Source organism: Streptomyces roseolus (assembly GCF_014649855.1).
Classification (GTDB): domain Bacteria; phylum Actinomycetota; class Actinomycetes; order Streptomycetales; family Streptomycetaceae; genus Streptomyces; species Streptomyces roseolus.
In genome coordinates this window covers 1-80,980 of sequence record NZ_BMTV01000033.1, presented here as the reverse complement: position 1 = coordinate 80,980, position 80,980 = coordinate 1, and the positions used below count along the sequence as shown (strand labels likewise).

Here is an 80,980-nt window from a genome sequence, read left to right as displayed (position 1 = left end):
CCGCTACGAAGCGACCGTGCTGGTCGCAGCCATCAACGAGTGGCTGTGACCAGCACTTTCACAACAGACCCTAGCCGGGCCGCCCGTGCCTTCCGGCGCGGCCTCGTCGGCACTCGCTCCGCCCTTGGGGCCGTCGTCCACGACGACGTGGTGTGCCGGGCGGAGGCGTGCGACGGGCGGGCGGCCGTCCGCGGAGGACGGTCACCCGGCCGTGGAGGTCGCGGGTCCCCGCGCGGCGAAGGGGCCGTACAGGGCCGCCCATTGCAGGAGCAGGATGGTCTTGCCGTCGGCGATGCGCCCGTCGTGGGCCATGGCGAGGGCCTCGGTGAAGGGCAGTTCGAGGACCTCGATGTCCTCGCCGTCTTCCTCCAGCCCTCCGCCGGCGCCGGTTCGGTCGGCGGGGGTGTAGGGGGCGGCGAAGAAATGGAGGCGCTCGGTGACGGACCCCGGGCTCATGTAGGCGTCGAGCACGGGGACGAGCGTGCCGAGGTCGACACCGAGTTCCTCCGCGCTCTCACGGCGGATCGCGGTGAGCGGGTCGTCCGCGTCGAGGAGTCCCGCCGCCGCCTCGACGAGCATGCCGTCGGGGTGGTCGTTGACGTAGGCCGGATAGCGGAACTGGCGGGTCAGCAGGACGCGGCCGCGCTCGGCGTCGTAGGGCAGGACGACGGCGCCGTTGCCGCGGTCGTACGTCTCGCGCTGCTGGGTCTCCCACCGGCCGTCGCGGCGCCGGTAGTCGAAGGTCGTGCGGCGCAGGACGTGCCAGCCCTGGGAGGTGAGCTCGACGTCGCGTATCCGTACGTCGGGGTTGCGGTCGAGCTCGCGCCCGGCCAGGTGGAGACCGGTGCGCCCGCGGTGATCGGGGGTGTCGACCCCCGGTCGGCCGGTCATGCCCGCCCCGGCGCGGCGAGGCGCGGCATCCCGGCGCCCTCGCGGGGGACCGGCAGAGAGCGGCGGTGCGGGGAGGCACCGGCCGGGTCGGTGCCGGGCAGCGGCGGCCCGGCGATCGGGAGGAGCTTCGGCTCGTCGTTCATGGCCGTTAAGATACATGCATCATCGTGCAAGAACAGGAAGGAACGTGCATGCTGGCTGCCGAACGGCGCGCGCACCTGCTCGAACTGCTCGCCCGCACCGGGAAGGTCGTGGCCAAGGACGTCGCCGCCGACCTGCGCATCTCGGAGGACACCGTGCGGCGCGACCTGCGGGACCTCGCCGCCGAGGGGCTGTGCCAGCGGGTCTACGGGGGCGCGCTTCCGGTGTCCCCCGCCGTGGTGGACTACGACGCCCGCCAGGCGCTGGCCTCCGACGGCAAGCGGAAGGTCGCCTCGGTGGCCGCGCGGCTCGTACGGCCGGGAGGGTCGGTGATCCTCGACGGCGGGACGACCGCCCTCGCCGTGGCGCGGGCCCTCCCGCGGGACCTCGCCTGCACCGTGATCACGCACAGCCCGACGATCGCGACCGCGCTGATCGGCCATCCGCGCGCGGAGCTCTTCCTGATCGGCGGCCGCGTCTTCAAACACTCGGCGGTCGCCTGCGGCGCCGCCGCCGTCGAGGCGGCGCGGAACGTCTCCGCCGAACTCTGCCTGCTCGGCGTCACCGGGGTGCACCCCGAGGCGGGACTGACCACCGGGGACGCCGACGAGGCGGCGATGAAACGCGCACTGTCCGCACGGGCCGCGGACACGTACGTCCTCGCCTCCTCCGAGAAGATCGGTACGGCCTCGCCGTACCGCGTCCTGCCCTGGGAGTCGATCACCGGGCTGATCACCGACGCGGACCCCCGGGACGCGACGGTCGGCCGACTCCGGACGCTCGGTGTGGACGTCCTCGCGGCGGACTGACCGCCCGGCTCGTCCGAGGAGCCCGTCCTGTTGCCGTTTCGGCAACGGGACTGGCCCCGCGAGGACGGGCCGGGCGACGCTGGCGCCATGGCCGACGACACCGCAGCAGAAGTCCTCCCCTCCGACAGCCCGTCCTTCGCCGACGGTTACATCGGCGACCGCGCCGTGCGCGACGAGTGGGACGAACGCTATTCCGAGCGCCCGCAGCTCTGGAGCGGACAGCCCAACGGGGCGCTCGTCGCGGGGGTCGCCGACCTCGCGCCCGGGCGCGTGCTCGACGTCGGCTGCGGAGAGGGCGCCGACGCCATCTGGCTCGCCCGCTCCGGCTGGGACGTCACCGCGGTGGAGGTGTCGGGCGTGGCGCTGACCCGGGCCGCCGCCCACGCGCGGGAGGCCGGCGTCGGCGTGCGCTGGGTGCACGCCGGTCTGACCGAGGCGGCGCTTCAGCCCGCCTCCTTCGACCTGGTCTCCGCGCAGTACCCGGCCCTGCTCCGTACCCCGGGTTCGACGGCCGAGCGTGCCCTCCTCGACGCCGTCGCGCCCGGCGGCGTCCTGCTGTTCGTCCACCACGCGGGCGTGGACGAGCACCACTCCGGCCAGGACGGTGCCTTCGACCCCGCCGACTACGTCTGGCCCTCCATGGTCGCCGCCCTCCTCGGCGACGACTGGCGGGTCGACGTGGACGAGGAGCGGCCCCGCGTGCTGCCCGAAGGCGGCGCCGGCGCCCACCACACCCACGACGTCGTGCTGCGGGCCCGCCGCCTGCGCTGACGCACCGGAACGACGGGCCCCGGCAGCCGCGGTGCGGACCGCCGTCGCCCTGCTCGCGCACCCGCCCGCGGCATCGGCACCGGCTCGGGTCCCAAGGTGTTCCGCCGCCCCGTCACCCCCCGGCTCCGCCCTTCGGCCCCGTGGCCGGGACGGAGCCGAGGGCGAGGAGGGGGAGCGCGCCCAGGAGCAGCCACGGGAGGGGACCGCCGAGGTCGAGGAGCGCGCCGGCGGGGGCGCCGGCGGCGAGTACGGCCAGGCCGGACAGGGAGGAGAGGGCTCCCGTGAAGAGTCCGAGGTGCCGGTGGTCCACGAGGTCGGGGAGCATGGCCCGGGTGGCGGGCAGGATCAGCAGTTGCCCGAGGGTGAGCAGCACCGTGAAGGCGAGGGCGGCCCACACGCCTCCCAGCGGGCGCAGGAGTGCTGCCGCGAGGAAGGCTCCGGCGATGACGAGGAGGCCGGTCCGTGCCGCGCCGCGATGGTCCAGGCGCGCGGCGGCCAGCCTCTCGACCGGGCCGGAGCCGCACACGACCAGCGCGGCGGAGAGCGCGAACAGCCAGCCCAGCACGGCCTGCGAGCCGGTGGTCCGTTCGAGTTCGGCCGGCAGCGCCAGGTAGAGCTGGTTGTACGCCAGCAGATAGACCGCGTACGCGGCGACGAGCCGCAGGAAGCGCCGGTTGCCGAGGACGAGCCGCGCCGCCGCCGGCCCGCCCTCGTCGCCGGACGGAGTCCCCGTCCCGCCTCCCTTCCCCGGGGGCGGCAGCACGGTGTGGGCCACGAGGACGAGGAGGAAGACGGCCGCTCCGGTGAAGCACGCCGAGCGGAAGGCGCTGTCACCGCCCCAGGCGAGGAGGAGGGAGCCGACGGCCGGGCCGATGAGGGCGCCGGCCTGGCCGCCGACCGAGAACCGGGCGAGGGTCCGGGTGCGGCGGGGGCCTCCCGCGTGCTCGATACGCAGCGCCTCGCGGGTGATCTCGGACTCGACCGCCGGGGAGAACAGCGCGGCGGCGAAGCCGACGAGGGAGACGGCCCCGATGACGGTGCCGACGCCCGTCGCCTCCGCCAGCCAGCAGAATCCGGCGACCCGCAGGGCGCAGCCGACGAGGACCACGGGGCGCGGCCCGTACCGGTCGGTGAGCATGCCTCCGACGACGAAGAGGCCTTGCTGGCTGAAGGTCCGCAGCCCGAGGACGAGGCCGACCACGGCTCCGCTCAGGCCGAGCGTTCCGGCCAGGTGCTCGGCGAGGTACGGCAGGACGGCGAAGAACCCCACGTTGAAGGCGAACTGACTGCCGATCAGAAGGCGGCCGAGTGGAGTCATGGGATGAGCCTGCCGTCGCGCATGGTCAGGACGCGGTCGCTGACGTGCCGGACCGCCGCGTGGTCGTGGGAGATGAGCAGGAAGCCGACGCGCAGGGAGGCCCGCAGGTCCATCAGGAGGTTCAGGATCTCCGCGCGCAGCGAGGGGTCGAGCGCGGAGGTCGGCTCGTCGAGGACGAGGAGTTCGGGACGCGTGGCCAGGGCGCGGGCGATGACGACGCGCTGGCACTGCCCTCCGGACAGTTCGTGCGGGAGCCGGAGCCCGTGGGCGGGGGAGAGCCCGACGCGTTCCATCAGTTCGTCCACGCGGGCCGGTCCGTCCGCCCGGGACCAGCGGCCGTGCACGCGCAGGGGTTCCGCGATCTGGTCGCGGATCCTGCGGCGCGGGCTCAGCGCCCCGTGGGGATCCTGGAAGACCGGCTGGAACCGGGGCCGCAGACGGCGCAGCTCGCGCTCCGGCAGGTGGGTGAGGTCGACCCCGGCGAAGCGCACCGTGCCGGCCGCCGGCTGGAGCAGCCGCAGCACCGCCAGCGCGGTCGTCGACTTGCCGCAGCCCGAGGGGCCGACCAGACCGACCGCTTCCCCGGCACCGACCGTGAAGGACACCCGGTCGACGACCTGCCGCGTTCCGTACCGCACGACGAGGTCACGCACGTCCAGGAGGGGAGTCACGCCGCCTCCCCGGACGGGTGGTGGCAGGCGACGGCGCGGCCGTCCACCGCGCGGAGCACCGGCTCCTCGCGTCGGCAGAGGTCGTCCGCACCCGGGCAGCGGGGTGCGAAGCCGCACCCCCCGCCGACCGCTCCCGGCGCGGGCGGGGCGCCGGCGAGGACGGGGAGGCGCGTCCGGCGGGGGAGCCCGGTCCGCGGGAGGGAGGCGAGCAGCCCTCGGGTGTACGGGGCGACCGGCCGTTCCAGTACGGGCTCCGCCTCGCCGAGTTCGGTGATCCGCCCGGCGTACATCACGGCCACGCGGTCGGCGTCCCGCCGTACCGCCGTCAGGTCGTGGCTGACGAGCAGCAGGGTGGCCCCCGTGGCCGCACAGCGTTCGCGGAGCAGCGTCAGCACCTGTTCCCGGCGTTCGGGATCGAGCGCGGTGGTCGGCTCGTCGGCCACGACCAGCGCCGGTCCGTTCACCAGGGCCAGCGCGATCACGGCACGCTGCCGCATCCCGCCCGACAGGGCGTGCGGATACGCGCCGGCCGCATCCGGTCCGAGGCCCACCGCGGCGAGCGCGCCGCGCGCCGCCGACAGCGCCTCGCGCCGCCCCGCACGCGACACCGACCGCACGGCGAAGGCGAGTTGGTCCTCGACGCGGTGCACCGGCGAGAGGGCGGACATCGCGTCCTGGGGGATCAGGGCGACGCGGCGGCCGAGATGGGCGGGGGTGACCGGACCGCCGTCCAGCAGCACCTTCCCCCGTACGGTGGCCACGCGCGGGACCATCCCCAGCAGCGCCCGCGCGGTGAGGGACTTGCCCGCCCCCGACTCGCCGACGAGGGCGAACACCTCACCGGCGGTCAGGTCGAAGGAGACTCCGCGGACGGCCTCACCGTCGGGGAAGCCGATCCGCAGACCGTCCACCTGGAGCAACGGAGCGTGAGCACCGGACGGAGGGAGAGACGGGGGAAGGTGCGGGGGGAAGGACACGGGGGCGGACTTTCATCGAAGCGAGCACGGAACCGGGGGAGCGCGGGCCGGTGCGGCGGGTCGTGCCGAGGGACGACAGGCAGACCGCGAGCGCGGCGAGCAGCGCGAGGGCCACGGCAGGGGCGAGGGCGGGGACCGGTGCGCGCTCGACGTAGTCGGCCGACTCGTCGAGCAGCAGCCCCCACTCGGGCGACGGGGGCCGGGCGCCGAGCCCCAGGAAGCCCAGCGACGCCAGGGCGAGCGCGATGCCGGGCAGGCGCAGTACGGCGTGCCGGGCGACCGGGCCGGCCACCGACGGCAGCACGTGCCGCGTCCACACCCACAGGGGGCCGGCGCCGATCGCCCGCTGGGCCGACAGGAACCGGGAGGCCCGTATCTCCTGCACCAGGGCGGCGGCGTGCGCGGCGAGCGGCGGCCAGGACACCAGCGTCACGGCCAGCGCGGCCGTCCCGCTTCCCGGACCGGTGACCGCCGCGACCAGCATCCCGGTGAGGACCGGCGGCAGCGCGTTGGCGACGTCGGAGAACCCGGCCGCCACCCCCGGGACGAAACCGAGCACGAGCGCGATCAGCCAGCCGGCCGCCGTCACGGCGGCGGCCGTGCCCACCGTCGCCGCCGCACCGTGCCCCAGGCGCGCGAGCACGTCCCGGCCGAGCGCGTCCGCGCCGAGCGGATGCGCGCGGGACGGCCCCGCGAGCCGGGCCGCCACGTCCACCGCGTACGGATCGCGCAGCAGCCCCCACCAGACCGCCCCCGCCAGGACCACCGCCAGTGCCACCGGCACGGCGAGCGGGATCCGGCGCGGACGCGGCGCGGGAAGCGCGAGCCCGGCCTCCCGCAGAGCGGGTCCCAGCAACCGGCGCCGGACGAGCGCCGCCGAGGCCCCGGCGAGCAGCCCCAGACCCAGCAGCGCGAGGACGCACCCCTGGAGCAGCGGCAGGTCCTGCGAGGTCGCCGCGCCCAGCGCCGTACGTCCGATCCCGGGCACGGCGAACACCGTCTCCACCGCCACCGCTCCGCCGGTCAGACCGACGGCCACCATCCCGAACTGGGCGGCGAGCGCGGGCATCGCGCGGCGCACCGCCGCCCCGGTGATCCGCCACCGGCCGATGCCCGCCCCGCGCCACGCCTCCACCCACCGCTCCTCGAACACGACGGGCAGCGCGTCCGCGACCAGCCGGCCCAGGAGCGCACCGGCCGGCACGCCGAGGGCCACGGCCGGCAGCGCCAGGTGCGACGGCCCCGTCCAGCCGGACGTGGGCAGCCATCCCAGCCACACGCCGACCGTGAGCAGGAGGACCAGTGCGAGCAGGAACTCGGGCACCGCCGCGAGCACCGCGGCCGGCGTCCCGCCCGTGGCCCGCCCCCGCAGGAGCGCCGGGGCGGCGAGCAGCGCCCCCACGAGGAGGGCGACCGCCAGGGCGGACGCCATGAGGGTCAGCGAGACCCCGAGCCCGGAGACGACCGTCGCCGACACGTCGGTGCCCGACACCCAGGAGACCCCCAGGTCGCCGTGGAGCAGCCCGGCGAGCCAGCCGCCGAGAAGCCCCGCGGGACCCGCGTCCAGGCCGAGGTCGGCCCGGATCGCGGCGAGCGCCTCGGGCGTCGGCGCCTGCTCGGCGGACCGGGCGCGCAGCAGCGTGAGCGCCGGATCCCTGCCGGAGAGCCACGGCAGCAACCCGACCGCGGTCATGACGGCGGCCAGGGCGACGAGCCGGGCGGTGCCCGCCCGAACGGCCGCGGCGGAAGGCGTACGCAGAGCGAGGACGCGTTTCCCCGAAGGCCCGTGCAGGCCGAGGAAGCGGTGCCTCGAAGGAGCGCGCGAGCCGAAGGAACGTTGCCTCGAAGACGTGCGAGGGCCGAGGACGCGGCGCCTCGGAGGCGCGCTCCCGCCGGTGCGGCGGTCCCGTCCCGCGCGTCGGCCGGGCGCCCTCACCGTACGTACGTGTCGAGGGTGATCAGCTCACGCTCGCGGGGATCGTGCGCGGCGCCCACCACGTTCTCGGCGTCGCCCTGGATCACCCGCTCGTGCAGGAGCGGCACGGCCGCGTCGGTGGCGAGCACCGCGGCCTCGGCCGTGACGACGGCCTTGCGGCGGGCCTCGCCCGTCTCCGTCGCCGCGGCGGCGGAGAGCGCGGAGTCGACGGCGGGATCGGAGAGCTGGGAGATGTTGAAGGAGCCGTCGCCCGCGAAGTCGCTGTACAGGTACGCCGCCGGGTCGCCGGAGTCGAGCACGGTGGCCCGTGACAGGACGAAGGCGTCGAACTTCCCGGCCAGGGCGTCGGCTTCGATGTGCGCGTACTCCCGCACGTCCAGCTCGACCTCGAACCCCGCCCCGCGCAGCTGCTGCTGCAGCAGCTGCGCGACCTCGGGCAGCTCGGCCCGGTCCGAGAACGTGCCGATGGTGATCGCGGCGCCCTTCGGGTCGCCCGCCGCGGTGCGCCGCGCCGGGGTGCGCAGCTTCGCCGCCCAGGGCAGCGCCGGTCCCAGCAGTCCGTCGGCCCGGTCCGCGCGCCCCTCGTACACCCCCGCGACGAGGCTCCGCGCGTCGACGGCCTCACGGGCGGCGGCCCGCAGCGCCGGGTCGCGGAAGGCGCCGCGCTCGGTGTTCAGGTACAGGGTGTTGGTCCGGGGCATCGGCACCTCGGTGACGAGGGCCGGGTCCAGCAGGCCGGCCTGGGAGACGGGCACCGCCTCCACGACGTCCGCCTCGCCGCTGCGCAGCGCGGCGGCCCGGGCGGTCCCGTCGGGCACGTAGCGGACGTCGATGCCCGAGGCCTTCGCCCGGCCGCCCCAGTAGCGGTCGTACCGGTCGAGGGTCGCCGACGAGGTGCCGTCGGCCCGTACGAGGACGAACGGTCCGGTGCCGGCGCCGACCGGGTCCACGCTCCTGCCCCGGTACGCCTTGGCGGACAGGATCGACAGCTGGGGAGAGCTGAGCCGCTGCGGCACGAGGGGGTCGGGCCGGGAGGTGGTCACGGTCACCGAACGGGGGCCGGCCGCCCGGACGGTGAGGTCGACGCCGTCGAGGATCCGCGGCTTGGGGGAGGCACCCGCGGCGGCGGAGAGGGAACGGACGACGTCCGCGGATGTGAGCGGGCTGCCGTCGTGGAAGGTGACGCCCTCGCGGAGGGTGAACGTCCAGGTCCTGTCCCGCTGACGCCAGGCCGTGGCGAGGGAGGGAAGGGCGTCCCCGGCGGCGTCCAGCCGGACCAGGGTCTCCGCGGTGGACCAGCGCGACAGCTTGAAGGCGTCGTCGGAGAGGGGGGAGAGCCCCGATCGCGGCGGCTGCATCATCGCCACCCGTATGCGTTCGTCGCCGTCCCCGGCCCCTCCGCCGGCCTGGCCCCCGCCGTCTGCGAAGCAGCCGCTCAGGAGGGCCGAGGCCGTGGTGGCGGCGACGAGGGCGGTCGCGCCGCGGCGGGTGCGGCGCGCGTTTTCGGAGGGGCGAGACATGCGGATCCTCAAGGGTGCGGTGGTGAGGGTCCAGACCTTAACAGAATGAAAATCATATTCGTTAACGGGGCCGAGAGGTCCGGCCGGCCGCCCGGATGCCGTCCCGCACGCGGCCGGTGGAGGATCCGGCCGGCGCGCGGTCAGGCGGCTCGCAGCTCCCGTGCCGCGTCCCTCGAGAGGCCGACGCGGACGAGCGCCGCGGCGAGCCTCGCGTGGTCCTCCGGAGGCACGTGGCGCCCGAGCCCGCCAGGTGTGTGCGGAAGGCCGAGGTCCCGCGCCACCCGGCACGCGCGGTCGTCGAAGTACGGGCGCAGCCACGGCCAGACCGCCTGGACCTCCCGGCAGAAGATGTCCGCGCCGACCGGACCGATCCGCGGAACCTCCTGGAGCAGCCCACGCAGGGCGTCCGGGTCGCCGTCGGCCTCGTCCCGCAGCCGGCGGAGGTCGCCGTGCCACCGTTCGAGCACGAGGCGCGCCCCGTCGCCGAGGGCCGTGGCGGTGCTCTCGTCGTACCGCACGTAGTGGGCCCGGCCCAGGGCGTCCACGCGGTCCTGCCGGCGGGAGCGCGCCATCGCCCGGGGCGTCCGGAACCCGGCCCCGGACAGCTCCCGCGCCGCCGCGACGGCCGTGTCGGCGCCGATCCGGATCGAGCAGAGCACCGTGAGCACCAGGAGCCGGTACAGCGGGGAGGGCTCGTCGCGCAGCGTGATGCCCGCCTGCCGCGCGTACGTCCGCCCGTACCCGGACAGCAGCCTGGAGGTCATCGTGTCGGCGGTCATCGCCCGCGCACCTCGCCTTCGTACGCCGGAGTACGTCGTCCCGTACGCCTCCCTCCGGGCGCCTGCCCCACGGCGGCGCCGTCACACCGCGCGTGTCTTCACCGGGCTCGCGGGTAGTCGCGGGAACGGGAGAGGAGGAATGGCGCCGACCGGCGCCGCCTCCGCCGCAGGGCCCGCGCGACGACAAGCCCCCACCGACGTCATCCGCGCAGGAAGGACGCCATGACCAGCACCGACATCCGCGTGAGCGGCCGGACCGTCGAGATCAAACGAGCGGGGAAGGAGCTCTTCCCCGACGACGGCATCACCAAGGCCGACCTCGCCGACCACTACCGCCGGGTCGGCCCGCGCATCCTGCCGCACCTGCGCGGACGCCCGCTGATGCTGGAGCGGTACCCCGACGGCATCGGCGGCGGCCGCTTCATGCAGAAGGACACCCCCGACCACTTCCCGGACTGGATCCACCGCGCGGAACTGCCCAAGGAAGGCGGCACCGTCACCTACGCGGTCTGCGACGACCTGGCCTCCCTCCTCTACCTCGTCGGCCAGGCCTGCATCACCCCGCACCGCTGGCTGTCCAAGGCGGACCGGCCCGACCACCCCGACCGCCTGGTCTTCGACCTCGACCCTCCCGGCGAGGACTTCGCACCGGTCAGGCGGACCGCCGCCCGGCTGCGCGAGCTGCTCGACGAACTCGGGCTGCCGGCGGCCCTGATGACCACCGGCTCGCGCGGTCTGCACGTCGTGGTGCCGCTGGACCGCCGTACCGCCTTCGACGAGGTACGGGCGTTCGCCGGCGACGTGGCCGAACTGCTGGCCGCCCGGCATCCCGACGAGCTCACCACCGCGGCACGCAAACAGGCCCGCGAGGGCCGGCTCTACCTCGACATCCAGCGCAACGGCTACGGCCAGACCGCCGTCACCCCCTACGCCGTCCGCGCCCGCCCCGGCGCCCCGGTCGCCACCCCGCTGAGCTGGGCCGAACTCGACGCCCCCGACCTCACCCCGAGGCGCTGGACACTCGCCGACATCCATGAACGCCTGGAGGACGACGACCCCTGGAAGCGGGAGCTGCCCCGCGGCCGCTCCCTGAAGGCGGCCCGCGGACGGCTGGAGAAGCTCACCCCATGAGGTGGTGCGACCATGCGGACCGACATCCGGAGGACCGGGCCCCCGACCCGTCCGACCCCGCCGAAGCCTGACGACCCGACAGGACCCGGGGGCCCGCCGGATCCGTCGAAGCCACACCCCGCGCCCCCGACGAACCCCTTCCCGCCCGGCCGACCGGTGCCCCGGCCCAGCCCCGGCCCGGTACCGGCCCCGGGTGCGCGTCCCCGCCGGGCGGCCGCGGGCACTCCGCCCGCCCGCTGACGCCGGCATCGGGGAGCCGTCCGCATCGGGGAGCCGTCCGCTCGCCGTCGTCTGCGAGCATCGCGGCATGACCACGCCTGCTCCTCCTCCGTCCGGCGCGCCCCGCCCGACCACGCACCCCGCCTCGGCCGTGACCGTCCTCGTGGCGCTGCTGGACCGGTCGGTGGAACGGATGGCGGAGGCCGCCGCGGACGTCCGCCTCTTCGACCGGGAAGCGATCCGCGAGGCCGCGGACGTATGGGACAACAACCTGTTCCCGCTGTTCTGGGCCGTGAGCGCGGCGAGGGCCGGGGAACGCGAGCGCCGGGCGGCGGCCGTACTGGAGTGGATGGCCGGACTCGGCGAGCGGCGGCGCGCGTGGATGACCGAGCAGGCCGCCGTCGCCGGGTACGACGCGGCGGCGTTCCTGCCGGCACCGGACGAGCCGTACGCACCGGGCCGGGACTACCGAGGGCACGTCATGGCCCCGCAGGGCCGGCTCACGCGCGAGAAGGCGGAGGAGCTCGCCGCCGACTACGACCTGGCGACGGCGACCGTGCGCCACCTGAGCGTGGAACGTGCCGGCAGCCGGCTGACCGCCTTCCTCGAAGTGGTCGCCGACCGCAGGTTCGCCGTCGAAGAGCCCGTGCCACCCGCCCTGTTGGACGTGTGGCTGGACGGCGTCACGGACGCCGACTTCGCTTCCCCCGGCGACGGCGGGGTGATCCTGGACGTGGGACCACCGGGGATCGGGATCGTCCTGGGCGGCGGCCGCCTCCGCGCCGCCCGAGGCCTGTACCACCCGGACGACCGCTCGTGGCACCTGTCGGCCGCCGCGCGGACGCGGTCACCCCTCCCCGCGCCGACGGGCCGCGGCGGCCGCGTCGCGCGCCGGGCGGAGCCCTGGGACCCGATGCGCACGCCGCCGCCACGCTCCTGCACCGCGCCATGCTGGAACTCCGGTCGGTGCGGTACGCCGCACGCGCGGATCACGTCCCCGTCCTGGCGCTGTGCCGGGCGTTCTCGGGGGCGGGCACGGCGGTCCTCGCCGCCGGGTCGCAGGTCTTCGCACGCCGCCGGGAGGCGGCCTTCCGCGAGGTGATCCGAGGGTGGGCCGACCGGGGCGGCCCGCGGCTCGCCCGCGGTTTTGCCCGCGTCCTCGAGGCGGAGACGGGCCGAACGGACCTCATCGAGACGCCGGGGGCCGCCGACCGGACGCCGCCGTCCCCCGCGGACGGCTCACCCGTGCGCGGAGCGCCCTCCCGGGCGGCGCTCGTCATGGCCTCCTGGACGGCCGCGCACACCGACCACGGGACGGAACGACCGGCCGCCGCCCGACTCCAACTCGCCCTGCCGCCCCGCCCCGACGACACCGCGCCGGGACGCTGGAGACTCCGTACGGTCAGCTGCGCGGACCCGGAAGCCTTCCGCCTCCGCGCCGCCGCGTTCGAGGGGGCGGGACCGCTCGTCCAGGTGGGGGCGCCGACCGCGGCCCGCGGTCTCGATCTGCACCGAGGGGCCCTGTACGTCGCCGCCGGGGATGGCTGGAGCGCGTCCGTGAGCTGACGGCGGGGAGCGCGCTCACCGCAGCGAGGACCTGTCGGTCGGGACGAGCCGCAGCCGTCGCGGCGCCCTGGCCCAACGGTCCGAGAGGCTCGGCAGCACCTCCTCGCGCCAGCGTTCCGCCTGTTCGAGCCGCCTCAGGTGCCGGTCGAGCCCGCCCGCGTCGGCGAAGCGCGCGAACCAGACGAACACCTCCTCGTCCAGCCGTACCGGCAGGGCGGGGAAGGTGTTCGGAGCGTGTTCCGACCGGAGGTACGCCAGCGGCTCGCCGCCGGTCTCGCTCAGGACGGGCCGCACGCGCTGCTGGAAGAAGTCGACGAAAGCGGCGTCGAACGGGCCGTGCCCGTACCAGATCGTGGCGAGGAGGAGCGATCGCGGCGGGGGAGCCGGCTCCCCGGGGGCGGGCCGGGCACCGACCGGGGCCGGGAAGCCGCCGCCCGCAGAGGCCGGCCGCAACAGCAGCACGTCGTCGGAGTCGATCATCGTCGCGTTCGCCTCGTCACGGTGGGCCGCCCAGACCGGCCCGCCGTAGAAGCCCTCCAGGGCCTCGGCACGACGGTCCATGTCCTCGAAACCGCGGAGCCAGACGAACCGGTCGGGGTCGTCCAGGTCGCGGAACTGCCCCAGGACGGTCGCGCCCACCGCCTCCTGGGACTCGACGAACTCCCGGTCGAACAGGTCGATCAGCACGTCCCGGCCTCCCGGACGCAGCGTGTACTGCCGCAGTTCGACGACGGGACAGCGCAAGGCCTCCACCACTGGTGCTCCTGGTTCGATCGCTGGAACGGAATGTGTGACGACGAGCGGCACGACGCGCCGGCCGGGTGACGGCCTGACCGGCCGCCCGCACCGGCCGCCCGCACCGGCCGACCGTCCGCGCCGGTCGACCGGCCTACCGGCCGGCGGGCTCCTGTCGGTTCGCCAGCGACTCGCGCAGGACGTCGGCGATCGACGTGGCCGCCAGCTCCTGCCGCAGGGCGTGCTCGACCCGGCCGTAGACCCCGCTCAAGGCGGGGCGGATGCCCCGGCCGATGGGGCACTCCAGGTTGGGCTCGGTGCGGTGGAGGCCGAACGGCGGCCGCGCGTCGACGGCGTCGTACACCTCGAGCAGGGTGATCCGCTCGGGCTCGCGGCTCAGGCTCCAGCCGGCACCGGCGCCGCGGCGCACCTCCACGAGGCCGGCGCGTCGCAGGTCGCCGAGGCTGCGCCGGATGACCACGGGGTTGGTGTTGACGCTGGCCGCCACCTGCTCGGACGTGAGCACCTCCTGGCCGCGGCGCCGCGCCAGCGCCAGCCAGGCCAACGCGTGCGCCGCGATGGTCAATCGACTGTTCGCCGCCATCACCCCTCCCTGTCGCAACAGCTTCTGTTACATCCGGTTCTCCTGTCAACGGCCTCCGTCTAAGGGAAAGTTGGCGCCACACGACGCGTTCTGGAATTCTGTTCCACACGCAACCGATCACCACCGCCCCGTCCACCGCGCCCCGCGGCCCGGACGACCGGCACCCAAAGGGCTGACCCCCGCCGCACCGCCCGACGCTCCGACCCGGGCACCCGTCGGCTACTTCCTGGCGGCGGCCCTGACCGACGTCGGCGCGGCCCTCCTGCTCATGGCCACCGGATACCTCCCCCACTGAACCCTCCCGCGACCCGGGACGCGGGAGGGTCACCGGGCGGTCGGTTAAGGCGGCTCTCATGTGGGGGGCCTAGCGTGCGCCGCATGGATACGAAGACGACCGAGAAGACCGAAGAGGCGGCGGTACGCCCGGACAGCGAGAGCACCGGGGGCGCCGCCGTCACCGATGGCGCGGACCTGACCGCCGAGCGCGGTGCCGACCGCGACGCCGAGGGCGACGACGAATCCGCCCGGGACGAGGCGGCGGTCGTGGCCGCCGGCCCGGAGGGCACCGGTGTCGGTGCCGCCGCCGCTGCCGTCGTCTCCGCCGCCCTCTCCGTCGTCGCCCTCACCGGCACCTGGACCGGCAGGGTCGTCGCCGAGCGCGAGACGCTCGTCGGCCAGATCAAGACCTCCGGCACCGGCACCCCCGCCCAGCAGATCAGCGAGATCTACGGCGACGCCTGGCACAGCACCGCCCTGGTCAACGGCGTCTTCGCCCTCCTCGCCGTGCTCGTCGCCGTCCTCGTGCTGGCGCTGCCCCGGCGTCCCCTCCGGGTGCGCGCGATCGCCGTCGCGGGCGCGGTCCTCGGCGGCCTCGGCCTGCTCCTCTCGGCCGGCACCTACTTCGACCTGTTCCTGAGCCTCCCGACCGCCGGCTCCTGACACCCGCCCGGCGTGACCCGACCGCGCGGCCACCGGATCACGCCGCACGCGCCGGCGCCGGGAAGGGCCCCTTCGGGCCCCTTCCGGCAGCGCGCCCGAGAGGCGTGAGCGCGTGCGGCACCGCCGTCCCCGCGCGGACCGTGTCGACCAGGCCCGCGCCCCGCAGGACCGCCGCGCGCCGGCCGGCCACCGCGAGGGACACCGAGGCGCGTTCGGCGAGGGCGGCCGCGGCCTCGGGCCGCCGGAGGAGCGGCCCTCAGGCTCCGGCGGTCGCCGTCCGCGCGATGCGGGCGAGGGTGGTGCGCATGCCCGCCCGGTTGAGCGCCACCCGGCGGGCGGGAGTGGTCCCCGCGAAGACCGTTCCGAGGAGTTCGGCGGCCCGGGCGCGGAGCCCTTCCGTCCGCAGGTCCTGCCAGAACTCGGTGACCCGCGTGCCCGAGCCCTCCGGCTCGAACCGGTAGCCCCAGCGCGCGATCGGCAGCCCGAAGGCGCTGACGTCGAAGACGAACTCGCTGTCCGGGCGGGCCCGGGTCACGCGCCCCACGGTCGGCCAGAGGAACGGCCCGCGCCGGTTGAAGCCGACGAACCGGGAACCGGTACGGGCCGGGGGCCGCGGCACCCACACGGCCCGGCACTCCGGACTCCACCGCCCCATGTTCCGGAGGTCCGACACCAACCCGTAGACGACCGCGGGCGGCACGTCGATCACGACGCTCTCCTCCAGGCTCCACCGCCGGTCCATGGCCCGCTCCCTCCGCACCGCGCGGCACCGCCGCCGCCCACTTCCTACTCGCGGGTACGTTAGTGGGTGCGGCCGCCGGCTTTCCCCGGTTCCCGGCCGCGCGGGCGGTTCGACCTTCCGCCGGCGAAAGGAGATTCACATGACCGAGGCCTGCGTCATCCTCGACATCGGCGGCGTGCTGGAGTTCACGCCCGACACGGGCTGGGTGCAACGCTGGGAGGAACGGCTGGAGTTGCCGCGCGGCACCGTCAACGCACGGATGCACGACGTATGGCGGGCCGGGAGCGTCGGAAGCATCGGCGAGCGGGACGTGCACGAACAGGCGGCGGCCCGGCTGGGGCTCGACGCGCCGCAGACCGACGCCTTCATGGCCGACCTCTGGACGGAGTACCTGGGGACGCCGAACGACGAGCTCATCGCCTTCCTCCGAGGGCTGCGCGGACGCTGCCGGCTGGGCATCCTGAGCAACAGCTTCGTCGGCGCCCGGGAGCGGGAGACGGGCCTGTACCGCTTCGACGAGCTGGTGGAACGGATCGTCTACTCGCACGAGATCGGCATCGAGAAGCCCGACCCGCGCGCCTTCGACGCCGTGTGCGCCGCCCTGGGCGTGCGGCCGGAGGACTGCCTGTTCGTCGACGACGTCGCCGTCCACGTCGAGGCGGCGCGGGCGACGGGCATGCAGGCGCACCTGTTCGAGGACAACCCCCGGACCATCGCGCGGATCGCGGCCCACCTCGACGCGAGCCCGTTCCCCCGGGCCGAGCCGCCTGCCCCCGGCCGAACGTGAGCGGGACGGCGGCCCCGTCGACGCGGCGGTACGACCGGCCCGCGCGAGGGTGCCGGCCGGCCCGGTCCAGGACGGACGGAACGCCCCGTGCGTCGTCAGTCGATGCGGATGGCCAGCATGCAGGCGTCGTCGTCGTGGCCGGACTGCTGCTCGGGGTCGGCCAGGATCGTGTCGATCAGGACCTGGGGCGACGGGTCGGGGATGCCGGCGACGAGGTCGGCGAGGCGTTCGATGCCCTTGGTGACGTCCTCGCCCCGTCGCTCCACCATGCCGTCCGTGTAGAGCAGCAGCAGGTCACCGGGGTGCAGACGCGTCGTGGTGGTCTGGTACGCGTACCCGGGCAGCGCACCGAGCAGGGGGCCGCGTTCGCTGGTGTGCAGGGGCCGCGCCCGCCCGTCGCGGAGGAGGATCGGGGCCGGGTGACCGGCGTCGGCCCAGCGCAGATCGCGGGCGTCGTCGATGTGGCCGGTCACGACCGTGGCGGTCTGCTCGGTGGGGTCGCTGCAGACCAGCTCGTTGAGCCAGGTCGTGATCTCGCCGGCCGAGGCGCCGGTCTGGGCGAGGCCGGCCAGGGCGTGACGCTGCTGCGACATGCGGGCCACGGCGTCCAGGCCGTGGCCCGAGGCGTCGCCGATGGCGATCAGGACCCGCCCGTCGGGCAGCAGCCGGCACTTGTACCAGTCGCCTCCGACGGCCGCGTCCGGTTCGGCCGGCCCGTACGAGGCCGCCACGGTCAGCCCGACCGCCGCCAGGGCCTCGGAGTGGGTCGGCAGCAGGGCCTCGCGCAACGCGTCCGCCACCCGCCGCTCGGCCCGTGCCTGGCGCCGCAGCCGGTCGGACTCCCGCTCCGTCTCGGCGAGCCTGCGACGGCTGCGGATCTGCGGCGTGAGGTCGCGGGCCACGAGGTTCACCGCCCAGGGCCGGCCGTCGGTCCCGGCGACCGGCCTCCCGAGGAGGTCGAGCGTGCGGACCTCCCCGAGGATGAGGAAGCGGATGCGCGTCCAGGCGGGTTCCTCGCCGGCGAGGACCGAGGTGAGGAACTCCGAGAACGCGGTGAGGTCGTCCGGGAGCAGGGCGTCGCAGAGCTGTTCCAGCGACCAGGGCATCCGGATGTCGGCGTGGAAGATCCGGGTCAGTCCCTCCGACCAGGTCACCTTCCCGGACAACAGGTCCCAGTTGCCCCACCCGAGGGAGGCGAGGTACTGGGCGTCGATCGTCAGGAGCTCGGTCTGGCTCTGCACCGGCCGCCAGGTCGCCAGGACCTGCTCGCCGCAGCGCGCGGCCGAGTAGAGGAGCGGGGCGCGGTGCAGCCGCCCCAGCCGCAGCTCGGTGTAGTCGACGACGCGGCCCTCCAGCGGACCGCCGCCCGCGACGACCTCCGCGAGGCTCGCGAGCAGCCCGCTCGTCGCCGCCCCCGGCCGGGCCTCCAGGAACCGTTGCCCGACCTGCTGATGCGGCGCCTCCAGCCACTCGGCGGACCGGATCCTGTTGCCGGCGACGATACGGAAGTCGCGGACCGCCCCGGTCTCGTCGTGGATCGCTTCGAGGAGGACGGCGGACGCCGGGATCGCGTCCAGGACGGAGCACGTCCCGGTGGCGCCGGGGTCGTGGGTGCCGCAGAGGCAGCCGCCCGCCGAACCGTCCCGCGTGGGCAGGCTGGGGGTCTGCGAGAGCGTCTGCACGGACGCGGTGACCTCCTCGCCGGGCGCCGGAGCGGCAGGCCGGTCGGTGGTCCGGCGGACGGCCGACCGCAGACCGGCCACCTCCTCGCCGATGAGGATCTTGAGCTCCTCGACGGTGTCGGGCAGCGGAAACCCCATGATCGCCTCCCGGCCGGTGGGCACCGTCGAGCCGACGGCCCCGGCCCTGCCGCCACCGACTCGCTCTCGTCGGGCCCCTGCCCACCCCGTGGGACACCATGCGCGGGGCCGGCAGCGCGGCACAGCCTGCCGTCGCGAGCCGGGCGTGCGGGGGCCTCCGTACCGCGTCCGGGGCGGTCGCTTCCTCGCTCGGCGATGACGGAACCGCACGCCGGGTGACCGCCGGCCGCTGCCGGAGCGTGCGCTCCCGGCCCGGGGCGGGCCGGTGCGTCGAGGCGGCGCACCGGATCCCCGCGACGGGAGTACGGAGCGATCCCCGGGGGCCCGGCTCGTGGACGCCGTCGACGACAGGCGACACCTGTGACACTCCGCGCCCTGCCCGGCATCCTCGGCGGCACGCCGGAAGGCGGTCTTCCCCGGCCCCACCGGCCCAGGCGTCACCAAGGCCGTCCTCCGCGACACCGAGGGCCCCGTGGGCCACGCCCAGCAGATCCTCACCCTCCGCCTCCGCCGCACCGACCACCCCCGAACGAAGGGATTCCCCACGCCTCCCGTCCCCGCCGCGCCACCGCGCACGTACAGTGACAGGACGACGTCCCCCCTGGAGGTGCCGATGAGCGCGGAGCCCGACCACACCCCCTTCACCCTTCACGCGCCCGCGCCCGGCGCGCCCGCCGAGCTCCTCGCCCGGCTGCGTTCCAGCGACCGTGCCGAGCGGTGGGCGCCGGCCTTCGAGCGGGAGTGGACGGCGGCGCTGGAGGAGTCCCGCCGGACGTTCTCCCTCGCCGGGCTGTACGAGGTCGTCCAGGAGTGGCAGGGCCGTCTGGCCCACGCCTCGGCGGTCGACGCCTTCATCACCTCGGGCTACGACGACAGCGACTCCATCGACATGGCGGAAGTGCGGCGACGGCGCCCGTGACCGGCGCCCCGTACGCGGTCCGCCTCTCCTCCACGGCCGCCAAGGTGCTCGACACCCTGCCCGATCAGGTCGAGGACACGGTGTGGGACGTCCTGGACGCCGCCGCGGCCGACCCGTGGGGCTTCCGCCAGTGGAACGCCGACGACCCCGAGGGCCACGACGTCCGCTACGCCTCCGTGGGCCGCCTGTCCCTCACCTACTGGGTGAACCGGCCCCTGTGCCACCTCACCGTCCTGAACATCGTCTGGCTCGGCTAGGGACCCTCCGGCGGGCCACGTGGCCGCGGCTCGTGGCCCTCTCGGTCCCCGCGGATGCGGTGCGCCTCGGCCACGAGTCCCCGGGACAGCTTCGGCGCCGCACACGCGTGGTCGATCAGCAGGTTCCGGCGGGCGGTGTCCGGGACCGCCGGCGCCAGGGCGATCAGGGCCTTGAGGTCGTCGGCCGATCCCGCCCTTTCCGACGGGCTGACCGGCCGGCGGACGGACCACGGGCCGCTCGCCCCCCGCCACCGGCCGCACCGGATCGACCTGTTCCCCGCGCAGGAGGCGCACGAGGGGAACAGGTTTCCGGAAGCGCGCTCTTCCCGGCCGGGCGGACGGGGCGGGGCGTCGGCCCGAGCCGTCGAAGGCCGTGCGGCTACCCGGCGGCGGCGTCCGTGCCGCTCGCGTACCGGTCGTGCGCCTCGGCCGGCACCCGTTGCCCGGACGACGGCAGGAGCTGGGGGACGCCGTCCACGATCGGGTAGCGGAGCCGCAGCCGGGGGTTATAGAGGGCGTCCCGGTCGGCCGTCGGCGTGAGCGGGCCCTTGTCGAGGGGGCAGGCCAGGATGCGGAGCAGGGTGTCGTCGAGCGCCGGGGGAGGGGTGGACGGAGTGGGAGACACGGGGGTCCTCGCTGTTCGACGGGTGACGGCGCCGCCTTCTGCGGCGCGGCCGGGGGGACGGGGGTCCCGGCGCCCGGGCGGGCGGCGGGTCGTGGCGGGGCAGGAGGAGCAGCACGAACAGGGCCAGGGCCGTGCCCGCGGTACGGAGGACGAGCAGGAGCGGATCGTCCGGTAGCCGCTCCCCGTAGGCCAGCGTCCCCACCACGGCGGTGAACAGGCACGTCACCGTGGTGCAGACGGGCACGATCAAGGTGGCACGGCAGCGCTGGAGCGCCGTCTGGGACATGACGAGCCCGGCGCCGGCGGTGAACAGGAGCAGGTACGGGTACGGCGAACCGAGCAGCGCCCCCGCCGCACCGGCCGCGTCCGCGGCGGCGAGCCGCACCGACACGCCCTTGACGGCGAGCGAGCTGACGCCGTAGAGGAGGCCCACGGCGACGCCGTACCCGATGCCGTTCGTCGGGACGCGGTGGCGGCGGCGCGCCCGCCGCTCCACCTGCCCGTACAGGGCGACGCCGGCCGCGAGCGTCGGCACGGACACCGACAGCGCCACGCCCCAGGGCACGTCCCCGCTCGCCACCTCGTCGTCCTCGCGTACCGACGCCACGACCATCAGCAGCGCCACCAGCACGGCGCCGACCGCCCGCCGCTCGCGGCCCGACGGACGCTCGCCCAGGACCGAGGACGACAGCAGGAGCAGCAGGACGAGGCCGGAGACGAAGACGCCCTGGGCGGCGGCGATCGGCAGCGCCCGGTACACGAACAGCTGGGCGGCGAACCCGGCGGCCAGCGCCAGCGCGCCCGCCGTCCACAGCGGGCTGGTGAGCAGCGCGGCGACGGCGCGCACCGGCCGTCCCGCCGAGAGGGCGGGCAGTCCTCCGAGCGCCCGCTTCTCCAGGACGAAGCCGACGCTGTACAGCACGTTGGCCGTCAGCGCCGCCGCCACTCCCCACCACACGCCGCTACCTCCGCCGGGCGTGCGCCAGCAGGATGGACGCCGCGGACGGCACCGCGCAGGCCGCGCGGTCGACCAGGCGCAGCCCGCGCGGGACGCCGTGGAACGGCGCGCCGGAGATCCGGACGTCCTCGAATCCGGCCGACGTCAGGAACGAGCGGAGCGCCCGAGCCGTGAAGAGCCTGAGGTGACCGACGACTTCGGTGCCGGGCCGCCCGTGGATGCCGCGCAGGCTCACCTCCGAGAACACCGGCTGCCGGCCGGCCAGCAGCAGCGCCCGGTTGTACCAGGCGGCGAGGTTGGGGGTGGAGAGCATCAGATGACCGCCCGGGCGCAGCACGCGCCGCAGCTCGTCCAGGGCGCTGTCCGGGTCGACCAGGTGCTCGACGACCTCGCTGAACAGCACCGCGTCCGCGCAGCCGTCCGCGAACGGCAGGCCCCCGCCGTCCAGTTCGCCCCGCACGGCGGCGCTCATCCGCGGCCGGGCACGGCGCAGCGCGTCCTGCGACCAGTCGACGCCGACGATCCGGTGCCCGGCGAGGAACGGGCCCGCCGTCGCCGCCGCGGTGCCGTCGCCGCAGCCGACGTCGAGCACCAGCGCCCCGGGCCGGTCGAGCGCCTCGGCCAGCAGCCGTGCCTGACGCCGGCTCCGGGCGTCGCCGGACGCGACGGGGACGGCGGGGTTCTCGTAGAAGTCGCGCAGCCCGCCCGAGGCACCGGCGCCGGAAGCGCTCGTGTCCCGCCCCGCGCCGCCGGCCGATGCGGTGCCCGGGATCGTCTTCCGCTCCTCGTCGGTCGGTGCGATGACCGGGATCGTCTGTCGCGCCTCCCCGGCCGGTGCGGTGTCCGGTACCGGCCGCCTCGCCCCGGCGGCCGTCGATGCTTCTCCCCGGTTCACAGCGCCTCCCCGTCGGTCGCCGCCAGCCGGTCGGCGAAGGTCTCGGTGATCAGGCGGCCGTCCTCGTCCCCCAGGAGGGCCCGGGACCACCGCACCACCAGGTGCAGCCGGCCGCCGGTCGAGGCGGTCGTGAAGGTCAGGCCGCGCGGCATCGCGGCCGGCGCCGACACCCACACCGCCGTGGCCCGTCCCGCGTCGCCGAAGTCCATCGGGTAGGGGATCCGGCCGATGTTGCTGAGCAGCGTCGTGGAGATCCACCGGGCCCCGAGCCGCCGCGCGCCCCGGGCCAGTACCGCGCGGGCGGCGACCGGGACGACCGGGGCGGTGAGCAGCTCGGCCGCACGTCCCAGCTGCGGCCGGTCGAGGGACTTGAGGGCGCGGGTGCGTCCGGCCGTGGCCCGGAGCAGCGCGCCGACGTCGGTGTCCGGCCGGACCTCGGCGGCCGCGTAGTCGACCTCGACGAGCCGTGTGCCGTTGCCGATCGGCATCGCCGGACCCCGGTCGCGGTCGTCGACGGGCATGGTGATGCGCAGGGGGCGTTCGGGCGCTCCCCGGCGGCGGTTCCAGTCGGCGACGGTCAGCGCCGTGGCGACCATCAGCTGGTCGTTCACGGTGTGCGCGGCGCCGGACGGGCGGCGCGGCACCGGCAGTTCGGTGACCAGCATCGCGTTGCCGGGAGCCGGCCCGGGGCGTCCGGCCGCGACACGGGCGACCGCGGCGCCCCGGCCGGGGCGCCGCGGGGCCGCGCCGGCCGGGGGACGGGCCGGCGGGGCGGCCGGCGGGGCGCTCCGGCCGCCGTAGAGTTCGGCGGCCGTCGCGACGACGCGCAGGCCGGCGGGCCCGTCGAGTGCCGTGTGGTGCAGCGTGAGCAGCAGGACGCAGCCCTCCCGGTCCGGCTCCTCGACGACCTCCAGACGCAGCGGCGGCGGGGCCGTCAGCGACGGCGGTTCGGCGAGCGCCCGGTGCCGGGCCCGGGCGAGCGCGCCCGGCTCGCACGGCGGGAAGACCACCACGTCCGCGCGGGCGCGGTCGGCCAGCTCCCATTCGTGGCGCCGGGCGAACGGACCGCGCCGCCGCTCCCGCATCAGCACCCGGGGGTGCCGGGCCAGCGCCTGCTCGAACGCCTCGCGCAGCCGGTCCCGTGCCACGCGACCCGGCAGATGGAGCTCGAGGTGCACCGTGTTCGGCTCGCGGGCGTCGGCGCAGTGCCGGGCGATCTCGTCCGCGACGGTGAACGGCACCCTCGGCAGTGGCTCCCGCGCGGACGGGCCCGCGGCCCGCGTGCGGTGGTCGGTGGCCATCAGTCCCTCTCCTCTCCGGGCCGGGGGCCCGGTCCGTACGCGCCGGTACGCGGGCCGGGCGACCCGGCCCGGTGGGCGCCGGTGCCGGAGCCGTAGCCCCGGCGCGCGGTCACGAGCGCGGCGAACAGTGCGGTCACGGCGAGGAGTTGGGCCGTGGCCCCGTACGCGCCCCGGTCCAGGACGGCCGCGCCGCCGGTCAGGGCGGCGACCCCCGCGCCGGTCATCGCCGCGAAGGCGAGCGGCGCGAGCAGCGCCGGACGGAGCCTGGCGAGCACCGCGAGCACGGGCACGAGCGCCGCCACCGGCCCCGCGATCACCACGCCCACGAGGGTCAGGACCACGGTGCCGAGCAGCAGCCCGGGCGCGGGCGGCTCGGCCGCGACGCCGGACCCGCTTCCCGTACCGACCCCGGTACCGCTCCCGGCGTCGTCCGTCCGGCGCCGGACGGGCAGCGCGAGCCCGGCGAGCACCAGCAGCGACACCGCGGCGACGGTCAGCCCGGCGGTGTAGAGGCGGGACGGCTCGTAGACCAGCGTCACGGTCCCGCCCGCCCCGGCGGGGACCAGCCAGGCCTGCTGCCAGCCGTCGACGCGCAGGGGCGTGAGCTCCCGCCCGTCGAGCACGGCCGTCCAGCCCGCGTTGTGGTTCTCGTGCAGTTGGAGGTACGAGGCCTCGCCCGCGCCGACCCGCACCGTGCGCCGGTCGCCGCCGCCGGAGACGGCCTCCACCTCGCGCGGCGCGGTCGCGGCGGCCCGGGGCGCACCGCTCGTCAGGTCGACGCGGGTGACCGCGAGGGGGCCGGTGTCCCCGGCCTCGACGGTGTGGGTGCTGCGGGCGAGCGGGACCTTGCCGCCGTCCGTGCAGAGGGAGACGGCGATCGGACGGCGCTCGGTGAGGTCCCGGATCCGGCCCTCGGCCCGCGTCTCCAGGAACCGGCCGTCGACCGAGACGACCGGGCCCTTCCCGCACGGCAGCGTGAACCGCTTCGCCGGGTCCGGCTGCGGCGCCCGGTACTTCTCCAGCGCCGGGACGTGCAGCTCGCTCAGCCCCACCGGCAGCTGCAACTGCCGGTCCGCCACCGGATGGTGCAGGGTCAGCGGCGCGACCCGGGAGAAGGCGATGTCCATCCGGTCCGTGGTGATGGCGGCGAACCGCGCCACCCCGTTGTCGTCCACGGACGCGATGGCCGCGCCGTCCGGCGAGCTGATCCGCAGCTGCTCGGGCCGGGTCGCGAGACCGCCGGACGAGGCGAGCACGATCTCGCCGACCGCGGTCTTCTCCGGCCAGGAGAGCCGGAGCACGGGCCGGTCGCCGGCCACCCACGCCGTGGTCAGGTCGCCGTCGGTGAGGTTGCGCGGGCTCAGGTTCGTACCGAGCCGCGCGGTCGAGTCCGCGCTCACCACGATCTGCTCCCGCCGCCCCGTGAGGGCGAACAGCAGGTCGTCGAGTTCCTTGCCCGGTACGGGCAGGGCCGTGGCCCGCACGGTGTAGTCACCGGACGCGGCGGCGGTGAACTGCCGGTGCAGCCCCACCTCGGCGGGCACGGCGGACAGACCGCCGGGGTCGCTGCCGCGGTTCAGCGAGTACGCCACCGGTCCGTTCACCTCCGGCGGCGCGTCGGCGGGCAGCCGCAGCATCCGCGTGACCCGCACGCCCGGCACCGCCACCTCGGCGAACCCGGCGCCGGTGAGCCCCGGACGGCCCTGCTGGGAGCCGAGGATCGTCAGCTTCAGCCAGTTCGCCCCGCCCCGCGGCGCCGCGACCCGCTGGGTGCTGCCGTCGGGCCGCAGCGGGCTGACCACGCTGCCGCGGTCGGTCTCGACCTCCACCAGGGTGGGCGCCGCACGCACCTCGCCGCTGGGCAGCGGGGTCAGGTCCAGCGTCGCCGGGATCGCGGCCGGAGCGTCGAAGTCGATCCGCAGCCACTCGCCGCGGGGCGCCCCGGGGGAACCCTCGGCCCAGGCGGTGTCCGGGTTTCCGTCGAAGGCGTTGACCGGGTCGTACTGGGGCAGGTGGAACAGCCAGTTCCCGACCGAGGACGCGGTCACGGACCGCGCGCCGCGCAGGACCGCGGTGGTCTGCCGGGCGCCGTCGGACGTGGGCAGGATCTGGCGCGGCTCCGCGCCCGGGTCCTGCACCGCCTCCGCCGCGTTGCGCTCCTCGGCCGTGTACGTGTGGGACGTCCCGGAGTTCACGAGACCGAACCGGGTGTCGGCCCGGCGCAGCCCGTCGCCGGCCGCGTACAGCGACGGCGCGTCCACCCCCGGGTGCGCGTCGCCGGCCAGCACCGTCGGCCGGCCCGTCACGGCGCCCGAGGCCGACAGGGGCAGCAGGGACTCGGGCCCGCCGCTGACCACCGCCGTGTCCGCCGCCGGCGACATCCGCACCGGCCCCGGACGCGCGGTGCCGGCCGGCGGGGCGTAGATCTCGACCGCCCGCTGACGCGGGTACAACCCCTCCACCTGCAACGGCGTGCCGTCCGGGATCCGGCCGTCGGTCAGCAGCGGACCGAAGCCGGTGACCCGGCGGTAGCCGGACGCCTCCAGGCTCCGCTTCACCGTCGTCGTGGGCACGTGCCCGACCTGGTCCGGGTCGAGGTCGTTGCGGACGACCACGTGGTACAGGCCCGCCCGGGCGAGGTACGCGGCCAGGCCGGGGACCTCGCCGCCGGACGCCAGCGCCTGCTCCACGGCGTCCAGGACGCGCCGGTTGCCCGGCGTGCCGAACGGCACGTAGTCGCGCTGCGCCCAGGGCGACCGGGCGAGGACGTCCAGGGGCTGGTCGATCGGCGATCCCCAGGTGTAGATGCCGTGCGCGGTCGCCGGCACGACCAGGGCGCGGTCCTCCGGGGCGTGCTCGGCCAGCCAGTCCGCGGTCGCCTCCCAGTGCGAGGGCAGCTTCCGGAAGGAGCCCGGCTGGAGGATCGTGCCGTTGAGGTACGGCCAGGCCAGCCCCGGCAGGACGACCACGGCGGCCACGACGGGCGCCAGCCGCCGCAGCCGCACCGGCACCGCCCGGGGGAGGGCCACCGCCGTCAGGTGGGCCAGGCCCAGGGCCAGCGCGAGCGCCGCCCCCGTCTGGAACTTGTAGACGTTCCGGAACGGCACCAGCGGCCCGTCCAGCCACGTCCGCACCGTCTCGTGGAAGGGGCCGCCGAGCGCGCCCCCGTAACCGGCCAGCGTGATCAGCGCGGTGACGGAGACCGTCAGCACCAGCCACCGCCGCTCCGGCACGTCCCGGCGGGCGAGCCCCGCCAGGCCGAGCGCCGCGGCCAGCGTGGAACCGGCCACCACGACGGCCGAGGTGGCGACCGTCCAGCCGGCGGGCAGCCACGCCTCGCCGAAGTGGAGGTAGCCCACCCAGTTCCCCGCGCCGCGCAGCACCTCGGTCGCCGACATCGTCGACGTGGTCGTACGGGCGGTCTCCACGTACGGCATGAAGTTCTCGCCGTACGCCCCGAGGAGCAGCAGCGGCACGATCCACCACGCGGTCGCGAGGATCACGCCCGGCGTCCACCAGGCGATCAGCGCCCGCTTGCGCGGGCCGGCCGGCCGGGACAGCAGGTACAGGCCCACGGGCAGCAGCGAGGCCAGCGTGGAGGCGGCGTTCACCCCTCCCATCAGCGGGACCAGCAGCGCCGAACGCGCCGCGGCGAGCCGCGGGCTCGTGCCCGGGCGCGTCAGCGGCAGCAGCACCCACGGCAGCAGCGCGCCGGGCAGCGCGGCGGCCGAGGTGGAGCCGACGACGATCGTGTACGTCGGCCACAGCGCGTACACGGCCGCGCCGGCCGTCCGCGACGCAGACGAGCCCACGCCGAACCGCTCCGCCAGCCGCAGGGCGCCCCAGAACGCGGTCGTGACCACGACCGACAGCCAGAGCCGTTCGGCCAGCCAGACCGGCAGCCCCACCAGATCGGCCGCCGCGTGGAACGGCAGCATCGGGATCGCGTAGCCGACGTACTGGTCGGCGATCCCCCCGAACCCGGCCCGGTCCTGCCACAGCCGGCCCAGGTCCGCGAGGAACCCCCACGGATCGGTGACGACCCCCAGCTTGGTGTCGAAGGTCATCCGGCCGGGCGAGACCGCCAGGAAGGCCGCGAACACCGCGGCCCAGAAGCCGAACAGCCACCGCCGGGAGGCACGGCGGGGGCCGGGCGCGGCGGCCCCGGCCCCGGAACCGGGACCGGGCGGCGCCGGCGGACGGACAGGAACGAGGCTGGTCATGAACACCGCCGAAGAAGAAGGAGAAGGTTCCAGGTCGCGAACTCGCGGACCACCGGGATCCGGGTGACGGCCCCGGGCAGCACCGGCCAGTAGCGCGAGCGCGCGGAGAGGATCTCGACGTCGTCCCGTCCCCTGACGTGACGCAGGGTGGGACCGACGCCGACCGCGAACAGGTTCTCGCCGAGCCGGTGCTTGGCCGCCCGGCCCGTGCGCCGCTCGTAGCGGGCCCGCGCCCGCTCGGCGCCCAGGTAGTGCCAGGGCGCCCACTCGTGGCCGCCCCACGGCGAGAGCCAGTTGGTGAACGAGACGTAGATCAGGCCGTCGGGCCGCGTCACCCGCACCAGCTCGCTGAGGAAGGTGCCGGGGTCCCGTACGTGCTCCAGGACGTTGGACGAGAAGCACACGTCCGCCGCGCCGTCGGCGAGGGGCAGGAGGTAGCCGTCCGCGACGACGGCGGTCCCGCCGGAACCGGCGGTCTCTCCGGAACCGGTCCCCGTCCTCCCGGAACCGGCCGCCGTCCCGCCGGAACCGGCCGAAGCGGGCACGGACCCGGCAGGCCCGAGCTCGGCCGGGTCGGGCTCGAACAGGTAGCCGTGCGCACCCCGTCGGCGGAACTCCCGGGTGAAGTACCCGCGCCCGCCGCCGACGTCCACGACGACCCGGCCCTTCAGCGGCACGAGCCGCTCGATCTGGTCGGCCGCGTCCCGGGCGAGCAGTTCGTACGCCGCGTCGGGATCGTCCTGCTCGCGGAGGAAGGCCCGGAACAGGGCCAGGGAACGGCCGAAGGACGGATCTCTCATCGGCGCGCGCCTTCCGCCCGCCCGACCCGGCCCGAGGACGGCCCGGCCCGCTCGACGGCCTCCGACGCGATGGCGCGGAACCGGCGCACGGTCCTGCTCCACCGGTACTCGGCGGCGAGCCGGGCCGCGGCCTCGCCCATCGCCTCGCGCCGGCCGGTGTCCAGGGCCAGGGCGCACCAGGCGGCGGCGAACGAGGACTCCCCGCGGGCCAGGACGCCCGTGACGCCGTCCCGTACGGAATCCCGGAGTCCGGACACGTCGAAGCCGAGCGTCGGCGTGCCGCGGGCACCCGCCTCGGTGACGACGAGGCCCCAGCCCTCGACGGCCGCGGGGTGCAGCAGGAGCCACGCCTCGCACAGCAGCCGGTGCTTCTCCTCCTCCGACACGTGGCCGGTGAACTCGACGCCGTCGCCCGCCAGTCGCCGCAGCCGCTCGCGTTCGGGCCCGTCGCCCACGACGACCAGCCGGCCGCCGGTGACCGGACGGACCCGTTCCCACAGGCGCAGCAGCAGGTCGACCCGCTTGTAGTCGACCAGCCGGCCGAGGGCGAGGAACACCGGCTCCGGCGACCGCGCCGTGCGCGGCGCCGGTTCGTGAACGCCGTTGTGGACCACGCGGATCCGCTCCGGGGGCACCCCGATCGCGTGCAGCGCCGCCTCCGTCGAGGGGGAGACCGCGACCAGGAGGTTGCCCCGGTGGGCCCGGGCGAGCGCCCAGTGTTCGAGCAGCCGGCCGGTACGGGCCACCGGCCGGGGGAACCGCATCCCCCACAGCTCCGTGTGGACGTGGTTGACCAGGCACACCGTCGGGCCGCGGTGCCACAGCGGCGACAGGTACGGCATGCCGTTGCACACCTCCACGAGCAGGTCGCACGAGCCGACGTGCCGCCGGAAGGCGGACCGGGCCGTGACGAAGTGCCCGAACGGGCCTCCGGCCGACACGACCCGGTACGGGCGCTCCGCCGCGGTCCCGCCGCACAGCAGCGTGACGTCGTGGCCGAACCCGGTCAGCCCGGTGGCGATCTGGTCGATGAGGAGTTCCGAGCCGCCCGCGGCGGGGTTCCCGACGCCGCGGTGGGCGAGGAAGACGACACGCCGCGGCGGTTCGCTCCGGCGGGCGCGGCTCTGGACGCGCCCGGACGGGGCCGGGGGGAGCGGGGGCGGCGGGGCGGGGGTGAGCTGCGGGGGCGGGACGTGCTGGGGCATGCGTGCTCCAACTCGCGTGCGGGTGCGGGGAAGCGGCGGGGGACCGACGGGAAGGGAGTCGGTGCGGCCGGGGAGGCCGGAGAGGGACGGGAGGGGATCCGGCCCTGGGAGGCCGGAGCCGAGCGGAACGGGGACCGGCGGGAAGGGCCTGAGGAAGGCCGGCCGGGGACGGGCCTGGGAGAGGCCGCCCTGGGACGGAACGGGGACGGTGGAACGGGCAGGGACGGATACGGGCAGGGGCGACCGGGACGGGGCCGTGCTTGATGGGGAACGCCAGTCTTCGTCAGGCGATCGACCCGGGGCTACTCACCGGTATGACAACTTGGCGACCGCTCAGGCGCGGAGATGCGTCGACAAGTGAGCATCAGTCGCGCGCCACCGGGCGGACGCGCCCGCGCGCCACCAGGATCCCGCCGACCAGCGCGAGCAGCGCACCGAGCAGCCCGGACACCGCCGGGACGACGCTGCCGAGCAGCTTGAGCCTCTTGCCGTCCGACGCCGCCAGCTCCACCTGCCGGCGCTGGGTCGCCTCGGTGAAGGCGATCTTGTCACTGGCGAGCAGGACGACGGCGTCCTCGTCCGCCTCCGGGGCGCGCAGCGTCTTCCGGGGCCCGATGGCCGCGTACAGGATCCGGCCGGTGGGCTGGTCCACCACCAGCTCGATGCCGGTGTTCTCGTACCACTCCTCGGCGAGGACCTGCGGCCGCTCCGGCAGGCCGACGAGCTTCCCCGGGACCTGGCGCACGCCCGTGCGGGTGGCGGGGACGGTGCCGGTGAAACGCAGCCCGCGATGCCCCTGCACGGTGCCGGGGCCCGTGTGACGGAGGAGGACGACGCCGCCGAGCGTGCCGTCCCACCAGCGGTAGTCACGCCGTTCGACGTCGAAGGGGAACTTCAGGTACGCCTCGCCGTCGAAGACGGGCGACTCGCCGCAGCAGTGCGCCGGCTCGTTGGTCCGCCGGTCCGTGACCCAGCGTTCCAGGGTCCACTGGAGCGAGTCGCGGGTGTCGGTGGCGGGCAGGGTGGCGTCGGTGTCCACCGACGTGGACACGTCCCACACGGCCTTCCCGCCGCGCACGCCGTCGGCGACGTCGCCGCGGACCTGTCGGGTGATGGTGATCCGCCGGTCGTCCACGGTCTCCAGCAGCGCGGTGTCGAAGTAGCTGCCGGTGCCCGTGAAGACGGTCGTCGTGTCGACGTCGAGCGGAGTGCGTTTCGCCTCCGGCAGGACGTGCGCCACCAGCAGCGGCGCGAGGACCAGCAGGAAGACCCCTGTTCCCAGCAGGATCAGGGACAAGGGCGAAGCGGTACGGCGCATCCGGGACTCCAGTTTCGAGAACGCTCACGGAGACGCACGGACCCCAGGACCCGGTCGAGGTCCTTGTGGCCGAAGACGCTAGGCAGCACTTGACGAGATGTCAATGTACTGTCAACACTGTCGGTCGGCGTGGGGGCCGGCCGGGAAGGGGACGTCTCCAGCGAGGAGCTGACCCGACACCATGCGCAGACTGATCGCAGCAACAGGAACCGTCGTGATCGCCGCGATGTGCGCCGTGGGCGCCTCCTTCGGGATCGTGTCCCTGCTCGACGGCGTCCCGGAGCAGCCCAACGTCCCCCTGGTCACCTACGAGACCACCCCGGCGAGCCGATGACCCGACTCGCCTGGAGTGAGGTGCCCCAGCCGCAGATGGACCGGTTCGCCGACGTCGCCCTGGCCGAATCGTCCGCCCTGGCCCACGAGATCCTCCGCGCCATTCGCCAGGAGTTCCCCGAACTGCGCCTCGTCGAGGGGGAGTCCGGCGAACCGAAGGCCCTCGTCGGGATCCGGCGGGCCATCGAGGGCTTCGTCCACCACCTCGCGTCCGGCGCCGCCGACCCGCGCGTGCCGTCCGAGGTCTTCCAGGAGTTCGGCCGCGGCGAGGGCCTGAACGGACGCAGCCTGGACTCCCTCCAGGCCGTCTACCGCCTCGGCGTACGCCTGGCCTGGCGCCGGTTCGCCGAGATCGGCCAGCAGGTCGACATCGCCGCACCCGCCATGTACGAACTCGCCGAGTCCGGATTCAAGTACCTGGACGGTCTGGTGGAACAGTCGGTACGCGGCTACGCCGAAGCGGCGGCCCGCCAGGAGGGCGAACGCCTGCGCCTCCAGCGCAGGCTGATCGACCGGCTCCTGTCCGGCCCGCACGCCGACCCCGCCCAGGCCCTCGGGGAGCGCGCCGCGCGGGTCGGCTGGGAGCTTCCGGCCACCGTCGCCGTCGGGCTCCTCATCCGGCCCGCGCGGGAGGCCGTGGCCCCCGCCCTCGGCCGGGGGGTCCTCCTCGACATGGAGAGCGAACAGCCCCGCATGGTCATCCCCGACCCGGACACCGCCGGCCGCGTCGACCACGTCCGCCACGCCACCGCCGGCTGGTCGGGGGCCATCGGTCCGACCGTGCCCCTCGCCTCCGCCGTGGCCTCCCTGCGCTGGGCGGAGACCGCCGTCGCCCTGACGGAGGAGGGCCTGCTGCCGCACGGCGAGGTGCAGCACTGCACCGACCGCACGGAGGAACTGCTCCTGCTCCCCTCCCGCGACCTGATCGACGCCGCGGCCGCGCGGTGCCTCACCCCCCTGAACGACGTCGCCCCCGCCCAGGCCCGGCGCCTCGCCGAGACCCTCCTGGCCTGGATCGAGACCTCCGGCGGCGCCCCCGAAGTGGCCGGCCGCCTCGGCGTCCACCCCCAGACCGCCCGCTACCGCCTCCGCCAGATCCGGGAACTGTGGGGCGACGCCCTGGACGACCCCGACCGCCGCTTCGAGCTCCTCCTGGTCCTGCGCTCCCGGCGACTCCGCGACGCGCTGCCAGCGGGAGGCACCCGATCGGGTCCTCGTTAGACGGCGGACGAGGCACCGCGGCCGGGGCGGGCCCGGAACGGGAGACCGCCTCGCGCCGCCGAGCCACGGCGGTCCGCCGCAGGACCGGCCGGGGGTCAGGCGGGCGCGCCGAGCGGCGGGTGGTCCAGCACGCGCGGCTTGTACTCGACCAGCTGGATGCGGCCGTCGAAGGTGCGGTGGTCGGTCATCTCCAGGGCGACGTCCGGATAGCCGTCGTAGATGCGTTCCTCGCCGGTGGCCCCGGTGATCACCGGGAACATCACGACCCGGAAGCGGTCGACGAGACCGGCCCGCAGCAGGGACCGGGAGAGGCCGAGGCTGCCGATCGTGCTGAGGAGCCCCGAGCCGGTCGCCTTCATGGCGCGGACCGCCTCGACGGCGTCGTCGCGGACGAGCGTGCAGTTGGACCAGGTCAGGGGCTCGTCGAGGGAAGAGGAGAAGACCACCTTGGAGGCTCGTGTGAGCTCGTCGACGGACGCCTCCTCCTCGGGCCGGAACTCGTCCTGGCCCGCCGGGACCTCGCCCGCCGCGAAGCCCGACATCAGACGGTAGGTGTTCGCTCCCATGAGGTACGTGGCCTCGGGCTGCTCGCCGAGCCACGCGAGGTACTCCGGACCCTCCAGTCCCCAGAAGCCGGGCCACCCCTCTCCCGACGCGTAGCCGTCGAGGGAGGTGATGAAGTCGACGAGAAGCTCCGACATGGCGGTGTCCTTCCTGCTGGGGGTGTCACGAGTGTGGACCGCCCGCACGCCGCGAACTCATCGGCCACGCTGGGAAACGACGGGAAAACCCAGGACGCGGCGGCCACCGGGCCGACGGCGCGGCCGCGGGCTCGGACGGGGTCAGGCGAGCTGGTCCTTGTCGGACGGGAGCCAGACCGTCATGGTGGCCGGGTCGACGGGGATCGAGACGTGCTCGTGCGTGATCGACCAGGTGCCGCCGGACTTGCGGAGGCAGACGCTCTCCCGGACCCATATCGAGGCCTGGAGCCCGCCCTTCCGCTCTCCCGAGTCGCGGTGGAGCATGTGCGCGAACGCGGTGTCCCCGCCGGTCACGAGGGTGAGGTCGTGCGTCTCCAGGCCGATCCCGCCGACGTACCCGTCGAACCAGCGCAGGAAGTTCCGCCGGATCTCCCCGGTTCCCGTGAACCGCAGGGGCGGGACGACGTCGTAGTAGACGGCGCCGGAGGCGTAGAACGACATGAGCCGGTCGATGTCCTTGGACTGCTGGGCGTCGGCACGGCTCGCCAGAAGAGCTCGGACCTCGGACTCGCTGGTGGTGGTCATCGTGTACTCCTTCGGTGAGGGTGTGCTGCGGGAAGGGAGGCGGGCGGCGCGGCCGGCCTTGAGCACGGCGGCTTCCATGGCGTACGACCTCCGCCCGCTTCCGTCGCGTTCCTTCACCGGGTACGACGGGACGGCCCGGCGGAATGTGAGGCGGGCCGCCTCACATTCCGGGGCGCTGCCACGTCATCACGGTGAAGGAAGATCCGACCGAGGAGCCTCAGGACGATGACGTACCGCGCGACCGCGCCCCAGGACGGCCGACAGGACTCGACGACGAGGGCGCTCGCGGCCGAGCGCCGCCGGCTGGTCAACCTCGCGTACCGGATGCTGGGCTCCCTGGCCGAGGCCGAGGACGTCGTACAGGAGACGTACGCCCGCTGGTACGCGATGCCGGCGCGGCAACGGGAGGCGGTGACGTCCCCGGGGGGATGGCTGACCAAGGTCGCCGGCCGCATCTGCCTCGACGTGCTGCGCTCGGCCAGGGCACGACGGGAGCGTTACGTGGGGGAGTGGGTGCCCGAACCGCTGCCCGCGCACGCCGAGTGGCCGGCCGGCAGCGCGCACGACGGTACGGCCGATCCGGTCGACCGCGTCACGCTCGACGAGTCGGTCGGCATGGCCTTCCTCGTCGTGCTCGAATCGATGACGCCGGCGGAACGCGTGGCGTTCGTCCTCCACGACGTCTTCCGCTACCCCTTCGGTGAGGTCGCCGACATCGTCGGCCGCACACCGGCGGCCTGCCGCCAGCTGGCCGCCTCGGCCCGGCGCCGTATCGACGCCTCACGGGCACCCCTGTCGCCTTCGGCCCAACGGGCCGGTGTCGTCCGAGATTTCAAGCTGGCGTGGCAGGCCGCGGACATCAGCGCCCTCATCGGCCTGCTCGACCCCGACGCCACCGCGGTCGGGGACGGCGGCGGACTCGTCACGGCGCTGCTCCATCCGATCGAGGGCGCCGAACGGATCGCCCGCTTCTTCGCCGAGCGGACCCTTCCGGGCCGCCTCGCGCTCCGGGAGCGCACGGTCAACGGGCAGCCCGGCCTGGCGGCCCACCTGGACGGCACGGTCGTGTCGGTGTACGCGTTCGACATCGCGGACGGCCGGATCCGCCGGATCTGGGCCGTGCTCAACCCCGAGAAGCTCAGGCCGTGGAGGACGGAATGACGCGGTGACCCCGGTGGCCTGACCGCGCCGCCCGGACGGCCGGCTCGGCGCACCGGGAGCGGATCAGTCGGACGGGGCGGTCGAACGCGGGTCGGACGTGTCGATACGTCCGACGAACCGACGGACCTGGTCCTCGACGGGTTCGTTCCCGGTGACGGCCAGGGTGAAGCGGCGGTACGCCGTCGCGAGGAACGAATCCTCCACGCGGAACCGCATCGTGACGCGGGCCTTCTCGCCCCGGGCGCCGACCGAGATGCCGAGGCCCCAGGGCGGCGGCAGGTGGTGTCTGCCGACGCGCCCGCCGGCCGTGGGGACCGCACCACCGGCCCGCGGCCGCCGGGCTCGCAGGCGCCGGCGTCATCGCGCGTCCGTGCCTCGGCGTCGGGTGCCGCCGGAGTCACCTGCCGTGCGGGTCAGGCGGCGCGGCTGATCCACCGCCGGAGCGCGGCGTGGGTGGTGTCGTCCAGCCTGCACAGCGCCTCGATGGCGTCGAGATCACCGGGCCGGGGCGCGATGCCCGCGGTGGTGAGGGCGGCGTGCAGTTCGAGGCGACGATGGTCGGCCGGCTCGAGGGGCGAGAACAGGCGGCCCGCGGGGTCGGGTGCGGGCGGAGAGGTCGTGCCGGGCTCCATGGCGCGGCAGGCGGTCGACGCCGGCTCCGGCAGGTCGTCGACGAGTGCGGCGGGGAAGCGGTACGGGTCGAGGTCCATCAGACCCGCGGTGCTCGAAGTGAAAGCCTGAAAACCAGTCACAGGTGCCTCCTTGGTCGTCATGCCACTGCGGCAGACGACTACGGGTGCGCCACGGTCGGTTGCGGCTCAAGACGGACGCCACCCGAACGTCCCCTATGACATCTCGTCACACAACCGATGAGCCGACCGACCACCTGCCCGCCCCGGAGAGCAGTCACCACAGTGCCCCTGCTGTTCGGTCACGTTCCCCTGCGAGTGAATCAAGCCAGGTCAGGGACGCTGCTCCCCGCGTACGTCGGGCCCGGACGGGGGCGGCCCGGCCCGGGGCAGCCGCGGTCACGGCGGCCTGCGGCGTCGCCTCGGCCGGGGACACGGGACACCGGGCTGCCCGAGACCGGATCGCGCCGCACGGCGCAGCTCGGGAGACTTCCTCGACCATCTTTCACCGGCCCGGCAACCTTTCCGTCCCCGGTGGCGACAGGAGGTCGACCACTCCCTCCACGGAAACGGACAGTGCACATGACCTCCCACCACCGCGCCGCGCGTCACCGCAGGCCCCGCAAGGCTCTGGCGCTGGGGCTGCCGATGGCGCTGGCCGCTGCCGGCGTTCTGGCCTACGGGTCCGTGTTCGGCCTGGGACCGGGCGAGGGCGACAGGGCCGTCGCGGCCGAGGTGCCCGCAGGGGCGGCCGACGCCGCCGACGGCTTCGCCTCGGTCGACGCCCTCGGGCAGAACGGTACGTACGGCGGACGGAACGGAAGGACCGTCACCGTCACGTCGCTCGCCGACCTGGAGAAGTACGCGACCGCCGCCGAGCCGTACGTCATCGTCGTCGCCGGCGCCATCACCGTGGCCCCCGTCGGCAAGGAGATCAAGGTCGCCTCGGACAAGACGATCATCGGTTCCGGAACCTCCGGGCACATCGTCGGCGGCGGGTTCTTCCTGGGCCAGGGCGTGCACAACGTGATCATCCGGAACCTGACCATCCGGGACTCGTACCAGGGCGTGTGGAACGACAAGGAACACGACTTCGACGCCGTCCAGATGGACGGCGCCCACCACGTGTGGATCGACCACAACGATCTCCGGCACACCGCCGACGGCCTGATCGACGTCCGCAAGGACAGCACGTACGTGACGGTCTCCTGGAACAGGCTGAACAACGCCAACAAGGCCTTCGGCATCGGCTGGACCGAGAACCTGGTCACCGACATCACCGTCCACCACAACTGGATCCGCGAGACGGAGCAGCGCAACCCGTCGACGGACAACGCCGCCCACGCCCACCTCTACAACAACTACCTGGAGGACGTGGCCGGCACCGCCATCACCTCCGCCTACGGCAACTACGCCCGCGGCCGGACGCGGATGGTCCTGGAGAACTCGTACTTCCAGGGCGTCCGCAACCCCGTCATCAAGGACGCCACCGCCGCCCTGGTCCAGCGCGGCAACCTCTTCTCCGGCACCAGCGGCCGCAACGAGAGCGGCGGGACGGCCTTCGACCCGAAGGCGCACTACGCCTACACGGCGGACGCGGCCGCCGACGTACCGGCACGGGTGAAGGCGGGGTCCGGCCCGAGGGCGGCCGTGGGCAAGGTCGCCACCGCCGCCGAAGCGGCCGCCGCCACCCTGACCGTCGCCAAGGACGGCACCGGCCAGTACCGGACGGTCCAGGCCGCGGTGGACGCCGTACCCGCCGGCAACACCGGCCGCGTCGTCATCTCCGTGAAGCCGGGCACGTACCGCGAGACGGTGAGCGTTCCGGCGAACAAGCCGCACGTCACCATCCAGGGTTCGGGCGCGAGCCGCAAGGACACGGTCATCGTGTACGGGAACGCGGCCGGCATGCCCAAGCCCGACGGTTCGGGGACGTACGGCACTCCCGGGAGCGCCACCGTCGCCGTCCGCTCGGACGACTCCCACCTCCGCAACCTCACCGTCTCCAACGACTTCGACGAGGCCGCCCACCAGTCCCTGACGGGCCACCAGGCGGTGGCGCTGCTCACGACGGCCGACAGGATCGTGCTGGACAGCCTCATCGTCACCGGTGACCAGGACACCCTGGAGCTGGAGACCGCGGCGAAGGACAAGCCCGGCCGCGTCTACATGACGAACTCCTACGTCGTCGGCAACGTCGACTTCGTCTTCGGCCGTGCCACCGCCGTGATCGACCGGTCGGTCATCACCCTGAAGAAGCGCTGGGACGGCACCTCGGCCGGGTACGTCACCGCCCCCAGCACCCCGGCCGGCCGCAAGGGCATCCTCATCAACCGCTCCACGATCAACGGTGACGTGACCGCGGGCTCCTTCCACCTCGGCCGCAACTGGCACCCCGGCGGCGACACCACGGCGGACCCCCAGACCACCGTCCGCAACTCCGAGCTGAGCGCGGCGATCAAGCGCACGCCCTGGACCGACATGGGCGGGTTCTCCTGGAAGGAGGACCGCTTCGCCGAGTACATGAACACCGGCCCGGGGGCCGGCCCGCAGAGCTCCGACCGCCCCCACCTGACCGCGGCCCAGGCCGCCTCCCAGGAGGTCGCGGACTGGCTGGGCGACTGGACCCCGTAAGTCCTTGCGCCGCCCCTCCGGCGGCGCTCGTCCGGCGCGCTGCGACGAGGCCGCGCGGTACCGGCCGCGGCCGGGGAGCGCGGGAGGGTTGACTTCTCCGATGATCTCGCGGTGACCGTCGAGCAGGGCGGCCGCCCCGGAGAGCGGAGTCGACTCCTGTACCGCCGAGGTGGCTGAAGTGAGAGACGTGGACGGGCGTCGTCCGGTGGCCGGCGGCAGGCACGACGGGGAGCGGACGGCGCCCCGGCCGCCGGCGGTGACCGCGTGAACCGGCCGGTGCGCGGGACACTGCACCACGTCGAGATCCGGGTGCCCGACCTCGACCGCGCTCTCGCCTCGCTCGGATGGTTGCTCCGGACGCTCGGCTACACGGTCTCCCAGAGCTGGGACACGGGCCGCAGCCGGCTCCTCGGGCCCACGTACCTCGTCATCGAGCAGTCCGCCGCTCTCACCGCCGACCGGCACGACCGCCGTCGCCCCGTGCTCAACCACCTGGCCTTCCACACCGAGGACGCCGCTGCCGTCGAGAACCTGGTCGCCGAGGCGGCCCGGCACGGCTGGAACCTGATGTTCCCCGAGCCGCACCCGTACGCCGGCGGCGAGCAGCACTACGCGGCCTACCTGGAGAACGCGGACGGCTTCGAAGTGGAACTCGTCGCGTTCACCCCGCCCCGGCCACGGTGAGCCCGGCGGCCCCGCGGGGGCGACCGACCATGCGCCGCCGGTGCGTCGCGTGCCACGGCGGCCCACCTCCGCGGCGGCGGCCCGCTCACCCGTCCGCCACGTGGCGTGCCGCCGCCGGCCGCGCGGCGGGGGCCGCTGGTACAGACTGGAGTCATGGGCGAGACCTCCGCCCCGGCGGCGAACTCCCGCCGGTTCCCTCCGGTCCCGGAGAGCGTCGCCCGGGCCCGGCGGTTCGTGCGGGCCGCCCTCGCCGGCACCGCGCCGGAGACGGTGCCCGGTCTGCCGGACACCGCCGAGCTCCTCGTGAGCGAGCTGGTGACCAACGCCCTGCTGCACGCGCGAACCGAGATCGAGGTCTCCGCGCGGGTGTCCGGGCACCGCGTGCGCGTCACGGTCGGGGACCACCGGCCGTCGCGCGCCCTGGTGCCGCAGGACTGCCCTCCGTACGCCGGTACGGGACAGGGGCTGGTACTCGTCGCCCGGCTGGCGTCACGGCACGGCGTCGACACCGGCGACGGCACCAAGGCGGCGTGGTTCGAGCTGTGGCCCGACGGGAGGCCGCCTCCCTCGGTCTGGGAGCTTCCCCCGCCGCCCGCCGAGTCGGCGCGGACGGTGACCCTCGTCGACGTACCGGGCGCGCTGTACTCCGCCGCGCAGCAGCACCGGCACCTGCTGCTGCGGGAGCTGGAGCTCGCCTCGGCCGCGGGCGAGGACCTCGTACCGCCGCGCGACCTCGCCACCGCCCACGACATCAGCAATGTGATCAGCGGATGCGTCACCGCGGCCCTGCGCCACGAGTCCGCCGAAGGGGAGATCCGCTCCCTGCCCCTGGCCGTGCCCGCCGACGCCGCACCGGCGGTCGAGACCCTGCGCCACGTCCTGGACGTGGCGGAACAGGCGGCCCAGGACGAGCGGCTGCTCGCCCTGCCGGCGCTGCCCCGCAGCCGGGTCTTCCAGCAGTGGCTGCTCGACGAGATCACCGGCCAGCTCGCCGGCGCACCCCCCACCGCGTGGACCGTGGTGCCGCGCGAGCCCGGCGCCGGACCGGCGGAGCTCGTGCCGTGGGACCCCGCGCACATCCACTCCCACAGGGCGCCGACGCTCGCCGCCGACGAACAGAACCGCATCATCGCGGCGAACGGCCCCGCCGCCGACCTCCTCGGCTGGCACGCGGACGAGCTCGTCGGACAGCGGCTCACCGCCATCATCCCGGAGCACCTGCGCGCCCGGCACATCACGGCGTTCACGTCCCTGCTGCTGAGCGGAGAGCCCCGCATCCTGGGCCGCTCCGTCCCGCTTCCCGCGCTGCACCACGACGGGACGCTCGTCCCGGTCCGGCTCTTCATCCAGACGCAGGAGACGGCGGACGGCCGCACGGTGTTCGTCGCCCGGCTCTCCCCCCGCGCCGCCGTGTCCAGCGGTTCCGGGCCGCGCCGCCCCGGCGACAGGCGGGCCGCCGCTTCCTGGGAACGAGCCGGAAGGCAGCGCCTCGAAGCGGTCCCGCCGTCACCGCACCCGGTGTCGCTCATCGCGGAGACCGGAGCGGCGATCAGCAACGCCCACGGCCTGGACGACGTCCTCCAGCGGGTCTGCCAGGTCCTCACCGGCCGGCTCGGGGACTGGTGCGCCGTCGACCTCCTCACCGAGGACGGGCGCGTCGAGCGGGCGTGCGTGGTCCACCGCGAACCCCGTGGGACGCGCGCGGAGGACTTCGAGGGCACCTTGCCGCCGCTCACCGACGAGGCGCGGGGGCCGCTCGCCCGGGCGCTCAGCGGCGCCGGCCCGCTGCTGCTCACCGAGCCCCCGCCGGCCGACGCGGGAGGCCCGCTGGACGCGGACTTCGGGGCCCTGTTCGAGCGGCTGGACGCGCGCAGCGCCGTCGTCGCCCCGCTGCGCGCCCGGCGGGAGACCATCGGCGCGCTGACCGTGGCCCGTACGGGACGGGGCCAGGCGTTCACCGAGGAGTACCTGCCGCTCGTCGACGAACTGGGCCGCGCCCTGGCGCTGGGCGTCGACAACGCGCGCCTCTACCAGGACACCCGGAACATCGCCGAACGGCTTCAGCGGTCGCTGCTGCCCGTCCTGCCCGAGGTCCGTCACCTCGACCTGGCGGCCCGGTACGCCGCGTCGTCCGCGACCGCGCAGGTCGGCGGTGACTGGTACGACGGCTTCCTCCTGCCGAGCGGCGACACGGCGCTGGTCATCGGCGACGTGACCGGGCACAACCTGGACGCGGCGATCGCCATGAGCCGGCTCCAGAGCATGCTGCGCGGCATCGCCGTCGACCGCCAGGAGCCGCCGGAGACGGTGCTGCGCCGTCTCGACATGGCGAACCACACCCTGCACCAGGAGGCGACCGCGACCTGTGTCTACGGTCTGATCAAGGGCCCGGCGGAGGGCCCGTGGGAACTGGTGCACTCCTCGGCCGGGCACCTGCCGCCGCTGCTGGTCACGGATGACGGCCGCACCCGTTTCCTGGAGGACGGTTCGGGGCTGCTCCTCGGCATGGACCCGGACGTGCCCCGCCGCAGCGCGTACGACGCCGTGCCCGCGGGCGCGACGGTGCTGCTGTACACGGACGGCCTCATCGAGCGCCGGGACGAGTCGCTGAGCGACGCCATGGAGCGGCTCCGTCACCATGCCGCCGGGCTGGCCCGCGAGCCGCTCGACGTCCTCTGCGACGAGCTGCTGATCGGGCTCGGCGCCGACAGCACCGACGACATCGCGATCCTGGCGGTGCGCCCCACACCCTCCTGAAGCGTCCTCGCCGAGGCTGTTCCGGCACCGCGAGGTCACCGGCCGGCGCTGACGCGCGAGCCGGTGACCGAGCCGATGCGGGGAAACGAGGGCCGTCCGGTCCGGGGCCGCCCACCGGACCCGGACGGGTGTCACGCCTCGCGGGCGCCTTCGTACATGGCCTCCACCAGGTCGGCGTACTCGCGTTCGACGACGGGGCGCTTGACCTTCAGGCTCGGGGTCAACTCGCCGTGCTCGACGTCGAGGTCGCGGGGCAGGACGGCGAACTTCTTGATCGTCTGCCAGCGCTGGAGGCCGCTGTTGAGGCGTTGGACGAAGCCGTCGACGAGGGCGTGGACCTCCGGGGAGGCGACGACCTCGGCGTAGGAACGGCCGCCGAGGCCGTTCGCGTCGGCCCAGGGCATGATCACGCTCTCGTCGAGGGCGATCAGAGCGGTGCAGTAGTTGCGGCCGTTGCCGATGACCAGGATGTTGCCGGCGAAGGGACACATGGCCTTGAAACGGCCTTCGATCTCGGTCGGGGCCACGTACTTGCCGCCGGACGTCTTGAACAGGTCCTTCTTGCGGTCGGTGATCCGGACGTAGCCGTCCGCGTCGATCTCCCCGATGTCCCCCGTACGGAACCAGCCGTCGCTCTCCAGGACTTCGGCGGTCTTGTCGGGGAGGTTGTGGTAGCCGCGCATGATGCCCGGGCCGCGCAGAAGGATCTCGCCGTCCTCGGCGATACGGACCTCCGTCCCGGGCAGGGGCCTGCCGACCGTGCCCACCCGGCTGTCGTCGGCGGGGTTGACGGTGCAGGCCGCGCTCGTCTCCGTGAGGCCGTAGCCCTCCAGCACGGGGACGCCGGCACCGGCGAAGAAGTAGCCGATGTCGGGGGCGAGCGCGGCGCTGCCCGACGCGCTGCCGCGCAGTCGGCCGCCGAAGGCCGCGCGGATCTTGCCGTAGACCAGCTTGTCGGCAAGGGCGTGCTGGAGGGTCAGGGACAGCGGGACGGCACGCCGGCCGGTGGCGGCCCTCTGCTCCTGGCCGGTCCTGGCGTAGTCGCGGGCCACCTTCGCCGCCCACTGGAAGATCTTGTACTTGGCTCCGCCCTCGGCGCGGGCCCGGGCGGCGATGCCGTTGTAGACCTTCTCGAAGACCCGCGGCGCGGACGCCATGATGGTGGGCCGGACGACCGGCAGGTTCGTGATGATGCGGTCGACCCGGCCGTCCACGGCCATGACGTGCCCGGACCGCACCTGGCCGGCGATCAGGGCCTTGCCGAAGACGTGGGACAGCGGCAGCCACAGGAACTGCACGTCGTCGGGGAGGACGAGGCCCGTCGACTCCTGGGCGACGCCCTGGTACGACCAGCAGTCGTGCACGAGCCGCACGCCCTTCGGGCGGCCGGTCGTGCCGGAGGTGTAGATCAGCGTGGCGAGCTGTTCCGGGCCTATGCCCCGGACCGTCGTCTCGACGGCGTCGGGGTGCTTCGCGAGGTACTCGGTGCCGCGCCGCTCCAGCTCGGCGAGGGTGAGCACCTCCAGTCCCTCGACCGCGGCCGCATCCGGTGCGGGGTCGATGAGGACCGCGTACCGGAGGTCCGCCAGCCCGCTCTTGTGCGCGGCGACCTTGGCCAGCTGCTCGGCGTTCTCCACGAAGACCGCGCGGCTGCCGGAGTCGGCCAGGATGTACGCCGTCTCCTCGCCGTCGGTGCTGGGGTAGACGGCCGTCGCCGCCGCACCCGCGCACATGACGCCCATGTCGGCGAGGATCCACTCGATGCGCGTCGACGAGGAGATCGCCACCCGCTCCTGGCTCCGCAGTCCCAGGGCGAGCAGCCCGGCCGCGATCGCCTTCACCCGCCGCGCCGCCTGCGCCCACGTCAGCGAACGCCATGCCTCGCCGCCGCCGTCGACGGCCGCGGGATACCGGTATGCCTCCCGGTCGGGCGTGGCCTCGACCCGTGACAGGAACAGGTGCGCCACGGAGTGCGGGCGGCTGCTGAGAAGGGACTGCGTGGAACTCATGTCGGCCTCCGGGCCCGAGGGCACCCATCACAGATTGCTTAACTGGCAAGTAACTTGGGGCAGTGCCGAGGCTAAGGCGTAAAGCCCGCTCTGTGTAGAGGAGTTCAACCACGAATTCGTTTCCCGGATTTCCTTGCGGCGGCCGCACCGGACTTCGAGAACCAGGTGCTCAGGGGCCGTTCGGGCTCGTTCTGGCGGTGCGGGAATTCCCCGGTGGCAGCACGAGCGGGGGAGGCGGCCCGGAAGTGGCGCGGATCATGCGCGGCGGGCTTGAACCCGGACCCCACACCAGGTTCTAGCCTCTGCCCATGCCCATCACGCAACGGACCGAACCGATCTTGCTGAGCAGCGGTTCTCTGGCCCGATCCGCCGGACTCACGGTCGACGCCCTGCGCCACTACGAGCGCATGGGTCTGCTGGCCCCGCCCGTCAGGACCAGCGGAGACCACCGCCGCTACCCCCCGGAGGCCTTGGAGCGCCTCACGTTCGTCCGGGTGGGGCAGCGGCTCGGTCTGCGCCTGGACGAGATCAAGGAGCTCCTCGACGCGTGCGAGGACACCACCGACTGCCCCGTGGGCACCACCGAACGCGTGCTTCGCCGGCGCATCGCCGAAGTCGACGAACAGATCGACCGGATGAGGGCCCTGCGTGACCGGCTGACGCTCGCCGTCAGTCGGATCGAGACGCACAGCGGTGACATCACGACGATCCTCGACGACCCCGCGCCATCGCTGCCGCGGCACTCGCGCCGCCCTGCGACGAAGGATCCGCACTCATGAGCACGGCAGAACCGGGCACTCGTATCCGCGTCGACGGCCGGCCCGGCACCCGGCCCGACGTCCGCGTCGACACCGAGGCCGACACCCGGGCCCACGACCGCGCCGGACTCGTCGGCGCAGCGCTGACGCTCGGCTGCGCCCTCGCCTTCCAGGTGCTCTCCCTCACCCACCCGGGCGTCCACCTCCAGCCCACGGACCTGCCCCTGCCCACGGCCGAATTCCTGCTGCCCCTCACGCGCGAGCCGCATGCGGTGATGCTCTGGACGGCCTTCGACTTCCTCTTCGTCCTCGGCTACATCGCCCTGTTCGTCGGGGCCGTCCGCCTCACCCGCGCGCCGGTTCTCGGGGGCGTCGCTCTTGGCGCGATCCTCACCGCGGGAGGTCTCGACGCCGTTGAGAACGCGCTCCTCGTGACCTACGCGGCCCAGTCCGCCCTCGGTGCTCCGATCGACGGCGCACCCGTGACGGCGCTGTACGTCGTCGCGGCCCTCAAGACCGCGGCCGCGACGACCGCGGCGGGCTCTCTCGCCCTGGCGCTGCCGACCACGACCCGGGCACAGCGCGCCATGGTCGCCGCGGCGGCCGCGTTCGTCCTGGTCAACGCGGCGGGGACGGCGTTCCCCGCCCTGGGGCCCGTGGAAACCCTGCCGATCGCGGTCCTCACCCTTCTCCTGCTGGCCGCCTTCCGCTCCCGTCTGCGCGCCCCGCGTACGGCCGTCGCCCCTTCGTCCCCGACCGCGCCGACGCCCGACCTCGGCAAGGATCTTTTGACATAGGTATTCATGCATATCTAAAATCGCGCCATGCCCCCGCACAGCGCGTCCGAACAGGACATCGACCGCCTGGCCCTCGGCCTGGCGGCGTGCCTGCCCGCGCTCGCCCGGGCCCTCGAACGGCATGTCGACCAGCACTACCCGCACCCCAGGCCCTCCGACGCCCAGCTCACCCTGCTGCGGTACGTCGAGACGCACGGCGGCACCACGGTCCGTGAGGCCGCCGAAGCGGTGCGGATGAAGCCGAACAACGTCAGCGCGCTGGTCACGCAGCTCACCGAGCGGGGACTCCTCGAACGCCGCCAGGACGGTGCCGACAAGCGGATCGCCCACCTGCACCTCACCCCCGCCGCACGGCAGCGGGTCGGCGAGGTCACGCGGCTCATGGGAGACCGGGCCGCGCGGATCCTGCGGACGATGACCGACGGCGAGCTCGACGCGCTCGGCTCCGCCCTGGGGTCCCTCCAGTCACTCGCCGAGCACCTCCACACCGCGCGCTGAACGCTTCCCGTCCGGCACGCGCATCGGGCACACCGTCGTGTGCCCGACGCGCGTGCCGCGGCCCTTCGCGCCGCTTCCTCCCCGCCAGTCGCAGCCGGCCGCCCCCAGGGCGCCGTGCGCCGGCTCGGCGTTTTCTCACGACGAAAGAACCCACGCATGCCCTCCGCCGGCACCCTGGCCGAACCCTCCCACTCCCCGCCCGCCGCGACGGCGAGCGACCGCCGCTCCCGCCCGTGGCTGACCCTGGTCGCCGTCGCCTTCGGCCTGTTCATGGTCGGCCTCGACGGCTCCGTCGTCTCGATCGCCAACCCCGAGATCGGCCGGGACCTCCACGCGTCCACCTCCGACCTGCAGTGGGTCACGAACTCCTACCTGCTCGCCCTCGCCGCGGCGCTCATACTCGGCGGCAAACTCGGTGACCGCTTCGGCCGCCGCACCTTCTACCTGGTGGGCGTCGCGGGCTTCACCCTCGCCTCGGTCGCCATCGGCCTGGCCGGTTCCATCGAGGGCGTCATCGCCTTCCGGGCGGTGCAGGGCTTCTTCGGCGCCCTGCTGATGCCCAACACCCTGGGTCTGCTGCGCGCGGTCTTCCCGCCGAAGAAGTTCGGCATGGCCGTCGGCATCTGGGCCATGGTCTCCTCGGTCTCCACGGCCCTCGGCCCCATCGTCGGCGGCTTCCTCGTCCAGCACGTCAGCTGGGAGTCCGTCTTCTACATCAACGCACCCATCGGCGTCGTCGCCCTCCTCTTCAGCGCGGCCGTCCTGCCGCAGAGCCGGAACGAGCACGCCGCGCGGGAGAAGTTCGACGTCCTGGGCGTCGTCCTGCTCGCCGCGGGCCTCCTCGCGCTCGTCTTCGGCGTGGTCAAGGGCGAGACCTGGGGGTGGACCTCCTCCGGCACGCTCGGTGCCATCGGCGCCGGCCTGCTGCTCCTGGTGCTCTTCGGCTGGTGGCAGACCCGGATCGCCGCACCGCTGCTGCCCATGCGCCTGTTCCGCAACCCGGCCCTGGCCATCGGCACGGTCATCACCGCGCTGAACTTCTTCGTCCTGCTCGGCGTGATCTTCTTCGTCATGATCTACCTGCAGAACGTGCGCGGCTTCACCCCGGTCGAGGCCGGCGTCCGGACCCTGCCCCTCAGCCTCGCCTCCGTCGTCGCCTCCCCGCTCGGTGCCGCGCTCACGGACAAGTACGGCCCGCGCCTCACCATGCCCCTCGGCATGGCCCTCCAGGCCGTCGCGTGCTTCGCCATGCTCACCTGGGACGCCCACAGCGCCTACGGCCTCATGTGGCCGCCGTTCATCGCCCTCGGCCTCGGCGTCGGCATGGTCATGGCCTCCTCCTCCGACGCCATCGTCGGCAACGCCCCCGTCAAGGACGCCGGCGTCGCCGGCGGGCTGCAGGCCACGGCCCTCCAGATCGGCGGCGCCCTCGGCACCTCCGTCCTCGTCTCCCTCATCGCCGGCCGGGTCGGCACCACCCTCACCGGCGAGCTCACCTCGGCGGGCGTCCCCGCCCCCGCGGCGACCGCACTGCTGGAGGCCGAGGACGCGGTGGCCATGGGCGTCGCGCCCGTCGCCGCCGACGCACCCGCGCAGCTCGGGTCGGCGATCGTCGAGGGCAGCCACCACGCCTTCATGAACGGCGTCCACACCGCCGTCCTGACCGCAGGCGTCCTCTGCGTGGCGGGCGCGGTCCTCGCGGTCATCGGCGTCCGGCGGACCCCCGGCCACGCCCACCCCTAGAAGAGCCCCCGGAAAGGGCCGGTCGTCCACGCGGCGCCTCGGCACCGGTCGAACAAGGACGGCCGGCCCTCCCTCGTGAACGAACGCGCCCTCGGACAAAACCCCCTGGACCAGGAGACCCCCCACACCGCGCTCGTCGGCCTTCGCGGTGGAGGTGTCACGCGCCCACGGCGCACGGCGACGCCGGTGCGCCCGCGGGCGTCCTCGACGGTGACACCGATGGCGGGTGACGCGCCGTCAGGAGTGTCGGACCGCGCGGCCCGGGAGACGTCCTGCGCCAAGAAGGTCGCCGCCTGCCACCGACGAAGCTCCGGCTCGGCTCACTGGGAGACGGCCGGCTGCCGGCCGGCCCGCTCCGCCTCGTTCTCCACGAGCAGGGAGAGGAGGGAGGCCAGGGGGAGGCCGGCCTCCGCCGGGTGGCGCAGCGCCTTGCCCGGCTCTATGCGGTAGGTGTTCGTCCGTCCTTCTCGCGTGTGGGAGAGGTAGCCGTCCTGTTCGAGGTCGGCGATGATCCGCGACACGGCCCGCTCGGTGAGGCGGCAGCGGGCGGCGATGTCACGGATGCGGGCGTTCGGGTTGTCCGCGATGGCGGCCAGTACGCGGGCGTGGTTCGTGATGAACGTCCATCCGGTGTGGGATTCAGGGACTCCAAGCATGTCCTGGATTTTACGCGACGCGACTTGCCAGAACGAGAATGCATGACATAAATTTCCTGCATTCGGCGTCTCATTTCCCTCTCGTGGAGGGATCACCGGAGGGAGTCCCCGTATGCCTTGGGATGATGCCGCCGCCATCGAACTCCTGCGGGGGGCCGGCAACGAGCCCTCCAGGGGAGAGGCGGAGGAGGCGTGCCCGCAGGGCGTGGTCCTCCGGTACGAGTACCGCGGGGCGCAGGTCGTCGAGGCCCGCGGCGACTACGACCTGCACTCCCTCGGACCGCTGGCCGATGCGCTGAAGACCGCGACCGACACGCATCCGAAGGTGATCCTGGACGCGTCGGGGGTCACCTTCGCGGACTCGTCCTTCCTGAATCTGATGATCCTTGTCCACCGGACGGGAAAGCTGCGCGTCGCGGCACCGTCGGCGCCGGTCCGGCGCCTGTGCGCGATCACCGGCGTCGACGACGTCCTGCAGATCCGGGAGACGCTCTCCGGCGCCGTCGGCGTGGAGCGCTGACGGCCGCCCTCCGTCGGACCGGCGGGCAAGGGCGGCCGCGCCTCCGCGTGGTGGAGCTCACCCGCCTCCCGCCCCCGGACACCTGCCGACGGCCGTCGTCCGGCCCCGCACGCGGCTCTGACCTGCGAGACGTGCGTACGGGCCGGTGGAAGAGGATGGTGGGGGATACCGGACCGATCCGGGTTGCCGCCGGCGTTCCACCTTCCCGCCGGCGGCGATGTCGTCTCGAAACCGGGCTTCGACGCCTGGGATCCCGCGGAGGTCAGCGGGAGCACTCTGCCGGAGGGCTCTGCTCACGGATCGAGGCGCATCCCCGTGATACCCGACCGACCCCAGAACGACGCAACCCGCACCCGTCTGCACCTTGTCGACGGCGCACCCGCCTGGCGCCCGACCCGCGGCGACGCCCTCGTCCGCTACACCTCGTGCGGCCGTCCCACCACGGCCCTCCTGCTGCTGAGCGGCGACTTCGACGCCGAGACCGTCCCCTGCCTGCGCGAAGCCCTCGACGCGGTGCGCACCCCGCAGATCGAGCTGGTGCTGCTGGACCTGGCGGGTGTGAGGTTCGGCGACTCCGCGCTCGTGCACGAGCTGACCGACGCCCGGCGCCGCCCGCAGCGGCACGTCCTCATGGGCCCCCTCACCGGCCAGGTCGCCCTCCTCCTCGACGTCACCGGCACCCGGCACGCGCTCGACATCGCCCTCGATGACGCGCCCTGAAGGACGGCGTACACGTGAACGTGCCCCTTTCCTGATCTCCTGAGGTTCCACGGGGGCAGCCTGCTGCCGGCCTGGTCGGACGTGGTCCCGCGGTGATTTCGGCTCGCGCGGGAACCCTGGGGCGGGTGCCGGACACGAAGAGGACATGGAACTGAACGACGTCGGTCCCGCCGCATCGGCCGAGGAGATGTCCGACCGGGAGTTGTGGGCGGCGGCCGTCGGCGGCGACCGGGAGGCGTTCGGCCGGATCTTCGACCGTCACGCGAAGGCCGTCTACAACCACCTCTTCCGCCGAACCGCCGACTGGGCGGAGGCCGAGGACCTCACGTCGACGGTCTTCCTGCACGCCTGGCGGCGGCGGTCGGAGGTCGTGCTGGACCGCGATTCGGCCCTGCCGTGGCTGCTGGGCGTCGCCGACGGCCTGTTGGCGAACGCCCGCCGGAGGCTGAGACGGGCCGAGGCCCTCTTCCGCCGACTCGTCTCCCACGACGAGCCGGTACGCGATCACGCGGACCGGGTCGCCGCCCGGGTCGACGACGAGAGCCGCATGTCGCGGATCCACCGTGCTCTGGCCCGGCTGCCACGTCATGAGCGCGACGTCGTCGAGCTGTGCGTGTGGTCCGGTCTGGATCACCAGGCGGCCGCCGTCGCCCTGGGCATCGCGGTCGGAACGGTGAAGTCCCGCCTGCACCGGGCGCGCCGCAGACTGGGCGCCGACCTGGTCGACACGGGCGCGGCGACGGCGTCGTTCGGTTCCACCCGTCCCGTCCCCTCGGAGGAAGTCGCACGATGAACGACGACCAGGGCATTCCCGCGGCTCCTTCTGACCGTGATCTGCCGGACCACCGGCGGATGCGAGAGGAGCTCCTGATGAAGATCGGCACACAGGACGGCCAGGAGGCCCCGGAGCGCCGCGCACCCCTGCGGCGCGGCTGGCTGGTGCCGGCGGGCGCCGCCGCGGGCGTGGCGGCGGTGGGCGCCGCGGCCGTCGCCGTCCTCGGCACGGGAGCGGACGCCCGGCCGCCCCTCGGAAGCGCTGCCGGGAACCCGCCCCGCGCCGCCGACGCGCCGGACCCGCAGCCCACGAAGGGCGCCGACCGGTCCCGGCCCACGGCCGGCGAGCAGTCCGCCCCCGGCACCTTCACCCTCACCAGCACGCGGACGACGCCCATGGACACGCCCACGGTGACCAAGATCCTGGCGACATGCCTGGGCGCGGACGCCCCCCGGTACCGGGCGGTCGTCGCGGCACGGGCCCCCCTCGCTTCGCCCGCACGCGACGGCCTGGTCGTCGCCGTCGACTCCTCCGGCAGGTACGTGCAGTGCCACTCGAAGGGCGACAAGGGCAGCAGCCAGAACTTCCCGCCGACGTTCATCAACGACCGCCTGTGGGGGACCGGCCGGTTCGTCGAGTACTTCGACTCGCTGGGTGAGGTCGCCGGCAAGGGCCAGTACCTCATGACCGGAGCCGGGCACTACACCGCCGACGTCGCCAGGATCACCATCAGCTACGGGGACCAGGAGAAGGAGTACCCGGCGGTGATGGCCGACGGGGCGTTCGCCTACGCCGCGGCTCTGACCCCTGACGCACCTCCCGGCCCCTCCTACGTCGGTCCGTCCCCCTACGTCCACGCCTACGACGCGGCGGGGAAGAAGATCTACAGCCAGCGGACGGACCCGCAGTTCACCGACCAGCCGTAGCCGGCGCGCCCGTCGGCGCGGGGGACCCTCGGCGTCCGTCCCCCGGGCATGTGGGTGACGGCCCGCCCTGCGGGGCGGAGGCCGCCGCCGCGCCGACGGCGCCCGGAAAGCGGCGGACCGCCGCCGAGACCGGTCAGCGGCTCCCGGGCACAGCGGTCCCCGCGCCGAGGACGAGGCCCACCGCCTCGGTGCGAGCGGGTGCGCGAGGTCTGCGGCGACCCGACGGCGGCCGGACGTCCCGGCCCGTACTCCCGGCGCTCGCGGGGAAGCCGCCGACGCCGTACGGGTTCCCGGCCTCCGCCTGGCTCCCGGCGCGGGCCGGCCTCCCGTGCTGCCCAAGCCTCAAACGGATAGATCATCCGGATGTGTGCTACCGTCCGGACTGAAGCGGATGGTCCATCCGGTTCGATGGGGTCACGGGCGGGTGGAGGGGCGTATGAAGAGGACGGCAGTGGTCACGGCCGGGACCGCGGGCATCGGCCTGGAGACGGCGCTGGGGCTGGCCGCCGCCGGGTTCGCGGTCACGGTGGTCGGGCGCGACCCCGGGCGGGGGGCCGGGGCCGTCGAACGGATCGACGCGACGGGCCCGGCGCACCCCGCCCGGTTCCTGCCCGCGGACCTCGCCTCGCTCGACCAGGTGCGTGCGCTCGCCCGGACGATCGCGGCCGACCACGCCGCCTCCGGAGAGCCGCTGACGGTGCTGGTCAACAACGTCGGGGCGATGTTCGCCGAGCACCGGACCCGGGGCGGCGTCGAGGCGTCGTTCGTCCTCAACCACCTCTCGCCCTACCTCCTGACCGAACTGCTGCTGCCCACGCTCACGGCCGGCGCGCCGAGCAGGATCGTGAACGTGACGTCGGGCGCGGTCACCGTGGCCAAGCGCGTGTTCGACACCGTCGAGCCGCCGGGCGGCTACTACGGCTTCCACTGGTACGGTCGCGCCAAGCTCGCCAACCTCGCCTACACCCTGGACCTGGCGGACCGGATGGACGGCACCGGCGTCTCGGTCTTCGCCGCCGATCCCGGAGGGGCCGCGACCGACATGACCAACGGCACCATGACCGACCCGAAGATCGTCTCGCCCGCCCTGCGCCTGCTGTGGCCCCTGGTGCGCCGCACCTTCGAGCGCTCGACCTCGGGTCCGGCGTCCGCGGCGGCCAGGCCCTCCGTCGTGGCCGCCACCGACGAGACGCTGTCGGGCCGAACCGGCATCGTCATCGGCGCCCGGGCGCGCCCGGTCGCCCCGCACCGGGCGGCGGCCGACCCCCGTGTCGCCGCGGCCGTACGCCGGCTCAGCGAACGGCACGCGCCGATCGCCCCCGCCTGAGCGCCGCCCGCGCGGCCCGGCACCACGGGTGCCGGGCGAACGGCGGAACCATCCGGATGAACCATCCGATTAGCATGGCCCCATGACGACGCCCCTACGCAAGGACGCGGCCCGCAACTGGCAGCGGATCGTCTCCGTCGCCCGCGAACTGGTCGACGAGGGCACACCGTTGCAGCTCAACGACGTCGCACGCCGGGCCGGGCTCGGGGTCGGCACCGTCTACCGTCACTTCGCCACGCCCGAGGCGCTGCTGGAGACCGTCGCCGCCCCGTGCCTGGAGGCCCTGGCCGCCCACGGCCGGCGGGCGCTGACCGACGCCGACCCCTGGCACGGTCTGACCGGCTTCCTCTTCCGCACCGTCGAGGCACAGGTCACCGACGCCGCCCTGCCCCCCGTCGCCGCCGCGGCCACGGACGCCGTACCGCGCACCACGGAACTCAAGCAGGCAGTGGCGACGGCCGGAGCCACCCTCCTCGCCCGGGCCCGCGACGCCGGAGCGGTCCGCCCCGACCTCGCCGCCACCGACCTGGTCCCGCTCATGTGCGGCATCGCCCACGCCGTGAGCGTCCACGGCGGCACCCCCGCCGAGCGGGTCGACGCCGCACACCGCTACCTCGCCGCCCTCCTCGAAGGCCTGCGCACGACACCGCCGAGCGCGTGAGCGAAACGCCGATGAGGGGCGCGCCGTCCCGGGGCGGAACGCGTCACCGCCCCACCCCCCTTCGCGTATCGGCGGGCACGGCGGCGGTGACGCGCCCCAGGCGGGACGGGGAACCGGAAGCGGCTCCGTCCGATCTCCTTCCCGCTCTCCGGCGTTAGGCTGCGCCCGCGACCCACCGGCCGGAACGAGGAGGCGGCACCGTTGCGAGAGAGCGTGGAGGAGCGGCACGGCAGGATCCTGCGGCTCGTCCGCGAGCGGGGGAGCGTGCGCGTCGGTGAACTCGCCGCCGCTCTCGGGGTCTCGGTGGAGACCGCCCGACGCGACGTGGCCGCGCTGGCCGCGGTGGGACGCGTGCGGCGGCTGCACGGCACCGTCACCTGGCCGACCGCGCCGCTCAACGCCCGCGACGCCCGTCTTGCCCGCCGTACCCCGCCGAACGCGCCGGGCGGCCTCCTCCTGGGCATGGTCGTGCCCGTCTCCGACTACTACTTCCGGTCGGTCATCCAGGGAGCCCGCCGGGCCGCCGCCGACTCGGGGGTCCGCCTGCTCGTCGGCGTCACCGGCTACACCTCGGCACGGGACCATCAGCACGTCGCCACGCTGCTCGACGCCGGCGTCGACGGCCTGCTGCTCGCGCCGAGCTGGGCGGTCGACGGCCCCGACGAGGCGGAGGCGGCGCCGTTCGCCGAACCTCCGGTCCCCGCCGTGCTCGTCGAGCGGCGGATCCCCCTCGGCGTGCCCGGCTCCCACCTGGACCGCGTGGTGTCGGACCACGCCGGCGGAGCGGCGCTCGCCGTGCGGCACCTGGTGCAGCTCGGGCACCGGCGCGTCGCGCTGCTGGCCCGGCACACCCACACCAGGCCGGCGGTACGGGAGGGCTACCTCTCGGCGGTCCGGGCGCTCGGTCTTCCCGACGACGACCTCTCACCCGATCCGGCCGGCCCCGGCGGCCACCCCGACGACATCGGCGGGGGCCGCCTGCTGGAACTCATCGGCACCGGGGAGGTCCGCGCCGCGCTCGTCCACACCGACATCGACGCGGTCGACCTCCTGCACCGGCTCCGCGCCCACGGCGTGCGCGTCCCGGAGGACTTCGCGCTCGTGTGCCACAACGACGAGACGGCCGCGCTCGCGGACGTGCCGCTGACCTCCGTGAGCCCGGCGACCTTCGCCGTCGGCGAGGCGGCGGTCCGGTTGCTGGTGCGCCGCCTGGAGGACCCCGACGCCGCGCACTCCGCGGTCGAGTGGCTGCCGCGGCTGGTGGTCCGGGACTCCTGCGGAGCCGGTCGGGCACCCGCGCGCCACGACGTGCCCGAAGGACGCCGGCGGTAGCGCCCGTCCGCCCACCCGTCCCCACGACTCGGGCGCCGGCTGCCGCGTGCCCTCCGACTGACCGAATACTGCCCGAGTCGCCCTCGTCCCTTGACGAGGAGAAAGCGCTTGCACAGGCTGCCGTACAGGCACCGTCCCCACGCCCGAACCCCCCGCCACGACTCCCCGCGAAGGCTGGTCCGCCATGTCCCCATCCTTGCGCCGCCGCGCCCTCCTCCAGATGACCGCCGGCACCGCCCTGGGCCTCGGCGCCGGCCTCGGCGCCGCCGCGGCGGCGACCCCGGCCGCCGCCGCGGTCGCCGGCCCCCAGGAGTTCGCCGCCCTGCGCTCCAAGTGGCGCGAGCTCCTCCTCGGTACCGGCTTCAGCCCCACCGCCGAGCCCTTCAAGAGCCTCCTCGCCGACCTCGGCAGGACCGCCCGGGCGCACCTGTCCACCATGGCCCCCGCCGACGGATCGCTGTGGCCCGACGCGGTGTGGCGGGACCCGGAGCCGGACACCGACGCGGAGTCGTACGCCTTCTCCGCGAAGATGAACGACAGCTACAACCGGCTCGCCACCCTCGCCCAGGCCTGGGCCCAGCCCGGCACCGGGCTCACCGGCGACCCCGCCGCCCTGCGGGCGGTCCTCGACGGCCTCGACCACCTCCACGCGCAGGTCTACAACGAGACGACCGTCCGCTACGGCAACTGGTGGAACTGGCAGATCGGGGCCCCGCAGGCGCTGATGGACACCTGCGTCCTCGTCCACGGCCACCTGACGGCGGAGCAGATCGCCGCGTACTGCCGGGCCGTCGACCACTTCGTACCCGACTCGGTCTTCGACGCGTACACCGGCACCTCCACCGGCGCCAACCGCGTCGACCTGTGCCGCAGCGTGATCCTGCGTGCGATCGTGGGCGAGGACGGCGGCCGGATCGCCCGCGCGGTCGCCGCCCTCGACCCCGTGTTCCCGTACGTGACCGGCGGCGACGGCTTCTACGCCGACGGCTCGTTCATCCAGCACCGCAACGTCCCCTACATCGGCGGATACGGCTCCGTCCTCCACGACGGCGTCGGACGCCTCATGGCGCTGCTGCGCACGTCGCCGTGGCCGGTGGCCTCCCCGGACGCACAGCTCTTCCTGGACACCGTCGACCACGCCATCGCGCCGTTCGTCCACAACGGACTGATCATGGACAACGTCTCCTCCCGCGGCATCAGCCGCGCCGGCACCTCCGACCACACCAGGGCACACGCGCTGCTCGCCACCATCGTGCTCATCGGCCAGGGCGCGAGCGAGGCCGAGAACGCCCGCTGGCGCGCCATGGTCAAGGGCTGGATGCGGCGCGACTACCACGCCCCGCCGCTGAGCAACCCCAAGCTGAGCCTGGCGCGCGCCGCCCTGCTGCAGTCCCTGCTGGACGACACCTCGGCCGTACCGGCGCCCGAACCGGTCCAGCACCGGCTGTTCCACCACATGGACCGGGCCACCCATCGCCGCCGCGGGTGGTGCGCCTCGGTCTCCATGGCCTCGAAGCGCGTCGCCCACTACGAGTACGGCAACGGCGAGCACGCGCGCGGCTACCACACCGGCGCCGGCTGGCTCTCCTGGTGGGGCGACGACTTCGGCCTGGAGCAGTACTCGGACGCGTACTGGCCGACGGTCGACCCGTACCGCCTCCCCGGCATCACGGCCTCCCGCAAGCCGCTCGCCGACGGCGAGGGCGGCAACTGGGGCCAGCCCGTGCCGGACGCGGCCTGGGTGGGCGGCACGACCGACGGCGAGTTCGGTGCCACCGGGCAGCATCTCGTGGGCCTGTCCTCCACGATGAACGCGAAGAAGTCGTGGTTCTGGCTGGACGACTCCGTCGTCTGCCTGGGCGCCGGCATCTCCTCCACCGACGGCCACACCGTGGAGACCACGGTGGACAACCGCGCCCTGAAGGCGTCGGAGGCTCCGGCGCTCACCGTCGACGGCCGGGTGCAGCCCGACGGGCAGGGCGAGCGGCGCACCCTCGAGAACGCCGGCTGGGCGCACATCGCCGGTCACGCCGGCTACGTCTTCCCCCAGGGCCTGAGGCTCGGCACCGTACGCGAGGAACGCACCGCTGCCTGGCGGGACATCAACGCCGGGGGGCCAGCCGACCCGCTCACCCGCCGCTACCTCACCCTCTTCACGGACCACGGCACCGATCCGACGGACGCCGACTACGCGTACGTGCTGATGCCCGGCGCGAGCCTCCGCACGACGGCCTCGCGAGCCGCCGACAGGGGGTGGCTGCACCTCCTCGCCAACACCGGCGCGCAGCAGGGCGTCCGCGTGCCCCGCCTCGGCCTCGCCGCCGTCAACTTCTGGGCCGCGGGCACCGTCGGGGGGCTCTCCGCCGACGCGCCCGCGTCCGTCCTCGTCCGCGAACACCGTGACGGCACGGCGACCGTCGTGGTGTCCGACCCGGCCCGCCGGGCGGCCTCCCTGCGGATCACCTGGAACAAGCGGGTCTCGTCCGTGATCTCCAAGCCGCCCACCGTGACCGCCGCGACCACCACCGGCTCGGCCCTGAAGCTCACCTTCACCGGCCTGGACCGAGCCGCCGGCGCGCCGCAGCGGGTCCGGGTCCGGCTCGCCTGAGGGGACACGGCCCGCCGGGAGCCGTCCGCCGCCGTGCTCACCAGGGCCCCTTCGCCGGGGCGGGGGAGGGCGCGGGGCGGCCGGGGGGAAGCCCGTCGGCCCCGTGTCTGCGAGGGACGCGAGCGGGCACACGGAGTGCGTGACCGTTCACAAGAAGAGCGTCCTGGTCCTCGACAGCACCGATCCCGAGCCCCTCGCCCGCTTCTACGCCGCCTTGCTCGACGGCACCGTCGAACCGAGCGGCGCCGACCACGACCCGCTGCTGATCTCCGGCGCGGACGGAGTCGTCCTCGGCATCCACCGGGACCCCGGCCACGCGCCACCGAGCTGGCCCCGGCCGGAGGACTCCCAGCAGTCCCACCTGTGGATCCTCGTCGCTCCGGAAGCGCTCGACGAGGCCGAACGCGAAGCGGTCTCCCTGGGCGCCCACCCGGTGACCGCCGAACACAACGGCAGCCGGACGGACCGGCGTACCGACGTGCGCCGCTTCATGGATCCGGCCGGACACGCCTTCGTGCTCGCCGCACGCGACGCTTCACCGTGACCGGCGCGGACACGCGCCCCGGGACGACGGCGGCGGCCCCGCCTCCGGCACCGGAGCCGGAAGGTCCGGAGGCCCGCTGGACGAGGCCGCTCGTCGACGGGCCGTCGCGGAAAGCCTTCGGTCGCGTCGCGGTGGAGCCCGTGGGCCCCGTGCGAGAGGGCGTGGGCCTTCCCCGAGGGCCCGAGGACCGGTTCAGAGCAGACCCCGCACACCCTCGACCACGAGGAAGGCCCCCAACGCGGCGACCGGGGGCGTCATCCAGAGCTTGAAGGCGATCACTCCCGTGCGCTCGGCCTTCCAGGGCTGTTCGGGGGCGTAGCGCACCGGTATCCGGGAGCCGACCCTGGGGCCGGGGAAGGTGACCGCGGAGCTGACGACGTCGAACGTCCGGCCGTCCTCGGTGGTGACACGGAAGACCGTCGAACGCCGCACCGTCCCGGGGCGCGACGAGGCGTCCGCCCGCTCCACGACCAGGGCCGTCGTGCCGATCAGACGGGAACGCCCGCGCAGGTGCTCCACCGCCTCGCTGAGAACGGCCCACGCCACGTAGGACCCGAACAGGATCGCGATCACCGACCGGATCACGTCCACGGCACCCCCTTTCCTGTGAACGGCCTTGCCGAGGCGTTCTGTTCACAGGAGAGGAGGGAGCGGCAGGCCGTTCGGTTCCCGTCAGCGCGGGGTCGCCCCCTGGTTCACGGGCCGACCATGGCGTCGATGCGGGCCAGTTCCTCCGCGTCGAAGTCGAGGTTCCCGATGGCCGCCACGCTGTCGTCGAGCTGGCGGGTGCTGCTGGCACCGATCAGGGCCGAGGTCACGCGGCCCGCGCGCAGCACCCAGGCCAGGGCGAGTTGCGCCAGGCTCTGGCCACGCTCCTCGGCGAGCGCGTTCAGGGCGCGCAGCCGGGCCACCCGGTCCTCGGTGACGGCCTCCCGCTCCAGGAACGGGCTGTCGCTCGCGGCCCGAGAGTCGTCGGGGACGCCGTTCAGGTAGCGCCCGGTGAGCAGGCCCTGCTCCAGCGGGGAGTAGGCGATGGATCCGACCCGGAGCTCGTCGAGCGCGTCCAGCAGGCCCTCGGTCTCCGGGCGCCGGTCGAGCATCGAGTAGCGCGGTTGGTGGATGAGCAGCGGCGTGCCCAGTTCGCCGAGGATGCGGGCGGCCTCGCGGGTCTGGTCGGCCGAGTAGTTGGAGACGCCGACGTAGAGCGCCTTGCCCTGCTGGACCGCGGAGTGCAGGGCGCCCATCGTCTCTTCCAGCGGGGTTTCCGGGTCGAAGCGGTGGGAGTAGAAGACGTCGACGTGGTCCAGGCCCAGGCGGGTCAGGCTCTGGTCCAGTGACGACAGCAGGTACTTGCGCGACCCCCATTCGCCGTACGGGCCCGGCCACATCAGGTAGCCGGCCTTGGTGGAGACGACCAGCTCGTCGCGGTGGGCCGCGAAGTCCGTGCCGAGGAGGGCGCCCAGGGCGGACTCGGCGGCGCCGGGCGGCGGGCCGTAGTTGTTCGCCAGGTCGAAGTGGGTGATCCCGAGGTCGAAGGCACGGCGCAGGATGGCGCGCCTGCTCTCGTCCGTGCGGTCGGGGCCGAAGTTGTGCCACAGGCCCAATGACAGCGCGGGCAGCTTGAGGCCGCTGTTCCCGGCACGGCGGTAGGGCATGTGGGCGTATCGGTCGGGGTGCGGGGTGTACAACACGGCTCCAGGAGGTCGAGGGGTGCCGGCCGCCGCCGGCGGGGCCGGACGGGTCCAATCTGCACCCGACCGGGAGCATCGGTCCAACAGGCGAATCCGATGGGATTCAGCGGATACGCTTCTCAATCATGGAACTGCGCCACCTCCAGCACTTCGTCGCCGTGGCCGAGGAACGGCACTTCACCCGGGCGGCCGAACGGCTGATGGTGTCCCAGTCGGGCCTGTCCGCGTCCGTCCGGGCGCTGGAGCGGGAGCTGCGGGCCCCCTTGTTCGTGCGCACCACCCGCCAGGTGACCCTGACGGAGGCGGGCCGGGCGCTGCTGCGCGAGGCCGAGCGGATCCTCGCGCAGGTGCGGACCGCGCGCGAAGCGGTGGCGGCCGTGCAGGGGGTGCTGCGCGGAACGCTGGCGCTGGGCACCGAGCAGTGCGTCGCCGGCGTGTACGCGGCGGGGCTGCTGGCCGCGTTCCGCCGGCTCCACCCGGACGTGGAGATCCGGCTGCGCCAGTCCGGCTCCCTCGACCTGGCCGAGGAGGTCTCCGGCGGGCGTCTCGACCTGGCCTTCGCCTACCGCACGCGCGCCGACTCCGACCGGCTGCGCTCGGTGCCGCTGGCCACCGAGCCGATGACCCTGCTGTGCCACCCCGCGCACCCGCTCGCGACGGCCGGAGCGGCCCTCCTGCCCGACGACCTCGCCGCGGAGGTCTTCGTCGACTTCCACCCCGACTGGGGCCCGCGCCGGGCCACCGACGCCGCCTTCGCCGCCGCGGGCGTACGGCGCACGGTGGCCCTGGAGGTCAACGACGTCCACAGCCTGCTCGACCTCGTCGACGAGAACCTGGGCGTGGCGGCCGTCCCGCGGCACTTCCGGCAGAAGCGCGAGACCCTGCGGGCCCTGCCCGTGAAGGGCGTGGGCGAGACCGTCTACGAGACGGTGGCGCTGCTGCCGCCCCCGCAGGCCACCAGCCCCGCGGCCCGCGCCCTGATGGCGCTCCTCGAACGTCCTGAGGCCGGGGGGCCGTCCCGCTAGAGGCCTTCTCGCGACGGGGCGCCGGCCCCGGGGCCCGCAACGGCCGGACCGGCCCCTGCCTTCGCCTCCGCTTCCTCCTCCGTCGTCGGCGGAAGCGGCGTCGGCCGCCGTGCACCACACTCGTAGGAGAGAGGACGACGCGCCCGGCGCGATGGCCGAGGGGAGTGTGCCGGCATGCTCGAGGTCCCGATATGGCTGTGGGTGGCGTTCGCCGCGACGGTGGTGGTGTCCCTCGCGGTCGACCTGCTCGCCCACCGCACCGCGCACGTGATCGGTTTCAGGGAGGCCGCCGCGTGGAGCGGTCTGTGGGTGGGCCTCGCGCTCGTCTTCGGCGCGGTCGTCTTCCTCGTCCTGGGGACGACCGCGGGCACCGAGTACACGACGGCCTGGCTGCTGGAGAAGAGCCTGTCGGTCGACAACCTGTTCGTCTTCGCGGTGATCTTCGCCTATTTCAAGGTGCCTCGGGCCTACCAGCACCGGGTGCTGTTCTTCGGCGTCATCGGCGCGCTCGTCTTCCGGGGGATCTTCCTCTCCCTCGGAGTGGCCGTCGTCAGCCGCTTCACCGCCGTGCTGTTCGCCTTCGCGGCGGTGCTCTTCTACAGCGCCTACAAGCTCCTCAAGGACGAGGAGGAGAGCTTCGACCCGGGCAAGAGCCTCGCCGTGCGGATGCTCCGCAAGGTGATCCCGGTCCGGGACGACTACGCCGGCGCGAAGTTCTTCGTCAAGGAAGCCGGCAAACGCGTGGCCACCCCGCTCCTGGCGGTGGTGGCCGCGATCGAGGCGGCCGACCTGATCTTCGCGGTCGACAGCGTTCCGGCCGTCCTCGCGGTCAGCGACGACGCCTTCATCGTGTACACCAGCAACGCGTTCGCCATCCTCGGCCTGAGGGCCCTGTACTTCATGCTCGCCGGGTTGCTGGACCGCTTCCACTACCTCGGCAAGGGCCTGGCGATCATCCTCGCCTTCATCGCCGTCAAGCTCATCCTCCAGGCCTCCCACAAGATGATCAGCCCCGCCGTGCCGGAGATCCCCTCGCCGGTCAGCCTGGCGGTGATCGTCGTCGTTCTCGCCGGTTCCGTCGCGCTCAGTCTCAGGAGGCCTCCTCCCCCGGAGCCGGGGGAGCCCTCGGAGCCGGGGGAGCCCTCGGGGCCGGGGGAGCCCTCGGAGCCGGGGGAGCGGGAGGCCGCCTCCGAGTCCCCCGAGCCGACCCCGGAGTCGGAGTCGGAAACCCTGGACAGGGACCCGTGACTGTCACGGCCCCCTGTCACGGCCACGTCCGCGGGGCTCCACGACTTCCCTAGGGGCGAATAGGGGCATATCGTAAAGAAATGGTCAAGAAGAAGCGCAAGGGCGACCCCTACGTCTGCCCGACCTGTCAGCGATCCGTGCCGATGAAGCTCCACCGGCACAAGACCCTCGGCGTGTTCGTACCCGTCGCGGGCCCCGGCGCCTGCCAGAACCGCGACTGCCCCGACTACCGACTGGAGCCCAACCCCTCGGCCGCCCGGTGACCCGAACGGCACGCGGGCCGGAAAGGGCCCCGAGCGCGCCGCCTCCGCGCGTCGGCGGAGCACCGCCCGCCAGGGCGTCACCTCGCCCCGGCGGGGCGCGTTCCCCGAGCGTCAGCCCGCGTCCGTCAGACTCCGGTCGAGGACGCCGGTCAGCCGCGCCCCCGCGCGGTCGGTCCCACGGCGCCCCCGCCTCGCTCCGGCCGAGGCCCTCTCCAGCCGCAGCCGCGCCGTGCGCCCCCGCAGGGTCAGCGTCATCAACTGGTTGCCGAACCACGGCCCGCCGGTGCGCTCCCACCGCACCGCCGGCCGCGCGACCCGTCCGTGGCGGGCGAGGAGATGCCCGATCCCCTTGGCGAACCGGCTCCAGCCGAACCGGAACGCGACCCGTATCGCCGCAGGCACCGAGTTGTGCAGCGGAGAGCAGGTGAACTGGAAGACGCGCGAGCGCGGCTGCCGCCCGGAGGTCCAGAAGGGCTCCGCCACGTACGCGTGGTGCACGTCCCCGGAGAGCACGCACACCGTCGCCGGGGCGGCGTCGGCCCGCCCCACCTCGGCGACCGTCTCCGTCAGCCTCTCGAACGACGAGGCGAACGCCGCCCAGTGCTCCAGGTCCGCCCGCCGACGCAGCCACTCGCCGAACCGCGCCCAGCGCGGCCCGTGGTCGCCCCGGCACAGCGCCGCGTGCCAGCCCTCCGCGAAGTGGACCATCGGCGGCAGCAGCCACGGCAGCGAGGTCCCGACCAGCAGGTGGTCGACGCCGCCGAGGCCGTCGAGCGCCTGCGCCCGCAGCCAGGCCGCCTCCTCGGCGTCCAGCATCGCCCGGCGCCGTTCCTCCAGCACCCGCGCGGCCCGGGTGTCGACCATCAGGAGCCGGGTGCGGCCGAAGTCCTTGCGGTAGCTCCAGCGCACCGTCACCGGGTCGGCGTCGGCGCGCTCGGCGAACGCGCGCAGCACCTCCGTGCCGTCGCCGGCCGCCAGCACCGCCGCGTACAGCTCGTCCTCGGCGAGTTCGTCGGGGGAGAGGTTCCCGAGGTGCTGGTAGACCCAGTACGACATCAGCCCGCCGATGATCCGCTCGTGCCACCACGCCGTCGCCCGCATGTCCGCCACCCAGGCGGCACTGGTGTTCCAGTCGTCGATGACGTCGTGGTCGTCGAAGATCATGCAGCTGGGCACGGTCGAGAGCAGCCAGCGCAGCTCGGGATCGCCCCAGGACTCGTCATAGAGGCGGGTGTACTCCTCGTAGTCGGCGACCTGGTCCGGCGGGGCGGCGGAGCCGGTGCCCGTGGTCCGCCGGTGCCGGGCGATCCAGGCGCGGGTGTCGGCGGACGTCTCGTCCGCGTACACCTGGTCGCCCAGGAGGACGAGGACGTCCGGACGCTCGGCGTCCGGGTCGGCGGCGAGCCGGGCGGACAGGGTGTCGAGGACGTCGGGACCCACCGGATCCGACTTGCCCGCGGCAGGCGCCGCCCATCGGCACGACCCGAAGGCGACGACCACGTCCGTCGCCGGGACGGCGGGCGTGCGGATGGTGCCGGCCGGCTGGGACGAGTCCGCGAGGGGCCACACCCGCTCGCCGTCGAGCAGCACCTCGTACGCGGTGACGGTTCCCGGGGCGAGGCCGGTCACGACCACCAGCGCGTAGTGGTGGCCGGCGACGCGGAACGTGGGTGCCGAGCCGCCGGCGCCGCCCGGGCACCGGACCTCCGCGGTGCACGCCCGGTCGGTCTCGACCCACACCGTCGCCCTCGTGCCCGACTCCCAGTCCACGTGCCGCAGGAGCGGACCCAGTCTCAGACCGGCCACGGTGAGCCCCCTTCCGGCGCCCGCACGGTACGGAACCGTCCCTCCGTACGCTACTCGCCCACGACCGAAACAGCGCCGCCGCGCCGTACGCCCCCGCCCGCACCGGCCCGGCGCCGGCCGACGCGGCGCCCCCTCCCTGCGGAAGGCCCCGTTTGCGTCCGGTGTGCGGGGTGAAGAGATCCGTGTCCCGAGGGGGACGACGGACGCCCCCGCCCCGTACGACAGAACAGACGAGATCCCATGCCTTCCCGCTCCGGAGACGCCGACGCGCACCAGCCGCTCCGCCAGGTCCTCACCACGCGCCTGCTGTACTTCTTCATCCTCGGTGACGTCCTCGGCGCGGGGGTGTACGTACTGATCGGGGAGGTGGCCGCCGAGTCGGGCGGCGCCGTGTGGGTGCCGCTCACGTGCGCGCTGCTCCTGGCGCTCCTGACCGCCGCCTCGTACGCCGAACTGGCGACGAAGTACCCGAGAGCCGGCGGCGCCTCCCACTACGCCACGCGCGCCTACGGACCCGCCGTGGGGTTCTTCGCCGGTTACTGCATGCTGGCCGCGGGCATCGTGTCGGTCGCGGCGCTCGCCCGGGGTTTCGCCGGAGACTACCTCGCCGCCCTCGTGTCCGTGCCGGTGCTGCTCGTCGCCGTGGTCTTCCTCGTCCTGCTGGCGCTGCTGAACGCGCGCGGCATCCGCGAGTCCACCCGGCTGAACACCCTCGCCACCCTGGTCGAGACGGGCGGGCTGCTGCTCGTCGTGGGACTCGGCGCGTGGATCGTCCTCCGGGGCGACGGCGACGTGGGCAGACTGACGCGGCTCGGGACGGAATCCGCGTCGCCCACGGCGGCCGTGCTCGCGGGAGCGGTACTCGCCTACTACTCGTTCGTGGGCTTCGAGACGTCCGTGAACGTCGCCGAGGAGACCCTGGACCCGGCCCGCTCCTACCCGCGGGCCCTGTTCGGCGCGCTCGCCACCGCGGGGCTCATGTACGCCGCCGTCGGCGCGGCGGCCTCCGCCGCCGTGCCCACCGCCACCCTCGCCACCTCCGACGGCCCCCTGCTGGAAGTGGTCCGGGCCGCCGGAGCGGTACCGCCGCGGCTGTTCGCGTTCATCGCGCTGGTCGCGGTGGCCAACGGGGCCCTCCTGACCGGGATCATGAGTTCCCGGCTGGCGTACGGGATGGCCAGGGAGGGCCTCCTCCCCGCGTTCCTCACCCGCGTCCTCCCGAACCGGCGCACCCCCTGGGCCGCGATCGCCGCGACGACCGTCGTGTCCGCGCTGCTCGCCGCGACCGGCGAGGTCGACGTGCTGGCGGGCACCCTGGTGCTGCTCCTTCTGGTCGTCTTCTTCACCGTGAACACCGCGGCCCTGGTCCTGCGGCGCGATCGGTCCGCCCCCGCCGACCACTTCCGCGCCCCCACGGTCGTGCCCGTGCTCGGCGCCCTGTCGTGCGTCGTCCTGGCGACGCAGATCGAGGCCGGCGTCTGGGCGCGCGGGCTGGTGCTGATGGCCGTGGGGGCCGGCCTCGGCGTCCTCATGCTGCGGCGGCGGGGACGGCGGCCGGCGGCCGGCCGTGCCCACCACCCGAGCGCCCGCTGACCGGCCGCTCGGACCACTGGTGACCCTTCGCCGTCGTCGCCGGGAATGGGGAGAAGCGAGCTGGGTACCCGTGGGGTCGGCGGGCCACCGGGGCCCGCCGGCACCGCGGGACCGACACGGAGGACCGACCATGAGCGAGCAGACACCGTCCCAGGCCGAGGGCGAACGGGAGCCGGGGACGACCGGCGTACCGCCGAAGCCGGAATCCTCCGACGCACCGCGTACGACGCCGTCCCAGGCGGAGGGCGAGCGGACGGAGGACGACGACGCCGGGTCCGAGGGCTCGGCCGGGGACTGACGCGGGGCCTCGGCGCCGGGGGCCCTCGTGGAAGCCCACCGGTCGGCCGGGCGGCCGGGCGGCGATCGAGCCGGAAGAGGGGTTCGGGCCTTGAGCGACGACGACCCGTCCCGGGCGGTGGGCCGTCCCGTACGGCTGCTGCTGGTCTCGGACACCCACGTGCCCCTTCGCGCCAGGCGGCTCCCCGACGAGCTGCTGCGCGAGACGGACCGGGCCGACGTCGTCCTCCACGCCGGGGACTGGGTCGACGTGGCGACCCTGGACCTCCTGGAAGGACGCGCACGGCGCCTGATCGGCGTGTTCGGCAACAACGACGGCGCGGAACTGCGCACGCGGCTGCCGGAGGTGGCCCGCGTCGAGCTGGGCGGCCTGAGGTTCGGCGTCGTCCACGAGACGGGGCCGGCTCGTGGCCGGGAGGCGCGCTGCGCCGCGCTCTACCCGGACCTCGACGTCCTGGTCTTCGGCCACAGTCACATCCCCTGGGACTCGGAGGCGCCCGGCGGACCGCGCCTCCTCAACCCGGGGTCGCCGACGGACCGCAGACGACAGCCCCACCGCACGTTCATGACGTGCGTGGTGGCGGACGGGGCACTCGGCGAAGTCGTCCTGCACCGCCTGCCCGTACGCTGACCGTCCGGCCCACGGGCCGCCCGGCCGAGCGGGCGAGGGACACGGAGCGGCCGACCGCGGCGGAACTCCGCAGAAGACGCGGCCACGATCCGCCGACGACGTCGGACAGCCCCCGGACACGGGCGACGGCGAGGGGGCGAGCGCCTACGCGTCGCGGGCCGGCCGGCGTGCCCGCCGCGGCTCCGCCGCCCCGCGGCCCTGGCGGGATCCGGCGTAGGCGGCTTCGCGCAGGGCACGGAGACGATCGGTGGGCGGCAGGTCCGCCAGGCTCGCCGCGTACGGGTCGAAGGCGACCGGCCGTGCGGCGGGACCGGGGTGCGCGGTTCGCACGGAGAGGGTGGCGAACTGCCTCCACCGCTCCCCGCGGGCCGCGGCGCAGAGCCGGAAGCGCGCAGGTCGTCGGGTCAGCGCCGCGGCGAGCTCCGACGGGCGCGCGGGAAGCCCACGGCCGGGTTCGTCGGGGAAGGCGGCGACGACCCGGACCCGGTCGGGGAAGCGGTAGCCGCTCAGGGTGGAATAGGGGCCGCCGAGGGCGTCGGTACGGGGCAGGGGCAGGTGCCGGGCGAGGGGGCCGCTGCCGCTGGAGGTGAGAAGCAGGTCCAGCGGGCGGTCCGGGCCCGCGGCGTCCCGCACCTTCAGCGCCAGGCCCAGCCCGTCGGGGAGCCGTTCGGGCAGCCCGGCGGCCCGCGACCAGCGCACGGTGACGTCGTACCGTCCTCCCGCGTCCAGCCACGCCACGCCCCAGGGCCGGTCACCGGCCGGGAGTACGTCGAGCACCCCCGACAGGAGGAGACCGTCCGGATGCAGGGCCGGCCGCCGGCCGCGGTGCCGGGCCAGACCACGGGCCAGTGCCCGGAGCGAGGGGCGGGAAGCGCTCATCATCGCCTCCGCGCGGGCGGCGCCGGGCGGAAGGCGCCGCCGGAGCGCCGTGCCGCCCTTCCGCGGGCCTCGGAGTGAACGGACATGGTTCCGCCTCCTCACGCACGTGTGCTCCCGCGCCTACCCCCCCACGCCGCCACCGACACGAGGAGGGGGGCCGCCTTCCCTCCGGGAAGGGGGGAGGGGCCGCCGTGCCGGAGGGCGTAAGCGGATCATCAGCGGGACGTGAGGAGCGCTGTCGAGGACGGGGGCCGCCGATCTTTCGTGTCCCGCTCCGGGGAGTCCGCACGTGCAGAAGCACGAGGGCACCGTTGTGGCCGCCGCGGCTCGGCGCGGGCCGGACGTCACGGGGTAGGAGAGGGGAATGGACACATCCCTCTGGCTCACCGTGGCGGTGGTGCTCGCGCTCGCCGCGGCGGGCACCGCGGCCGTTCTGCTCGTACGCGTGTTCCGCGCCCGCAAGATGCTCCTGGACGCGGGTGTCCCGCTGAGATCCAAGGCCCTGTTCTGGGCGGCCGTGGTCTACACGATCTCTCCGCTCGACCTCGTTCCCGACCCGGTCTACCTGGACGACATCGGCGTCCTCCTGGTCGCCCTGCGGGCACTGCACACGGCGGCCGCGCGGAGCGGGGCACTGCCGGAGGCCCCGACGGAGACGCCGGACCTTCTCGGCGAGCGGCGCGGCTGACGGCTTGCCGGAGGGGCGCGAGGACCGTCGCCGCCCCGCCTCCTGATTCGCGGCGCGCGGTCGGGGCATGCGAGGGGTCCGGACGAAGGCGAGGAAAAGGGGGGAGCCGACATGACCACCGTCGGATCGTCGTGGGCCGCCGCGAGGCGAGCGGCTCGGGGAGACGTCGTGCGCACGGGTGCCCGGGCCGGTTTCGCGGCGCGCGGTGTGCTGTACCTGCTCGTCGGAGTCCTGGCGGTGCGCATCGGCCTGACGGGCACGAACGAGCAGGCCGACCGGGGCGGGGCCCTCACCGAGGTCGCCGCGACGCCCTTCGGGGCCGTCCTGCTGTGGGCGCTGGGCGTCGGACTCGCCGGAATGGCGGTGTGGCGCCTCTCCGAGGCGCTGTTCGGCTCGGCGGGGCCCCAGGGCGACGGCGCGGGCAAACGCGCGCTGTCCGGCGCGCGGTTCGTCTTCTACGGGGTCTCGTCGTTCCTCGTCCTGGCCTTCGCGGCCGGCGACCGGGGCAGCGGGGCCGGCTCCACCGACCGGCAGAGCCAGGACATCACCGGACGCCTCCTCGCCCTGCCCGGCGGCCAGTGGTGGGTGGGCGCCGCGGCCGCGGGGCTCCTCGGCGCGGGACTGTGGATCGCCGGCCGGGCGGCACTGCGCACGTACCGCAAGCACCTCACGTGGGACCGGATGTCGAAGGGCCGGCGGCGGTTCATGGACGTGACGGGCATCGCGGGAGGCGCGGGACGCGGACTCGTCTTCGGCGCGGTCGGCTACTTCGGTCTGAAGGCGGCGGTCGCCTTCGACCCGAAGGAGTCCAAGGGCGTGGACGACGCCCTCCGCTCCTTCGCCCAGACACCCGTGGGGCCGTGGCTCCTGGTCGCCGTGGCCGTCGGACTCGTCCTCTTCGGCGTCTTCTCCTTCGGCCAGAGCAGGTGGCGCGACGTCTGAGCCCCTTCAAGGCCGTACCGGGGAGCGGCGCCGTGCGGCAGCGGGGCACCGCCGGGCCGGTGAACCCCTGTCGCGGCCGGCCGCCCCGTCGGTCCGTCTGCGGAACGGGGCGCGGGCCCGGTGTGAGGATCCGTTTTCCGGGTAGACGGGCCGCGCACGGAGCACGAGCGCGGGGAGAGGGACAGGATGCCGAGGACAGCAGGCGGTGTGGACGGACGTCCGTTGATGACGGACGTCCTGTCGGTGTCCGGTCTCTTCGAGGGCGGCGAGGACATCGCCGTCGCCCGCGAGCTGGCCCGTGCCTTCCTCGCCGACGCGCGGGCGGCGCACGGCGTCGTGGTGCCCGAGCGCGCGGCGGACGGCGTGGAGCTGGTGGTCAGCGAACTGGTCACCAACGCCCGCAAGCACGCCCCCGGTCCCTGCCTGCTGACCCTGGAGGTCGTCGGGGACGCGGTCGAGGTGAGCGTGTGGGACAGCAACCCCGTCCTCCCGGCGGTCCACGCACCTGACCCGACCCGGATCGGGCAACACGGGCTGGAGATCGTGATGGCGCTCGGTCAGAGCTTCGCCGTGCACCGCGAACCGGTCGGCAAGCGCGTCACGACGGTGATCGCGCTTGCCGACGGCATCCCCGGTGCCCCGGCCGGCCGCGGGGAGCCGCGGAAGGACGAGGAGCGGGCGGGATCTGCGCTTGGCGCGCCTGATCACGGGCGCTAGGGTGCCGGGCGTGGAGATGCGGACGGTCATCGAGGAATTGACGGACGAGGCCGAGCGGCAGCTGCGTCATCGGACCTGGGTTCCGACCCCGGCCGACCGCACCGTCGCCGAGAAGGCCGCCACCGAGTTGTACGCCGCCGTCGGCGCCCCGCAGTCCCAGCAGGCCCTGTCCGACGTCGACCGGCTGGCCCGCCTGCGCGAAGCCCTCGCCGCCCTCGCCATCGCCCTCGCCCACGTCCACGGACGCCTGGCCTGGTTCCTGGGGGCGGCCGTCACCGCCCTCACCCCGATCCTGCACTGGCGCGCCCTGCCCTCCGGCGACGGCCTCACCTTCGGAGCGGTCCAGCCGACCCTTCAGCAGTACGCGGAGGCCGAGGACGCGGTCCGACGGCTCCGTGCCGCCCTCGCCGGCATCGTCACCGCCTGACCCCGCCCCGTCCGGGCGGGGCGCCGACGTCCTGCCGCGCGGCCCGGAAGCACGGTGAACGGCGGTCCTCGCCGATCAGCGGCTGCGCAGGAGGAGCAGCGCGGTGTCGTCCGTGCGGGTGTGCCGGAGGCCGGCGTGGTGGAGGAGGCTGTCGGCCAGGTCGTCGAGGGGCAGGCCGGCGTTCGGCGCGAGCTGACGGACGAGTGCGGCGATGGAGTCGGTGATGTCGGTGCCGGGGGTTTCCACCAGGCCGTCGGTGTAGAGGGCGAGGAGGGCCCCCGGGGGCAGGGCGGCGGTGGTGAGGGGGTAGTCGGCTTCGGTGCACGCGTGGATGCCGAGGAGGGGCCCGGGCTCCACCTGGAGCGCGAGGGTGCGCGGTGCGGGGCCCGGGGTGTGCAGGAGCGGGGGCGGGTGGCCCGCGCCGGCGAGGCGGAGGCGTCCTTCGGCCAGGTCGATGTGGACGTAGAGACAGGAGACGAACAGGTCGGTCTCCAGGTCCATCAGAACGCGGTTGGTGCGGGCCAGGACTTCGCCGGGCGCCGCTCCGGCGGTGGCGCGGACGGCGGTGCGGACCTGGCCCATGAGGGCCGCGGCCTTGATGTTGTGGCCCTGTACGTCTCCGATGACGGCGGCGGCCGCGGTGTCGCCGAGGCGGATCAGGTCGTAGAAGTCGCCGCCGATGTCGACGCCGTGGCTGGCCGGCAGGTAGCGCGCGGTGACGTCGAGGCGGGGGACGGGAGGCAGGGCGGCCGGCAGGAGGGCCTGCTGCAGCCCGTGGGCCAGGTCGTGCTTGGCGTCGTACAGCAGGGCCCGGTCCATGGCTTGGGCGATGAGCCCGGCCAGGGAGACCAGGACGGCGCGGTCGCCCGCGCCGAAGGGGCGGGGGCGGTCGTAGGACAGGATGCAGCAGCCGACGCGGCGCTCGGAGACCATCAGGGGCAGGAACGCCCAGGCCTGTTTGCCGCTGAGCGCGGGTGCCCGGGGGTGGGTGGCGGTCATCTCGGCGGGGTCCGCGTAGAAGGCCGGGACTCCGCTGCGCAGGACGCGACCGACGGGGGTGACGTCGGTGTCGAGGGGCAGGCCGTCCAGGCGGGCGACGTTGCGGGGGTCGTAGCCGCGGTGTCCGATGATCTTCAGGCGGCCGGCGTCGGCGGCGGAGACGACCATGCCCTGGGCCCCGAAGGCGGGCAGGATCTGGTCGGCCACCGTGTCGACGACGTCGGCCACGGTGACCGTCTGGCTCAGGGCGGCCGCCAGGTGGAGCAGCTGGTGGATCCGCCCTGTACCGGGGGTCTGCGGAGAGGGGGCCGAAGCCGCGGTGACGTGCGGCGGCGGAGCATCGGCCGCCGGCCCGCGGAGGCTGGGGGAGAGGAAAGCGGTGATGCCGCTGTCACCGGGGTAGAGCCGGATGTCGAACCAGCGGTCGGAGGGGCCCTGCGCGGTGTAGCCGACGGGCTCGCGGCCGAAGACGGCGGCGCGGTAGTGGTCCTCGTGGACCGGCGCGTCGAGCCAGGGCACGGCCTGCCAGGGCAGGGTGCCGAGGAGGCTGTCGGCGCTGCGGCCGAGCAGCCGGGCGGCGGCGTCGTTGAGGTAGGTGATCCGGCCCTGAAGGTCGAAGCCGAGGGCGCCGACCGGCAGTCGTTGCAGCAGGTCGTCGGCGGCGAGCCCGGTCCGCGCCGGATCAGGCCCGTGCCCCGCCACGGGCACGGTGCGCGGCTCCGCGGGGATGCTCCAGGCGGTGGGGGACCGGTCCAGGATCCGGGTGATCCGGTTGGCGGTGGACAGGATGTGCCCGCGTTCGCGCCGGGTCAGCGAGGGCGGGTGGCTCTGGGGCCACATCAGCGCCAGGGCCCCCCATCGGCGGGCGCCGTGCAGGGGAGCGAAGGCCAGCGCGAACTGGTAGGGCAGTCCGGCCGCCGCGTTCGGATACAGCCGGGCCATGTCCTCCTGCCGCCCCACCCAGACGAGGCGGTCCTCCCGCACCGCCTCGGACAACGGACCGGCGGCCGACACCGCCACCCTCCACCACGGGGCCACGGTCCTCGTCGGCAGCCCGCACAGCGCCATCAGCCCCAGCACCGGTTCGCCCGGCGACAGCAGGTACACGCCCGCCGCCACGGCCCCCGTGCGCCGCACGGTGCCGCTGAGCGTCTGTTCCAGAGAGGCCCAGTCGGCAGACGTGACGCTGTCATCACCCACATGACAAGACATTACGGCGTCGGAGAGGAAGAGGTGCGACCACGGACGAACACGGGCGCTCCGCGGAGGACGTGCGAGCCGCGGGACGCGTGCGACGCCCCCTTGTCCTCCTCGTGCCCCCGCCCCGGGGCCGGGGCACAGGCCGACGCGGTGGCAGTGGATCATGGGGCTTGCGGAAGCGGGAGCCGTCACCGATAATGGTTGAAATTGAAACTAAAACTGGAGGAGGGGTCGGAGATGGGCGACGCGAAGGTCGAGATCCTCACGCCCCGGGACGTCCCGCTGGGCGGCCCGCGCGCCATGACCGTACGACGCACGCTGCCGCAGCGGGCCCGCACCCTGATCGGCGCCTGGTGCTTCGCCGACCACTACGGCCCCGACCCGGTCGCCGAGACCGGCGGCATGGACGTCGCACCCCACCCGCACATCGGCCTCCAGACCGTGAGCTGGCTGTTCAGCGGCGAGATCGAGCACCGCGACAGCCTCGGCAGCCACGCCGCCGTGCGCCCCGGCGAGATCAACCTCATGACCGGCGGCCACGGCATCGCCCACTCCGAGGTCTCCACCCCGGACACCACCGTCCTGCACGGCGTCCAGCTCTGGGTCGCGCTCCCCGACGCCCACCGCGACACCCCGCGCGACTTCGTCCACCACGCGCCCCGCCCGGTCCGCGTCGACGGCGCCGAACTCCGCGTCTTCCTCGGCACCCTCGCCGGCGACACCTCTCCGGTCGCCACCTTCACCCCCCTCCTCGGCGCCGAACTCCTCCTCGACCCCGGGGCCGCCGTGACCCTCGCCGTGGACCCCGCGTTCGAGCACGGCCTCCTCGTCGACGAGGGCGACCTCACCCTGGACGGCACCCCGCTCCGCCCCGCCGAACTCGGCTACACCGCCCCCGGCCGCGCCGCCCTCACCGTCACCAACACCACACCGCGCCGGGCGCGCGCGATCCTCCTCGGCGGCCCGCCCTTCGAGGAGGAGATCGTCATGTGGTGGAACTTCATCGCCCGGAACGACGCCGAGATCCGCCGGGCGCGCGAAGACTGGGCGAACGCCTCCGACCGCTTCGGCGCCGTCCCGGGCTACCCCGGCGACCGCCTCCCCGCCCCCGAACTCCCCACCACCCCCCTCAAGCCCCGCCGCAACCCCCGCTGACGGCCCGGCCGCCACGCACGCCGAACCGGCGCCACCACCCCGGGCGGTGACGCCGGCTCGACAGGCACCGGCCCCTCAACGGGCCGTCGTCACTTGCCGATCCACGCGTTGCGGATCGACAGCGTCGAGGTGTTGCCCTGCTTGTCCGTGACCTCGGCGGCGAGCGAGACGCCCGCGCCCTTCGCCGGGTTCTTCACGAGGATCCGGCCGCCGACGACCGGCACGGCCTGCCACGTCTTCCCCGTGTCGTAACTGACCTTCACGGTCATCGACTTGAGGTTCTTGCCGGCCGCCGAGCCCTGCACGGTCACCGGGACCGAGACCCACGCCCGCTCCGGGGCCCGCGTCTCCAGGTCCACCGGCGCCGCGAAGCGGACCGTGGACACCGGCAGCGACGTGGTCTCCGCGACCTGCCCCGACCGGAACGCGAACGAGGTCTCGACCCGGGTGGACACCCCGGCGAGCTCCGCCGGCCGTTCCACCGAGGTGACCAGGCGGTACGCGGCGTCAGCGCCGTCGACCGCGAAGGTCTCCCCGCCGCTCAGCGGATCCTCGTTCGAGGCGACCTTCTCGCCGTCGCGGTAGAGCGTCGTCGTGGCCGAGGAGTACCGGGTGGAGCCCGTGTGGCCCCTGCCGTCGGCCAGCAGCGGCACCGCGCCGACGAGCCCCTGCTCGCCCGTCACCGGATCGGGCGCCGTACGGAAGACCCCCATGCCCTCGCCCAGGAGCGGGCCGAAGACACCGGAGTTGAACCGCTCGCCGTACGTCCGGCCGGCCTCGTACCGCTTCGGCGCGGCCATCTCGTAGCTGCCCTCGAAGGCCGGGTAGCCCCACTCGTCGGGCGCGCCCAGCTGGTTGAACCGGGTCAGCCAGCGGACGCCGTCCGCCGTGGAGACGTGGAAGGCGCGGATGCCGGGCGCCGGCTGCGGGGCGGAGAAGCCGTTGCCCTCCGGTGCCCCCGGCACGTGCGCGTACGGAGAGGCGAGCGCGGACTTCCCGGGCGCGGAGGCGCCGAGCTCCACCTTCAGGGTGGCGAACTCCTCCGCCTTCGCGTGCCGGGTGTAACCGGTCGCGACCGTCTCCGTCTTCCCGCCGAAGGCCACCGCGTACTGGCTGGTGGCGTCCTTGAGGAAGTGCGCGTCCCAGGTCTGGAGCAGCGAGCCGTCGGTGACGGCCGGGCCCTGGTGGGCGGTCCGGAAGCCGTCGAAGCCGCGCAGCACCCAGCCGTTGCCGACCCGCCCGATCTCGGTGTTCCGCTCGTAGTAGGTGCCCGCGTAATCCGCCCGGTCGATCCCCGGCACGGTCAGCTCCACCGGCTTCGTGGTGCGCGCGTCGACCGTGACCGTGGTGTCACCGGAGACGTCGAGCCTCGGCTGCGCGATCCAGTCGGTGCCCTTGGTGTAGTCCGAAGGGTCCTCGTAGACGGCGGTGTTGAGGGTGTACGACCCCTTGGGCACGCGCAGCGTGTGGCTGCCCGGCTCGTTGTCGATCCGGGTCTGGAAGCCGGCCGCCGGACCGGCGACGCCGGTCAGGGTGTTGGCGAAGTCCCGGGCGTCGGCGCCGTCGCGGCCGAGCGTGCGGACGGTGAGGTCGTACGACTCCGCCTCCCGCACGGCCACCGCGGCCGTACGCACCGACAGGCCCGCGCCCGTGGCGGTGACGTACCCGGTGAAGGTGCCGTCGGTCCCGCCCACGCGGGTGTCGGCGGTGAGCTCGACCTCCGCCGTCCCGCCGGCCGGCACGGTGACCCGGGAGGCACCGAGCGCGAAGAAGCCCTCCGGGGCGGGCTCGCCCGCCGGGTCCAGGCCGGAGACCGACAGGTCGAGGGTGACGTCGGACGTCCCGAGGTTGCGGTAGCCGACCTTCCGGGTGACCGGCTCGTCGTCGGCGTGCGGCCACCGGGCGGTGCCGAAGTTCAGCGACACCGGCCCGGGGATCACGGTCCCGGCCAGCGCCCGGTCGACCTGGACGCGGCCGGTGCCCTGCTGGAAGGCGGTGAGGCCGGCGCCGCCCTCGGCGGCCCCGGTCAGCGCGCCCTTGAGTTCGGCGGCCGACCAGTCGGGGTGCCGCTGCTTCAGGAGCGCGGCCGCGCCCGCCACGTGCGGGGTCGCCATCGAGGTGCCGTCGATCTGGAGGTAGCCCGGCGCCGGATGAGGAGTGCCGGGACGGGTGTCGATCGCGCTGCCCGGCGCGGCGGCGGCCGTGATGGCGACACCGGGCGCGGTCACGTCCGGCTTGACGGCGCCGTCGCCGAGGCGCGGGCCGGTGCCGGAGAAGGGGGCGAGCCGGTCGTCGTGGTCGACGGCGCCGACGGTCAGCGCGGCGTCCGCGCTGCCGGGCGAGCCGACCGTCGAGGCGCCGGCCTCGCCGTCGTTGCCGGCGGCGACGGCGAAGAGGATCCCCTTCTCGGCGGAGATCCGGTCGATCGCCGCCTCCAGCGGGTCGACACCGGGGCTGTCCGGGCTGCCGAGGCTGAGGTTGACCACGTCGGCGCCCTCGGCGACGGCCCACTCCATGCCCGCGAGGACGGCGGAGTCGTCGCCGTACCCCTCGTCGTCGAGGACCTTCCCGCTGAGCACCTCGGCACCCGGCGCCACGCCCTTGAACCGGCCGCCCGACCGCGCGCCGGTACCGGCGGCGATCGAGGCGACGTGGGTGCCGTGGCCGACGCGGTCCGCCGCGTCGGGGGAGCCGGAGAAGTTCTTCTCGCCGACGACGCGGGTCCGCAGGTCCTCGTGGGTCTTGTCGACGCCGGTGTCGAGGACCGCGATCCGCACGCCGGTGCCGTCGAAGCCGGACTCCCAGGCCCGGTCGGCGCCGATCTGCCGGACGCTGCGGTCGAGGCTCGCGCCCCGCACCCCGTCCAGCCAGACCGTGCCGATGCCGGCGGCCGCGGCCCGGGCGCCGCCCGCCCGCCGGTCGGTCAGCGCCTCCCAGACCCGGGCCAGGTCGTCCTGGGAGGCGAGCAGGGCGTCGGCGCCGAGCGTCGGGAAGGTGCGGAGCACCTCGGTGTCCCCGGCCGCGCTGAGCGACGCCCGCGCGGAGGCGGCGCTCCCGTCGTACCGGACGATCAGCTTCAGCCCGGAGCGGTGGCTCGCCCGCAGCCGGGGGTCGGTGAGCACGGAGAGGTCGAACAGCCGCTGGTCGAGCCGGCCGTCCGCGATCAGGGGCCGCGCGTCGGCGGGCACCACGAGGGTGCGGTCGCCGGCGCGCCGCACCTCGACGGGTATGCGCTCGCGGCCGGGAGCGGCCTCGAACCGCACCATCCGGCCCTCGGCGTCCACCACCACCCGGTCGCCGGTGACGAGCGGGATCCGCTGGTCACCGCCGATCCGGGCCGGGTGCGGAGCGGAGGCGTCCGAGGTGCGCGGGGTGGTCGGAGCGGTCGCGACGGCCGGGCCGGTCATGCCCGCCACGAGGGCCACCGAGGTGGCCGCCGCGATCGTGAAGGCGCGTGCTTTCTGCACGGGTGCGCGCAAGTCTCCCCCAGGAGCTTGGGATGAGGTCGAATGGTCGAATCCGGCCAGCGGCGCGAACGGCGCCCGCGGTCGGTCAGCGCAGTATCCGAGGTCATCGACGTGGTGATCAACGGCGGTGGGGGAGCGGGGCTTTGGAACATATGCATTCCGGCCACGGCGGAGGGGGTGAGTTCGATGGGGCGACGACGGGTGTGTGACGAGCGTGTGACACCTGTGCGATGCCTGTGCGACAGCGGCGCCGGACGGACCGTCGGCACCCCAGGTGCGGGAGGGTTTTCCGGGTGCGGCGCCGCCCCGGGCGGAGCGGCCCTCTCCGATTGGCCGTATCCGGGCCGCGGGAACCCGGCCCCGTCCGGGCCGTCGGCGGTGGTGGTTCCGTCGGCGCGAGCGGCGCGAGGCCGCTGCTGTGGATCCCCCGTCCGCACGGACGTGGGAGGGGAGCCGTTCGTCGCGAATGATGGCCCGCCGCCTCGTGGGCGCAGGCGGACGGTCCCGGTGGAGACCACCGAAGCCGAGGACCGCGGTGAGCGGGCGCGGGAGCCGATCGCCCCGCACGTCGAAGTCGCACGCCGAGCCCGTGACGAGGGCAGGTGGGACCCCTCCCGCGAGGGTGAGGGCGAGGGTGAGGGCGACAGGGTGGCGGGGCGGGCGGCGGAGGTGGACGCGGACGGTCTGCGGGGAACCCGTAGAGGCAGGGGCGGTGCGCCCGCCTCCCTCGCGGGCCGGTCGCGTCACCGCCGTCACCGCCGGCGCCCTGCCGAGGGCTTCGTCAGTGGGGGAAGGTGAAGTAGAGGGCGTCGCTGTAGAAGGACGCGAAGTGCTTCTGCCAGTCGATGCGGATCGAGGCCAGCCAGTCGTCGTTCCGGCCGGCGACCGCCGCCTCGGCCTCGGCGACGGCGTCAGGGATGTCCTCCGACACCAGATCCCGCACGCTCGCCGCCGGATCGTCATCGGTCATCGAGACGATCTCCCCGGTCTCGAGGACGAAGTACTTCGCCCGCTGCTTGTCGAGGTGGGCCGTCGTCCTGGCGACGCAGTCGGCGAACTCGGCATCGCCCTCCAAGCCCTTGCCCACCGCGCCCAGGAGGTCGCGGAGCAGGGCCGCCCCGCCCGCGTAGTCCGCGGCGATGCCGATCGGAGGGTTCCAGATCATGGAGGGGACGATCGACGTCCCGCGCCCCACCAGGAGCTTGTGCGCGAGCGGGACGTCCCAGTTGTGTTCGGACACGCAGAGGATCCGCTGGGGGATCCCCGTCTCGTTCGGCATCGAGTCGGCGGAGTAGAGATACGAACGGTTTGCCATGGCGGTGACGCTAACACCGGGGTCCGACAACGCCGGTGCGCCGCGGTCCGCCCGCACGGCCGACGCCGACGGGTCCTGTGCGGGGGCGGGGCGCGTGGCCGGGGTCAGACGTCCCGCTTCTGCGGGCCCAGGTCGCACGTGAGGTGCGGGGCGAGGGCGTGCAGGAAGTCGGAGGCGTCGAAGATCTCGCCGGCGGAAGCCACTCCGAGGGTCTTGGTGCGGCCGGTCAGGACGCGTTCGAGGGCCTCGGCGACGAGGGGCGCGGTGACGGCGTAGATGTCCTGGCCGCCGGCCGTGGCCCGGCGTTCGGTTCCGCCGGAGCGGACGACAACGTCGACGAGGAAGGTCTGGTCCGAGCGCCCGTGTTCGTCGGTGGCGGTGGGGGCCGGCGTGTGAGGGGCGGCGACGTCCCGGGCCGCCCCGGCGCTCATGTAGGTGGTCACATCGGGGATCGAGAGGTGCTGGGGGACGGTGACGACGTCCGCCATCGTGAACTCCCCGATCACCGGCCGCGGTCCGATCGGCTCCGGGAAGGTCCACTCCAGGGTCGGCGCGGCGTCCGTGCGGCGCTGCCACCGCCCGCCGCTGTAACGGAGCCGGTGGTCGCCGCGCCGGGCGCGGGAGACCGCGCCCGAGAGCCGGGTGCCCGCGGTGGGGTGCCAGTTGCTGAGCGCGTAGGCGATGTGCGCCTCGTCGGCTTCGGTCCAGTCGCCCATCGCCGCGGTGGTCAGCAGATCGCCGAGGCCGCCGAAGAAGGCCATGGCCGGCACGATCACCGCTCCCGCGTCCCGGGCCCGCTCGCGGTAGTGGGCGAAGGTGTCGAGGTTGGCCTCCAGTTCGGCGGCCACGTCCAGGTAGGGGATCCGCGCACGGAGCGCGGCCTCGATGACGGGGCCGGTGGTCGAGGCGAAGGGGCCCGCGCAGTTGATCACCGCGGCCGTGCCCGCCAGGGCCCGGTCCAGCGAAGCCGGGTCGTCGACCGACGCCACCCGGGCCTCCAGCCCGTGTGCGTGCGCCATCTCTTCCAAGGCCCGTGCGTCGCGCCCGGACAGCACCGGGGCGAACCCCCGCGCCGCCAGCTCCGCGACCACGAACCGCCCGGTGTGACCGTAGGCACCGAACACCGTCACCGGCCTGCCTGACCCCATGAGACTCTCCCCTGCATCCGAAGGACGCCCGCCGCGGAGGTGATCCGCCGCGGCCCGACACCTCCATCCTGTCCGTCCGTCAGCACCCCGCACGAGCGTCGGAAACGACATGCCGCGTACAGTTTCGGACATGCCCGCCGTTGCGCTGGCCGTCACCGACGGCATGCTCCACTACGAACTGTCCGTGGCCGTCGAGGTCTTCGGAGCCGACCTGACCCACCTCGTGGATCCCTGGTACGACTTCTCCCTGTGCGGGAGCGGTCCGGTGGACGTCGGCCGCTTCCGCCTGGAACCCGACCACGGACTCGACCACCTCGCACGCGCCGACACGGTGATCGTCCCCGGCTGGGCGGACACCGACCGCGACCCGCCCGTCGAGCTGGTCGAGGCGGTACGCGCGGCCCACGCGGCCGGCGCCCGCGTGGCCTCACTGTGCACGGGCGCCTTCGTCCTCGGCGCGGCGGGACTGCTCGACGGCAGGCGTGCCACCACCCACTGGGCCCATACGCGGGAACTGGCCCGGCGCCATCCGGCGGCCGCCGTCGATCCGGACGTCCTCTTCGTCGACAACGGCGACGTCCTCACCTCCGCGGGCAAGGCCGCCGCCATGGACCTGTGCCTGCACCTGGTCCGCCTCGACCACGGCTCCGCCAACGCCAACAAGATCGCCCGGCGCCTGGTCGTCCCGCCGCACCGCGACGGGGGACAGGCCCAGTTCATCACCACCCCCCTCCCCGCCCGGGGCAACCACCCCCTGGGCGAGCTCTTCCCCTGGGTGCTGGAACGGCTGGACCAGCCGCTGACCGTGGAGGACCTGGCCCGCCAGGCCCGCATGAGCTCACGTCACCTCGCCCGGCACTTCAAGCGACTCGCCGGCACCACGCCCCTGCAATGGCTCCACGCCCAGCGCATTCGCCACGCCCAGGAACTGCTGGAGACCACCGACGCCACCGTGGACACCATCGCCGCGGCCACGGGCATGGGAACCGCCACCACTCTGCGCCGCCACTTCCACCGCAGTGTCGGCGTCCCACCCGACGCCTACCGCCGCACCTTCCGTCCCTGAACGAGCACCAGGGCCTGGCGGCACATCGACCAGGCCCCAGGGAGGTGCCCGGTTCGCCCGCCCCTTCTCGCGAAGAGGGAAGCCGAGGGGCGGCCCGCGTCCCGGGCGCGGCTCCGACCGGACCACGTCCATGACGCGCCGCACCGGGGCGGAGGGCTCAGGCAGGCATGTTCATGAGGAGGAGGGGGGCGGTGGTGGGCCGGGGGGAGCCTTCGGAGGGTTCCAGGGTGAGGCCGAGGGCGGTGGCGTCGGCGGGGTCTCCTTCGACCAGGACGGTGCCGTCCTGGTGGATGAAGCCGGCGGGTCGCATGGTGTCGTCGTGCTGGAGCCACAGCTGGTAGGTCCGGCCCGGGGCGGGCGCGGGGAGACCGGTCGCGGTGAAGACGGCCTTGTTCTGGCGCGTGGAGGTGACGACGGTGGTGAGCGCGCCGTTGGTGGCCTTGCCGTGGATCGTCCGGGCGTCGGGCGCGGCCAGGACGCCGCTGAGGGCGTCGAGGTTCTGCTGGGCCTGCTGGGTCTGTTGCCGGGCCTGGCGGGCTTCCTGGTGCTGCCAGACGGCGAGTCCGGCGAAGGACGCGGCGGCGACGAGGCCGGCCGCGAGCCCCAGGGGCAGGATCTTGCGGCGGAGGCGGTCGCCGAGGCTCGTCGCCGTGGGCGGTGCGGTCAGCCGTGGGGGAAGCTGCCGTACGCCGTCGACGGCGTCCAGGGTGCGCTGCTTCAGCGCGGCGGGGGGCTCCTTGGCCGTGGCGCCGGCGAGGCGGGCGGTGGTGGCGTGGAATTCCGCGACCTCGCGTCGGCAGGCCTCGCACTGCTCGAGGTGGCGGACGAAGGCGTTCGACTCCTCGGCGTCGAGGGCGTCGAGGGCATAGGCGCCGGCGAGGGCGTGGATGTCGGTGGCGTGGTCGTTCACGTGGTCACCCCCATGCAGTCGCGGAGCCGGATGAGCCCGTCGCGCATGCGTGTCTTGATGGTGGGAAGAGGCGTGCG

General features: G+C 74.5%; 75 protein-coding genes. 40 read left to right on the top strand and 35 right to left on the bottom strand.

The window, feature by feature from the left end; all coding sequences use genetic code 11:
• Positions 1-201 precede the first annotated feature (201 nt).
• Positions 202-891 carry an NUDIX domain-containing protein gene (locus IE245_RS31070; protein WP_189953661.1) on the bottom strand — a complete coding sequence of 230 codons (690 nt, stop codon included), beginning with the start codon at positions 889-891 and terminating at the stop codon, positions 202-204.
• Entirely contained in the window at positions 888-1,034 is a 147-nt protein-coding gene (locus IE245_RS31065; protein ID WP_189953659.1) for a hypothetical protein, read from the bottom strand. Before IE245_RS31065 ends, IE245_RS31070 begins: the two co-directional genes overlap by 4 nt.
• Before the next feature lie 48 nt (positions 1,035-1,082).
• Between IE245_RS31065 and IE245_RS31060 the strand changes: the two genes are divergently transcribed.
• Positions 1,083-1,841 (top strand): DeoR/GlpR family DNA-binding transcription regulator, encoded by a 759-nt coding sequence (locus IE245_RS31060; RefSeq protein ID WP_189953657.1) that lies wholly within the window; start codon positions 1,083-1,085, stop codon positions 1,839-1,841.
• An 87-nt stretch (positions 1,842-1,928) separates the two neighbouring features.
• Entirely contained in the window at positions 1,929-2,612 is a 684-nt protein-coding gene (locus IE245_RS31055) for a class I SAM-dependent methyltransferase (protein ID WP_189953655.1), read from the top strand.
• 112 nt (positions 2,613-2,724) lie between these two features.
• Here IE245_RS31055 and IE245_RS31050 read toward each other — a convergent pair whose 3' ends face one another.
• The 6 genes from IE245_RS31050 to IE245_RS31025 all read right to left on the bottom strand — a co-directional run bounded on the left by IE245_RS31050 (position 2,725) and on the right by IE245_RS31025 (position 9,813).
• Positions 2,725-3,930 carry an MFS transporter gene (locus IE245_RS31050; RefSeq protein ID WP_189953652.1) on the bottom strand — a complete coding sequence of 402 codons (1,206 nt, stop codon included), beginning with the start codon at positions 3,928-3,930 and terminating at the stop codon, positions 2,725-2,727.
• Positions 3,927-4,601, bottom strand: a complete 675-nt coding sequence (locus tag IE245_RS31045; RefSeq protein ID WP_189953650.1) for an ABC transporter ATP-binding protein — start codon at positions 4,599-4,601, stop codon at positions 3,927-3,929. The genes IE245_RS31050 and IE245_RS31045 overlap by 4 nt, the downstream gene beginning before the upstream one ends.
• A complete protein-coding gene (locus IE245_RS31040; protein ID WP_229851731.1) occupies positions 4,598-5,512 on the bottom strand; it encodes an ABC transporter ATP-binding protein in 915 nt (304 codons plus the stop codon). The genes IE245_RS31045 and IE245_RS31040 overlap by 4 nt, the downstream gene beginning before the upstream one ends.
• Positions 5,478-7,271, bottom strand: coding sequence for an ABC transporter permease subunit (locus IE245_RS31035; protein ID WP_189953646.1), 1,794 nt, complete (start codon positions 7,269-7,271; stop codon positions 5,478-5,480). Before IE245_RS31035 ends, IE245_RS31040 begins: the two co-directional genes overlap by 35 nt.
• A gap of 239 nt (positions 7,272-7,510) precedes the next feature.
• Complete coding sequence (locus IE245_RS31030; RefSeq protein ID WP_189953644.1) at positions 7,511-9,034, bottom strand: ABC transporter substrate-binding protein; 1,524 nt, start codon at positions 9,032-9,034, stop codon at positions 7,511-7,513.
• Positions 9,035-9,174: 140 nt separating this feature from the next.
• Positions 9,175-9,813, bottom strand: a complete 639-nt coding sequence (locus IE245_RS31025; RefSeq protein ID WP_189953642.1) for an endonuclease — start codon at positions 9,811-9,813, stop codon at positions 9,175-9,177.
• 222 nt (positions 9,814-10,035) lie between these two features.
• On the opposite strand from IE245_RS31025, the gene ligD reads away from it, so the two are divergent.
• The 3 genes from ligD (at position 10,036) to IE245_RS31010 (ending at position 12,729) form a co-directional block, all read left to right on the top strand.
• Entirely contained in the window at positions 10,036-10,944 is a 909-nt protein-coding gene (ligD, locus tag IE245_RS31020) for a non-homologous end-joining DNA ligase (protein WP_189953640.1), read from the top strand.
• 307 nt (positions 10,945-11,251) lie between these two features.
• Entirely contained in the window at positions 11,252-12,265 is a 1,014-nt protein-coding gene (locus tag IE245_RS31015; RefSeq protein WP_189953638.1) for a hypothetical protein, read from the top strand.
• 143 nt (positions 12,266-12,408) lie between these two features.
• Positions 12,409-12,729 carry a hypothetical protein gene (locus tag IE245_RS31010; RefSeq protein WP_189953636.1) on the top strand — a complete coding sequence of 107 codons (321 nt, stop codon included), beginning with the start codon at positions 12,409-12,411 and terminating at the stop codon, positions 12,727-12,729.
• A 15-nt stretch (positions 12,730-12,744) separates the two neighbouring features.
• Here IE245_RS31010 and IE245_RS31005 read toward each other — a convergent pair whose 3' ends face one another.
• On the bottom strand, positions 12,745-13,485 hold the full coding sequence (locus IE245_RS31005) for an NIPSNAP family protein (RefSeq protein ID WP_229851729.1): 741 nt from the start codon (positions 13,483-13,485) through the stop codon (positions 12,745-12,747).
• A gap of 133 nt (positions 13,486-13,618) precedes the next feature.
• Complete coding sequence (locus IE245_RS31000; protein ID WP_189953634.1) at positions 13,619-14,068, bottom strand: Rrf2 family transcriptional regulator; 450 nt, start codon at positions 14,066-14,068, stop codon at positions 13,619-13,621.
• A gap of 369 nt (positions 14,069-14,437) precedes the next feature.
• Here IE245_RS31000 and IE245_RS30995 point away from each other — a divergent pair, with 369 nt between their 5' ends.
• Positions 14,438-15,007, top strand: coding sequence for a hypothetical protein (locus IE245_RS30995; protein WP_189953633.1), 570 nt, complete (start codon positions 14,438-14,440; stop codon positions 15,005-15,007).
• 256 nt (positions 15,008-15,263) lie between these two features.
• On the opposite strand, the gene IE245_RS30990 is transcribed toward IE245_RS30995, so the two are convergent.
• On the bottom strand, positions 15,264-15,749 hold the full coding sequence (locus IE245_RS30990; protein WP_189953631.1) for an SRPBCC family protein: 486 nt from the start codon (positions 15,747-15,749) through the stop codon (positions 15,264-15,266).
• Between the two features lie 139 nt (positions 15,750-15,888).
• Between IE245_RS30990 and IE245_RS30985 the strand changes: the two genes are divergently transcribed.
• Entirely contained in the window at positions 15,889-16,536 is a 648-nt protein-coding gene (locus tag IE245_RS30985; RefSeq protein ID WP_189953629.1) for an HAD family hydrolase, read from the top strand.
• Positions 16,537-16,631: 95 nt separating this feature from the next.
• Here the strand turns inward: IE245_RS30985 and IE245_RS30980 are convergent, their stop codons facing one another.
• Positions 16,632-18,356, bottom strand: coding sequence for a PP2C family protein-serine/threonine phosphatase (locus tag IE245_RS30980; RefSeq protein WP_189953627.1), 1,725 nt, complete (start codon positions 18,354-18,356; stop codon positions 16,632-16,634).
• 613 nt (positions 18,357-18,969) lie between these two features.
• Between IE245_RS30980 and IE245_RS30975 the strand changes: the two genes are divergently transcribed.
• The gene (locus IE245_RS30975) at positions 18,970-19,275 is read left to right on the top strand and encodes a DUF6247 family protein (RefSeq protein ID WP_189953625.1); all 306 of its coding nucleotides are present in this window, start codon (positions 18,970-18,972) and stop codon (positions 19,273-19,275) included.
• Positions 19,272-19,532, top strand: a complete 261-nt coding sequence (locus IE245_RS30970) for a hypothetical protein (RefSeq protein WP_189953623.1) — start codon at positions 19,272-19,274, stop codon at positions 19,530-19,532. Before IE245_RS30975 ends, IE245_RS30970 begins: the two co-directional genes overlap by 4 nt.
• A gap of 379 nt (positions 19,533-19,911) precedes the next feature.
• Here the strand turns inward: IE245_RS30970 and IE245_RS30965 are convergent, their stop codons facing one another.
• The 8 genes from IE245_RS30965 to pgfA form a co-directional block, all read right to left on the bottom strand.
• Complete coding sequence (locus IE245_RS30965; RefSeq protein WP_189953621.1) at positions 19,912-20,157, bottom strand: Trm112 family protein; 246 nt, start codon at positions 20,155-20,157, stop codon at positions 19,912-19,914.
• Positions 20,039-21,115, bottom strand: coding sequence for a hypothetical protein (locus IE245_RS30960; protein WP_229851724.1), 1,077 nt, complete (start codon positions 21,113-21,115; stop codon positions 20,039-20,041). The genes IE245_RS30965 and IE245_RS30960 overlap by 119 nt, the downstream gene beginning before the upstream one ends.
• Before the next feature lie 4 nt (positions 21,116-21,119).
• Positions 21,120-21,815: a class I SAM-dependent methyltransferase gene (locus tag IE245_RS30955; RefSeq protein ID WP_229851736.1), complete on the bottom strand. Its 696-nt coding sequence runs from the start codon at positions 21,813-21,815 to the stop codon at positions 21,120-21,122.
• Between the two features lie 191 nt (positions 21,816-22,006).
• Positions 22,007-23,311, bottom strand: a complete 1,305-nt coding sequence (locus tag IE245_RS30950; protein WP_189953618.1) for a condensation protein — start codon at positions 23,309-23,311, stop codon at positions 22,007-22,009.
• Positions 23,311-27,534, bottom strand: a complete 4,224-nt coding sequence (locus tag IE245_RS30945; protein WP_189953616.1) for an alpha-(1->3)-arabinofuranosyltransferase domain-containing protein — start codon at positions 27,532-27,534, stop codon at positions 23,311-23,313. The genes IE245_RS30950 and IE245_RS30945 overlap by 1 nt, the downstream gene beginning before the upstream one ends.
• Positions 27,531-28,334, bottom strand: coding sequence for a class I SAM-dependent methyltransferase (locus tag IE245_RS30940; protein ID WP_189953613.1), 804 nt, complete (start codon positions 28,332-28,334; stop codon positions 27,531-27,533). The genes IE245_RS30945 and IE245_RS30940 overlap by 4 nt, the downstream gene beginning before the upstream one ends.
• On the bottom strand, positions 28,331-29,539 hold the full coding sequence (locus tag IE245_RS30935) for a glycosyltransferase family 4 protein (protein ID WP_189953611.1): 1,209 nt from the start codon (positions 29,537-29,539) through the stop codon (positions 28,331-28,333). The genes IE245_RS30940 and IE245_RS30935 overlap by 4 nt, the downstream gene beginning before the upstream one ends.
• Before the next feature lie 364 nt (positions 29,540-29,903).
• A complete protein-coding gene (pgfA, locus tag IE245_RS30930) occupies positions 29,904-30,857 on the bottom strand; it encodes a cell envelope lipid trafficking protein PgfA (protein ID WP_189953610.1) in 954 nt (317 codons plus the stop codon).
• A gap of 181 nt (positions 30,858-31,038) precedes the next feature.
• Here pgfA and IE245_RS30925 point away from each other — a divergent pair, with 181 nt between their 5' ends.
• Together IE245_RS30925 and IE245_RS30920 are read left to right on the top strand one after the other, a co-directional pair.
• On the top strand, positions 31,039-31,191 hold the full coding sequence (locus tag IE245_RS30925; protein ID WP_189953608.1) for a hypothetical protein: 153 nt from the start codon (positions 31,039-31,041) through the stop codon (positions 31,189-31,191).
• Complete coding sequence (locus IE245_RS30920; protein WP_189953606.1) at positions 31,188-32,411, top strand: PucR family transcriptional regulator; 1,224 nt, start codon at positions 31,188-31,190, stop codon at positions 32,409-32,411. Before IE245_RS30925 ends, IE245_RS30920 begins: the two co-directional genes overlap by 4 nt.
• Before the next feature lie 95 nt (positions 32,412-32,506).
• Here the strand turns inward: IE245_RS30920 and IE245_RS30915 are convergent, their stop codons facing one another.
• On the bottom strand, positions 32,507-33,112 hold the full coding sequence (locus IE245_RS30915; RefSeq protein ID WP_189953604.1) for a dihydrofolate reductase family protein: 606 nt from the start codon (positions 33,110-33,112) through the stop codon (positions 32,507-32,509).
• Positions 33,113-33,253: 141 nt separating this feature from the next.
• The gene (locus IE245_RS30910; protein WP_189953602.1) at positions 33,254-33,697 is read right to left on the bottom strand and encodes a YybH family protein; all 444 of its coding nucleotides are present in this window, start codon (positions 33,695-33,697) and stop codon (positions 33,254-33,256) included.
• A gap of 225 nt (positions 33,698-33,922) precedes the next feature.
• Between IE245_RS30910 and sigJ the strand changes: the two genes are divergently transcribed.
• Positions 33,923-34,858 carry an RNA polymerase sigma factor SigJ gene (sigJ, locus tag IE245_RS30905; protein ID WP_189953600.1) on the top strand — a complete coding sequence of 312 codons (936 nt, stop codon included), beginning with the start codon at positions 33,923-33,925 and terminating at the stop codon, positions 34,856-34,858.
• A gap of 63 nt (positions 34,859-34,921) precedes the next feature.
• Here sigJ and IE245_RS30900 read toward each other — a convergent pair whose 3' ends face one another.
• A complete protein-coding gene (locus IE245_RS30900; RefSeq protein ID WP_189953598.1) occupies positions 34,922-35,062 on the bottom strand; it encodes a hypothetical protein in 141 nt (46 codons plus the stop codon).
• A 209-nt stretch (positions 35,063-35,271) separates the two neighbouring features.
• Entirely contained in the window at positions 35,272-35,610 is a 339-nt protein-coding gene (locus IE245_RS30895; protein ID WP_229851721.1) for a hypothetical protein, read from the bottom strand.
• A 459-nt stretch (positions 35,611-36,069) separates the two neighbouring features.
• Here IE245_RS30895 and IE245_RS30890 point away from each other — a divergent pair, with 459 nt between their 5' ends.
• The 3 genes from IE245_RS30890 to IE245_RS30880 all read left to right on the top strand — a co-directional run bounded on the left by IE245_RS30890 (position 36,070) and on the right by IE245_RS30880 (position 41,562).
• Positions 36,070-38,121, top strand: a complete 2,052-nt coding sequence (locus IE245_RS30890) for a pectinesterase family protein (RefSeq protein ID WP_189953594.1) — start codon at positions 36,070-36,072, stop codon at positions 38,119-38,121.
• Positions 38,122-38,385: 264 nt separating this feature from the next.
• Entirely contained in the window at positions 38,386-38,805 is a 420-nt protein-coding gene (locus IE245_RS30885) for a VOC family protein (RefSeq protein ID WP_189953592.1), read from the top strand.
• A 153-nt stretch (positions 38,806-38,958) separates the two neighbouring features.
• Positions 38,959-41,562 carry a SpoIIE family protein phosphatase gene (locus IE245_RS30880; protein WP_189953590.1) on the top strand — a complete coding sequence of 868 codons (2,604 nt, stop codon included), beginning with the start codon at positions 38,959-38,961 and terminating at the stop codon, positions 41,560-41,562.
• A gap of 131 nt (positions 41,563-41,693) precedes the next feature.
• Here IE245_RS30880 and IE245_RS30875 read toward each other — a convergent pair whose 3' ends face one another.
• Complete coding sequence (locus IE245_RS30875) at positions 41,694-43,571, bottom strand: AMP-dependent synthetase/ligase (RefSeq protein WP_189953588.1); 1,878 nt, start codon at positions 43,569-43,571, stop codon at positions 41,694-41,696.
• 308 nt (positions 43,572-43,879) lie between these two features.
• Between IE245_RS30875 and IE245_RS30870 the strand changes: the two genes are divergently transcribed.
• The 4 genes from IE245_RS30870 to IE245_RS30855 all read left to right on the top strand — a co-directional run bounded on the left by IE245_RS30870 (position 43,880) and on the right by IE245_RS30855 (position 47,367).
• Complete coding sequence (locus tag IE245_RS30870; RefSeq protein ID WP_189953586.1) at positions 43,880-44,350, top strand: MerR family DNA-binding protein; 471 nt, start codon at positions 43,880-43,882, stop codon at positions 44,348-44,350.
• Positions 44,347-45,126 (top strand): hypothetical protein, encoded by a 780-nt coding sequence (locus IE245_RS30865; RefSeq protein WP_189953584.1) that lies wholly within the window; start codon positions 44,347-44,349, stop codon positions 45,124-45,126. Before IE245_RS30870 ends, IE245_RS30865 begins: the two co-directional genes overlap by 4 nt.
• Before the next feature lie 27 nt (positions 45,127-45,153).
• On the top strand, positions 45,154-45,624 hold the full coding sequence (locus IE245_RS30860) for a MarR family winged helix-turn-helix transcriptional regulator (RefSeq protein ID WP_189953582.1): 471 nt from the start codon (positions 45,154-45,156) through the stop codon (positions 45,622-45,624).
• Between the two features lie 156 nt (positions 45,625-45,780).
• The gene (locus IE245_RS30855) at positions 45,781-47,367 is read left to right on the top strand and encodes an MFS transporter (protein ID WP_189953580.1); all 1,587 of its coding nucleotides are present in this window, start codon (positions 45,781-45,783) and stop codon (positions 47,365-47,367) included.
• A gap of 320 nt (positions 47,368-47,687) precedes the next feature.
• On the opposite strand, the gene IE245_RS30850 is transcribed toward IE245_RS30855, so the two are convergent.
• Entirely contained in the window at positions 47,688-48,023 is a 336-nt protein-coding gene (locus tag IE245_RS30850; protein WP_189953578.1) for a helix-turn-helix transcriptional regulator, read from the bottom strand.
• A 112-nt stretch (positions 48,024-48,135) separates the two neighbouring features.
• Here IE245_RS30850 and IE245_RS30845 point away from each other — a divergent pair, with 112 nt between their 5' ends.
• The 9 genes from IE245_RS30845 (at position 48,136) to IE245_RS30805 (ending at position 57,436) form a co-directional block, all read left to right on the top strand.
• Positions 48,136-48,543, top strand: coding sequence for an STAS domain-containing protein (locus tag IE245_RS30845; RefSeq protein ID WP_189953575.1), 408 nt, complete (start codon positions 48,136-48,138; stop codon positions 48,541-48,543).
• A gap of 315 nt (positions 48,544-48,858) precedes the next feature.
• Complete coding sequence (locus IE245_RS30840) at positions 48,859-49,263, top strand: STAS domain-containing protein (RefSeq protein WP_189953573.1); 405 nt, start codon at positions 48,859-48,861, stop codon at positions 49,261-49,263.
• 145 nt (positions 49,264-49,408) lie between these two features.
• The gene (locus IE245_RS30835) at positions 49,409-50,056 is read left to right on the top strand and encodes an RNA polymerase sigma factor (RefSeq protein ID WP_189953572.1); all 648 of its coding nucleotides are present in this window, start codon (positions 49,409-49,411) and stop codon (positions 50,054-50,056) included.
• 77 nt (positions 50,057-50,133) lie between these two features.
• Complete coding sequence (locus IE245_RS30830) at positions 50,134-50,964, top strand: hypothetical protein (RefSeq protein ID WP_189953569.1); 831 nt, start codon at positions 50,134-50,136, stop codon at positions 50,962-50,964.
• 436 nt (positions 50,965-51,400) lie between these two features.
• The gene (locus tag IE245_RS30825) at positions 51,401-52,291 is read left to right on the top strand and encodes an SDR family NAD(P)-dependent oxidoreductase (protein ID WP_189953567.1); all 891 of its coding nucleotides are present in this window, start codon (positions 51,401-51,403) and stop codon (positions 52,289-52,291) included.
• Between the two features lie 82 nt (positions 52,292-52,373).
• Positions 52,374-52,952 (top strand): TetR/AcrR family transcriptional regulator, encoded by a 579-nt coding sequence (locus tag IE245_RS30820; protein ID WP_189953565.1) that lies wholly within the window; start codon positions 52,374-52,376, stop codon positions 52,950-52,952.
• A 201-nt stretch (positions 52,953-53,153) separates the two neighbouring features.
• Positions 53,154-54,284, top strand: a complete 1,131-nt coding sequence (locus IE245_RS30815) for a LacI family DNA-binding transcriptional regulator (RefSeq protein WP_189953563.1) — start codon at positions 53,154-53,156, stop codon at positions 54,282-54,284.
• A 184-nt stretch (positions 54,285-54,468) separates the two neighbouring features.
• Complete coding sequence (locus IE245_RS30810) at positions 54,469-56,892, top strand: polysaccharide lyase 8 family protein (protein WP_189953561.1); 2,424 nt, start codon at positions 54,469-54,471, stop codon at positions 56,890-56,892.
• A gap of 139 nt (positions 56,893-57,031) precedes the next feature.
• Positions 57,032-57,436: a VOC family protein gene (locus IE245_RS30805; RefSeq protein WP_189953559.1), complete on the top strand. Its 405-nt coding sequence runs from the start codon at positions 57,032-57,034 to the stop codon at positions 57,434-57,436.
• Positions 57,437-57,628: 192 nt separating this feature from the next.
• Here the strand turns inward: IE245_RS30805 and IE245_RS30800 are convergent, their stop codons facing one another.
• Together IE245_RS30800 and mgrA are read right to left on the bottom strand one after the other, a co-directional pair.
• Positions 57,629-58,027 carry a DUF3592 domain-containing protein gene (locus IE245_RS30800; RefSeq protein ID WP_189953557.1) on the bottom strand — a complete coding sequence of 133 codons (399 nt, stop codon included), beginning with the start codon at positions 58,025-58,027 and terminating at the stop codon, positions 57,629-57,631.
• A gap of 104 nt (positions 58,028-58,131) precedes the next feature.
• A complete protein-coding gene (mgrA, locus tag IE245_RS30795; protein WP_308436640.1) occupies positions 58,132-59,124 on the bottom strand; it encodes an L-glyceraldehyde 3-phosphate reductase in 993 nt (330 codons plus the stop codon).
• Between the two features lie 128 nt (positions 59,125-59,252).
• On the opposite strand from mgrA, the gene IE245_RS30790 reads away from it, so the two are divergent.
• From IE245_RS30790 to IE245_RS30780, 3 genes are all read left to right on the top strand, one after another.
• Positions 59,253-60,152 (top strand): LysR family transcriptional regulator, encoded by a 900-nt coding sequence (locus tag IE245_RS30790; protein ID WP_189953553.1) that lies wholly within the window; start codon positions 59,253-59,255, stop codon positions 60,150-60,152.
• Between the two features lie 174 nt (positions 60,153-60,326).
• Positions 60,327-61,400 carry a TerC family protein gene (locus IE245_RS30785; protein ID WP_189953551.1) on the top strand — a complete coding sequence of 358 codons (1,074 nt, stop codon included), beginning with the start codon at positions 60,327-60,329 and terminating at the stop codon, positions 61,398-61,400.
• A gap of 80 nt (positions 61,401-61,480) precedes the next feature.
• A complete protein-coding gene (locus tag IE245_RS30780; RefSeq protein WP_189953549.1) occupies positions 61,481-61,663 on the top strand; it encodes a hypothetical protein in 183 nt (60 codons plus the stop codon).
• Positions 61,664-61,774: 111 nt separating this feature from the next.
• On the opposite strand, the gene IE245_RS30775 is transcribed toward IE245_RS30780, so the two are convergent.
• Positions 61,775-63,469, bottom strand: a complete 1,695-nt coding sequence (locus IE245_RS30775; protein ID WP_189953546.1) for an alkaline phosphatase D family protein — start codon at positions 63,467-63,469, stop codon at positions 61,775-61,777.
• A 240-nt stretch (positions 63,470-63,709) separates the two neighbouring features.
• Here IE245_RS30775 and IE245_RS30770 point away from each other — a divergent pair, with 240 nt between their 5' ends.
• The 3 genes from IE245_RS30770 (at position 63,710) to IE245_RS30760 (ending at position 65,990) form a co-directional block, all read left to right on the top strand.
• A complete protein-coding gene (locus IE245_RS30770; protein ID WP_189953544.1) occupies positions 63,710-65,062 on the top strand; it encodes an APC family permease in 1,353 nt (450 codons plus the stop codon).
• A 130-nt stretch (positions 65,063-65,192) separates the two neighbouring features.
• Entirely contained in the window at positions 65,193-65,360 is a 168-nt protein-coding gene (locus IE245_RS30765) for a hypothetical protein (RefSeq protein ID WP_189953542.1), read from the top strand.
• Positions 65,361-65,450: 90 nt separating this feature from the next.
• Positions 65,451-65,990 (top strand): metallophosphoesterase family protein, encoded by a 540-nt coding sequence (locus tag IE245_RS30760; protein ID WP_229851719.1) that lies wholly within the window; start codon positions 65,451-65,453, stop codon positions 65,988-65,990.
• 144 nt (positions 65,991-66,134) lie between these two features.
• Here IE245_RS30760 and IE245_RS30755 read toward each other — a convergent pair whose 3' ends face one another.
• On the bottom strand, positions 66,135-66,869 hold the full coding sequence (locus IE245_RS30755) for a catalase family protein (RefSeq protein ID WP_189953540.1): 735 nt from the start codon (positions 66,867-66,869) through the stop codon (positions 66,135-66,137).
• Between the two features lie 364 nt (positions 66,870-67,233).
• On the opposite strand from IE245_RS30755, the gene IE245_RS30750 reads away from it, so the two are divergent.
• The 4 genes from IE245_RS30750 to IE245_RS30735 all read left to right on the top strand — a co-directional run bounded on the left by IE245_RS30750 (position 67,234) and on the right by IE245_RS30735 (position 69,643).
• A complete protein-coding gene (locus IE245_RS30750) occupies positions 67,234-67,557 on the top strand; it encodes a YkvA family protein (RefSeq protein WP_189953537.1) in 324 nt (107 codons plus the stop codon).
• A 111-nt stretch (positions 67,558-67,668) separates the two neighbouring features.
• Positions 67,669-68,499 (top strand): DUF1206 domain-containing protein, encoded by an 831-nt coding sequence (locus tag IE245_RS30745; RefSeq protein ID WP_189953535.1) that lies wholly within the window; start codon positions 67,669-67,671, stop codon positions 68,497-68,499.
• Positions 68,500-68,724: 225 nt separating this feature from the next.
• Entirely contained in the window at positions 68,725-69,216 is a 492-nt protein-coding gene (locus IE245_RS30740) for an ATP-binding protein (protein WP_229851716.1), read from the top strand.
• Between the two features lie 16 nt (positions 69,217-69,232).
• Positions 69,233-69,643, top strand: coding sequence for a hypothetical protein (locus IE245_RS30735; protein WP_229851733.1), 411 nt, complete (start codon positions 69,233-69,235; stop codon positions 69,641-69,643).
• A gap of 75 nt (positions 69,644-69,718) precedes the next feature.
• On the opposite strand, the gene IE245_RS30730 is transcribed toward IE245_RS30735, so the two are convergent.
• Positions 69,719-71,854 (bottom strand): SpoIIE family protein phosphatase, encoded by a 2,136-nt coding sequence (locus IE245_RS30730; RefSeq protein ID WP_189953530.1) that lies wholly within the window; start codon positions 71,852-71,854, stop codon positions 69,719-69,721.
• 225 nt (positions 71,855-72,079) lie between these two features.
• Here IE245_RS30730 and IE245_RS30725 point away from each other — a divergent pair, with 225 nt between their 5' ends.
• On the top strand, positions 72,080-72,997 hold the full coding sequence (locus tag IE245_RS30725; RefSeq protein ID WP_189953528.1) for a pirin family protein: 918 nt from the start codon (positions 72,080-72,082) through the stop codon (positions 72,995-72,997).
• Between the two features lie 89 nt (positions 72,998-73,086).
• On the opposite strand, the gene IE245_RS30720 is transcribed toward IE245_RS30725, so the two are convergent.
• The 3 genes from IE245_RS30720 to IE245_RS30710 all read right to left on the bottom strand — a co-directional run bounded on the left by IE245_RS30720 (position 73,087) and on the right by IE245_RS30710 (position 78,927).
• Complete coding sequence (locus IE245_RS30720) at positions 73,087-76,464, bottom strand: S8 family peptidase (protein WP_229851710.1); 3,378 nt, start codon at positions 76,462-76,464, stop codon at positions 73,087-73,089.
• Positions 76,465-77,245: 781 nt separating this feature from the next.
• Positions 77,246-77,779: a DUF7822 domain-containing protein gene (locus IE245_RS30715; RefSeq protein ID WP_189953526.1), complete on the bottom strand. Its 534-nt coding sequence runs from the start codon at positions 77,777-77,779 to the stop codon at positions 77,246-77,248.
• 104 nt (positions 77,780-77,883) lie between these two features.
• Positions 77,884-78,927 carry a saccharopine dehydrogenase family protein gene (locus IE245_RS30710; protein WP_189953524.1) on the bottom strand — a complete coding sequence of 348 codons (1,044 nt, stop codon included), beginning with the start codon at positions 78,925-78,927 and terminating at the stop codon, positions 77,884-77,886.
• A gap of 130 nt (positions 78,928-79,057) precedes the next feature.
• Between IE245_RS30710 and IE245_RS30705 the strand changes: the two genes are divergently transcribed.
• Positions 79,058-79,993 carry a helix-turn-helix domain-containing protein gene (locus IE245_RS30705; protein ID WP_189953522.1) on the top strand — a complete coding sequence of 312 codons (936 nt, stop codon included), beginning with the start codon at positions 79,058-79,060 and terminating at the stop codon, positions 79,991-79,993.
• Between the two features lie 157 nt (positions 79,994-80,150).
• Here IE245_RS30705 and IE245_RS30700 read toward each other — a convergent pair whose 3' ends face one another.
• Positions 80,151-80,903 carry an anti-sigma factor gene (locus tag IE245_RS30700; protein WP_189953520.1) on the bottom strand — a complete coding sequence of 251 codons (753 nt, stop codon included), beginning with the start codon at positions 80,901-80,903 and terminating at the stop codon, positions 80,151-80,153.
• Between the last annotated feature and the right edge of the window lie 77 nt (positions 80,904-80,980).

What these genes read in the sequence shown, in the direction of transcription:
- IE245_RS30975 (WP_189953625.1), top strand. Translation starts at nt 18,970, where the DNA reads ATGAGCGCGGAGCCCGACCACACCCCCTTCACCCTTCACGCGCCCGCG.
- IE245_RS30810 (WP_189953561.1), top strand. Translation starts at nt 54,469, where the DNA reads ATGTCCCCATCCTTGCGCCGCCGCGCCCTCCTCCAGATGACCGCCGGC.
- pgfA (WP_189953610.1), bottom strand. Translation starts at nt 30,857, where the DNA reads ATGCGCCGTACCGCTTCGCCCTTGTCCCTGATCCTGCTGGGAACAGGG.
- IE245_RS30945 (WP_189953616.1), bottom strand. Translation starts at nt 27,534, where the DNA reads ATGACCAGCCTCGTTCCTGTCCGTCCGCCGGCGCCGCCCGGTCCCGGT.
- IE245_RS30715 (WP_189953526.1), bottom strand. Translation starts at nt 77,779, where the DNA reads ATGGCAAACCGTTCGTATCTCTACTCCGCCGACTCGATGCCGAACGAG.
- IE245_RS30935 (WP_189953611.1), bottom strand. Translation starts at nt 29,539, where the DNA reads ATGCCCCAGCACGTCCCGCCCCCGCAGCTCACCCCCGCCCCGCCGCCC.
- IE245_RS30705 (WP_189953522.1), top strand. Translation starts at nt 79,058, where the DNA reads ATGCCCGCCGTTGCGCTGGCCGTCACCGACGGCATGCTCCACTACGAA.
- IE245_RS30880 (WP_189953590.1), top strand. Translation starts at nt 38,959, where the DNA reads ATGGGCGAGACCTCCGCCCCGGCGGCGAACTCCCGCCGGTTCCCTCCG.
- IE245_RS30780 (WP_189953549.1), top strand. Translation starts at nt 61,481, where the DNA reads ATGGTCAAGAAGAAGCGCAAGGGCGACCCCTACGTCTGCCCGACCTGT.
- IE245_RS30830 (WP_189953569.1), top strand. Translation starts at nt 50,134, where the DNA reads ATGAAGATCGGCACACAGGACGGCCAGGAGGCCCCGGAGCGCCGCGCA.
- IE245_RS30950 (WP_189953618.1), bottom strand. Translation starts at nt 23,311, where the DNA reads ATGGCCACCGACCACCGCACGCGGGCCGCGGGCCCGTCCGCGCGGGAG.
- IE245_RS30915 (WP_189953604.1), bottom strand. Translation starts at nt 33,112, where the DNA reads ATGTCGGAGCTTCTCGTCGACTTCATCACCTCCCTCGACGGCTACGCG.
- IE245_RS30890 (WP_189953594.1), top strand. Translation starts at nt 36,070, where the DNA reads ATGACCTCCCACCACCGCGCCGCGCGTCACCGCAGGCCCCGCAAGGCT.
- ligD (WP_189953640.1), top strand. Translation starts at nt 10,036, where the DNA reads ATGACCAGCACCGACATCCGCGTGAGCGGCCGGACCGTCGAGATCAAA.
- IE245_RS31035 (WP_189953646.1), bottom strand. Translation starts at nt 7,271, where the DNA reads ATGACCGCGGTCGGGTTGCTGCCGTGGCTCTCCGGCAGGGATCCGGCG.
- IE245_RS30820 (WP_189953565.1), top strand. Translation starts at nt 52,374, where the DNA reads ATGACGACGCCCCTACGCAAGGACGCGGCCCGCAACTGGCAGCGGATC.
- IE245_RS30850 (WP_189953578.1), bottom strand. Translation starts at nt 48,023, where the DNA reads ATGCTTGGAGTCCCTGAATCCCACACCGGATGGACGTTCATCACGAAC.
- IE245_RS31070 (WP_189953661.1), bottom strand. Translation starts at nt 891, where the DNA reads ATGACCGGCCGACCGGGGGTCGACACCCCCGATCACCGCGGGCGCACC.
- IE245_RS31050 (WP_189953652.1), bottom strand. Translation starts at nt 3,930, where the DNA reads ATGACTCCACTCGGCCGCCTTCTGATCGGCAGTCAGTTCGCCTTCAAC.
- IE245_RS31055 (WP_189953655.1), top strand. Translation starts at nt 1,929, where the DNA reads ATGGCCGACGACACCGCAGCAGAAGTCCTCCCCTCCGACAGCCCGTCC.
- IE245_RS31000 (WP_189953634.1), bottom strand. Translation starts at nt 14,068, where the DNA reads ATGGCGGCGAACAGTCGATTGACCATCGCGGCGCACGCGTTGGCCTGG.
- IE245_RS31025 (WP_189953642.1), bottom strand. Translation starts at nt 9,813, where the DNA reads ATGACCGCCGACACGATGACCTCCAGGCTGCTGTCCGGGTACGGGCGG.
- IE245_RS30825 (WP_189953567.1), top strand. Translation starts at nt 51,401, where the DNA reads ATGAAGAGGACGGCAGTGGTCACGGCCGGGACCGCGGGCATCGGCCTG.
- IE245_RS30785 (WP_189953551.1), top strand. Translation starts at nt 60,327, where the DNA reads ATGCTCGAGGTCCCGATATGGCTGTGGGTGGCGTTCGCCGCGACGGTG.
- IE245_RS31015 (WP_189953638.1), top strand. Translation starts at nt 11,252, where the DNA reads ATGACCACGCCTGCTCCTCCTCCGTCCGGCGCGCCCCGCCCGACCACG.
- IE245_RS31030 (WP_189953644.1), bottom strand. Translation starts at nt 9,034, where the DNA reads ATGTCTCGCCCCTCCGAAAACGCGCGCCGCACCCGCCGCGGCGCGACC.
- IE245_RS30940 (WP_189953613.1), bottom strand. Translation starts at nt 28,334, where the DNA reads ATGAGAGATCCGTCCTTCGGCCGTTCCCTGGCCCTGTTCCGGGCCTTC.
- IE245_RS30860 (WP_189953582.1), top strand. Translation starts at nt 45,154, where the DNA reads ATGCCCCCGCACAGCGCGTCCGAACAGGACATCGACCGCCTGGCCCTC.
- IE245_RS30870 (WP_189953586.1), top strand. Translation starts at nt 43,880, where the DNA reads ATGCCCATCACGCAACGGACCGAACCGATCTTGCTGAGCAGCGGTTCT.
- IE245_RS30925 (WP_189953608.1), top strand. Translation starts at nt 31,039, where the DNA reads ATGCGCAGACTGATCGCAGCAACAGGAACCGTCGTGATCGCCGCGATG.
- IE245_RS30875 (WP_189953588.1), bottom strand. Translation starts at nt 43,571, where the DNA reads ATGAGTTCCACGCAGTCCCTTCTCAGCAGCCGCCCGCACTCCGTGGCG.
- IE245_RS30735 (WP_229851733.1), top strand. Translation starts at nt 69,233, where the DNA reads ATGCGGACGGTCATCGAGGAATTGACGGACGAGGCCGAGCGGCAGCTG.
- IE245_RS30790 (WP_189953553.1), top strand. Translation starts at nt 59,253, where the DNA reads ATGGAACTGCGCCACCTCCAGCACTTCGTCGCCGTGGCCGAGGAACGG.
- IE245_RS30990 (WP_189953631.1), bottom strand. Translation starts at nt 15,749, where the DNA reads ATGGACCGGCGGTGGAGCCTGGAGGAGAGCGTCGTGATCGACGTGCCG.
- IE245_RS30845 (WP_189953575.1), top strand. Translation starts at nt 48,136, where the DNA reads ATGCCTTGGGATGATGCCGCCGCCATCGAACTCCTGCGGGGGGCCGGC.
- IE245_RS31065 (WP_189953659.1), bottom strand. Translation starts at nt 1,034, where the DNA reads ATGAACGACGAGCCGAAGCTCCTCCCGATCGCCGGGCCGCCGCTGCCC.
- IE245_RS30855 (WP_189953580.1), top strand. Translation starts at nt 45,781, where the DNA reads ATGCCCTCCGCCGGCACCCTGGCCGAACCCTCCCACTCCCCGCCCGCC.
- IE245_RS30835 (WP_189953572.1), top strand. Translation starts at nt 49,409, where the DNA reads ATGGAACTGAACGACGTCGGTCCCGCCGCATCGGCCGAGGAGATGTCC.
- IE245_RS30765 (WP_189953542.1), top strand. Translation starts at nt 65,193, where the DNA reads ATGAGCGAGCAGACACCGTCCCAGGCCGAGGGCGAACGGGAGCCGGGG.
- IE245_RS31060 (WP_189953657.1), top strand. Translation starts at nt 1,083, where the DNA reads ATGCTGGCTGCCGAACGGCGCGCGCACCTGCTCGAACTGCTCGCCCGC.
- IE245_RS30745 (WP_189953535.1), top strand. Translation starts at nt 67,669, where the DNA reads ATGACCACCGTCGGATCGTCGTGGGCCGCCGCGAGGCGAGCGGCTCGG.
- IE245_RS30740 (WP_229851716.1), top strand. Translation starts at nt 68,725, where the DNA reads ATGACGGACGTCCTGTCGGTGTCCGGTCTCTTCGAGGGCGGCGAGGAC.
- IE245_RS30755 (WP_189953540.1), bottom strand. Translation starts at nt 66,869, where the DNA reads ATGAGCGCTTCCCGCCCCTCGCTCCGGGCACTGGCCCGTGGTCTGGCC.
- IE245_RS30865 (WP_189953584.1), top strand. Translation starts at nt 44,347, where the DNA reads ATGAGCACGGCAGAACCGGGCACTCGTATCCGCGTCGACGGCCGGCCC.
- IE245_RS30710 (WP_189953524.1), bottom strand. Translation starts at nt 78,927, where the DNA reads ATGGGGTCAGGCAGGCCGGTGACGGTGTTCGGTGCCTACGGTCACACC.
- IE245_RS30750 (WP_189953537.1), top strand. Translation starts at nt 67,234, where the DNA reads ATGGACACATCCCTCTGGCTCACCGTGGCGGTGGTGCTCGCGCTCGCC.
- IE245_RS30770 (WP_189953544.1), top strand. Translation starts at nt 63,710, where the DNA reads ATGCCTTCCCGCTCCGGAGACGCCGACGCGCACCAGCCGCTCCGCCAG.
- IE245_RS30985 (WP_189953629.1), top strand. Translation starts at nt 15,889, where the DNA reads ATGACCGAGGCCTGCGTCATCCTCGACATCGGCGGCGTGCTGGAGTTC.
- IE245_RS30910 (WP_189953602.1), bottom strand. Translation starts at nt 33,697, where the DNA reads ATGACCACCACCAGCGAGTCCGAGGTCCGAGCTCTTCTGGCGAGCCGT.
- IE245_RS30920 (WP_189953606.1), top strand. Translation starts at nt 31,188, where the DNA reads ATGACCCGACTCGCCTGGAGTGAGGTGCCCCAGCCGCAGATGGACCGG.
- IE245_RS30730 (WP_189953530.1), bottom strand. Translation starts at nt 71,854, where the DNA reads ATGTCTTGTCATGTGGGTGATGACAGCGTCACGTCTGCCGACTGGGCC.
- sigJ (WP_189953600.1), top strand. Translation starts at nt 33,923, where the DNA reads ATGACGTACCGCGCGACCGCGCCCCAGGACGGCCGACAGGACTCGACG.
- IE245_RS30725 (WP_189953528.1), top strand. Translation starts at nt 72,080, where the DNA reads ATGGGCGACGCGAAGGTCGAGATCCTCACGCCCCGGGACGTCCCGCTG.
- IE245_RS30980 (WP_189953627.1), bottom strand. Translation starts at nt 18,356, where the DNA reads ATGGGGTTTCCGCTGCCCGACACCGTCGAGGAGCTCAAGATCCTCATC.